General features: G+C 72.2%; 106 protein-coding genes, 4 tRNA genes and 1 pseudogene (1 of these 111 cut by a window edge). 45 read left to right on the top strand and 66 right to left on the bottom strand.

The genetic code is table 11. The annotated features are described in order from the left end of the window. The 5 genes from AB0O82_RS08200 to crcB (AB0O82_RS08220) form a co-directional block, all read right to left on the bottom strand. Positions 1-1,878 (bottom strand): DEAD/DEAH box helicase (locus AB0O82_RS08200; RefSeq protein WP_363581393.1); only part of this gene is annotated, 1,878 nt, incomplete at its 3' end. A gap of 196 nt (positions 1,879-2,074) precedes the next feature. After that, positions 2,075-2,506 carry a hypothetical protein gene (locus AB0O82_RS08205; RefSeq protein WP_363581395.1) on the bottom strand — a complete coding sequence of 144 codons (432 nt, stop codon included), beginning with the start codon at positions 2,504-2,506 and terminating at the stop codon, positions 2,075-2,077. Between the two features lie 436 nt (positions 2,507-2,942). Beyond that, entirely contained in the window at positions 2,943-3,317 is a 375-nt protein-coding gene (gene crcB / locus AB0O82_RS08210; RefSeq protein WP_363581397.1) for a fluoride efflux transporter CrcB, read from the bottom strand. Continuing rightward, the gene (locus tag AB0O82_RS08215) at positions 3,314-3,664 is read right to left on the bottom strand and encodes a DUF190 domain-containing protein (protein WP_363581399.1); all 351 of its coding nucleotides are present in this window, start codon (positions 3,662-3,664) and stop codon (positions 3,314-3,316) included. Before AB0O82_RS08215 ends, crcB (AB0O82_RS08210) begins: the two co-directional genes overlap by 4 nt. After that, on the bottom strand, positions 3,661-4,152 hold the full coding sequence (gene crcB / locus AB0O82_RS08220; RefSeq protein ID WP_363581401.1) for a fluoride efflux transporter CrcB: 492 nt from the start codon (positions 4,150-4,152) through the stop codon (positions 3,661-3,663). The genes AB0O82_RS08215 and crcB (AB0O82_RS08220) overlap by 4 nt, the downstream gene beginning before the upstream one ends. A gap of 70 nt (positions 4,153-4,222) precedes the next feature. On the opposite strand from crcB (AB0O82_RS08220), the gene AB0O82_RS08225 reads away from it, so the two are divergent. From AB0O82_RS08225 to AB0O82_RS08245, 5 genes are all read left to right on the top strand, one after another. Then, complete coding sequence (locus AB0O82_RS08225; RefSeq protein WP_350880588.1) at positions 4,223-4,564, top strand: metallopeptidase family protein; 342 nt, start codon at positions 4,223-4,225, stop codon at positions 4,562-4,564. A 126-nt stretch (positions 4,565-4,690) separates the two neighbouring features. Next, a tRNA-Glu gene (locus AB0O82_RS08230) sits at positions 4,691-4,763 on the top strand. A gap of 55 nt (positions 4,764-4,818) precedes the next feature. Continuing rightward, positions 4,819-4,892: transfer RNA gene (locus AB0O82_RS08235), tRNA-Asp, on the top strand. Positions 4,893-4,919: 27 nt separating this feature from the next. Next, positions 4,920-4,993: transfer RNA gene (locus tag AB0O82_RS08240), tRNA-Phe, on the top strand. Between the two features lie 115 nt (positions 4,994-5,108). After that, positions 5,109-5,654 carry a Uma2 family endonuclease gene (locus AB0O82_RS08245; RefSeq protein ID WP_363581403.1) on the top strand — a complete coding sequence of 182 codons (546 nt, stop codon included), beginning with the start codon at positions 5,109-5,111 and terminating at the stop codon, positions 5,652-5,654. A 112-nt stretch (positions 5,655-5,766) separates the two neighbouring features. On the opposite strand, the gene AB0O82_RS08250 is transcribed toward AB0O82_RS08245, so the two are convergent. Both AB0O82_RS08250 and AB0O82_RS08255 read right to left on the bottom strand, forming a co-directional pair. Next, positions 5,767-6,747, bottom strand: coding sequence for a hypothetical protein (locus AB0O82_RS08250; protein WP_363581405.1), 981 nt, complete (start codon positions 6,745-6,747; stop codon positions 5,767-5,769). Continuing rightward, positions 6,744-7,274 (bottom strand): SigE family RNA polymerase sigma factor, encoded by a 531-nt coding sequence (locus AB0O82_RS08255; protein ID WP_363376868.1) that lies wholly within the window; start codon positions 7,272-7,274, stop codon positions 6,744-6,746. Before AB0O82_RS08255 ends, AB0O82_RS08250 begins: the two co-directional genes overlap by 4 nt. A 187-nt stretch (positions 7,275-7,461) precedes the next feature. Here AB0O82_RS08255 and hrpA point away from each other — a divergent pair, with 187 nt between their 5' ends. Both hrpA and AB0O82_RS08265 read left to right on the top strand, forming a co-directional pair. Beyond that, positions 7,462-11,448, top strand: coding sequence for an ATP-dependent RNA helicase HrpA (hrpA, locus tag AB0O82_RS08260; protein WP_363581407.1), 3,987 nt, complete (start codon positions 7,462-7,464; stop codon positions 11,446-11,448). Positions 11,449-11,566: 118 nt separating this feature from the next. Then, positions 11,567-11,640, top strand: a tRNA-Asp gene (locus AB0O82_RS08265). A 357-nt stretch (positions 11,641-11,997) separates the two neighbouring features. On the opposite strand, the gene bldC is transcribed toward AB0O82_RS08265, so the two are convergent. Beyond that, positions 11,998-12,204 carry a developmental transcriptional regulator BldC gene (gene bldC, locus AB0O82_RS08270; protein WP_014137253.1) on the bottom strand — a complete coding sequence of 69 codons (207 nt, stop codon included), beginning with the start codon at positions 12,202-12,204 and terminating at the stop codon, positions 11,998-12,000. A 485-nt stretch (positions 12,205-12,689) separates the two neighbouring features. Then, entirely contained in the window at positions 12,690-13,577 is an 888-nt protein-coding gene (locus tag AB0O82_RS08275) for a hypothetical protein (protein WP_363581409.1), read from the bottom strand. A 208-nt stretch (positions 13,578-13,785) separates the two neighbouring features. Between AB0O82_RS08275 and AB0O82_RS08280 the strand changes: the two genes are divergently transcribed. Both AB0O82_RS08280 and AB0O82_RS08285 read left to right on the top strand, forming a co-directional pair. Beyond that, complete coding sequence (locus AB0O82_RS08280) at positions 13,786-14,943, top strand: Glu/Leu/Phe/Val dehydrogenase dimerization domain-containing protein (RefSeq protein ID WP_363581411.1); 1,158 nt, start codon at positions 13,786-13,788, stop codon at positions 14,941-14,943. A 416-nt stretch (positions 14,944-15,359) separates the two neighbouring features. Beyond that, positions 15,360-15,617: a DUF3073 domain-containing protein gene (locus tag AB0O82_RS08285; protein ID WP_063348338.1), complete on the top strand. Its 258-nt coding sequence runs from the start codon at positions 15,360-15,362 to the stop codon at positions 15,615-15,617. Positions 15,618-15,779: 162 nt separating this feature from the next. On the opposite strand, the gene purM is transcribed toward AB0O82_RS08285, so the two are convergent. The 3 genes from purM to AB0O82_RS08300 form a co-directional block, all read right to left on the bottom strand. Continuing rightward, positions 15,780-16,865 (bottom strand): phosphoribosylformylglycinamidine cyclo-ligase, encoded by a 1,086-nt coding sequence (purM, locus tag AB0O82_RS08290; RefSeq protein ID WP_363581413.1) that lies wholly within the window; start codon positions 16,863-16,865, stop codon positions 15,780-15,782. Between the two features lie 79 nt (positions 16,866-16,944). Beyond that, entirely contained in the window at positions 16,945-18,528 is a 1,584-nt protein-coding gene (gene purF, locus AB0O82_RS08295; RefSeq protein ID WP_350880611.1) for an amidophosphoribosyltransferase, read from the bottom strand. Positions 18,529-18,770: 242 nt separating this feature from the next. Next, the gene (locus tag AB0O82_RS08300) at positions 18,771-19,625 is read right to left on the bottom strand and encodes a diacylglycerol kinase (protein ID WP_363581415.1); all 855 of its coding nucleotides are present in this window, start codon (positions 19,623-19,625) and stop codon (positions 18,771-18,773) included. Between the two features lie 126 nt (positions 19,626-19,751). Between AB0O82_RS08300 and AB0O82_RS08305 the strand changes: the two genes are divergently transcribed. The 3 genes from AB0O82_RS08305 (at position 19,752) to AB0O82_RS08315 (ending at position 22,049) form a co-directional block, all read left to right on the top strand. After that, positions 19,752-21,035 carry an adenylosuccinate synthase gene (locus tag AB0O82_RS08305; RefSeq protein ID WP_363581417.1) on the top strand — a complete coding sequence of 428 codons (1,284 nt, stop codon included), beginning with the start codon at positions 19,752-19,754 and terminating at the stop codon, positions 21,033-21,035. Positions 21,036-21,158: 123 nt separating this feature from the next. Next, on the top strand, positions 21,159-21,788 hold the full coding sequence (locus AB0O82_RS08310; protein ID WP_363581419.1) for a GNAT family protein: 630 nt from the start codon (positions 21,159-21,161) through the stop codon (positions 21,786-21,788). A 60-nt stretch (positions 21,789-21,848) separates the two neighbouring features. Beyond that, a complete protein-coding gene (locus tag AB0O82_RS08315; protein WP_350880617.1) occupies positions 21,849-22,049 on the top strand; it encodes a DUF397 domain-containing protein in 201 nt (66 codons plus the stop codon). Positions 22,050-22,100: 51 nt separating this feature from the next. Here AB0O82_RS08315 and AB0O82_RS08320 read toward each other — a convergent pair whose 3' ends face one another. Beyond that, positions 22,101-22,259 (bottom strand): hypothetical protein, encoded by a 159-nt coding sequence (locus tag AB0O82_RS08320; RefSeq protein ID WP_350880619.1) that lies wholly within the window; start codon positions 22,257-22,259, stop codon positions 22,101-22,103. A gap of 309 nt (positions 22,260-22,568) precedes the next feature. Here AB0O82_RS08320 and AB0O82_RS08325 point away from each other — a divergent pair, with 309 nt between their 5' ends. From AB0O82_RS08325 to AB0O82_RS08340, 4 genes are all read left to right on the top strand, one after another. Then, a complete protein-coding gene (locus AB0O82_RS08325) occupies positions 22,569-23,420 on the top strand; it encodes a helix-turn-helix transcriptional regulator (protein ID WP_363581421.1) in 852 nt (283 codons plus the stop codon). Next, a complete protein-coding gene (locus AB0O82_RS08330; protein ID WP_063348346.1) occupies positions 23,417-23,617 on the top strand; it encodes a DUF397 domain-containing protein in 201 nt (66 codons plus the stop codon). The genes AB0O82_RS08325 and AB0O82_RS08330 overlap by 4 nt, the downstream gene beginning before the upstream one ends. A gap of 207 nt (positions 23,618-23,824) precedes the next feature. Beyond that, on the top strand, positions 23,825-25,558 hold the full coding sequence (gene metG, locus AB0O82_RS08335; RefSeq protein WP_363581423.1) for a methionine--tRNA ligase: 1,734 nt from the start codon (positions 23,825-23,827) through the stop codon (positions 25,556-25,558). 183 nt (positions 25,559-25,741) lie between these two features. Next, positions 25,742-26,053: a metalloregulator ArsR/SmtB family transcription factor gene (locus AB0O82_RS08340; RefSeq protein WP_063348348.1), complete on the top strand. Its 312-nt coding sequence runs from the start codon at positions 25,742-25,744 to the stop codon at positions 26,051-26,053. A gap of 45 nt (positions 26,054-26,098) precedes the next feature. Here the strand turns inward: AB0O82_RS08340 and AB0O82_RS08345 are convergent, their stop codons facing one another. Both AB0O82_RS08345 and AB0O82_RS08350 read right to left on the bottom strand, forming a co-directional pair. Then, positions 26,099-27,007, bottom strand: a complete 909-nt coding sequence (locus tag AB0O82_RS08345) for a class I SAM-dependent methyltransferase (protein WP_363581425.1) — start codon at positions 27,005-27,007, stop codon at positions 26,099-26,101. A 112-nt stretch (positions 27,008-27,119) separates the two neighbouring features. Next, the gene (locus tag AB0O82_RS08350) at positions 27,120-28,118 is read right to left on the bottom strand and encodes an NAD(P)/FAD-dependent oxidoreductase (protein ID WP_363581427.1); all 999 of its coding nucleotides are present in this window, start codon (positions 28,116-28,118) and stop codon (positions 27,120-27,122) included. Positions 28,119-28,343: 225 nt separating this feature from the next. Here AB0O82_RS08350 and AB0O82_RS08355 point away from each other — a divergent pair, with 225 nt between their 5' ends. From AB0O82_RS08355 to AB0O82_RS08365, 3 genes are read left to right on the top strand one after another with little or no spacing between them, the layout of a single operon-like run. Then, positions 28,344-29,399 carry an aldo/keto reductase gene (locus tag AB0O82_RS08355; RefSeq protein WP_363581429.1) on the top strand — a complete coding sequence of 352 codons (1,056 nt, stop codon included), beginning with the start codon at positions 28,344-28,346 and terminating at the stop codon, positions 29,397-29,399. A 59-nt stretch (positions 29,400-29,458) separates the two neighbouring features. Further along, positions 29,459-29,734, top strand: coding sequence for a PhdYeFM domain-containing protein (locus tag AB0O82_RS08360; protein ID WP_350880629.1), 276 nt, complete (start codon positions 29,459-29,461; stop codon positions 29,732-29,734). After that, a complete protein-coding gene (locus tag AB0O82_RS08365; protein WP_363581432.1) occupies positions 29,731-30,135 on the top strand; it encodes a PIN domain-containing protein in 405 nt (134 codons plus the stop codon). Before AB0O82_RS08360 ends, AB0O82_RS08365 begins: the two co-directional genes overlap by 4 nt. Before the next feature lie 75 nt (positions 30,136-30,210). Here the strand turns inward: AB0O82_RS08365 and AB0O82_RS08370 are convergent, their stop codons facing one another. From AB0O82_RS08370 to AB0O82_RS08380, 3 genes are all read right to left on the bottom strand, one after another. Then, the gene (locus AB0O82_RS08370) at positions 30,211-30,780 is read right to left on the bottom strand and encodes a GNAT family N-acetyltransferase (RefSeq protein WP_363581434.1); all 570 of its coding nucleotides are present in this window, start codon (positions 30,778-30,780) and stop codon (positions 30,211-30,213) included. A gap of 138 nt (positions 30,781-30,918) precedes the next feature. Beyond that, on the bottom strand, positions 30,919-31,341 hold the full coding sequence (locus tag AB0O82_RS08375; RefSeq protein WP_363581436.1) for a DUF350 domain-containing protein: 423 nt from the start codon (positions 31,339-31,341) through the stop codon (positions 30,919-30,921). Positions 31,342-31,462: 121 nt separating this feature from the next. Next, positions 31,463-31,951 carry an LURP-one-related family protein gene (locus AB0O82_RS08380; RefSeq protein ID WP_363581438.1) on the bottom strand — a complete coding sequence of 163 codons (489 nt, stop codon included), beginning with the start codon at positions 31,949-31,951 and terminating at the stop codon, positions 31,463-31,465. A 91-nt stretch (positions 31,952-32,042) separates the two neighbouring features. Between AB0O82_RS08380 and AB0O82_RS08385 the strand changes: the two genes are divergently transcribed. Further along, positions 32,043-32,552: a GNAT family N-acetyltransferase gene (locus tag AB0O82_RS08385; protein ID WP_363581440.1), complete on the top strand. Its 510-nt coding sequence runs from the start codon at positions 32,043-32,045 to the stop codon at positions 32,550-32,552. A gap of 33 nt (positions 32,553-32,585) precedes the next feature. Here AB0O82_RS08385 and AB0O82_RS08390 read toward each other — a convergent pair whose 3' ends face one another. Further along, complete coding sequence (locus AB0O82_RS08390) at positions 32,586-32,840, bottom strand: hypothetical protein (protein ID WP_363581442.1); 255 nt, start codon at positions 32,838-32,840, stop codon at positions 32,586-32,588. Between the two features lie 123 nt (positions 32,841-32,963). Here AB0O82_RS08390 and AB0O82_RS08395 point away from each other — a divergent pair, with 123 nt between their 5' ends. Then, on the top strand, positions 32,964-34,793 hold the full coding sequence (locus AB0O82_RS08395; protein ID WP_363581444.1) for an NHL domain-containing thioredoxin family protein: 1,830 nt from the start codon (positions 32,964-32,966) through the stop codon (positions 34,791-34,793). A 66-nt stretch (positions 34,794-34,859) separates the two neighbouring features. Here the strand turns inward: AB0O82_RS08395 and AB0O82_RS08400 are convergent, their stop codons facing one another. Next, positions 34,860-36,170, bottom strand: coding sequence for a M18 family aminopeptidase (locus AB0O82_RS08400; RefSeq protein ID WP_363581446.1), 1,311 nt, complete (start codon positions 36,168-36,170; stop codon positions 34,860-34,862). 399 nt (positions 36,171-36,569) lie between these two features. Then, the gene (locus AB0O82_RS08405; protein ID WP_363581448.1) at positions 36,570-38,399 is read right to left on the bottom strand and encodes an acyl-CoA dehydrogenase; all 1,830 of its coding nucleotides are present in this window, start codon (positions 38,397-38,399) and stop codon (positions 36,570-36,572) included. 283 nt (positions 38,400-38,682) lie between these two features. Here AB0O82_RS08405 and AB0O82_RS08410 point away from each other — a divergent pair, with 283 nt between their 5' ends. Both AB0O82_RS08410 and AB0O82_RS08415 read left to right on the top strand, forming a co-directional pair. Then, on the top strand, positions 38,683-39,117 hold the full coding sequence (locus tag AB0O82_RS08410; protein WP_107452894.1) for an SseB family protein: 435 nt from the start codon (positions 38,683-38,685) through the stop codon (positions 39,115-39,117). A gap of 126 nt (positions 39,118-39,243) precedes the next feature. Further along, a complete protein-coding gene (locus AB0O82_RS08415) occupies positions 39,244-40,194 on the top strand; it encodes a pirin family protein (protein ID WP_363581450.1) in 951 nt (316 codons plus the stop codon). An 87-nt stretch (positions 40,195-40,281) separates the two neighbouring features. On the opposite strand, the gene AB0O82_RS08420 is transcribed toward AB0O82_RS08415, so the two are convergent. From AB0O82_RS08420 to AB0O82_RS08430, 3 genes are all read right to left on the bottom strand, one after another. Beyond that, a complete protein-coding gene (locus AB0O82_RS08420) occupies positions 40,282-41,103 on the bottom strand; it encodes an integrase (RefSeq protein ID WP_363581452.1) in 822 nt (273 codons plus the stop codon). 356 nt (positions 41,104-41,459) lie between these two features. After that, the gene (locus AB0O82_RS08425) at positions 41,460-42,080 is read right to left on the bottom strand and encodes a TIGR03086 family metal-binding protein (protein WP_363581454.1); all 621 of its coding nucleotides are present in this window, start codon (positions 42,078-42,080) and stop codon (positions 41,460-41,462) included. Then, positions 42,077-42,943: an alpha/beta hydrolase gene (locus tag AB0O82_RS08430; RefSeq protein ID WP_363581456.1), complete on the bottom strand. Its 867-nt coding sequence runs from the start codon at positions 42,941-42,943 to the stop codon at positions 42,077-42,079. Before AB0O82_RS08430 ends, AB0O82_RS08425 begins: the two co-directional genes overlap by 4 nt. 174 nt (positions 42,944-43,117) lie before the next feature. On the opposite strand from AB0O82_RS08430, the gene AB0O82_RS08435 reads away from it, so the two are divergent. Beyond that, a complete protein-coding gene (locus AB0O82_RS08435; RefSeq protein WP_363581458.1) occupies positions 43,118-43,759 on the top strand; it encodes a TetR/AcrR family transcriptional regulator in 642 nt (213 codons plus the stop codon). A 7-nt stretch (positions 43,760-43,766) separates the two neighbouring features. On the opposite strand, the gene AB0O82_RS08440 is transcribed toward AB0O82_RS08435, so the two are convergent. Then, complete coding sequence (locus tag AB0O82_RS08440) at positions 43,767-45,095, bottom strand: amidase (RefSeq protein WP_363581460.1); 1,329 nt, start codon at positions 45,093-45,095, stop codon at positions 43,767-43,769. A 30-nt stretch (positions 45,096-45,125) separates the two neighbouring features. Then, positions 45,126-45,356 carry a hypothetical protein gene (locus tag AB0O82_RS08445; RefSeq protein ID WP_363581462.1) on the bottom strand — a complete coding sequence of 77 codons (231 nt, stop codon included), beginning with the start codon at positions 45,354-45,356 and terminating at the stop codon, positions 45,126-45,128. Positions 45,357-45,564: 208 nt separating this feature from the next. Between AB0O82_RS08445 and AB0O82_RS08450 the strand changes: the two genes are divergently transcribed. Continuing rightward, positions 45,565-46,563, top strand: coding sequence for an LAETG motif-containing sortase-dependent surface protein (locus AB0O82_RS08450; protein WP_363581464.1), 999 nt, complete (start codon positions 45,565-45,567; stop codon positions 46,561-46,563). A gap of 103 nt (positions 46,564-46,666) precedes the next feature. Here AB0O82_RS08450 and AB0O82_RS08455 read toward each other — a convergent pair whose 3' ends face one another. Beyond that, a complete protein-coding gene (locus AB0O82_RS08455; RefSeq protein WP_363581466.1) occupies positions 46,667-47,305 on the bottom strand; it encodes an ATP-binding protein in 639 nt (212 codons plus the stop codon). 229 nt (positions 47,306-47,534) lie between these two features. Between AB0O82_RS08455 and AB0O82_RS08460 the strand changes: the two genes are divergently transcribed. The 11 genes from AB0O82_RS08460 (at position 47,535) to AB0O82_RS08510 (ending at position 60,026) form a co-directional block, all read left to right on the top strand. Next, positions 47,535-48,365, top strand: a complete 831-nt coding sequence (locus AB0O82_RS08460; RefSeq protein ID WP_363581468.1) for a hypothetical protein — start codon at positions 47,535-47,537, stop codon at positions 48,363-48,365. Positions 48,366-48,589: 224 nt separating this feature from the next. Further along, a complete protein-coding gene (locus AB0O82_RS08465; RefSeq protein ID WP_363581470.1) occupies positions 48,590-49,345 on the top strand; it encodes a YcnI family protein in 756 nt (251 codons plus the stop codon). Positions 49,346-49,424: 79 nt separating this feature from the next. Continuing rightward, a complete protein-coding gene (locus tag AB0O82_RS08470; protein ID WP_363581472.1) occupies positions 49,425-50,093 on the top strand; it encodes an SCO family protein in 669 nt (222 codons plus the stop codon). Then, positions 50,090-50,611, top strand: coding sequence for a copper chaperone PCu(A)C (locus tag AB0O82_RS08475; RefSeq protein ID WP_363581474.1), 522 nt, complete (start codon positions 50,090-50,092; stop codon positions 50,609-50,611). Before AB0O82_RS08470 ends, AB0O82_RS08475 begins: the two co-directional genes overlap by 4 nt. Before the next feature lie 13 nt (positions 50,612-50,624). Then, the gene (locus AB0O82_RS08480) at positions 50,625-52,649 is read left to right on the top strand and encodes a FixH family protein (protein ID WP_363581476.1); all 2,025 of its coding nucleotides are present in this window, start codon (positions 50,625-50,627) and stop codon (positions 52,647-52,649) included. A 5-nt stretch (positions 52,650-52,654) separates the two neighbouring features. Beyond that, complete coding sequence (gene efeB / locus AB0O82_RS08485) at positions 52,655-53,992, top strand: iron uptake transporter deferrochelatase/peroxidase subunit (RefSeq protein WP_363581478.1); 1,338 nt, start codon at positions 52,655-52,657, stop codon at positions 53,990-53,992. A 141-nt stretch (positions 53,993-54,133) separates the two neighbouring features. Then, positions 54,134-55,069, top strand: coding sequence for a prephenate dehydratase (pheA, locus tag AB0O82_RS08490; RefSeq protein WP_363581480.1), 936 nt, complete (start codon positions 54,134-54,136; stop codon positions 55,067-55,069). Positions 55,070-55,606: 537 nt separating this feature from the next. Next, positions 55,607-56,881: a serine--tRNA ligase gene (serS, locus tag AB0O82_RS08495; RefSeq protein ID WP_363581482.1), complete on the top strand. Its 1,275-nt coding sequence runs from the start codon at positions 55,607-55,609 to the stop codon at positions 56,879-56,881. Between the two features lie 47 nt (positions 56,882-56,928). After that, entirely contained in the window at positions 56,929-57,804 is an 876-nt protein-coding gene (locus AB0O82_RS08500) for an HAD family hydrolase (protein WP_363581484.1), read from the top strand. 140 nt (positions 57,805-57,944) lie between these two features. Further along, positions 57,945-58,676 (top strand): FadR/GntR family transcriptional regulator, encoded by a 732-nt coding sequence (locus tag AB0O82_RS08505; RefSeq protein ID WP_063351236.1) that lies wholly within the window; start codon positions 57,945-57,947, stop codon positions 58,674-58,676. 66 nt (positions 58,677-58,742) lie between these two features. Beyond that, positions 58,743-60,026 (top strand): MFS transporter, encoded by a 1,284-nt coding sequence (locus AB0O82_RS08510; RefSeq protein ID WP_363581486.1) that lies wholly within the window; start codon positions 58,743-58,745, stop codon positions 60,024-60,026. Between the two features lie 48 nt (positions 60,027-60,074). Here the strand turns inward: AB0O82_RS08510 and AB0O82_RS08515 are convergent, their stop codons facing one another. The 4 genes from AB0O82_RS08515 to AB0O82_RS08530 all read right to left on the bottom strand — a co-directional run bounded on the left by AB0O82_RS08515 (position 60,075) and on the right by AB0O82_RS08530 (position 63,698). Further along, a complete protein-coding gene (locus AB0O82_RS08515) occupies positions 60,075-60,794 on the bottom strand; it encodes an ABC transporter permease subunit (RefSeq protein WP_363581488.1) in 720 nt (239 codons plus the stop codon). A gap of 112 nt (positions 60,795-60,906) precedes the next feature. After that, positions 60,907-61,824, bottom strand: coding sequence for an ABC transporter ATP-binding protein (locus AB0O82_RS08520; RefSeq protein WP_363581490.1), 918 nt, complete (start codon positions 61,822-61,824; stop codon positions 60,907-60,909). Positions 61,825-61,849: 25 nt separating this feature from the next. Then, complete coding sequence (locus AB0O82_RS08525; protein ID WP_363581492.1) at positions 61,850-62,752, bottom strand: ABC-2 transporter permease; 903 nt, start codon at positions 62,750-62,752, stop codon at positions 61,850-61,852. After that, positions 62,736-63,698 carry an ABC transporter ATP-binding protein gene (locus AB0O82_RS08530; RefSeq protein ID WP_363581494.1) on the bottom strand — a complete coding sequence of 321 codons (963 nt, stop codon included), beginning with the start codon at positions 63,696-63,698 and terminating at the stop codon, positions 62,736-62,738. Before AB0O82_RS08530 ends, AB0O82_RS08525 begins: the two co-directional genes overlap by 17 nt. A gap of 356 nt (positions 63,699-64,054) precedes the next feature. On the opposite strand from AB0O82_RS08530, the pseudogene AB0O82_RS08535 reads away from it, so the two are divergent. Beyond that, a pseudogene (locus tag AB0O82_RS08535) lies at positions 64,055-64,258 on the top strand (LLM class flavin-dependent oxidoreductase); the annotation flags it as partial. A 76-nt stretch (positions 64,259-64,334) separates the two neighbouring features. On the opposite strand, the gene AB0O82_RS08540 reads toward AB0O82_RS08535, so the two are convergent. The 4 genes from AB0O82_RS08540 to AB0O82_RS08555 are packed head-to-tail and all read right to left on the bottom strand — an operon-like array spanning position 64,335 to position 66,088. Then, positions 64,335-64,796 (bottom strand): DUF5615 family PIN-like protein, encoded by a 462-nt coding sequence (locus tag AB0O82_RS08540; RefSeq protein WP_363581496.1) that lies wholly within the window; start codon positions 64,794-64,796, stop codon positions 64,335-64,337. Further along, positions 64,793-65,440, bottom strand: a complete 648-nt coding sequence (locus AB0O82_RS08545) for a DUF433 domain-containing protein (RefSeq protein WP_363581498.1) — start codon at positions 65,438-65,440, stop codon at positions 64,793-64,795. The genes AB0O82_RS08540 and AB0O82_RS08545 overlap by 4 nt, the downstream gene beginning before the upstream one ends. A 59-nt stretch (positions 65,441-65,499) precedes the next feature. Beyond that, on the bottom strand, positions 65,500-65,724 hold the full coding sequence (locus tag AB0O82_RS08550; RefSeq protein ID WP_363581500.1) for a hypothetical protein: 225 nt from the start codon (positions 65,722-65,724) through the stop codon (positions 65,500-65,502). A gap of 52 nt (positions 65,725-65,776) precedes the next feature. Continuing rightward, positions 65,777-66,088, bottom strand: coding sequence for a hypothetical protein (locus AB0O82_RS08555; protein ID WP_363581502.1), 312 nt, complete (start codon positions 66,086-66,088; stop codon positions 65,777-65,779). A gap of 86 nt (positions 66,089-66,174) precedes the next feature. Between AB0O82_RS08555 and AB0O82_RS08560 the strand changes: the two genes are divergently transcribed. Next, positions 66,175-67,062, top strand: coding sequence for an LLM class flavin-dependent oxidoreductase (locus AB0O82_RS08560; protein WP_363581504.1), 888 nt, complete (start codon positions 66,175-66,177; stop codon positions 67,060-67,062). A gap of 428 nt (positions 67,063-67,490) precedes the next feature. Beyond that, complete coding sequence (locus AB0O82_RS08565; protein WP_363581506.1) at positions 67,491-68,741, top strand: hypothetical protein; 1,251 nt, start codon at positions 67,491-67,493, stop codon at positions 68,739-68,741. A gap of 70 nt (positions 68,742-68,811) precedes the next feature. Here AB0O82_RS08565 and AB0O82_RS08570 read toward each other — a convergent pair whose 3' ends face one another. The 3 genes from AB0O82_RS08570 to AB0O82_RS08580 form a co-directional block, all read right to left on the bottom strand. After that, positions 68,812-69,837: a hypothetical protein gene (locus AB0O82_RS08570; RefSeq protein ID WP_363581508.1), complete on the bottom strand. Its 1,026-nt coding sequence runs from the start codon at positions 69,835-69,837 to the stop codon at positions 68,812-68,814. Further along, a complete protein-coding gene (locus AB0O82_RS08575) occupies positions 69,834-71,303 on the bottom strand; it encodes an AMP-binding protein (RefSeq protein WP_363581510.1) in 1,470 nt (489 codons plus the stop codon). Before AB0O82_RS08575 ends, AB0O82_RS08570 begins: the two co-directional genes overlap by 4 nt. 286 nt (positions 71,304-71,589) lie before the next feature. Continuing rightward, positions 71,590-71,814, bottom strand: coding sequence for a hypothetical protein (locus AB0O82_RS08580; RefSeq protein WP_363581512.1), 225 nt, complete (start codon positions 71,812-71,814; stop codon positions 71,590-71,592). A gap of 199 nt (positions 71,815-72,013) precedes the next feature. Between AB0O82_RS08580 and AB0O82_RS08585 the strand changes: the two genes are divergently transcribed. Then, positions 72,014-72,859, top strand: coding sequence for an HAD family hydrolase (locus tag AB0O82_RS08585; protein WP_363581514.1), 846 nt, complete (start codon positions 72,014-72,016; stop codon positions 72,857-72,859). A 32-nt stretch (positions 72,860-72,891) separates the two neighbouring features. Here AB0O82_RS08585 and AB0O82_RS08590 read toward each other — a convergent pair whose 3' ends face one another. The 20 genes from AB0O82_RS08590 to AB0O82_RS08685 all read right to left on the bottom strand — a co-directional run bounded on the left by AB0O82_RS08590 (position 72,892) and on the right by AB0O82_RS08685 (position 100,490). Next, complete coding sequence (locus tag AB0O82_RS08590) at positions 72,892-73,782, bottom strand: phosphate ABC transporter ATP-binding protein (protein WP_363581516.1); 891 nt, start codon at positions 73,780-73,782, stop codon at positions 72,892-72,894. A gap of 38 nt (positions 73,783-73,820) precedes the next feature. Continuing rightward, positions 73,821-74,732, bottom strand: a complete 912-nt coding sequence (locus AB0O82_RS08595; RefSeq protein WP_363581518.1) for a sortase — start codon at positions 74,730-74,732, stop codon at positions 73,821-73,823. After that, positions 74,729-76,594: a substrate-binding domain-containing protein gene (locus AB0O82_RS08600; protein WP_363581520.1), complete on the bottom strand. Its 1,866-nt coding sequence runs from the start codon at positions 76,592-76,594 to the stop codon at positions 74,729-74,731. The genes AB0O82_RS08595 and AB0O82_RS08600 overlap by 4 nt, the downstream gene beginning before the upstream one ends. A 38-nt stretch (positions 76,595-76,632) precedes the next feature. Continuing rightward, positions 76,633-77,928, bottom strand: coding sequence for a phosphate ABC transporter permease PstA (gene pstA, locus AB0O82_RS08605; RefSeq protein ID WP_363581522.1), 1,296 nt, complete (start codon positions 77,926-77,928; stop codon positions 76,633-76,635). A gap of 43 nt (positions 77,929-77,971) precedes the next feature. Beyond that, complete coding sequence (pstC, locus tag AB0O82_RS08610; RefSeq protein ID WP_350876910.1) at positions 77,972-79,003, bottom strand: phosphate ABC transporter permease subunit PstC; 1,032 nt, start codon at positions 79,001-79,003, stop codon at positions 77,972-77,974. A 375-nt stretch (positions 79,004-79,378) separates the two neighbouring features. Next, positions 79,379-81,958: a hypothetical protein gene (locus AB0O82_RS08615; protein ID WP_363581524.1), complete on the bottom strand. Its 2,580-nt coding sequence runs from the start codon at positions 81,956-81,958 to the stop codon at positions 79,379-79,381. A 312-nt stretch (positions 81,959-82,270) separates the two neighbouring features. Beyond that, a complete protein-coding gene (locus AB0O82_RS08620; RefSeq protein WP_350876906.1) occupies positions 82,271-82,855 on the bottom strand; it encodes a hypothetical protein in 585 nt (194 codons plus the stop codon). 197 nt (positions 82,856-83,052) lie between these two features. Then, positions 83,053-84,093, bottom strand: a complete 1,041-nt coding sequence (locus AB0O82_RS08625) for a substrate-binding domain-containing protein (RefSeq protein WP_363581526.1) — start codon at positions 84,091-84,093, stop codon at positions 83,053-83,055. 321 nt (positions 84,094-84,414) lie between these two features. After that, positions 84,415-84,819: a hypothetical protein gene (locus tag AB0O82_RS08630; protein ID WP_363581528.1), complete on the bottom strand. Its 405-nt coding sequence runs from the start codon at positions 84,817-84,819 to the stop codon at positions 84,415-84,417. Then, the gene (locus tag AB0O82_RS08635) at positions 84,809-85,255 is read right to left on the bottom strand and encodes a hypothetical protein (RefSeq protein ID WP_363581530.1); all 447 of its coding nucleotides are present in this window, start codon (positions 85,253-85,255) and stop codon (positions 84,809-84,811) included. The genes AB0O82_RS08630 and AB0O82_RS08635 overlap by 11 nt, the downstream gene beginning before the upstream one ends. 276 nt (positions 85,256-85,531) lie before the next feature. Next, entirely contained in the window at positions 85,532-87,199 is a 1,668-nt protein-coding gene (locus tag AB0O82_RS08640) for a GAF domain-containing protein (RefSeq protein ID WP_363581625.1), read from the bottom strand. Between the two features lie 280 nt (positions 87,200-87,479). Continuing rightward, positions 87,480-91,001 (bottom strand): thiol reductant ABC exporter subunit CydD, encoded by a 3,522-nt coding sequence (cydD, locus tag AB0O82_RS08645; RefSeq protein ID WP_363581532.1) that lies wholly within the window; start codon positions 90,999-91,001, stop codon positions 87,480-87,482. Between the two features lie 4 nt (positions 91,002-91,005). After that, positions 91,006-92,031, bottom strand: coding sequence for a cytochrome d ubiquinol oxidase subunit II (gene cydB, locus AB0O82_RS08650; RefSeq protein WP_363581534.1), 1,026 nt, complete (start codon positions 92,029-92,031; stop codon positions 91,006-91,008). A 19-nt stretch (positions 92,032-92,050) separates the two neighbouring features. Next, the gene (locus AB0O82_RS08655) at positions 92,051-93,595 is read right to left on the bottom strand and encodes a cytochrome ubiquinol oxidase subunit I (RefSeq protein ID WP_363581536.1); all 1,545 of its coding nucleotides are present in this window, start codon (positions 93,593-93,595) and stop codon (positions 92,051-92,053) included. Between the two features lie 455 nt (positions 93,596-94,050). Further along, complete coding sequence (locus AB0O82_RS08660) at positions 94,051-95,415, bottom strand: EF-hand domain-containing protein (RefSeq protein ID WP_363581538.1); 1,365 nt, start codon at positions 95,413-95,415, stop codon at positions 94,051-94,053. A gap of 16 nt (positions 95,416-95,431) precedes the next feature. Beyond that, positions 95,432-96,010: a Uma2 family endonuclease gene (locus AB0O82_RS08665; protein WP_363581540.1), complete on the bottom strand. Its 579-nt coding sequence runs from the start codon at positions 96,008-96,010 to the stop codon at positions 95,432-95,434. Positions 96,011-96,217: 207 nt separating this feature from the next. After that, positions 96,218-97,180 carry an LAETG motif-containing sortase-dependent surface protein gene (locus tag AB0O82_RS08670; RefSeq protein ID WP_363581542.1) on the bottom strand — a complete coding sequence of 321 codons (963 nt, stop codon included), beginning with the start codon at positions 97,178-97,180 and terminating at the stop codon, positions 96,218-96,220. A 174-nt stretch (positions 97,181-97,354) separates the two neighbouring features. Then, positions 97,355-98,965: a HAMP domain-containing sensor histidine kinase gene (locus tag AB0O82_RS08675; protein WP_363581544.1), complete on the bottom strand. Its 1,611-nt coding sequence runs from the start codon at positions 98,963-98,965 to the stop codon at positions 97,355-97,357. Between the two features lie 12 nt (positions 98,966-98,977). Continuing rightward, entirely contained in the window at positions 98,978-99,766 is a 789-nt protein-coding gene (locus AB0O82_RS08680) for a response regulator transcription factor (RefSeq protein ID WP_244293403.1), read from the bottom strand. A gap of 250 nt (positions 99,767-100,016) precedes the next feature. Beyond that, entirely contained in the window at positions 100,017-100,490 is a 474-nt protein-coding gene (locus AB0O82_RS08685; protein ID WP_363581546.1) for a carboxymuconolactone decarboxylase family protein, read from the bottom strand. Between the two features lie 142 nt (positions 100,491-100,632). Here AB0O82_RS08685 and AB0O82_RS08690 point away from each other — a divergent pair, with 142 nt between their 5' ends. Next, complete coding sequence (locus tag AB0O82_RS08690) at positions 100,633-101,556, top strand: RNA polymerase sigma-70 factor (protein ID WP_363581548.1); 924 nt, start codon at positions 100,633-100,635, stop codon at positions 101,554-101,556. A 120-nt stretch (positions 101,557-101,676) separates the two neighbouring features. On the opposite strand, the gene AB0O82_RS08695 is transcribed toward AB0O82_RS08690, so the two are convergent. The 3 genes from AB0O82_RS08695 to AB0O82_RS08705 all read right to left on the bottom strand — a co-directional run bounded on the left by AB0O82_RS08695 (position 101,677) and on the right by AB0O82_RS08705 (position 103,414). Beyond that, a complete protein-coding gene (locus AB0O82_RS08695) occupies positions 101,677-102,129 on the bottom strand; it encodes an NUDIX domain-containing protein (protein ID WP_363581550.1) in 453 nt (150 codons plus the stop codon). Between the two features lie 182 nt (positions 102,130-102,311). Next, a complete protein-coding gene (locus AB0O82_RS08700) occupies positions 102,312-103,145 on the bottom strand; it encodes a helix-turn-helix transcriptional regulator (protein ID WP_363581552.1) in 834 nt (277 codons plus the stop codon). Beyond that, complete coding sequence (locus tag AB0O82_RS08705) at positions 103,142-103,414, bottom strand: DUF6879 family protein (RefSeq protein ID WP_363581554.1); 273 nt, start codon at positions 103,412-103,414, stop codon at positions 103,142-103,144. Before AB0O82_RS08705 ends, AB0O82_RS08700 begins: the two co-directional genes overlap by 4 nt. A gap of 654 nt (positions 103,415-104,068) precedes the next feature. On the opposite strand from AB0O82_RS08705, the gene AB0O82_RS08710 reads away from it, so the two are divergent. Beyond that, entirely contained in the window at positions 104,069-106,228 is a 2,160-nt protein-coding gene (locus AB0O82_RS08710) for a transglycosylase domain-containing protein (RefSeq protein ID WP_363581556.1), read from the top strand. A 58-nt stretch (positions 106,229-106,286) separates the two neighbouring features. Here AB0O82_RS08710 and AB0O82_RS08715 read toward each other — a convergent pair whose 3' ends face one another. Next, the gene (locus tag AB0O82_RS08715; protein ID WP_363581558.1) at positions 106,287-106,487 is read right to left on the bottom strand and encodes a DUF397 domain-containing protein; all 201 of its coding nucleotides are present in this window, start codon (positions 106,485-106,487) and stop codon (positions 106,287-106,289) included. Position 106,488: 1 nt separating this feature from the next. Further along, a complete protein-coding gene (locus AB0O82_RS08720) occupies positions 106,489-107,349 on the bottom strand; it encodes a helix-turn-helix transcriptional regulator (RefSeq protein WP_363581560.1) in 861 nt (286 codons plus the stop codon). A 240-nt stretch (positions 107,350-107,589) separates the two neighbouring features. Here AB0O82_RS08720 and AB0O82_RS08725 point away from each other — a divergent pair, with 240 nt between their 5' ends. From AB0O82_RS08725 to AB0O82_RS08735, 3 genes are read left to right on the top strand one after another with little or no spacing between them, the layout of a single operon-like run. Further along, positions 107,590-107,952: an ATP-binding protein gene (locus AB0O82_RS08725; protein WP_363581562.1), complete on the top strand. Its 363-nt coding sequence runs from the start codon at positions 107,590-107,592 to the stop codon at positions 107,950-107,952. Continuing rightward, the gene (locus AB0O82_RS08730; RefSeq protein ID WP_363581564.1) at positions 107,949-108,203 is read left to right on the top strand and encodes a hypothetical protein; all 255 of its coding nucleotides are present in this window, start codon (positions 107,949-107,951) and stop codon (positions 108,201-108,203) included. Before AB0O82_RS08725 ends, AB0O82_RS08730 begins: the two co-directional genes overlap by 4 nt. Then, positions 108,203-108,328 (top strand): hypothetical protein, encoded by a 126-nt coding sequence (locus AB0O82_RS08735; RefSeq protein WP_363581566.1) that lies wholly within the window; start codon positions 108,203-108,205, stop codon positions 108,326-108,328. Before AB0O82_RS08730 ends, AB0O82_RS08735 begins: the two co-directional genes overlap by 1 nt. A gap of 64 nt (positions 108,329-108,392) precedes the next feature. Here AB0O82_RS08735 and AB0O82_RS08740 read toward each other — a convergent pair whose 3' ends face one another. The 3 genes in view from AB0O82_RS08740 to AB0O82_RS08750 are tightly spaced (at most 7 nt apart) and all read right to left on the bottom strand, a layout consistent with a single transcriptional unit that may run on beyond the window. Further along, a complete protein-coding gene (locus AB0O82_RS08740) occupies positions 108,393-109,070 on the bottom strand; it encodes a hypothetical protein (RefSeq protein ID WP_363581568.1) in 678 nt (225 codons plus the stop codon). A gap of 7 nt (positions 109,071-109,077) precedes the next feature. Then, positions 109,078-110,289: an ABC transporter permease gene (locus tag AB0O82_RS08745; protein ID WP_363581570.1), complete on the bottom strand. Its 1,212-nt coding sequence runs from the start codon at positions 110,287-110,289 to the stop codon at positions 109,078-109,080. Further along, positions 110,286-110,476, bottom strand: partial view of an ABC transporter ATP-binding protein gene (locus AB0O82_RS08750; protein ID WP_350876857.1) — the final stretch only. It continues 613 nt past the right edge of the window; 191 of the gene's 804 nt are visible here — the last part of the coding sequence; its start codon lies off the right edge, out of view; it ends in the stop codon at positions 110,286-110,288. The genes AB0O82_RS08745 and AB0O82_RS08750 overlap by 4 nt, the downstream gene beginning before the upstream one ends.

Consider the following 110,476-nt stretch of genomic DNA (forward strand, 5'->3'; position numbering starts at 1 on the left):
ACGGGCGCCGCGGTCGTCACGGTCACCGAAGGAACGGCCACCACGGTCGTCACGGTCACGGTTGAAGCCACCGGAACGGCCACCACGGTCATCGCGGTTGAAGCCACCGGAACGGGCGCCGCGGTCGTCACGGTCACCGAAGGAACGGCCACCACGGTCGTCACGGTCACGGTTGAAGCCACCGGAACGGCCACCACGGTCATCGCGGTCACGGTCACGGCCGAAGGCCGGACGCTCGGTGCGCGCCTCGCGGTACGACGGCGTGCGCTCCTCGGCCTGCGGCGCGGCGGCCGGAGCCGGCGCCTCGGTGGCCGGGGTCTCCGCAGCGGCCTCGTCGCCCGCCTCGGCGGCCGGGGCCTCGTCCTCGATGCCCAGCTCGGCCCGCTCGCGGGCGGCCCGCGCGGCCAGGCGGTCGGCCTCCTCGCGCAGCTCGGTGGTGCGGCGCTGCGCGCGCTCCAGCTGGCGGGTCATGTCGGCGAGCTCGCGCTCGGCGGCACCGGCGATGCCGGCCGCGCTCTCGGCCTGGACCTCGATCAGCGAACGGGCGCCGGTGATCTTGGCGACCTCGGCGTCGAAGGCGTGGTCGAGGATGTGGCGCGAGGCGTCGACGCCCGCGTCCTCCATCAGGCGGAAGACGCCGCGGCGCTGGTGCGGCAGCACCAGGGTGACGACGGCGCCGGAGCGCCCGGCCCGGGCGGTGCGGCCGGAGCGGTGCAGGTAGTCCTTGTGGTCGCCGGCCGGGTCCACGTTGAGGACCAGGTCGATGCCGTCGACGTGGATGCCGCGGGCGGCGACGTCGGTGGCGACGACGACGTTGACGTAGCCGTCCTTGAAGTCGCCGAGGACGCGGGTACGGGCGCCCTGGGTCATCCCGCCGTGCAGCGCGTCGGCCTTCACGCCGGCCTCGATGAGCTGCTCGGCGACGCGGTCGGCGCCCATCTGGGTGCGGACGAAGATGATCGTGCGGCCCTTGCGGGCGGCGATCGCGTTGGTGATCGGCGCCTTGTCCTTGGGCTTCACCACGAGGATGTGGTGGGTCATGGTGGTGACCGCGCCGGCCGACGGGTCGACCTCGTGGGTGACCGGGTTCTTCAGGTAGCGCTTGACCAGAGTGTCGATCTCGTTCTCCAGGGTGGCGGAGAACAGCAGGCGCTGGCCACCGGCCGGCACCTGGTCGAGGATCTCGGTGACCTCGGGCAGGAAGCCCATGTCGGCCATCTGGTCGGCCTCGTCGAGCACGACGGTCCGGACGTCGGCCAGCTTGGCGCTGCCGCGGTTCAGCAGGTCGCGCAGACGGCCGGGGGTGGCGACCAGGACGTCGACGCCGCGCTCCAGCGCGTAGATCTGGTTCGACATCGAGGTGCCGCCGCAGACGACCTTGAGCTTGAGGCCGAGCACCGAGCCGAACGGCTCCAGGGCGTCGGCCACCTGCATGGCCAGCTCGCGGGTCGGGACGAGGATCAGGCCGCGCGGGTGCTTGGGCTTGGTGCGCTCGCCGTCGGCGAGGCGGGTCAGCAGCGGCAGGCCGAAGCTGAGGGTCTTGCCGGAGCCGGTGCGGCCACGGCCCAGCACGTCCTTGCCGGCCAGGGCGTCCGGGATGGTCGCGGCCTGGATCGGGAACGGGGTGGTGACACCGCGCTTGGCGAGGGCGCGCACGACGTCGTCGTGCAGGCCCAGGTCGCCGAAGGTGATGGTGGGCTCGGCGGCCTCGACGGCCTCCTCGGCCTCGACGGCGTCGGCGTTCAGCTCGACGTCGGCGTCGGCGTCGGTGGGCTCGACGGCCTCGACGGCGTCGGTGAGGGTGTCGGCGGTGTCGGTGACATCGGCGGCGGCCTCGCTCGCGGGCATGGCGAAGCGGGCGTCGTCAACGAGAGACATGTAAAACCTTCCGGAAGTGGCACGCGCCAAAGTCCGGGGGTTCTGTTTCACAACCGCCTCTATGCGGTCAGCCACGGATCGCCGGAACGCGCCAAGGGCGCCAGATGGGAATAGGGCGCCAGTCAAATGAATCAAACGAACGATCTACCACCATAGACGAACCTCGGGATCAGAGGCAAATGCCCTGGCCAGCCCGCTAATGCCCACCCGCATGCGGGCTCGGGGCCGAGGAACCGGAGTTGCCGGCCGAGGGCTCCGTGGTCGGTGGGACGGTCGCGGCGGGTGAGCTGTGCTCGGGCTCGGGGGACGTCGAGGAGTGGCTGCTCGGCGTGGCCGACGGCGTGCCCGCCGTGCCGCCGGAGCGGCCCTCACCGGTGCCGCCCGCCCCGCCCGCGCCCCCGGTGCCCGCCGCACCACCGGTACCGGCCGACGCACCGCCGCCCGGCCGGGGCGCGGGGCTGGCACTCACGCCCCCCGCCGAACCGTTCGCGCCGGTGCCGGCCGGCGCGGCGTCCACGGCGGGCGCCCCCGGCACCGGGACCACGCCGGCGGCCGCGCCGTTCGCGCCGGGTGCCACCTCGCCCGCCGCCGCAGCCGTCACCCCGGCCGGCGCGTTCTCGCTCTGCAAGCCCCCCGAACGCTCCGGGCGCCCGGACGCACTCCCCGGATGCGCGCCGCTCGGCGAGGCCGACGGCCCGCTCGTCACCCCCGGCTTGCCCGCCGGACCGGCCTGCCCGACCGGCGCCACCCCGTGCTTCACCTCCGCCTCAGGACCGACCGACATGCACCCCGTCAACCCCAGCCCGGCCACCGCCAGCACCGAAGCCGTACGCACCACCGCCCGAACCGCCCGCACCGAAGCCACCGAGATCCCTCTCCACCGCCCCACCCGGGCCGCCCACTGCTCGCGCGGCCGCTTTTCGGTGCCCAACGCGCGCCCGCCCCGACGGGACACGGGCAGCGCGCCAGGAAGCGTCCGGGCCGCATCCGCCACAGCCCGCCGAACCGGCAGGCGAGCAGACCGGCAGGCGAGCAGACCGGCAGACGGGCAGACCGGCAGACGCTCAGCCCCAGAACGCCGAGGCCAGCCCCGCCCCCGCGTACACCGCGGCCAGCCCCGCCACCACGCTGCCCGCCACGTTCGCCAGCGCGTACCGCCCCGCCCCGGTCTCGACCAGCCGCAGCGTCTCGTACGAGAAGGTCGAGTACGTGGTCAGCGCCCCGCACAGCCCCGTCCCCAGCAGCACCTGGACGTGCGGGGACGCGGCCCCCGCCGCCACCGCCCCGGTCACCAGGCCGAGCACCAGGCAGCCGACCACGTTCACCGCGAACGTCCCCCAGGGGAACACCGAGTCGTGCCGGGCCTGCACGGCCCGGTCGGTCAGGTACCGCAGCGGCGCGCCGACCACCGCGCCCGCCACCACCAGCAGCCAGTTCACCCCGAAGCCTCTTCCCGCCCCACGTACCTGACCACTTCGCAGCGGTCCAGCAGCACCAGACCCTCCGCCACCAGCCCGTCCAACTGCGGCAGGAACGCCCGCACCCGCTCCTCCTCGTCCACGATCACCACCGCCACCGGCAGGTCCTCGCTCAGCGACAGCAGCCGCGCCGTGTGCACCAGCGACGACGCCCCGAACCCCTCGATCCCGCGGAACACGCTCGCCCCGGCCAGCCCCGCCGCCCGCGCCCGGTGCACGATCTCGCTGTACAGCGGCCGGTGGTGCCAGCGGTCGTTCTCCCCCACCAACACGGTCAGCCGCAGCGCCGGCCCGCTCAACCTGCTCACCGCACGCCCCCGCGGGCGATCAGACGGCGCGTCAGCGCGGCCGCCGCCCACACCGCGCCGAGCGCACCCAGCAGCGTCAGCCCCAGGTACGCCAGCCCGAGCCCGAGCCGCCCCTCCTCCACCAGCCGCCGGATGTCCACCGCGTACGTCGAGAAGGTGGTGAAGCCGCCCAGCACCCCGGTGCCGAAGAACGGCCGCAGCAGCGGGTGCGCCGGACGCCCCTCGGTGATCACCACCAGGAAGACCCCGATCACCGCGCACCCGACCACGTTGATCAGCAGCGTCGTCCACGGGAACGCCGCCGGCCCGTTCGCCCAGGCCAGCCCGGCGCCGTACCGGGCCACCGCCCCGATCGCCCCGCCCACCGCGATCACCGCCACGGCCGGCCCCTGCCCGCGCCACACCGGCGGCCGTCTCCGGGCGGCCGTCCCGTCGCCCACCGGCCGGGTCCGCGCCGGGCCGTCCACCGTGCCGTCCGAGGTCGCCATAACCCCATCAAACACCGGCTTCCGCCGTCTGGCACAGCGTCACTCCAGACCCGACAATGAACCGGTGGAGATGACCCGGGAAGAGTTCGAGACGCTGGTCAGCGACGCCCTCGACCAGATTCCCCCGCAGCTCGCGGCCATGATGGACAACGTCGCCGTCTTCGTCGAGGACGAGCCCGACCCCGCCGACCCGGAACTCCTCGGCCTCTACGAGGGCACCCCGCTCACCGAACGCGGCGAGTGGTACGCGGGCGTCCTGCCCGACCGGATCCTCATCTACCGCGGCCCCACCCTCCGGCACTGCGAGACCCACGACCAGGTCGTCGCCGAAGTCCGCACCACGGTCATCCACGAGGTCGCCCACCACTTCGGCTTCGACGACCACGAACTCGACGAACTCGGCTGGTCCTGACCCCCGCCCCGGGCGGCCCTCGGACGGCCCCCACCCACCCGGCCGAAACCCGTTTTGGCGATCCGCCCTGCATCCCATATGCTTCTCGACGTCCCCGAACGCTGGAAACAGCGGGACAGGCCGCAAGCCCTCATCGTCTAGTGGCCCAGGACGCCGCCCTTTCAAGGCGGTAGCACGGGTTCGAATCCCGTTGGGGGCACGCAGTACCGTAGTAAAAAGCAGTGCCGCAAGACCTTAGTGGGAAACCACTACAAGGTCCCGTGGAGCAGTTGGTTAGCTCGCCACCCTGTCAAGGTGGAGGTCGCGGGTTCAAGTCCCGTCGGGATCGCTCGTCTCGCAAGAGACGGTGTAGTACGGCCAGGTAGCTCAGTTGGTACGAGCGTCCGCCTGAAAAGCGGAAGGTCGCCGGTTCGACCCCGGCCCTGGCCACAGATCGGAAGCCCCGCAGCGTGATCGCTGCGGGGCTTCCGCCGTCCCGGGGGTCGGACGCCGACTACGCTGGCTGCCGGATACCGGTGGATTCGGTTCGGGAGGCGTCGCACTCATGACCCCGGAACACTTCGAGCTCCTGGAAGAAGCCCGCAGGAGCCTGCCCGACGGCTTCAAGGTGGAGCTCTCCGGCGACACCATCACCATGATGGTGAGCCCCTCGGGGATCCACCAGCGCAACCTGCTGGTGGTGCGCCGGCAGTTCGACGCCCACACCCCGGCCGGGCTGCTGCCGAGCGAGAACACCGATCTGGTCTCGCCCAACGTCGGCAAGAGCCGCAATCCCGACCTGACGTACCTTCCGGACGACGCGCTGGCCACCACCGACAACCAGGTGCCCGCCGAGCTGGCCGCGATCGCGGTCGAGCTGGTCTCGCCCTCCAACCCCGAGAACGACTGGGTCGGGAAGGTGCGGGACTACCCGCTGATGGGGATCCCGCTGTACCTCCTGGTCGACGCGCGGGAGAAGACCGTCACCCTCTTCAGCAGGCCGGACGGCACCCGGTACCACCGGCGCGAGGACATCGCGTTCGGCGAGACGCTGCGCGTTCCGGAGCCCTTCGGGTTCGAGCTGGTCACCGGCGACCTGCTGCCCTACTGATCCCGGGCGGCTCCCCCTCGGGTCAGCGCGCCCGGCGGCCGGGTGAGCTGACCCGAGGGGGAGGTGGGCCGGTCGCGCGGGCGGCGCCGAGGCCGCACAGCGCCGGGCGGGTTCAGTAGGAGCGGAACCAGCTGGCGTCGGTGCCCAGCACGGAGCCGTCCGCCGCGTAGTACGTGAACGTGCGGGCCTGGGCGCCCGGCTTCTTGGCGATCGCGTACCAGTGCGTCGGGGAGTCGCCGAGGGCGACCGGCACCGACGCGCTGACGCCGCCGGTGTCCCAGGTGACCACGACCTTCGCGACCTGGGGCCGGACCCCGGCGATCACCACCGGTGAGGCGCCCAGCTCCCCGCCCTTGAGCCCGAGCATCGTCCCCCCTCCGGAGGTGGCCCGGTCGATGATCGCCCCGTCCGGCGTCCCCGGGGCGGGGGTGTCGTGCATCGCGTCGTCGACCTGGCGCTGCCCGTCCACGGTGGCGTAGAGGTTCACCAGGTCCACGTCCGGGTGCCAGCTCCGGTCGATGTCCGCCCGGGTGGTCTCCGGCAGTTGCGGGATGGCCGCGTGCCGGTCCGCCCAGATCAGCCGGGCCTGGCGGAGGGCGTCCTCCTTGGTGGCGGCCGCCGGCCAGAACGCGGCCCACGCCTGCCACTGCCTGCCGTTCGTGGTGCCCTGGCCGACCACGACCCGGACCGGGGTGAACGGATCCCGCGCGGGAGCGGTCGGTGTCGTGGCGGTGCCCGCGGTGCCTGCGGTGCCTGCGGCGGCCTCGGCGGTGGTGACGGTCCGGGCGTCCGCCACCACCGCCCCCGCGTCGGCCGCGTCTCCCGGCCCCCGCCCGAGCCCGAGCCCGCCGAGTGCCGTCCCCCCGACGACGGCCGCCGCGACCAGCGCCGCCACCGCCCCGCTGGTCAGCAGCCGCCGGCGCCGCAGCCGGCGCCGCCCCCCGGCAACCAGCCGGTCGTACGGGACGGCCCCGATCTCGACGCTTCCGGCCAGCTCGCCCAGGACCCGCGCCGCCGAGGCCTCGGACCCCGCCCCGGCCCTGTCCTCGCCGTCCACGTTCCCCATGGCCCCCACGTTGCCCTCGTTGCTCATCTTCCGCCTCCGATGCTCGCCAGCCCGTTGAGTGAGGAGGCCTCCCGCAGCTTGGCCAGGCCCCTGGCCGCCTGGCTCTTCACCGTCCCGACCGAGCAGCCCATCGCCGCGGCGGTCTGGGTCTCGGTGAGGTCCTCCCAGTACCGCAGCACGACGGCCTGCCGCTGCCGGGGCGGCAGCGTGCCGAGGGCCGTGAGCAGCGCCGCCCGTTCGTCCAGCCGCGCGTAGCCGTCGGGGCCCTCGGGTGCGGCCCGGTCGGGGACGGCGGTGACCAGTTCCTCGGCCGCTCGGCGGCGGAACCGGCGGGCGTGCTCGTTGATCAGGATCCGGCGCACGTAGGCGTGCGGGTCGTCGGCCGCCCGGACCCGGCTCCAGGCGACGTACGCCCGCTCCAGGGCCTGCTGGACCAGGTCCTCGGCGGTGTGCCGGTCCCCCGCGAGCAGGTACGCCGTCCTGAGCAGCCGCGTCCACGCGCTGCCGGTGAACGCGCGGAACTCCTCGTCCCTCGCGGTCTTCTGGGCTCCCATGAGCACCTCCTCAACCCCCAGAGCCCGAAACCGCCGCGAACCGTTGCCTGGCCCGGCCCGAAGCCGCCCGGCCCGACGTCACCGGCACCCGGACCCGCCGTTCGCGCTCGGCCGCCGGGGGCTGTGACACTGGAGAGGCTCGAAAACCGAGGTGCGCGCCGCCGTGCCTCCTTGCGAACCTAGAGGGATGCCCGCAGTGAGTTCTCCCGCAGTCCAGTCCGCCCCCGCACCCGCCGAGGGTTCCGGTATCGGTGAGCTGGCCGCCCGCCTGCCCGAGCTGACCCTGCGCGACCAGGTGCGGATCGGGCGCCGACTGGAGGGGGCCCGTCGGGTCCGCAAGCCCGAGGCCCGGCAGAAGGTCGCCGCCCAGATCGCCGCCGACATCGACCGCGCCGAGCTGCTGGTCGAGCAGCGCCGCGGTGCCGTCCCGCCGATCAGCTATCCCGCCGAGCTGCCGGTCAGCCAGAAGAAGGACGAGATCCTGGCGGCCATCCGGGACCACCAGGTGGTGATCGTCGCGGGTGAGACCGGCTCCGGCAAGACCACCCAGATCCCGAAGATCTGTCTGGAGCTGGGCCGCGGCGTGCGCGGTCTGGTCGGCCACACCCAGCCGCGCCGGATCGCCGCCCGTACGGTCGCCGAGCGGGTCGCGGAGGAGCTGCGCAGCCCGCTGGGCGAGGCGGTCGGCTGGAAGGTCCGGTTCACCGACCAGGTCGGCCAGGACACCCTGGTCAAGCTGATGACGGACGGCATCCTGCTCGCGGAGATCCAGACCGACCGCGAACTGCTCCAGTACGACACCCTGATCATCGACGAGGCGCACGAACGCAGCCTCAACATCGACTTCATCCTCGGCTACGTCAAGCAGTTGCTCCCGCGCCGCCCGGACCTCAAGGTCGTGATCACCTCCGCGACCATCGACCCGCAGCGCTTCGCCCGGCACTTCGACGACGCCCCGATCATCGAGGTCTCCGGCCGCACCTACCCGGTGGAGGTCCGCTACCGCCCGCTCGTCGACGACCTGGACGAGGACGACGACGCGACGGACGCCGACCGCGACCGGGACCAGATCCAGGCGATCTGCGAAGCGGCCCAGGAGCTCCAGGCCGAGGGCCCGGGCGACATCCTGGTCTTCCTCTCCGGCGAGCGCGAGATCCGCGACACCGCCGATGCCCTGGACAAGCTGAAACTCAAGTCCACCGAGGTCCTGCCGCTGTACGCCCGGCTGAGCTCGGCCGAGCAGCACCGGGTGTTCCAGCGCTCCGGCAGCCGCCGGATCGTCCTCGCCACCAACGTCGCCGAGACCAGCCTCACCGTCCCCGGCATCAAGTACGTGATCGACCCGGGCACCGCCCGGATCTCCCGCTACAGCCACCGCACCAAGGTGCAGCGGCTGCCGATCGAGGCGATCAGCCAGGCCAGCGCCAACCAGCGCAAGGGCCGCTGCGGCCGCACCTCCGACGGCATCTGCATCCGGCTGTACTCGGAGGAGGACTTCCTCTCCCGCCCCGAGTTCACCGACGCCGAGATCCTGCGCACCAACCTGGCCTCGGTGATCCTGCAGATGACGGCGGCGGGCCTCGGCGACATCGCCGCCTTCCCGTTCCTGGACCCGCCGGACTCCCGCAACATCAAGGACGGCGTGCACCTGCTGCACGAGCTGGGCGCGCTGGACCCGGACGAGAAGGACCCGCGCAAGCGCCTCACCGCGCTCGGCCGCCAGCTGGCCCAGCTCCCGGTGGACCCGCGGATGGCCCGGATGGTGCTGGAGGCCGACAAGAACGGCTGCGTGCGCGACGTGATGGTGATCGCCGCCGCGCTGTCCATCCAGGACCCGCGCGAGCGCCCCGCCGAGAAGCGCCAGGCCGCCGACGAGCGGCACCGCCGGTTCAACTCGGAGACCTCCGACTTCCTGTCCTACCTGGCGATGTGGCGCTACGTCCGGGAGCAGCAGCGCGAGCTGTCCTCCTCGGCCTTCCGCCGGATGTGCAAGGCGGAGTTCCTCAACTACCTGCGGATACGGGAGTGGCAGGACATCTACACCCAGCTGCGCACGGTCGCCAAGCAGTTGGGCGTCACCATCGAGGAGCCGCACGAGGACGCCGAGCCGGACGCCGACCGGATCCACCAGTCGCTGCTGGCCGGCCTGCTCTCCCACATCGGCCTGTTCGACGTGGAGAAGCGCGAGTACGGCGGCGCGCGCGGCGCCCGGTTCGCGGTGTTCCCGGGCTCGGGCCTGTTCAAGAAGCCGCCGCGCTGGGTGATGTCGGCCGAGCTGGTGGAGACGTCCCGGCTGTGGGCGCGGATCAACGCCAAGATCGAGCCGGAGTGGGTGGAGCCGCTGGCCGGCCACCTGATCAAGCGGACGTACAGCGAGCCGCACTGGGAGAAGAAGGCCGGAGCCGTCCTGGCGTACGAGCGGGTGACGCTCTACGGGATGCCGGTCGTCGCCCAGCGCAAGGTCAACTACGGCCGGATCGACCCGGAGCTGTGCCGCGAGCTGTTCATCCGCAACGCGCTGGTCGAGGGCGACTGGGAGACCCACCACCGGTTCTTCGCCGAGAACCGCAAGCTGCTCGGCGAGGTCGAGGAGCTGGAGAACCGGGCCCGGCGCCGGGACATCATGGTCGACGACCAGACCCTGTTCGAGTTCTACGACGCCCGGCTGCCGGAGGACGTGGTCTCCACCCGGCACTTCGACTCCTGGTGGAAGAAGGCCCGGCACGAGCAGCCGGACCTGCTCAACTTCGAGAAGTCGATGCTGATCAACGACTCCGCGGACGGCGTCACGGAGGCCGACTACCCGGACCACTGGCAGCAGGGCAAGCTGCGCTTCCAGCTGACCTACCAGTTCGAACCGGGCAGCGACGCGGACGGCGTGACCGTCCACATCCCGCTGCCGGTGCTCAACCAGGTCACCGCGGAGGGCTTCGACTGGCAGATCCCGGGCCTGCGGACGGAGCTGGTCACCGCGTACATCAAGTCGCTGCCGAAGGCGATCCGGCGCAACTTCGTGCCGGCGCCGGACTTCGCGAAGGCGGCGCTGCGCGCGGTGGAGGACCGCCAGGAGCCGCTGCTGCCGTCCCTGGAGCACGCCCTCAAGCGCCTGACGGCCATCACCGTGCCGCCGGAGGCCTGGGACGACGAGCGGGTGCCGGACCACCTCAAGGTGACCTTCCGGGTGGTGGACGGCCGCCGCAAGCTCGCCGAGTCCAAGGACCTGGAGGAGCTGCGGCTGCGACTCAAGCCGAAGCTCAAGGAGACGCTGTCCTCGGCGGCCTCCGGCCAGGGCATCGAGCAGGGCGGGCTGACCGCCTGGCCGGGCGGCCTGCCCGTGCTCCAGCGCACCTTCGAGCAGCGCTCGCGCGGCCACTCGCTGCGCGCCTACCCGGCCCTGGTGGACGAGGGGGCGTCGGTCGGCGTGAAGCTGTTCGACACCCCGCAGGCGCAGACGCGGTCGATGTGGGAGGGCACCCGCCGGCTGCTGATGCTGACCACCACCTCCCCGGCCAAGTCGATCCAGGGCCGGCTGGGCAACCAGGCGAAGCTGGCGCTCTCGCACAACCCGCACGGCTCGGTGAACGCCCTCTTCGAGGACGTGGTGGCCTGTGCGACGGACCGGCTGATGACCCTGGCCGGCGGACCGGCCTGGGACGAGGCGGCCTTCGGCACGCTGCACGACAAGGTGCGGGCGGACCTGTACGACCTGTCCGCGGACACCACGCTGAAGACGGCCACCGCACTGATCGCCTTCCACAAGGCCTCGACCCGGCTGAAGTCGGTGAGCAGCCCGGTGCTGCTGAACGCGGTGAACGACATCCGGCTGCACCTGGCCTCCCTGGTGCACCCGGGCTTCGTCACGGACACCGGCTGGCAGCGGCTGCCGGACCTCAAGCGCTACCTGCTGGCGGTGGACCGCCGGCTGGAGGCGCTGCCCAACCACCCGCAGCGGGACGCCCAGCAGTTGCTGAAGGTCCAGCAGGTGCAGCGGGAGTACGGGGAGCTGCTGGCGGCGGTGCCGGCCGGTCGGCAGCCGTCCGCGGAGGTGCTGGCGATCCGCTGGATGATCGAGGAGTTGCGGGTCAGCTTCTTCGCCCAGTCGCTGGGCACGCCGAGCCCGGTGTCGGAGAAGCGGATCACCAAGGCGATGGAGGCCGCCAGGGCCACGCTCTGAGCTGGGCGGCGGCCTCCTCGGGGGCCCTCAGGTGCCAGTTCGACCTGGGGGCCCACCATGGGCTACGATCTGTCTTGTTCGCAGCGCGGCAAGCGAGTGAACGAGATCAGAAAACTCTGGTCCCGTGGAGCAGTTGGTTAGCTCGCCACCCTGTCAAGGTGGAGGTCGCGGGTTCAAGTCCCGTCGGGATCGCCGCAGTGCGAGAGGCCCGGAACCGTCAGGTTCCGGGCCTCTCGCTTTTGGCGTCCGGTGTTTATCCCGGACCAGGTCCAGACCACAAGTGACAGACGGTGTGACGGTCGTCACTTATCTTTTCCCGAGAACACCCCCGCACCACCCCCACCAAGACCTCACTAATTTAATATGTAAAATTGTACAGCCATTAACTGTAAATCCCCCCCGCATCATGCGCATCGAATCGTTATCCGGAGTTCAGCATTCCGTACGTTGTGCCGAGTACCCGGACACCGCGAGCGGGCATGGCAAAGGGGCCGCTTACCGGACCCGGCGGAGTCCGGTAAGCGGCCCCTTTAAAGAGCCTTCGGCCTATCAGGCCTCAGTGCGCTGAGCGGGAATCCCGGCCAGCAGAGCGCGCACCTCCGCCTCGCGGTAACGGCGGTGACCGCCGAGCGTGCGAATGGACGTCAGCTTGCCCGCCTTGGCCCAACGAGTGACCGTCTTCGGGTCCACGCGGAACATGGTGGCGACCTCTGCCGGCGTCAGCAGGGGCTCAGCATCAGGGGTACGAGCGGTCATGAGCGGCCTCCTCGGGAGAACCGAACCAGGGCGGTTCTATCCTTCAAATTCTGCACCTTGGCCCGCGATGCCCGAAATGGCATAGACGGGCCGAGTCGGTTATAGGACGAACGGCTTGTCCTGGTGTCTACAACTACACCATCCGTCCAGCCCTATCGACCAAACCGCCAAAATTGACCCCTCACGGGTTCAAGAGCGACGGATGGCGATGGACCACCCCATAACGGGCAGTCACGCGGCCGTGACGCCTGGTTACGAGGGGACCAGACCCCCTGTTTCCCCGCAAAGCACGCATCGACTCCAGAACCACCCAAAAGTGGGCATGCCCGCGTGAAGTTGGGCTGGTTGTCCCATTTTTGCACATAGGGGTAAGTTCGCGTCAACGGTGAGTAGTGTCACGTTCGACAGCTATTGACCCGAACCAGGACCTTGGTCATCCAGCTCGGGCCATAGGACTCTTACAGTCATACACGGGTGGTCGGACGTCAGTTCGCGTACCGCAGCGCCAGCACCCTCCGCCAGCGCGCCGTCAGTTCCCCGTACGCGCGCAGCGCCTCCGCGGTGTCCCCCGCCCGCAGCGCGCGGAGCCCCTCCTCCAGCTCCCCCGCCGAACGGTCCGCCAACAGCCGCTCCGGCCCCAGCAAATGCACCAGCCCCCCGTAGTCCAGCTCCACCAGCGAGCGCGGATGGAATTCCTCCAGCCACCGCCCGACCTGTTCCGCCCCCCGGACCAGTTCCCCGTCCGGCACCTCTTCACGCAGCGCCCGGAAGGCCCGGGCCACCCGGCGGCGCGCCTGCGCCATCGGCACCAGGTAGAACAGCGCCGCCGCCCGCCCCGGCTTGCCCCGCTCCTGCGCCGGCACGAAACAGCGGTCCTCGTCCCCGAACGGCAGGAACCAGCGCACCGGCACCTCCCACCGGCTGGTCAGGATCCACGGCCGGGCGTCCGGATGGCCGGCCCGCCAGCGCTCCCGGTCCGCCTCCGCCGCCGCCCGGGCCACCGGCGGCACCGCGGTGTCCAGCAGCGCCACCGGCGCGGCCGCCCGCAGCTCCTCCAGCGCCTGCCAGCTGCGCAGCCTGGTCGCCCACGGGCAGACGTACAGCACGCCGTCCACCACCCGCAGGTAGGCCCGCCCGCTCTCCCGCTCGGGCAGCGCCCGGGGCGTCCGGGCGGCCAGCTCCGCCAGCGCCTCCCGCTGCTCCTCCAGGACGGCCGCGGCCACCGGCTGCGCCGCCTCGACGGCGTCCGGACCGCGCTCCGCCGCGTAGGCCTGCCAGCGCGCCCGCTCGGACTCCGGGTAGGCGGCCAGCGGCTCGTAGACCCGCAGGTGGGCGGCGTAGGGCGGCAGTACCGAGGTGCGCACGACGGTCACGTCCTGCATGGTCGCACGCGCCGACCGGCCCCGGGAGGGCGCGCCCCCGAACCCCTTCGCGCCCGCACCGCGCACCCCCGGCGTCCCATTCCCCGGACCGCGGGGACAAGCTCGGACAAGAGGGCGGATCGGCGACGCTCCCGCGACTACGCTTCGCCCTAGGCGCCCGCACCACAGCAGGCGGGCCTTCGATACTGGAGTCACCACAGTGACCGACGTACAGACATCCGCCACGCACCCCGCACCCGGAGTGCTCAGCAGGATCTTCCGCACCGAGCAGGACGGCGCCCCCGGCGACGGCCACGAGCAGGTCGTCCTCTGCCACGACCGCAGCTCCGGGCTCAAGGCGATCATCGCCATCCACTCCACCGCGCTGGGCCCGGCCCTCGGCGGCACCCGCTTCTTCCCGTACGCCTCCGAGGAGGCGGCCCTGGAGGACGCGCTCAACCTGTCCCGCGGCATGTCCTACAAGAACGCGCTGGCCGGGCTCGACCTCGGCGGCGGCAAGGCCGTCATCATCGGCGACCCCACCAAGGACAAGAACGAGGCGATGCTCCGCGCCTACGGCCGCTTCGTGGAGTCCCTGCGCGGCCGCTACATCACCGCCTGCGACGTGGGCACCTACGTGCAGGACATGGACGTCATCGCGCGCGAGACGCAGTTCGTGACGGGCCGCTCGCCCGAGCACGGCGGCGCCGGCGACTCGTCCATCCTGACCGCCTTCGGCGTCTTCCAGGGCATGCGCGCCACCGCCCAGGCCCGCTGGGGCCAGCCGACCCTGCGCGGGAAGCGGGTCGGCGTCGCGGGCGTCGGCAAGGTCGGCCACTACCTGGTCGGCCACCTCGTCGCGGACGGCGCCACCGTCGTCATCACCGACGTCTCCGAGACCGCCGTGAACCGCGTCCGCGCGGCCCACCCGGAGGTGGAGGTCGTCGCCGACACCGCCGCCCTGCTGCAGGCCCGGCTGGACGTCTACGCCCCCTGCGCCCTGGGCGGCGCGCTGACCGACGACACGGTGGCCGCGCTCGGCGAGTCCGGCACCACGGTCGTCTGCGGCGCGGCCAACAACCAGCTGGCCCACCCGGGCGTCGAGAAGGACCTCGCGGACCGCGGCATCCTCTACGCGCCGGACTACCTGGTGAACTCCGGCGGCGTGATCCAGGTCGCCGACGAGATCGAGGGCTTCAACTTCGACCGGGCCAAGAACAAGGCCACCAGGATCTTCGACACCACCCTGGAGATCTTCACCCGGGCCGCCTCCGACGGCGTCCCGCCGGCGGTCGCCGCCGACCGCCTGGCCGAGAAGCGGATGCGCGAGATCAGCGCGCTGCGCACGGTCCTGCTGCCGGGCGCCCGCCGGGCCTGATCCGGCGCCCCCGGAACCTCGGATGCGCGGGGGGCGGCCGCACCCCCGTGACCCGCCCCCGGGCGGGAGGGGCCCAGCCGCCCCCCGCGCATCACGATGTGGAACCGGATTCTCACTTCTGCGCCCGATCGGGTGATCCAAGGTCCCCCTTGGGGGGATAATCGGTCCTGGAACGACGGACCTCAGACACCTCCGGACAGCGCGCAAACCGCCGCAAAACCTCCCCTGACCTGGGAAGACCTGGTCTCGGGTGCGGTCGGTGCGCGCCACGTCACACCGACGACGTACCGTCCAGCGGCGGAAACAGGTACCGTTAATGCTCCAAGGGACGGTCCTCCCATTCGGGCAGGCCGGTCCTGATCATGAACACGTGTCAGACTCGGGGCCGTGAGCCCCATCGTTGAGGGGGTCGACCCATGGGGCGCGGCCGGGCCAAGGCCAAGCAGACGAAGGTCGCCCGCGAGCTGAAGTACAACAGCGGCGGGTTTGACGCTAACCGTCTGTCCAACGAGCTGGGCGCATCGCCGTCCACCGCTCCGATCGACCCGGAGCCGATCGAGGAGGAGGAGGACGACGACCCGTATGCCGAGTACGCCGCCCGCTATGCCGACCTCGACGACGAGGACGACACCGAGCCGGGCACCGGGCCGTCGCAGGCCTCTCGCCGCTCGTAGCCAGTAGTTTCGCCGACCGGCCCAGGCGCCCAGCGCGCCAGGCCGGTCTTCGGCGTTCCCGCGTACCGGATGGTTACCGGGTGGTCGCCGCCCCCCGGGTGGCTGGACGACGAGAGGGCCCCTCCGGTGCGCCGGAGGGGCCCTCTCGTCGTCCAGCCGGGCTCAGCCCGCGGTGAAGCCCTCGTAGGCGTTGTAGAGCGCCGCGCCGGCCTCGTGCTCGCCGGTGCGCTCGACGATGTCGCCGAGCAGCCAGGCCTCGACGCCGCGGTCCTCCAGGATCGCCAGCACGGCGTCCACCGAGGACGGCGGGACGACCGCGACCATGCCGACGCCCATGTTGAGCGTCTTCTCGATCTCCAGGGTGGCCACCTTGCCGACCTGGGCGACGGTCTGGAAGACCGGCAGCGGGGTCCAGGTGCCGCGGTCCAGGCGGGCGTGCAGGCCCTCCGGGACGACCCGGGCCAGGTTGGCCGCCAGGCCGCCGCCGGTGACGTGCGAGAAGGCGTGGATCTCGGTGGCGCGGGTGAGCGCCAGGCAGTCCAGCGAGTAGATCCGGGTCGGCTCCAGCAGCTCCTCGCCGAGCGTGCGGCCGAACTCCTCGACCTTGCGGTCCAGCTTCCAGCCGGCCTCGTTCAGCAGCACGTGGCGCACCAGCGAGTAGCCGTTGGAGTGCAGGCCCGAGGCCGCCATCGCGATCACCACGTCGCCGGCCCGCACGCGGTCGGCGCCGAGCAGCGCGTCGGCCTCGACCACGCCGGTGCCGGCGCCCGCGACGTCGTACTCGTCCGGGCCGAGCAGGCCCGGGTGCTCGGCGGTCTCGCCGCCGACCAGGGCGCAGCCGGCCAGCGCGCAGCCCTCGGCGATGCCCTTGACGATCGCGGCGACCCGCTCCGGCACGACCTTGCCGACGCAGATGTAGTCGGTCATGAACAGCGGCTCGGCGCCGCACACGACCAGGTCGTCGACGACCATGCCGACCAGGTCGTGGCCGATGGTGTCGTGCTTGTCCATGGCGGCCGCGATGGCCACCTTGGTCCCCACGCCGTCGGTGGCCGAAGCCAGCAGCGGCCGCTCGTAGCGCTTGAAGGCGGACGCGTCGAAGAGGCCGGCGAAGCCGCCGAGACCGCCGACCACCTCGGGGCGGTTCGCCTTCTTCACCCACTGCTTCATGAGCTCGACGGCGCGGTCGCCCGCCTCGATGTCGACGCCGGCTGCGGCGTAGGTGGCGCCGTTCTGGTTGCTGGTCACTACGGTGCGGCCCTCTCGGGTCTGGTGGGGGCTGGAACAGCGGTGGGGCCCCGTTTCGCGGGACCCCACCGTGGATTCGTTACGGGCGGCGCAGCGCGTCGGCCGCGCCCGCCCCGCCGAGCAGCGACTGGACGCCGTCCAGGTCGCTGCCGCTGGTCGGCTTGCCGCGCACGGCCGGCGGCTGCTGGCTGCCCTTGATCTCGGCCTCCAGCAGGAGCTTGCCGAGCAGTGCCGGGTCCGGCAGCTCCATCGGGTACTCGCCGTCGAAGCAGGCCCGGCAGAGCCTGTCCTTGGGCTGCTTGGTGGCCTCGATCATGCCGTCGATCGAGATGTAGGAGAGCGAGTCCGCGCCGAGCGTGCGGCCGATCTCCTCGACGGTCATCCCGTTGGCGATCAGCTCCGCGCGGGTGGCGAAGTCGATGCCGAAGAAGCACGGCCACTTCACCGGCGGCGAGGAGATCCGGATGTGCACCTCGGCGGCGCCGGCCTCGCGCAGCATCCGCACCAGCGCGCGCTGGGTGTTGCCGCGGACGATCGAGTCGTCGACGACCACCAGGCGCTTGCCCGCGATGACCTCGCGCAGCGGGTTGAGCTTGAGCCGGATGCCGAGCTGACGGATGGTCTGGCTGGGCTGGATGAAGGTGCGGCCCACGTAGGCGTTCTTCACCAGGCCGGAGCCGTACGGGATGCCGCTGGCCTCGGCGTAGCCGATCGCGGCGGGGGTGCCGGACTCCGGCGTCGCTATCACCAGGTCGGCCTCGACGGGCGCCTCCTTCGCCAGGCGGCGGCCCATCTCCACGCGGGAGAGGTGCACGTTGCGCCCGGCGATGCTGGTGTCGGGGCGGGCCAGGTAGACGTACTCGAACACGCAGCCCTTGGGCTTCGCCTCGGCGAAGCGGGAGCTGCGCATGCCGTTCTCGTCGACGGCGATCAGCTCGCCGGGCTCGACCTCGCGGATGAACGAGGCGCCGCAGATGTCCAGCGCCGCCGTCTCGGAGGCGACCACCCAGCCGCGCTCCAGCCGACCGAGCACCAGCGGGCGGATGCCCTGCGGGTCGCGGGCGGCGTAGAGGGTGTGCTCGTCCATGAAGACGAGCGAGAACGCGCCCTTGACCTTGGGCAGCACGACCTTGGCCGTCTCCTCGATGGAGAGGTCCGGGTGGCCGGCGAGCAGCGCGGTCACCAGGTCGGTGTCGTTGGTCGCGGCGCTCCGCCCGGAGCGGGAGACGTGCTCCTCACCGGGCAGTTCGGCGACCATCGCCGCCAGTTCGGCGGTGTTCACCAGGTTTCCGTTGTGCCCGAGGGCCAGCGAACCGTGCACGGTCGCGCGGAAGGTCGGCTGGGCGTTCTCCCAGACCGAGGACCCGGTGGTCGAGTAGCGGGCGTGTCCGACGGCGATATGCCCGTGCAACGACCCCAGGGAGGCCTCGTCGAAGACCTGGGACACGAGCCCCATGTCCTTGAAGACGAGAATCTGGGAGCCGTTGCTCACTGCGATGCCCGCGGATTCCTGACCGCGGTGCTGCAGGGCGTAAAGGCCGAAGAACGTGAGCTTGGCGACCTCCTCGCCGGGAGCCCAGACACCGAAGACGCCGCAAGCGTCCTGGGGGCCTTTCTCACCGGGAAGAAGATCGTGGTTGAGTCTTCCGTCACCACGTGGCACGTCTTCGAGTCTAGGGCAGCGGGCACGGGCTTCCGGAACCCGGGCGGCCGGGATTGTCTGACGATCGGCCGGTAACGCGCGTAGACAAAACCCCTTACCGGGTGGGGATTTCGGGTGGGGGGAATTCCGGCCGGAGGCGGTTGGCCTTGTGGTTCGCGCCTGTTGGGGCGTTCCGTGTGCGGAGGGCCGGGAGTCGGGGCGACGGCGAAAGTGAGCCTGCTCACCCGGGGTTCACCCCGGCGTCACGCGGCGGGCAGCAACAGGCCCCAGGCGCCCGGGTGGACCGTCCAGGTGCGGGCGCGGACCGGACCGACGGGGTGGCCGTCCGCCTCGTAGCCGAAGCCGCGCCCGACCACCGAGACGCTCTCCGCCCGGGCGCGCACCAGGGCGCCGGGCGCGCGGATCACCACCTCCAGCACGCCGGCGGCGTCCGCCTCGACGCCCGGCAGGGTCAGCTGGACCAGCCGCACCGGCCGGTGCACGTCGGCGAGCAGCCGGCCGTCGGCCTCGACCCGGACCCGGGGGTTGTGCTCGGCGGAGGACCGGCCGTCCGCCGCGAGTGCGTTCGCCTGCTCGGCCGCAGCCAGTTTCGCCCATAGCGAACGCCAACCACCCGTACGGCCGGCCGGACGCCGCGTCCCGGCACCGGTGATCCGCACCCCTCCCAGCGCCACCCCGCCGCCGTCGTCCACCAGCAGGTCGAGCTTGCGCGCCGCACCCGACAGCACCGCTCGCGCGGCCCGGACCGGCTCGCCCGGCACCCCGAGCGCGCGGGCCGCGACCAGCTCCTCCGACCGGCCGACCGGAACCATGCCCACCGGATCCGCGCCCAGCTCACGCTGGCGGTACAGGGCTTGGAGCACCCGCTGCAACGCCAGGTCGGAACCGATCACGACCGGGCGTCGACGACCCCGGTGCGAAAGCACCCGGTCGAGTTCGGACGGGCTCTCCGGATAGACCACCTTGACGTCCGCGCCTCCGCAGAGCACGTCCTTCGCGATCCGCACCGACTCGCCGTCGGTCTGCCGGGCCGCCGGGTCGAGGAGCAGCAGGAGCGGCTCGGGGCCGCCGGTTGCGGGCGTGGACAGGGACGACACGACCGGTCCTTCCTCAGGTAATCTCTCGGTGCAAGAGCCCCTTGCGCTACTGCGCCAGGGGCTTCGTCTATCTCGGGGCAGACTGCGGCCTACGCAGGATGCCCCAACCGGAAGGGGTGTACGCCTGTGCCGGCACTCGTGCTCGTTGGCGCTCAGTGGGGGGACGAGGGCAAGGGGAAGGCCACCGACCTCCTCGGCGGCTCCGTCGACTACGTCGTCCGCTACCAGGGCGGCAACAACGCCGGTCACACGGTGGTCATCGGCGACCAGAAGTACGCCCTGCACCTGCTCCCCTCCGGCATCCTCAGCCCTAACGTGACGCCGGTCATCGGCAACGGCGTCGTCATCGACCCGGGCGTGCTGCTCTCCGAGCTGAGCGGCCTCAACGACCGTGGCATCGACACCTCCAAGCTGCTGATCTCGGGCAACGCCCACCTGATCACGCCGTACCACCGCACCCTGGACAAGGTCACCGAGCGCTTCCTCGGCAAGCGTCGGATCGGCACCACCGGCCGCGGCATCGGCCCGACCTACGCGGACAAGATCAACCGCGTCGGCATCCGGGTCCAGGACCTGTTCGACGAGTCGATCCTGCGCCAGAAGATCGAGGCGGCGCTGCACGACAAGAACCAGATCCTGGTCAAGCTGTACAACCGCCGCGCCATCCCGGCCGAGCTGGTCGTCGAGGAGTACCTCGGCTACGCGGACAAGATCAAGCCCTTCCTCGCCGACACCACCCTCGTCCTGGACCAGGCGCTCAAGGCGAACAAGGTCGTCCTGCTGGAGGGCGGCCAGGGCACCCTGCTCGACGTCGACCACGGCACGTACCCCTTCGTGACCTCGTCGAACCCGACCTCGGGTGGCGCCTGCACCGGCGCCGGCATCGGCCCGACCAAGATCGACCGGGTCATCGGCATCCTCAAGGCCTACACCACCCGCGTCGGCTCCGGCCCGTTCCCGACCGAGCTGCTGGACGAGGACGGCGAGGCGCTGCGCCGCATCGGCGGCGAGCGCGGTGTCACCACCGGCCGTGACCGTCGCTGCGGCTGGTTCGACGCGGTCATCGCGCGCTACGCGACCCGGGTCAACGGCCTCACCGACTTCTTCCTCACCAAGCTCGACGTGCTCACCGGCTGGGAGCAGATCCCGGTCTGCGTCGCGTACGAGATCGACGGCAAGCGGGTCGAGGAACTCCCGTACAACCAGTCCGACTTCCACCACGCCAAGCCGATCTACGAGACGCTGCCGGGCTGGACCGAGGACATCAGCAAGGCCAAGACCTTCGCCGAGCTGCCGAAGAACGCGCAGGCGTACGTGAAGGCGCTGGAGGAGATGTCCGGCGCGCCGATCTCCGCCATCGGCGTCGGCCCGGGCCGCGACGAGACGATCCAGATCAACTCGTTCATCTGAGCCTGATCCGGTCGAGGGCCCCGCGGGACGTCCCACGGGGCCCTTCGCTTTGCCCGCTCCGCCGATTTTGCACTAGTGCAGAAGTTCATTGCATCTAGTGCAGCATGGCGCTACCTTTCCGGCATGACCGCACAGCCGCCCACGCCCGTGACCCTCACCGGCCGCCACGTCCGCCTGGAGCCCCTCGGCCGCCACCACCTGCCCGACCTGTGGGCCGGCGTCGGCCCCGACCCGGAGGTCTGGCGCTGGATCCCCTCCCTCCCGCCCGCGACCGAGGAGGAACTGGGCGCGATCCTCGACGCCCGGCTCGCCGAGGTGGCGGCCGGGTCGGCGGTGAAGTTCGCCGTGATCGACCTCCCCAGCGGCCGGGCCGTCGGCATCACCGGCTACTACGACGTCAGGCCCGTCGACGAGGTCGTCGAGATCGGCGGCACCTGGTACGCCCGCTCGGTCTGGCGCACGCCCGTCAACACCGAGGCCAAGCTGCTGCTGCTCTCGCACGCCTTCGACGACCTGGGCATGGGCCGGGTCTACTGGAAGACGGACGCGCTCAACGAGCGCTCCCGCAACGCGATCCTGCGCCTCGGCGCCCGGTACGAGGGCGTCCACCGCCGCGAGAAGCGGCGCGCCACCGGCGTGTGGCGCGACACCGCCTACTTCTCGATGCTCGCCGACGAGTGGCCCGCCGCCCGGATCCGCCTCGTCGAGCGCCTTTCGCGCGGTGCCCAACCCCCCGTGCGCCCCCGTTCCTGAACGGCCCCCCGGGAGTTGTCCAGGGTGCCAGGCAGGAACCGCGATGGGAGTAGGAAACCGATGACCCAGCAGTGGCAGAAGTCCACCAGCAGCACCCGGGACGGCGGCGACTCCGTGGAGGTGTCCGTCAACGAACGGGGACTGATCGAGGTCCGCGAATCCGAGAGCCCCGACGCGATCATCGTCACCACCCCGCAGAAGTTCGCGCTCTGGATCGAGGGCGTGAAGCGCGGCGAATTCGACCACTTCGGCGACGGCTGACCGCACCCTCCGGTGGCCCCCCTCCCGGCGGGGGGCCACCGCTGCCGCGCGCTATTTCTTCTCGACGGCGGCGGAGGAATGGCGGACGACGAACTCGCGTTTTACGGAACGCGGTTCGCGGGGTTGGGCGTTGACCAGCCAGACCAGCCAGCCGACGAATAGCACGGCGAGCAGGAGGGCGGACAAACCGGCGACGAGCAGGCCGTTCACCGGGTGGCGGGAATGCGGTGGGCGGGGGTGAGAAGCAGCGGAAGCGGCATGACAGTCTCCGGTCGGTGATGTCGAGCGTGCCGACCATGCATCTGGTGTGTATTTACGGCTGATTGGCGGCTGTTTAGGCCACAACAAGTCAGTGACTGACGCGGGAACGACCATAGGGTCGAGGTGCAAGACTTGCTACCGAGCGGGAGAACGTTCACTCCATCGTGGGGTATCCCCCATTTCAGTAGCTAGGGCCGGGTGAGCACGGCACACTTCACCGGAAGCATCGACCCGAGCCGCGATCCGGAGAAGAGAGTCATGCCACCCCGCTTGTCGCCGACCGTGCGTCAGCAGCGCCTTGGCATCGAGCTGCGCAAGATGCGCGAACGCGTGGGCGTGACGCCCAAGAGCCTGGCCGCCACCCTGGGCACCGACCTGCCCAAGATCTCGCAGATGGAGAACGGGAAGTCCGGCATCAGCGCCGAACGGCTCCGGCTCTGGGCCCGCACCTGCCACTGCGCCGACGGCCCCTACCTCGACGCGCTGCTCGCGATGACGCAGGACCGGCGCAAGTACTGGTGGGACGGCTACCGCGGCCGGCTGCCCGGCGGGCTCATCGACATCGCGGAGATGGAGCACCACGCCGAGTCGCTGGCCATCCTGCACACCACCTTCATCCCCGGACTGCTGCAGACCTCGGCGTACGCCTCCGCGGTGTTCGCCCGGGTCCGGCCGCCGATGCCCCAGCCAGACGCCGACGCCCGCACCGCGTTCCGGATCCAGCGCCAGCGGCTGTTCACCGAACGCCCGAAGCCGTACGCCGCGTACATCCACGAATCCGCGCTGCGCATGCAGTTCGGCGGGGCGGTGGTGCTGCGCGACCAACTGCTCGACGTGCTGGAGCATTCCGAGCGGCCCGGGGTGGAGATCCGGACCATCCCGTTCAGCGTCGAGACCTTTCCCGGGTCCGGAGAGAGCCTCTACCTCGCCCGCGGGCCCGTTCCCGAGCTCGACACCGTGCAGATCGACCTCTCGAACGGGCCGAAGTTCGTGCACACCGACACCGAACTGCAGACGTACCGACAGATCAAGGAGGAGACCGCCGCGGTCGCCCTCGGGCCGGCCGAGTCCCGGGACTTCATCCGGGCCTTACTGAAAGACTTCTCATGACTGAGTGGCGGAAGTCCTCGTCCAGCGGCGAGAGCAACGAGTGCGTCGAGATCAGAGCCGCCGACGGTCTGGTGGAGATCCGCGAGTCGGACCGCCCCGAGATCGTCGTCCGGACCACGCCGCGCAAGTGGGCCGCGTTCGTCCGCGGGGTGAAGGCCGGGGAGTTCGACCGGTACAGCGACTCCGTCGGGCCCTGAGCCACACCCGCCCCCGAGCAGCACCCGCCCCTGAGCAGCACCGCCCTTGAACCGCACCCACCCCTGAGCCCACCCCTGAGCCCGCCCCTGAGCCGCACCGTCCTCCCGGCCCGGCGGCGGTAGGCTTGGCAGCCCACAGTGGACCCCTGCGCCTGGCACAGCACTCCGGGTGGGGTGCGCGTGCGGGAGAAATCGGAGCATCCGAGGATGGCTCGGCACCTGGTCACCAGCGCCCTTCCGTACATCAACGGGATCAAGCACCTGGGCAACATGGTCGGGTCGATGCTCCCGGCGGACGTCTACTCCCGCTACCTGCGCCAGCGCGGCCACGAGGTGCTCTACATCTGCGCGACCGACGAGCACGGCACGCCCGCCGAACTGGCCGCGCAGGAGGCCGGGCTGCCCGTCGCCGAGTTCTGCGCCCAGGCGCACGACGCGCAGAAGGCGGTGTACGACGGCTTCGGGCTGTCCTTCGACCACTTCGGCCGCAGCTCCTCCCCGCAGAACCGCGAGATCACCCAGGAGATCGCCCGCGAACTCCAGCGCAACGGCTTCATCGAGGAGCGCGCGATCCGGCAGGTGTACTCCAACGCCGACGGCCGCTTCCTGCCGGACCGCTACATCGTCGGCACCTGCCCGCACTGCGGCTACGACAAGGCGCGCGGCGACCAGTGCGAGAACTGCACCCGGGTGCTGGACCCGACCGACCTGCTGGAGCCGCGTTCGGCGATCAGCGGCAGCTCCGACCTGGAGGTCCGGGAGACCAGGCACCTGTTCCTGCTCCAGTCGGAGCTGACCGACGAGGTCGAGCAGTGGATCGCCGCCCACGGCGACGACTGGCCGGTGCTGGCCTCCTCGATCGCCCGCAAGTGGCTCACCGAGGGCCTCCAGGACCGCGCGATCACCCGCGACCTGGAGTGGGGCGTCCCGGTGCCGGCCGACGTCTGGCCGGAGCTGGCGGCCGAGGGCAAGGTGTTCTACGTCTGGTTCGACGCCCCGATCGAGTACATCGGCGCCACCAAGGAGTGGGCGGACGCGGCCCCGGCCGGGCAGGCCCGGGACTGGAAGTCCTGGTGGTACGAGGCCGACCACAGCGTCCGGTACACCGAGTTCATGGCCAAGGACAACGTCCCGTTCCACACCGTGATGTTCCCGGCCACGATCCTCGGCTCGCGCCGACCGTGGAAGAAGGTCGACTACGTCAAGGCCTTCAACTGGCTGACCTACTACGGCGGGAAGTTCTCCACCAGCCAGAAGCGCGGCATCTTCACCGACGTCGCCCTGGAACTGCTGCCGGCCGACTACTGGCGCTACTTCCTGATGGCGCACGCCCCCGAGTCGGACGACTCCAGCTTCACCTGGGACCTCTTCGCCTCCGTCGTCAACAAGGACCTCGCCGACACCCTCGGCAACTTCGTCAACCGGGTGCTCACCTTCAGCCGCAAGCGCTTCGGCGACGCCGTCCCGGCCGGCCACGCGCCCGGCGAGGCCGAACAGCGCCTCGGCGAGCAGATCGCCGCCCTGCTGGCCGAGTACGAGGCCCAGCTGGACGGGCTCAACTTCCGCAAGGCCGCGCAGGCTCTGCGCGCGCTGTGGAGCGCTGGCAACGCGTACCTGGACGAGAAGGCGCCCTGGCTCCAGGTGAAGACCGACCCGGACGCGGCGGCGCTGACCCTGCGCACCGCGATGAACCTGATCCAGCTGTACGCGGTGGTCTCCGAGCCGTTCATCCCGACCGCGGCGGCGGCGATGCGCGGCGCCTTCGCCCTGCCCGAGGACGCTCCGGCGGCCGGCCTGTCCTGGGTCGGCCCGGAGCAGGCGCGGGCACTGGACCTGGTGCCGGCCGGGACGGCGTTCACCGTGCCGCCGGTGCTGTTCGCCAAGATCACCGACGAGGACCTGGCCGCCTGGACCACCCGCTTCGGCGGCCAGGAGGGCTGAGCCCCGGCGGGCGGCCCGGGGCCCGGGCCGCCCGCCACCCGCCTGACACCGGGGGGACTCTGACGCACCATCACCGATGGTTCGCCCAGGTCATCGGCACCCCACCGGGCGACACCGCACTGCCCCACTGACCGGCGTCGGCTCGCCGAGGCCCTGCTGTCACACGCCGGTACGCTTCCAGCCATGGATGTTGACCTGGTCACCGCCCTGCGGGCGATCGCCAACCCGACGCGCCTGCAACTGCTGGCATGGTTGCGCGAACCCGAACGCCACTTCCCCCTGGAGGAAGCGGTCGCCGACCCGCGCGAGGTCGGCGTCTGCGTCAGCCACATCCAGGCCAAGGCCGGCCTCGCCCAGTCCACCGTCTCCGCCTACCTCGCCGAACTCCAGCGCGCCGGCCTCGTCCGCGCCACCCGCATCGGCAAGTGGACCCACTACCGCCGCGACGAGGCCCGCATCGCCGCCCTCATCACCGCTCTCGGCCACACCCTGTAGGCCCCTGCCTGTAGGCCTCTGCTGCGGCCGGGGCGGTTGCGGCCGTCAGCCGGCCTTGCGGGCGGTGTGGACGGTCATGGCCGAGAGGAAGAAGGCGTCCGGGCGGTTCAGGATGCCGGTGGGGGTGTCCTCGGCGAGGAGGGCGTCGAGGGTGGTGCGGTCCTCCGGGGCGAGGTTGTCGGCGAGCTGGTCGCGCAGACGGGCGAGTTGGGTGTGGAGGTGCTCGCGGGCGGGGCGGGCGAGCGGGGCCGGGTGGTCGATCAGGAAGGTGCGGGTGCCGCTGGGGGTCAGGCCGGAGCGGGTGAGCATGGCCGGCCAGTCCTCCACCTCTTCGATGGCGCCGGGCAGTTCGGCGCGCATGGTGCTGAAGCCGTCCTCGTGCACGGCGTCGAGCCGGGCCTGGAAGCCGGGCCGGCCGAGGCCGAAGTCGCGCGGCAGGTAGCGCAGCGGCAGGCCGCGTTCGGCGACGGCCAGCAGGCCGCCGGGCCGGAGCGTCGCGGCGAGGGAGGTCAGGGCGGCCTGCTGGTCGCCGAGGTGGTGGATCGCGTTGCCGGACCAGATCAGGTCGGCCTCGCCGAGCTTGCCGAACTCGGCGGGCAGGTCGGCCTGCTGGGTGCTCAGACGGCCGCCGGAGCGGGCTCGGGCGCGCTCCAGCAGGGCGGCCGACTGATCGACGGCGACCGTCTCGGCCTCGGGGAAGGCGTCCGCGAGCAGTCCGGCGATCACCCCGGGCCCGCTGCCGACGTCGAGGACCCGCCGCACCCCGCCGGGCTCGGCGTGCAGGGACCGCAGCCACTGCGCGGCCCCGGTGATGGCGGGGGCGCGCAGTTCGGCCTCCCGCTCCAGGTGGGCGGCGAGGGCGTCCCAGTCGAAGTCGGCGGCGGGGACGTCGCCGTGGTGGTGCCCGTGCTGGTGGCCCTGGCCGTGCTGGTGCTGGTGCTGGTGTTCGGACATCGCGGGTTCTCCGATCGCGGATGACGGAAGGTCGGACGGGTGACGCCGGTCGAACGGGTGACGCGGGCGGATGGGTGACGCCGGACGAAGGTGCCGGGGGAGCTTCCCCCGTTCAGGCGGGAACGGCGGCGCCGGACGCGCGGTGTTCGGCGACCGCCTGTCCGATCTCCTCCGCGACGAGGTCGTGGTCGAGGTCGAACGCCGCCGCAGCGCCCATCCCGGCGGCGACGACGGCCTGCGCCCGCGGGTCGGCGACGTTGCCGACCGCCCAGACGCCGGGGACGCTGGTGCGGCCGGCCCGGTCGGTGGTGACCCAGCCGTTCTCGTCCCGGACGCATTCCAGGCCGAACAGCAGCGTGTCCCGGGGCACCGGCTGCGGGAAGACGAACACGGCCTCGCGCGGCACCACCCGGCCGTCGGCGAGTTCCACGCCGCGCAGCCGGTCGGCGTCCGTCACCAGCTGGGTGATCCGGCCTTCGACGACCCGGACGCCGCGGGCGGCGAGCCGCTCCCGCTCGGCCCCGGTCGGCGTGAGGGTGTGCGTGATCAGGACGACGTCCGCGGACCACTGCCGGAGCAGCAGCGCCTGGTCGACCGCGCCCGGGCCGGTACCGAGCACGCCGAGCGGGCGGTCGCGGACCTCGTAGCCGTGGCAGTACGGGCAGTGCAGCACGTCGCGGCCCCAGCGTTCGAGCAGGCCCGGGAGCTCCGGGAGCCCGTCGCGCAGACCCGTGGCGACGACCACCCGGCGTGCGTGCAGCACGGGGCCGCCCGCCAGGTGGACGGCGAAGCCCGTCCCCGCGCCTTCGGCGTCCGCGACGCCCTCGACGTGGTCGGCCCGGGCGTCGATCAGGTCGACCCCGTAGCCGGCGACCTCCGCCCGGCCGACCTCCAGCAGCGCCGCCGGGGGCATGCCGTCCCGGCTCAGGTACCCGTGCATGTGGGCGGCGGGGGCGTTGCGCGGCTGGCCCGCGTCCACCACCGCCACCCGGCGCCGGGCCCGGCCCAGCACCAGCGCGGCGCTCAGCCCGGCCGCACCCGCGCCGACCACCACCGCGTCGTAGTCGTCCCGGGGGGCCGTCGGCCCTGCCGTCCTCATCGTGTCGCCCATGGCGCTCACCTCCACCGCCAGGCTGCGACCGGACCGGCCGTATCGGCAAGCTTTGTTGCCGTTTCCGCAAACGATGCACCCCGACCGGCCACCGCCCGCCCGCTCCGCGCCACGGGCCCGGACTCCCCCCGGTGGACGGGGATCCGGACCGACCCTTGCCATGGAGTGCACTCCAACTCCTAGCCTCTGACGCACCACCGACCCACCACCAGGGGGAGCAGCACCATGCGATACCGCGTCCTCGGCGGCACCGGCATCGAAGTGAGCACCTACTGCCTCGGCACGATGATGCTCGGCTCCGTCGGCAACCCCGACCACGACGACTGCGCCCGGATCATCAACACCGCGCTCGACCGGGGCATCAACTTCGTGGACACCGCCGACATGTACTCGGCCGGCGAGTCCGAGGAGATCGTCGGCAGGACGCTGGCCGCCCGCGGCGACCGCGACGAGATCGTGCTCGCCACCAAGGGGCACTTCCCGATGGGCGAGGGCCGCGGCCGCGGCGGCAACTCCCGGCGCTGGATCCTCCGGGCGGTCGAGGACAGCCTGCGCCGGCTGCGCACCGACCGGATCGACCTCTACCAGATCCACCGGCCGGACCACACCACCGACGTCGAGGAGACCCTGTCCGTCCTCGGCGACCTCGTCCGGTCCGGCAAGATCCGCGCCTTCGGCTGCTCCACCTTCCCCGCCGAACAGATCGTCGACGCGCACCACGTCGCCGAACGCCGCGCCCTGCCGCGCTTCCGCACCGAGCAGCCGCCGTACTCGCTGCTCGCCCGCGGCGTGGAGCGCGACGTGCTGCCCGTCGTCCAGCGGCTCGGCATGGGCGCACTGACCTGGGGCCCGCTCGCCTCCGGCTTCCTCACCGGCCGCTACCGCAAGGACCGCCCGGCCGACCTGACCACCGGCCGCCCGACCATCAACCCGGGCCGCTTCGACCCGACGCTGCCCACCACCGCGGCCAAGCTGGAGGCCGTCGAGGCCTTCACCGCCCTCGCCGGGGATCTCGGCCGCACCCTCCCCGAACTGGCCGTGGCCTTCCCGCTGGCGCACCCCGCTGTCACCTCGGTGATCCTCGGCCCGCGCACCCACGACCAGCTGGAGGCTGCCCTCAAGGGCGCCGACCTGGTCCTCGACGACGCCACCCTGGACCGCATCGACGCCATCGTCCCGCCCGGCACCGACGTCTACCACCCCGACGGCGTCTGGCAGCCCCCGTCCGTCACCACCCCCGCCCTCCGCCGCCGCCCCACCACGGACCGACCGGCCGGATAGCCGAACCGGTCTCCCCCGCCAGTGCGACACGGTGCATTACGGCGCGATACACTTGCCCCATGAAGACCATCACGCAGCGCGAACTCGCAGCGCGGTCCAAGGCCGTGCTCGACGATGTCGAAGCCGGCGAGATCTACCACATCACTCGCAACGGCACCGAGATCGCGGAAGTCCGGCCGATCAGCAGCCGCCGCCGATTCGTCCCCGTCGAGGAACTCCAGCGAAAGTGGCGGAACGCGCCGACGGTCGACGCGACGCAGATGCGCGCGGAAGCCGACGCCTTCTACGGCGATGAGGACCGGATCGGCGGCGACGACCCGTGGGAGCGGAAGTGACCGAGCGACGCCGACGCGGACTGCTCGACACCTGCGTCGTGATCGATCTGCCGCAGATCGATCCACAGCTCCTGCCGGCCGACGCCGCGCTGTCGTCCATCGTGCTGGCCGAACTCGCCCAGGGCGTCGCCATGGCCAAGGACCCGGTGCAGATGATGGCCAGGGCCCAGCGACTCGCGGACGTGGAGGCGGAGTTCGCCGCCCTCCCCTTCGACCGCGAGGCAGCTCGGCGGTTCGGCACCCTGGTCGCCCTCACGATCCAGGCCAGGCGGGACCCCCGCCCCCGCCGCATGGACCTGATGATCGCGGCGACCGCGGCCGCCCACGGCCTGCCGCTCTACACGCGGAACGCGGGCGACTTCGTCGGCCTGGAGCAGGGCGTCGACGTCATCCCCGTGTGACGAACGGCCCCGCTCCAGTGGTGCCGTCGCCACTTCCGGACGGGTCGCCGCCACCGGCCGCCCGCGGGGAGCCGGCTACTCCCTCGGGGCGGCGAAGCAGTGGACCACGACCGTGCGGTCGGCGGCCCACTGCTGTTCGCCGCTGCCGAGCCAGGTCCAGCCGAGGCGGCGGTAGCAGGCGTTCGCCGGGGCCGCGGTGGCGAGGACGTCGAGGACGGGGTGGAGGCCGAGCGCCCGCGCGTGCGCCACGGCGGACGCCACCAGCTGTGCGCCGATCCGGTGGCCGCGCGCCGTGGGGGCGACGTAGAGCCGGCCGATCACGGCGGTGAGTTCCGGGCGGCCGCCGGTGCGGCGGCTCCACAGACCGGGGGCGACGTCGCCGGGGGCACTGCGGGAGAGGCCCACGTGGCCGGCCGGGCGGCCGTCCAGTTCGGCGACCCAGGCGGCGAGCAGGCCCCCGGGGGTGAGCCAGGCGGCGGGGCGGTCGGGCCAGTCGGCGGGGTAGCCGTCGGTGGCGTGGACGTCGCCGAGCACCCGGACGCAGTCGGCGAGGTCGGTGACGCGGCGCCGTCGGACGGACACCCCTGCCCCGGCCTGCCGCGAGCCGGACGCGACGACGTTGGCGCGTTCTTCAAGGTCAGCCATGCCGGTACGTTACCGGCCGGGCCCCACCGCCGCAGCAGGTCGGCGACCCCGGTCGGATCCTCACCGCCACCGCCGACCGTCGGCCGACGCTCCATCAGCCGAACGCGGCCGGGCGCGCCCAGGCGCTCGGGCGGACCGTCAGGCGATCGCGGCCGACACCACCGCCGCGACCGCGATGTTGCAGCTGGCCGAGACCCAGACCGCCGGGTGCGGCTCCGGCTCGACCAGGATCGCGCCGAGCCTGCCGGGCGTCAGCAGGTCCACCGCCCAGAAGGCGACGGCCATCAGCACCAGCCCGAGCAGGCCGTAGCAGGCGGTCGAGACCAGGCCCTTGGCGAAGTCCGCGTAGGTGTACATGATCGCGGTGAAGACGATGCCGCCGATGCCCAGCAGCGCGGAGCTGAGCAGCACGGCGGCGTTGCGGTTGCGCTCGACCCAGATCTGGTGGCCGAGCCTGCCGGGCGTCAACAGGTCCACCAGGCCGACGCCGAGGAGCAGCAGCACCACCCCGAGGGCTCCGTAGGCCGCTGCCGCGCCGAGCCCGTGCAGGATGTCGTTCATCGTGGTCCCAGCCCCCGGTCCGCTCGCCGATCCCCGACCGGCCTGGTCAAGGGTTGGCAAAAGATACCCCACCGGGGCGGGCGGCGGACCGGGGAAGCAGGACCCCTGACGTCAGTGGGGATCAGTGCTCCTCGTGCACCAGGTGGTCGACGCAGGCGGCGATCGCGAGCAGCAGGCCGGTGTCGGCGCCGTCGGCGATCTCCACGCCGTAGGTGTCCCGGATCCGGAACCACTTGCGGGAGATCCGGGCGAGGTCGTCGCCGTGGTGGTTCTCGATCCGGTAGTCCTTGTCGATCAGGTTGCCGTGGATCTTCAGCTCGCCGCCGGACGCCAGCTCCACCAGGTACTTGTCGCGGAACGGGGTGAACAGCTTCTCCCGGACGGTCGCGATCACCTCGCCGTCGGCGTCCTCGATCTTCATCGCGTCGCGGACGGTGAACGCCTTCTCCTTCACCACCGCGACCACCCGCCCGTGCGCGTCCTTCAGCTCGAAGGTGTGCCGCAGCCGCAACACCTTGCCGTCCACCAGGTACGCCTTGTGGCCCCGGTCGTCCTCGATCCAGTAGTCGTCTCCGACCGCGAACAGCTTCTCCCTGACCAGGTACCGCACAGCGGCCTCCTCCGTGTCGACGTGACCCCCATTCGACCCGATCCCCCCACCCGCCGGGAAGCACCGCCACACACGGGCGTTCAATGGCGGCATGCGTCCCCACCCCGCCGCCCCGCTGCACAGCGAGCGCCTCGACCTCCTCCCGATCGGCCCCGAGCACGCCGAGGAGCTGGCCGCCGCCCTCGCCGACCCCGCCCTGCACGCCTTCACCGGCGGCTCCCCGGCCACCGCCGACGACCTGCGCGTCCGCTACGCCCGGCTCGCCGCCGGCTCCCCCGACCCCGCCGAGACCTGGGGCAACTGGGCGCTGCGGCTGCGCGCCGACGGCCGCCTCACCGGCTACGTCCAGACCACCGTCCGCCCCGGGGCCGCCGAACTCGCCTGGGTGGTCGGCACCCCCTGGCAGGGCCGCGGCCTGGCCACCGAGGCCGCCCGCGCCCTGCTCTCCCACCTCGCCGCCACCGGCGTCAGCACCGTCACCGCCCACATCCACCCCGACCACCACGCCTCCGCCGCCGTCGCCCGGGCCCTCGGCCTCACCCCCACCGGCGAGCAGCAGGACGGCGAGACCCGCTGGCAGGCGGAACTCCCCCGGCCCTGACCCGGCCCTGACCCGGACCCGGCCCTGGCGCCCTCAGTCCTCCTCGCCCGGCGCCGGATGCGGGTTGATGGCCTGCCCGTCGATCGGCTGCCCCCAGTCGTCGTCGCCCTCGGCCCCCACGCAGTACCCGGAGCCCTCCACCCACCCCCCGGCGTCCTGGCACTGCTCCGCGGTGACGTCACGCGGACCGGGCCGGGCGGCCGCCGCCGAAGCGGCGCCGGCACCGGTGGCGAGCAGGACAGCGGTCGCGACCGTCAGGGCCGACCGGAGCAGGGGTGAGGTGATCATGCGGCCAACGACAGCACGAACCCCGGCCCCCACCCCTCCGACACGCCCACCACCCCCGACCGCGCCCCCACCACGACCGCCGCCCCGGAATGCCGCCCGACCACGATGCGGTTGGATACAGGCATGGCATCTCGTGCACGTGTACGCGCCCCCGAACTGGTCGGGGCAGGCGGTTGGCTGAACACCGGTGGCAAGGAGCTGACGCTCGCCGACTTCCGGGGCAAGATCACCGTCCTGGACTTCTGGACGTTCTGCTGCATCAACTGTCTGCATGTCCTGGACGAGCTGCGGGAGTTGGAGGAGAAGCACCGGGACACCGTGGTGATCGTCGGGGTGCACTCGCCGAAGTTCGTGCACGAGGCGGACCACCAGGCCGTGGTGGACGCGGTCGCCCGGTACGAGGTGCACCACCCGGTGCTGGACGATCCGGCGCTGGCGACGTGGAAGCAGTACGCCGTGCGGGCCTGGCCGACGCTGGTGGTGATCGACCCGGAGGGGTACGTGGTCGCCCAGCACGCGGGCGAGGGCCACGCGCACGCGATCGCGCGGCTGGTGGAGGAGTTGGAGGCCGAGCACGCGGCGAAGGGCACGCTGCGCCGCGGCGACGGCCCGTACGTGGCGCCGGAGCCGACCGCGGGGGACCTCAAGTTCCCGGGCAAGGCGGTCCGGCTGCCCGACGGGCACTTCCTGGTCGCCGACTCCGGCCACCACTCGCTGGTGGAACTGGCCGAGGACGGCGAGACGGTGGTCCGCCGGATCGGCGACGGGCAGCGCGGCCTGGTGGACGGCACCAGCCCCCGGTTCAGCGAGCCGCAGGGGCTGGCACTGCTGCCGGAGGGCTCGGACTACGACGTGATCGTGGCCGACACCGTCAACCACGCGCTGCGCGGGGTGCGGCTGGCGGACGGCTCCGTGACCACGCTGGCGGGCACCGGCCGCCAGTGGTGGCAGGGTTCGGCGACCGAGGGCCCGGCCCGCGAGGTGGACCTCTCCTCGCCCTGGGACGTCGCCTGGTTCGACGGCCGGGTGTGGATCGCGATGGCCGGCGTGCACCAGCTGTGGGCGTACGACCCGGCCGCCGACACGGTCGGCGTCGCGGCCGGCACCACCAACGAGGGCCTGGTGGACGGGCCCGTCGGTGAGGCCTGGTTCGCCCAGCCGTCCGGTCTGGCGGTCTCGGCGGACGGCGAGCGGCTGTGGGTGGCCGACTCGGAGACCTCCTCGATCCGTTGGCTCAGCCGATCGGAGGGGGCACGTGGAACCGGGACGGTCCACACCGCCGTCGGCACCGGCCTCTTCGACTTCGGCCACCGGGACGGCCCGGCCGCGCAGGCGCTGCTCCAGCACCCGCTGGGCGTCACCGTGCTGCCGGACGGCTCGGTGGCGGTCAGCGACACCTACAACCACGCGCTGCGCCGCTTCGACCCGGCGAGCGGCGAGGTCACCACGCTGGCCACCGACCTGCGCGAGCCGTCCGGCGCGGTCCTGGTGGACGGGGACATCGTGGTCGTCGAGTCGGCCCGGCACCGGCTGACCAGGCTGCGGCTGCCGGAGGAGGCGGTGCGGGTCGAGTCGGTCGCGCACCGCACCCGGCGGGCGGCCACCGAGGTCGCGCCGGGCGCGCTCCGGCTGGACGTGGTGTTCTCGGCGCCGAGCGGCCAGAAGCTGGACGAACGGTACGGCCCGTCCACCCGGCTGCTGGTCAGCGCGACCCCGCCCGAGCTGCTGGTCTCCGGAGCGGGCGCGGACAGCGACCTTTCGCGCGAGCTGGTCCTCTCCGAGGAGGTCGCCGAGGGCGTGCTGCACGTCTCGGCGATGGCCGCGTCCTGCGACGACGATCCGGAGATCGAGTTCCCGGCCTGCCACGTGCACCAGCAGGACTGGGGCGTGCCGGTGAAGCTGGTCGCCGACGGCGCGCGCCGGCTGCCGCTGGTGCTCGCCGGCCTGGAGTAGCCCGTCCGGCGTGGAAGGAGCCCGGCGGAGCGTACTCCGCCGGGCCCCTTCGCCGTTGAGGGGGGATCAGCCCTCCAGGAACGCCTTGATCGCGCTGGCCAGCAGGTACGGGTCCTCGGCGCCGCACAGTTCGCGCGCCGAGTGCATGGACAGCGCCGCGATGCCGCAGTCCACCGTCTTGATGCCGAGGCGCGCCGCGGTGATCGGGCCGATGGTGGTGCCGCAGGGCATCGCGTTGTTGGACACGAAGGACTGCCACGGCACGCCGGCCTTCTCGCAGGCGGCCGCGAACACCGCCCGGCCGACGCCGTCGGTCGCGTAGCGGTTGTTGACGTTGACCTTGAGGATCGGCCCGCCGTTCGGCAGCGGGTGGTGGCCCGGCTCGTGCCGCTCGGCGTAGTTCGGGTGGACGGCGTGGCCCATGTCCGAGGAGAGGCAGATCGTCCCGGCCAGCGCCCGGGCGCGGTCCTCCGGGGTGCCGCCGCGCGCGTGGACGGTGCGGTCGAGGACGTTGCCGAGCAGCGGGCTCTGCGCGCCGGTGTCCGACTCGCTGCCGGTCTCCTCGTGGTCGAAGGCGGCCAGCACCGGGATGTACGGCAGGTCGGCGGCGTCCTCGGCGGAGGCGACGGCGGCCAGCGCGGCGGTGGCGGCGTGGACGGACAGCAGGTTGTCCAGGCGCGGGCCGGCCAGCAGCTCGCGGTCGCGGCCCAGGTAGGCGGCCGGCTGGACGTCGTGCGTCATCAGGTCCCAGCCGGCCACGTCGGCGGCGTCCACGCCCGCGCGCTCGGCGACGTACGAGATCAGCGAGCCCTCGTCGACCGGGCCGAGGCCCCAGATCGGGGTGAGGTGGCGCTGCTTGTCGAGCTTCATGCCGTCGTTGACCTGGCGGTCCAGGTGGATCGCGAGCTGCGGCACCCGCAGCAGCGGCTCGTCCAGCTGGACGAGCCGCGAGCTGCCGTCCTTCAGCGCGAGGCGGCCGGAGAGCCCGAGGTCACGGTCCAGCCAGGTGTTCAGCGGGACACCGCCGTAGATCTCCACGGCGACCTGGCGCCAGCCGGCCGAGCCGGTGTCCGGCACCGGCTTGACCCGCAGGTTCGGCGAGTCGGTGTGGGTACCGACCACCCGGAACGGGGTCTCGGGGCGGGCGCTCTCCGGCAGGTACCAGGCGATCAGGGCGCCGCCCCGGATCAGGTAACGGCCGCCGGCGGCGCCGTCCCAGACGTCGGTCTCGGCGACCTGCCGGAAGCCTGCCTTCTCCAGCCGCTCGGCGGCGCTCGCGACCGCGTGGTACGGGGACGGCGAGGTGCCGAGGAACGCGATCAGATCGTCGCTGTGCGTCCGGTCGAAGAATGCCTGGCGGGCGGCGGCGGTCGACATACTGCTCCTGAGTCGAGGGAGGGCTGAAGCCGGATGGGGAGTCGGCTTCGCACCTTGAGCATATGCCCGTACACGGACAGGGAATTCGGAACCTCCCAACGGATGCAGAACGAGGACACAACCGTGAAGTGACGCCGCGCCGAACTCCGTACACCCAGAGATCCGCGCCGGTCGCGGACGGTCATCGCCATGCCGGGCCCGGCGCCTGAGGCCCCCGAACAACGGGTGCGAAATGGGCGAACTCGGCGACGGGTGCGGGGCGGACGGGCCGCAACGTCGAAGGGCCCGGCGGGAGCCGGGCCCTTCGACGTGAGGGTGCTGTCAGGCGGTCGGAGAGGTGTCACGCCCCTCGCGGCGCCCCTGGGGGCACCGCGGCGGGTGACGGGTGGGGCGAGGGCCTCAGAAGGCCTCCTCCGCCAGGTCCATGATCTCGTTGTCGATGCCCTCGGCGATCAGCCGCTGCGGGGCGACGGTCGGCAGGACGTTCTTGGCGAAGAAGCGGGCCGCCGCGACCTTGCCCTGGTAGAACGGGACGTCCTTCTCCGAGGCGCCGGCCTCCAGCTTGGCCAGCGCCACCGCGGCCTGACGCAGCAGCAGCCAGCCGACGACGACGTCGCCGGAGACGAGCAGCAGGCGGGTGGTGTTGAGGCCCACCTTGTACATGTTCTTGACGTCCTGCTCGACCGAGGTGAGGTCGGCCAGCAGCTTGCCCACGATGGCGTCCAGATCGCCGACGGCCTTGGCGAGCAGCTCGCGCTCGGCGGCCAGGGCGTCGCCGCCCTCGGCCGCGCCGAGGAACTTCTGGATCTGCTCGGACAGCGCGGTGAGCGCCTGGCCGCCGTCCTTGACGATCTTGCGGAAGAAGAAGTCCTGGCCCTGGATCGCGGTGGTGCCCTCGTAGAGGGTGTCGATCTTGGCGTCCCGGATGTACTGCTCGATCGGGTACTCCTGCAAGTAGCCGGAGCCACCGAAGGTCTGCAGGGACTGGGCGAGCTGCTCGTAGGACTTCTCGGAGCCGTAGCCCTTGACGATCGGCAGCAGCAGGTCGTTGAGGCGCTCGGCGGCCTCGTCGCGCTCGCCGCGCAGGCCGGCGGCCACCATGTCGTCCTGGACGGACGCGGTGAACAGGACCAGCGCGCGCATGCCCTCGGCGTAGGCCTTCTGGGTGAGCAGCGAGCGGCGCACGTCCGGGTGGTGGGTGATGGTGACGCGGGGGGCGGTCTTGTCCAGGAACTGCGAGATGTCGGCGCCCTGCACGCGCTCCTTGGCGTACTCCAGGGCGTTCAGGTAGCCGGTGGAGAGGGTGGCGATGGCCTTCGTGCCGACCATCATCCGGGCGAACTCGATGATCTTGAACATCTGGCGGATGCCGTCGACCTTCTCGCCGAGCAGCCAGCCCTTGGCCGGGTGCTTGGCGCCGAAGGTCATCTCGCAGGTGTTCGAGGCCTTGAGGCCCATCTTGTGCTCGACGTTGGTGGCGTAGGCGCCGTTGCGCTCGCCCAGCTCGCCCGTCTCCCAGTCGAAGTCGAACTTGGGGACGATGTACAGGCCCAGGCCCTTGGTGCCGGGCTTGCCGCCCTCGGGGCGCGCCAGCACCAGGTGGATGATGTTCTCGGACATGTCGTGCTCGCCCGAGGTGATGAAGCGCTTCACACCCTCGATGTGCCAGGAGCCGTCCTCCTGCTTGATCGCCTTGGTGCGGCCGGCGCCCACGTCCGAGCCCGCGTCGGGCTCGGTGAGGACCATGGTGGCGCCCCAGAGGCGGTCGGTCATCCGCTGGGCGACCTTCTTCTGCTCCTCGGTGCCCTCGTCGTGGACGACGCCGGCGAAGGCGGGGCCGGAGGAGTACATCCAGATGGCCGGGTTGGAGCCCAGGACCTGCTCGGCGTAGGCCCAGATCAGGGAGGACGGGGTGACCTGGCCGCCGATCGCCTCCGGGATGCCCAGACGCCACCACTCGGCGTCCATGTAGGTCTGGTAGCTCTTCCTGAAGGTGGCCGGGACCGGCGCGGTGTTGGTCTCGGGGTCGAAGACCGGCGGGTTGCGGTCGGTGTCGGTGAAGGACGCGGCGAGGTCGTTCTCGGCGAGGCGCGAGATCTCGCTCAGGATGTTCTTCGCGGTCTCGACGTCCATGTCCGCGAACGGTCCGGAGCCGTAGACCTGCTCGCGACCGAACACCTCGAAGAGGTTGAACTCCACGTCCCGCAGGTTGGACTTGTAGTGACCCATGGCCGTTTTCTCCGGTTCGTCGCTTCCGGGAGACCGCCGCGTTCGGGCGCCCCGTACCCACCAGTACGCATCATGATGCTACCCAGCGGTAACTTGGGCAAGCCCCTGGCGGTGAATCCGCTATGAACGTGGTCACGTCCCACAAGTCGGGACGACCAGTCCTTGTCAGGATCGACGCCCGCACGGGCGGGTGCGCTCCCGATAGCCTGTCCGTGTGTACGGATATGACCAGAACGCATACCCGGGCGACCCCTACCAGCAGCAGGCGGGTCCGCAGCCGGGCATGAACGGCATGCCCGGCCCCGACGCCTACGGCGCGCAGTCGCAGGCGTCCCAGCAGTCCCTCTACCCCGAACCCTCCCCGCCGTCGCTGGCGGACGCCGTCCGGGCGTTCACCACGGGCTCGATGGCGGTCGAGGACTTCCAGGCCATCTTCATCACCTCGAAGGTGCACTGCCCGCGCGGCGAGCGGCCCGGCTTCCTGGCGCTGCACAACACGCCGACGCCGGTGATCCCGATGTTCAGCTCGCTGAAGGAGCTGCGCCGCTACGCCGGCAAGGACTCCAAGCACTTCACCGTCACCGGCGCCGAGGTCCTGGACCTGCTGCCGACCGGCTACGGCTTCGCGCTGGACATGGAGGGCGAGCACCGGATGGTGTTCGACGCCAAGGCGGTCGAGCAGATGGTCGACTTCACCATGCGCCGCATGTACGGCTGACCCATCCTGGAGGAGGAGCCCCGCGCTCCTTCGTCGCCATATGGTTCAACTTTCAACTTGCTTGTTGTTGAGAATTGAACTAACCTCGTGGACGTAGGCCAGAGGAACCCCCCGAAGGAGGCCGACATGCCCGCCGTGACCGTCGACAACCCGCTGACCCTGCCGCGCGTCGCCACCCCGGACCCCGCCGCCACCAGCGCCCGGCCGGTCCTCACCGTCGCGACCGCACCCGAGGGCTTCGAAGGCGAGGGCTTCCCGGTCCGCCGCGCCTTCGCCAAGATCAACACCAAGTACCTCGACCCGTTCATCATGATGGACCAGATGGGCGAGGTGGAGTACGCCGCCGGCGAGCCCAAGGGCACGCCCTGGCACCCGCACCGCGGCTTCGAGACGGTCACCTACCTGATCGACGGCGAGTTCATCCACAAGGACTCGCACGGCGGCGGCGGCCACCTCGGCGGCGGCGACACCCAGTGGATGACGGCCGGCTCGGGCATCCTGCACATCGAGACCCCGCCGGAGTCGCTGGTGGCCACCGGCGGCCTGTTCCACGGCATCCAGCTGTGGGTCAACCTCCCGGCCTCCGACAAGATGGCCGCCCCGCGCTACCAGGACATCCACGGCGGCCACGTCAAGCTGCTCTCCACCCCGGACGGCGGCGCGATCCTGCGGCTGATCGCGGGCGAGCTGGACGGCCACCGGGGCCCGGGCGTCACCCACACGCCGATAACCCTGCTGCACGCCAGCATCACCCCGGGCGCGCAGGTCACCCTGCCGTGGCGGCCGGACTTCAACGCGCTCGCCTACGTCCTCAACGGCGACGGCACCGTCGGCGCCGAGGGCCGCCCGGTCCACACCGGGCAGGCGGCCGTGTTCGGCGAGGGCGACACCATCACCATCACCGCCGACACCAAGCAGGACTCCCGCCACCCCAACCTGGACGTGATCCTGCTCGGCGGGCAGCCGATCCGCGAACCGGTCGCCTGGTACGGGCCGTTCGTGATGAACAGCCACCGCGAACTGGAGCAGGCCATGCGGGACTTCCAGTCCGGCCGGTTCGGCCACCCGATCGACTGACGGCACCATCCCGGGCGGCCGCACCGCCCTCGGTGACGGCACCAGCTCGGTGACCGCACCGCCCCCGGCGCCTCGGCCGTCTACGCGCTACAGCAGCGCGTAGACGGCCGAGGCGTCGTCGTGCGCCTTGCCGCGCGGCCAGCGCTCGCAGGCGGCGTCCGCCCGCTCGACCTCGCGGACCTGCGCGATCAGTTCGCCCGGACCGGACTCGGCGAGCAGCCGCAGCGCGTCCGCCCAACTCCCCAGCCCGAAGCGCTCGGTGAAGCGCGAGGCGCCGTCGGTGAGCGCGGCCAGCGCGTGCAGCCGCTCCAGCCGGACGAAGCCGGTCTCCGCGTGCCCGGCCGCCTTCGGGCTGGCCGCGGCGATCCACGGACCGTTGCCCCGGTTGCGGGCGGACCGGACGGCCAGCGCGTACTCCAGATGCAGCGCGGCCCGCTCGGCCGAGCCGGGGACGGTCGCCCAGACCTGCCGGCGCAGTTCCTCCCCACCGGGGAAGCGCTGGTTGTCCCCGATCACCTTCGGCGGTCCGTCCTTGTACTCCAGCACCAGCAGCGAGTCGCCGAGCACCAGGTACTCCAGCGACTCGCCGTGCCGGCGGGCCGCCACCACCATGGCCGCGGGGGTGTTGGGGTGGCCCAGGTCGCAGCGGCCGCCGTGCAGCGCGGCCGTCTCCACGATGGCGTCGGCCAGGCACTCGGCGATCGAGCGGTCCACCCGGTCGGTGAGCCGGGCGAGCAGGTGCACGCCCAACCGGCGGACGTACCAGGCGGTTCCGTGCCGGCACCCGGACTCCAGGCCGGCCGGCGAACTCGCACCGTCCAGCAGTACCAGCGCCTCCGGCGAGGCCGCCGCGAAGTCCTCGCTCTCGCGGTCCGGCCGCCGTGCTTCCCCTGCGAGCTGTAGCTGCATCCCGACAGTGTGGCCGCCGCCCCCGGCCCGCGCCCAGACCCCTGCGCCGGTGTGGCGCGGGCCGGTCCCCGCCGCCCGGTGGCAGCCGGGGCAATCCGGTCATACCGTCGAATAGCGACCGGACAATTCGGCCAATCAGGGCCTGTCAGGTTTGGGATCACCTTCGGGTGTCCGGGCGGCCCGGGACTGACGAGGAGCAGGAGATGTTCTGGGAGTTCATCGTGCTAGTGGCCGCCTCGACCGGCTTTCCGACCGCCGCGCTGCTCTTCCTGATCGGCGGGCCGCGCTTCCCCGACGAACAGCGCGGCGGCCGGCACGCCTGACGCCAGGCCTGCGCCCGCCCGCACCCGAAAGCTTCAGGCCTTCCAGGCCGGGTCACGCCCGAGCAGGGCCAGCGCGCGGTCGAACCGGCCGCCCGCCGCACCCGGTTCGAGGCGCGGCGCGAACGCCTTGCCCGGCACCCGGTTCTCCGGCGCGGCCGGGACGGCCCCGGCGACCGCCAGCAGGGTCGCCGCCAGCGCCTCGTCGCCGTCCACGACGGCGGTGAACGGGGCCTGGACACCGAGCGCGGCCGCGACGTCCCAGCCGTGCACCAGGGTGTCGAGCAGGTGGAAGCCGACCGCGTGCGCCAGCGGGAAGGGGCCGCCGTGCTGGATCTCCGGCAGCCAGACCTCGCGCCCGGCCGCCACGGCCTCGCGGAACGCCTCGGTGAGCTCGGCGCCCGTGCGGCGGAAGGCGCCCGCCGGGTCGTCGCCGACCGGGGCGTCGGCCCAGAGCGCGAGGTCGGGCCCGGCGCCGCGGGCGGCCGCGGCGAAGCCCTGGTGCTGGCCGACGATGTGCTCCATCAGCCGGCGCAGCGTCCAGCCCGCGCACGGGCTCGGCAGCTCCAGCTGGTCCGACCGCAGACCGTCCACCACTTCGGCGGCCAACTCCAGGGACCGGGCGTGCAGTTCGACGAGCTCTCCGGCACGGCTCATGCGGCGCTGACCTCCTGACCGGCCGACAGGAAGCCGATCGCGTTGTCGATGACGGTGGGCTCGGCGACGATCCGGCGGTGGCCGAGCCCTCGGGTGACCAGTAGTTCCAGCCGGTCACCGTACGCGGCTTTCAGGCGCCGCGCGTGCGATATTCCGACCACGTCGTCGCCCTCGTCGTGCGCCACCAGGATCGGCGGCGACACCTCCTCGGGCCGGTGCGCGGCGTCGAAGCGCCGCCACGGGTCCTCGGTGCCGGCGAACAGCTCGTGCTCGATCCGGTGCCGCAGGTCCCGCTCGATCACCGGGCCGAGGCCGAGCCCGGCGCAGAACGCGCCCGGCAGGTAGGCGAATTCGCTGACCCCGGCGAGCGCGACCAGCCGCCCGGCCCGGACCCCCTCGCGCAGCGCCAGGAACGCCCCGGCCACACCCAGCGAGTGCGCCACGATCGCCTCGAACCCGCCGTAGCCGTCCTGGAGCTGCCCGGCGATGGCGCGGTACTCCAGCACCGTGGTGGCCCGGCCGCCGGAGTCGCCGTGGCCTGGCGCGTCGAAGGCGACCGGGCTCAGCCCGAGCGCGCGCAGCCGGGGCACGTAGGGGGCGAAGCGCGAGGCGCGGGAGCGCCAGCCGTGCATCAGCAGCACCGGCCGGGCGCCGTCGCCCCAGCGGTAGACGACGACGTCCTTGCCGTTCACGGTGATCCGCTCGACGGCGGCCTGCCGGTGGGTCTCCCGCTCGGCGGGGCGGACGGCGCTGCGCCGCAGCGGACGCTGGAACAGCTCGTACGCGGCGCGGCCGGCCAGCCGGGGCGCCAGGTGCGAGGTGGTGTTGAGGGCGGTGCGAACCAGTGCGAGGGCCGGGTCCATGCGGTCTCCCTGTCGGTGCGGACGGGCGTGCCGGGGTGCGGGGCCGTACTGGGCCCGGATATTAGCACGACCGTTCGTGCAGTTTCATGGGCGGGAAGTCCGCCGCCCGCCCCCGGGCTACCCTGGCGGCACGCACCGCGACGGCGACGGCGACGACGAGAACTGAGGTGGCCGATGGCCGGATCGACCACGGACGGACGGGTCCTGCGCGGCGAGGAGACCCGCCGGGCGGTGCTGCACCGCGCCGTCGCGATCGCCTCCGTCGAAGGCCTCGGCGCGCTCTCCATCGGTCGCCTCGCCACCGACCTCGGGCTCAGCAAGAGCGGCGTGTTCGCCGGCTTCGGCTCCAAGGAGGAGCTCCAGCTCGCCACCGTCCGCGCCGCCCGCCGCATCTTCGCCGACGCCGTCGTCGCCCCGGTCGCCGACACCCCGCCCGGCCTCGCCCGGGCCCGCGCCCTCTGCGAGAGCTGGCTCGCCTACTCCCGGGCCCGGGTCTTCCCCGGCGGCTGCTTCTTCTACGAGGTCACCGCCGAGTTCGACGCCCGCCCCGGCGCCGTCCGGGACGCCCTCGCCGACTGCGCCCGCGAGTGGCGCCAGGTGATCGCCGACGCCCTCGCCGAGGCCCGCGCCACCGGCGGCCTGCGGCCCGGCACCGACCTCGACGACCTCGCCTTCGCCCTGATCGCCCTCCTGGAGACGGCCAACTCGCAGGCCGTGCTGCACGACGAGGACACCCCCTACCAGCGGGCCGGCCGCCTCCTGCTGCGCCTGCTGCGCGCCGAGGCCACCGACCCGGCCGACCCGGCGCTCGCCTAGCAGGCTCCTAGGCTTTTCCGCCCAGCGCCCCTTCCAGGAAAGCCGCCTGGGCCAGCAGCCGCTCGTCGCCGCCCGCCGCGCCCACCACCTGGAGGCCCAGCGGCAACCCCTCCGCCGTCCGTCCGGCCGGCAGGCTCAGCGCGGGCAGGCCCAGGTAGCTCCACGGCAGCGACATCACCGCGTCCCCGGTGGTGTGCAGGCCCTCCGGCGCCCCGCCGGTCGCCGACGGCGCCAGCCACAGGTCCACTCCGACCTCGGCGGTCGCCCGGGCGGCCCGCTCGCGCAACCGCTCCCGGGCCTGGAGCGCGGCCGCCCGGTCCTCTGCCGCGACGCCCTGGCCGACCCGGATGCTCGCCGCCGTCTCCGGCCGGTACAGGCCGCCGAACCGGGCGAACCAGTCGGCGTGGCCGCGGGCCAGCTCGAAGCGGTTGATCGTCTGCAATTGCCGGGTGATCCCGGCGAAGTCCGGGAACAGCGGCACCCGGCGCACCGTCAGGCCAGCCTGCGCCAGGCGCTCCAGGCTCTCCTCGAAGACGCGCAGCGCCGCCGGCTCGGCCCGCTCCAGGTACGCGCCGTCCGGGACCCCGAGCACCGGCCGGCCCCCGGCCGCCGGCCCGCCGCGCCAGTCGTCGCCCCGCCAGTCGTCGCAGAGCAGTGCAGCCGCCAGGGCCGCCCCGGCCAGGTCGGCCGTGAACACCCCCAGGGTGTCGAAGCTCGGCGCGTTCGGGATCACCCCGGCCATCGGGATCCGCCCGTACGTGGGCCGGAAGCCCACCACCCCGCAGTACGCGGCCGGCCGGATCACCGATCCCACCGTCTGGGTGCCGACCGCCAGCGGCACCAGCCCCGCCGCGACCGCCGCCGCCGACCCGCTGCTGGAGCCGCCCGGGGTGTGCCCGGGATGGTGCGGGTTGCGGGTCGGTCCTGGCGCGCTCGCCGCGAACTCGGCGGTCACCGTCTTGCCGGCGACCAGCGCCCCGGCCGCCCGCAGCCGGTCCACCACCACGGCCTGCGGCCCCGCCAGGACCCCCGGCGGCAGCGCCGAACCGCCGTGCGTGGGCAGCCCGTCCACGTGCACGATGTCCTTGACCCCCACCGTCACCCCGTACAGCGGCGGCCGCCCGGCCGGCTCGGGGTACCGCGCGGCCAGCGCCCGCGCCTGCGCGCGCAGCCGCTCGTGCCGCCCCGGCTCCGGGACGAACGCGTGGATCAACGGATCCACCCGCTCGACCAGCCCGCAGAACCGGTCGACGTGCTCGGACAGGCCCGGTACGCCGGACCGCAGCCCGGCGGCCTCACGGGTCAACGACCGTGGCCGGGCGAGGGGTTGCTCCATGCCGATCACGGTAGACCACCCGTTGGCGCGCTACTGGTGTTCGGCCGACAGGTACGGCGTCTCGCGCAGGTAGTACGCCCCGCAGGTGTGGCAGCACAGCTCCGGCGTCTTGCCCCAGTCCACCGGCTCCCGCACCTGCGCGCCCGGGTCGAGCTCCCGGCCGCACATCGCCACGCTCTCCGCCCCCCGGACCATGTGCCACAACCGCACCCCGCCGGTCGCACCCCCGGACCCGTACTCGGCTCGCATCTGGTGCTTCATGCGGCCATCGTCCGGCCCTCCGGCCACCCCGGCAACCGGTGGCCGAACAGGCGTGCTGGGCAGCATCGATCACTTAGCGCCAAATCCGATCGAAACCAGCCATCCGCAACCGGTAGGGTTCGCGGGCGCGACCAGCGCCGACGGCCCTGCCGGAGGTCTCAAGTCGCCCGAAATCAACCCCATTTACCCCAATCTGGAGCTTCTCAACGTGCGCTCTTCTCGCCTTCTGGCCGCGTCCGCGCTGATGGCGCTCTCCTTCGGCACCACGGTCGGCGCCGTCAGCGCGAGTGCGGTCGGAGTCCCCTCCTCCCCGCCCCCCACCTCCAGCACGGCCACCCCGAGCGCCCCCGCGCCGAGCACCCCCGCGCCGAGCACCCCCGCGCCGAGCACCCCGGCCCCGAGCACCACCCCGAGCGCCCCCGCCACGGCGACTCCGAGCACCACCCCCAGCCACACCGCGACGGCCACCCCCACCAACCGGCCGTCCACCCTGCCGATGCCGACCCCGACCAACAGCATGCGATGCCACGGCGGCGTCTACCAGAGCCCGCTGCTCAAGGTCACCGGCTCCGGCCTGTACGGCACCACCCTGGTCAAGGGCGGACCGGCCGCCGAGCTGAGCGTGACCTGGCAGAACAACAGCGGCGTCGATCTGCCCGTCGTCCACAACTCGCTCTACGTCACCGACGAGTTCGACGGGGACTACCCCGTCCAGTGGAGCACCGAGTTCTTCGACGTGCAGCTGAACACCGGCTCCGGCTGGAAGCCCGCAAAGCTCGACGACCGCGACCTCCAGTCGCCGGACATCAAGCTGGCCAAGGGCGAGAAGATCACCTACCAGGTCCGGATCGCCGCCACCGCCAAGGCCCCGGTCGGGAACTACGGCGCCAACTACGACGCCGGCTCCGACGCGTTCGACAACGACAAGGTGCCCACCCCGGCCAACGACAAGCCGAACGCCTGCACCCAGTTCTACAACCCCTTCGAGGGCAAGTTCCGGGTCGCCGAGGCCGGTGGCGCCAGCAGCACCCCCGCGGCCGCCGGCCACGGTTCGGCCTCCGCCTCGCCGTCGGCGGGCCCGCACCTGGCCGAGACCGGCGCCGACTCCAACACCCTGCCGATCGCCCTCGGCGGCGCCGCCGTCCTGGCGGCCGGCGCCGGCACCGTGTTCGTCCTGCGCCGCCGCAAGGCCGGCGCGCACAGCTGACCCCTGCACCCGGGTGAACGCCGGGGGCGCGGACCGTGGTCCGCGCCCCCGGCGTTCGTCGTATCAGTTCGTCGTATCAGTCCGTCGTCATCGGTTCGCCGTGTCAGGACGCTGCCCGCAACAAGGCGCCGTCCTGCCACTTGAGGATCTTGTCGAAGCTCACGATGGCGCCCCGGAGCGGGTGGTTGCGGAGCTGGACGTGGTCGGTGAGGGCGTGGATGAGGAAGAGGCCCCGGCCGGATTCGGCGGTGAGGTCCGGGAGGGTGTCGAGGTCCACGGGGCGCAGCGTGGGCGCCGCGGGGCGGGCGGGGAGGACGTGGGTGTCGTAGGGGTGGCCGTCGCGCCGGGGCTGGTGGGCGGTGAGGACGCGGGCCGGGACGGTGGCGCGGCCGCGGCGGGGGCGGCGGTGCGCGGCCGGGCGGGGCGGCGGCGGGGGGACGGGGCGGCGGCGCACCGCCGGGGCGGGGGTGCCGACGGGGCCGGGAAGGCCGGGGCCGGAGTCGGTGACCTCGATCCGCAGGCGGTCGCCGCTGATCGAGGCGGTGACCTGGAAGCCGCCGTCGGGCCGCCCGCAGGCGCCGTGCTCGACGGCGTTGGCGCAGGCCTCGCTGAGGGCGACGCCGAGGTCGTGGGCGATCTGCGGGTCGACGCCCGCCGTCGCCATGGCACCGAGCAGGATGCGCCGGGCCAGCGGGACGCTGGCCGGGTCGCGCTTGAGGTGCAGAGTCCACCAGATGTCCACGGGAGGTCCCTCCTGGCTGCGGCTCCACATACAACTAGGTATCTCCGGGCGATTCGGCGGTGAACCGTGCCCGGGGCCCGCTGCCGCCCGTTCGGCGGATGGACTGAGGCCGTGGATTGTGCCGAGTGGCGCACTCGCCGGCCTGCACGCCGCTGCCGAACGGGGCATTCGTAGGGATTTCCCACCCTGCCCACGCGGGCGAGGTAGGCGGTGAGATGATGTCTCGGCCATGACTGCCCTCCCCGCCGCCCCGCTCCCGGGCGCCCTCGCACCGGATGCGCCGGTGGGGGCCGCCGCCTGGGACCTGCGGCTTGCCCGGGCCGTCCCGTTCGCCCTGGTGTGCACGTTGATAGCGGCCGCCGGGCACGCCCTGGCGGGTGGCGGGAACGTGCCGCCGGCCGCGTTGGCGACGGGCTTCGCCGCGGTGCTGGTGCTCGCGGTGGCCTGCGGTGGGCGGGAGCGTTCGCTGACGGCCATCGCCGGTGCGCTGGGCGCGGGGCAGCTCGGGCTGCACTGCCTGTTCCACAGCTTCAACGGCCACGCCGCGATCGGCGGCATGGCCGGCATGCACCACGGCGGCTCCGGTCCGCTGACCCTGCCGACCGTGGCGGGCCGGCTGATCTGCAACGAGGCGCGCCCCGGCACGCTGGCCGGCCTGCCGGGGAGCCCGACCGCCGAGCAGCTGGTCTCCTCGGCGGGCCTGGACCCGAACGCGTACGCCGTCGCCCCGTGGTGGCAGGGCGGCGTGTTCGGGATGACGCCGTCGATGCTGGCCGGGCACCTGGCCGCCGCGCTGGTCGCGGGCTGGTGGCTGCGGCGCGGTGAGGCGGCGCTGTGGCGGCTGGTGCGGGTGACCGCGTCGGCGGCCCGGGAGCACTGGGCGGCGCCGCTGCGGTCGGCGCTGGTGCTGGTGGCGGCGCTGCTGCGCGGCCTGTTCGGCGCGGCCGGTCCGGCCCGCCGGTTCGGCGTCCGGGGCGGGGAGAGTCCGCTTCCGGCGGGTGCCGCGCTGCGGCACAGCGTGGTGCGGCGCGGTCCGCCGCTCGGGGCCTTCGCGTACTGATCCGGCTCCTGGCGCCCCGTTCGTGTCGGGCCCCGGTCGTGCGCAGCGTCCCGGGCCGGTCCCGCGTGTCCCCGACATCCCGTGTGTCCCCGACACGCCGACGGCCCCCGGTTCCGCCCCCACACGTCCCCAGCACGTCCCCACGCGCGGCCCCGCCGAGGCACGGTCTTCCCGTCGCCCGGACGCGGGCCGGTCCGCCGAGCTCCGATCGGAGACACCGCATCATGCGTTCCCTTCCCACCCGCCGTCTCGCCGCCGTCGCCCTCACCGCCGCCGCCTCCGTGGTGGCGCTGGCCGGTCCCGCGTTCGCGCACGTCACCGTGAACCCGGGTGCGGCCGCCCAGGGCGGCTACACGGCCGTCGACTTCCGGGTGCCGAACGAGAGCGACGCCGCCGGCACGGTGAAGCTGGAGGTCAACCTCCCGCTGGACCACCCGCTGGCCTCCGTCCGCACCCTGCCGCTGCCGGGCTGGACCGCGACCGTCGAGAAGGCGAAGCTCGACAAGCCGATCAAGGTGCACGGCAGCGACGTCAACGAGGCCGTCTCCAAGATCACCTGGACCGCCGACGCCGGCACCAAGATCGCCCCCGGTCAGTTCCAGGAGTTCCGGGTCTCGATCGGCCCGCTGCCGTCCGACGCCGACAGCATGGTCTTCAAGACCCTGCAGACCTACGACAACGGCGACATCGTCCGCTGGATCGACGAGTCCAAGGACGGCCAGCCCGAGCCGGCCCACCCGGCCCCCGTCCTGAAGCTCACCAAGGCCGCCGCCGGTGAGGACGCCCACGGCGGCGTCACCGCCTCCCCCTCCGCGGGCGCCCACGGCGACAGCTCCGACCACGCCGCGGCCCCGGCCGGCGCCAAGTCCAGCGACTCCACCGCCCGGGTGCTCGGCGTGGTCGGCATCGTGGTCGGCGTGATCGGCACCGCCGTCGGCGTGCTCGGCCTGCGCCGCCGGAGCAGCGGCTCCGCCTCCTGACCCACCCCGCCGGCGGGGCCGTACCCACGCCCCGGGTACGGTCCCGCCGGCGGTCCCACCCCGCACGATCGGATCTCCCATGCTCCGCACCACCCGCACCACCCGCCTGGCCGGCGCGGCCGCCGTCGCGCTCGCCGCCGCCCTGACGCTGACCGCCTGCGGCTCCTCCGGGGGCGGCTCGACCGCCGCCAAGGTCGTCCAGCAGAAGTCCGACTCGCCGTACCAGGGCACGGTGCTCACCAAGAACTTCGAGAAGCCCGACCTCCAGCTGACCGACACCTCCGGCCAGCCGTACGACCTGCGGCAGCAGACCAACGGCAAGACCACGCTGCTGTTCTTCGGCTACACCAGCTGCCCGGACGTCTGCCCGACCACCATGGGCGACATCGGCGTCGCGATGAAGGCGCTCCCGGCCGAGGAGCGGCAGAAGGTCAACGTCGTCTTCGTCTCCACCGACCCGCAGCGCGACACCCCCAAGGTGCTGCGCACCTGGCTGGACTCGATGGGCAGCGACTTCATAGGCCTGACCGGCGACCTGGCCAAGGTGAAGACGGCCGCCAGGTCGCTCGGCATCATGATCGAGGACCCGGTGGTCAACGCGGACGGCACCGTCACCTCGACCCACGGCGCGCAGGTGCTGGCCTTCCTCCCCTCGGACGACAAGGCGCACGTGCTCTACCTGAGCGGCACCGAGGAGAAGACCTACGAGCACGACCTGCCGCTGCTCGCCAAGGGGGTCGCGGCATGAAGGCCTCGACCGGCCACGCCCCGGCCGGCCGCGCGACCCTCGGCTTCCGACGGACGGCGCTCACGGGCGCGGTACTGGCGACGGCCCTGGGCGGCGGCGCCATCCTGGTCGCCTGCGGGGCAGGCGGTCAGGGCGGTGCCGGCGGCGGGGCGGCGAAGCTGAGCGTCGCCGACTCCTACATCCCGCTGCCCCCGGCCGGCGGGATGGCCGCCGGCTACCTGACCGTCCGCAACGACGGCGGGCAGGACCAGCTGGTCAAGGTGAGCAGCCCGGGCGCCGAGTCCGTCACCATGCACCGCTCGACCCCGTCGAGCATGGAGCAGGTCCCGAGCCTGGACGTGCCCGCGCACGGCGCGTTGGAGTTCGCCCGCGGCGGCACCCACCTGATGATCATGGGATGGCAGAAGGCCCCCGCCCTCGGCGACGAGCTGGAGCTCGACCTGACCTTCGCCAAGTCCGGCACCCTGTCGGTCAAGGTGCCGGTCAAGGAGCTCACCTACCGCCCCGGCCAGAGTTAAGGGGACCGCCAGCATGGAGAAGGCCGCCCACCGCCGCATCGCCGGACTGCTCGGGACGCTCGGCGCGCTGCTCGCGCTGATGCTCGCCGGCGCCGGACCGGCCGCCGCGCACGCCACCCTGGAGTCCACCGACCCGCACCAGAACTCGGTGGTCGCCACCGCCCCGCAGGCGGTCACGCTGACCTTCAGCGAGTCCGTGTCGCTGTCCAGCGACTCGGTGCGGGTGCTCGACCCGGCCGGCAAGGCGGTGGACACCGGCAACCCCGGGCACGCCGACGGCAAGGCGGACACCGCCCGGGTCGGACTGAACAGCGGGCTCGCCAACGGCACGTACACCGTCGCCTGGCGGGCCGTCTCGGAGGACTCGCACCCGATCGGCGGCGCGTTCACCTTCTCCATCGGCGCGCCCTCGGACACCTCGGTGTCCGCCACCGCGCTCCAGGGCGCCAAGGCCGACGGCCTGGTCTCCGCCCTCTACGGCACCGGGCGCACCGTCGCGTACGCGGCGTTCGCGCTGCTCGCCGGCGTCGCCGCGTTCGTGCTGATCTGCTGGCCGGAGGGCGCCGCCCGGCGCCGGATGCAGCGGCTGCTGATGACCGGCTGGGCGGCGCTGCTGGCCTCCACCGTCGCGGTGCTGATGCTGCGCGGCCCGTACGAGCGCGGTTCGGGGATCGGCAAGGCCCTCGACCTGTCGCTGGTGCGCGCCACCCTGGACGAGCGGATCGGCACCGCGCTGGCCGCCCGGCTGCTGCTGCTCGCGGCGAGCGGGGTGTTCCTGTCGCTGCTGGTCGGCCAGTTGGGGCAGCCGGCCCGGCCGGCGGTGCGGCCCGGCGGCGCCGGGAGCACGGGGAGCACGGGGAGCGCCGGAGGCGCGAGCGACGAGGAGGCCGAGGAGGCCGAGCTGCGGGAGCTGGAGCAGCGCGCCGCCGAGCGGCCTCAGCGCGAGGCCCGGCTGGGCCTCGGCGTCGCCGGGCTGGTGCTCTCGATCGCCCTGGCGGCGACCTGGGTCGGCGCCGACCACGCCTCGGTCGGCATCCAGGTCTGGCTGTCGCTGCCGCTCGGCATGCTGCACCTGATCGCGATGGCGCTCTGGCTGGGCGGCCTGGCCGCGTTGCTGGTCGCGCTGCGCGAGGGTGTCGGCGCGCAGGTCGTCGACCGCTTCTCGAAGGTCGCCTTCGGCTCGGTCGCGGTGCTGGCCGCCACCGGCGTCTACCAGTCCTGGCGCGGCCTCGGCAGCTGGGGCGCGCTGACCGGCACCGAGTACGGGCGGCTGCTGCTGGTGAAGACCGGCTGCGTGGCCGTGATGCTCGGCGCCGCCTGGTTCTCCCGCACCTGGCTGGCCCGGCTGCGCGCGGCCCCGGCCGAGGCGGCGGAGGTCGAGCCGGCCGCTGTGCCGGAGCCGGTCGGCGTCGCCGCCGCGCACTCCGAGGACCCGCTCCGGCAGGCCCAGCTGGCCCGCCAGCAGGCGGCCCGGGAGAGCGCCGGGCGCGAGCGCGGACTGACCCCGACCCGGGCCGGGCTGCGCCGCTCGGTGCTGGTCGAGGCACTGGTCGCGGTGGCGGTGCTGGTGGTCACCACGATGCTCACCAACTCCCCGCCCGGGCGGGTGGCGAGCGAGGTCAAGGCCGGTGCCGCCGCACCCGCCGCCGGACCGGCCGCCGGGGGCGCGCCCGCCCCGCAGACCGAGCCGGGCCGCACCGTGGAGCTCAAGCTCCCGTACGACACCAAGGGCCGCACCCCGAACGCCAAGGGGACGGCGACCGTCACCCTCAACCCGGCCCGGACCGGTCCGAACGAGGTGCACCTCGCGCTGACCGGCGCGGACGGGCAGCCGGTGGACGTCCCCGAGGTGCAGCTCGCCTTCACCCTGCCGGACCGCGACCTCGGCCCGCTGCCGGTGGCGCTCACCCCGGAGGGCACCGGCCGCTGGAGCGGCACCGCGCAGCTGCCGCTGGCCGGCACCTGGGTGGTGTCGGTGCAGATCCGCTCCTCCGACATCGACCAGACCACCCCGACCCAGCAGTTCAAGATCGGCTGACCGCGATGGAGCACACCTCGACGGACCGCACCACGGCGGACCGGGCCACGACGGACCGGGCCACGGTGCCGAGGCCCGCAGCACAGGGTGCTCAGGCGCCCGGCCGCGCCGGCTTCACCCGGCGGGCCCTGCTCGGCACCGCCGGCGCCGGGCTGCTGGCCGGCGCCGGAGCCGGCGCCGCCGGGGCGGTCGCCCTGGACCGCCACCCCGGCGCGGCGCCCGCCGCCGGGCCGGGCGGCGCGCTCGGCGCGGCCCGGGTGCCGTTCCACGGCGAGCACCAGGCCGGCATCCTCGAACCCCAGCAGGCCCGGGTCCAGCTGGCCGCCTTCGACCTGGCCGAGGGCGCCGGCCGGGACGGGCTGCGCGCCCTGCTCCAGCGCTGGACGAAGACCGCCGAGCGGCTGACCGCCGGGGAGCCGGCCGAGGACGCCGACAACCAGGTGGCGCTGGACGCCGGCCCCTGCTCGCTCACCCTCACCGTCGGCTTCGGCGCCGCCCTGTTCGACAAGGCCGGGCTGGCCGACCGCCGCCCGCAGGCGCTCGAACCGCTGCCGCCCTTCCCCGCCGACGCGCTCGACCCCGCACGCGGCGACGGCGACCTGTTCGTCCAGATCGGCGCCGACGACGCCCTGGTGGCCGTGCACGCGCTGCGGGTGCTGCAACGCCAGGCGGCCGGCACGGCGGCGCTGCGCTGGCAGTCGGCCGGCTTCGCCCGTACGCCCGGTGCCACCGCGCGCCCGATGACCGGCCGCAACCTGATGGGCCAGATCGACGGCACCAACAACCCCCAGCCGGGCGAGGACGGCTTCGCCGCCAAGGTGTTCTGCACCGCCGGGCCGGACCGGCCGGCCTGGCTCGTCGGCGGCTCGTACCTGGTGTTCCGGCGGATCCGGATGCTGCTGGACAACTGGGAGGCGCTGCCGACCGACCGGCAGGAGCGGGTGATCGGGCGGCGCAAGTCGGACGGCGCACCGCTCGGCGCACCCGCCGGGGCCGGCGAGCGCACCCCCGTCGACCTGGCCGCGCAGGGCCCGGACGGCGCGCTGGCGATCCCCGCCGACGCGCACGTCCGGGTGGCCGCCCCGGCCGCCAACGGCGGGGCGGCGATGCTGCGGCGCGGGTTCTCGTACCACGACGGCCTGCTGCCCGACGGCTCGCCGGACGCCGGGCTGCTCTTCCTCGCCTTCCAGGCCGACCCGCGCAAGGGCTTCACCCCGGTGCAGCGCAAGCTGGCCCGGGGGGACGGCCTCTCCCGCTTCCTGCGGCACGAGGCCAGCGGCCTGTACGCGGTGCCGCCGGGCGTCCCGGCCGGCGGCTACCTCGGCCAGCAGCTCTTCGAGTAGCACGCCCCCGGCGGTCTCCGGTCCCGGCAGTCTCCGGTCCCGGCCACCGAAACGCTTTCCTGGCCGACGGGCGGAGTCGTTATGGTGACTTCTTCGGCAACACCCCTGCCCCGGTTCCCCCCTGTTTCCCACGGAGGCGTCATGTCGGCCACCCGCTACACCTACCTCGGTCCGGCCGGCACCTTCACCGAGGCTGCGCTGCGCACCCTGCCCGAGGCCGCGACCCGGGAGCTGGTGCCGCTGGCCTCGGTACCGCTGGTGCTGGACGCGGTGCGCGGCGGGGACGCCTCCGGGGCGTTCGTCCCGATCGAGAACTCGGTCGAGGGCGCCGTCACCGCGACCAATGACGAACTCGCCGCCGGTGCACCGCTGATGATCTACCGTGAGGTGCTGCTGCCGATCTCCTTCGCGCTGCTGGTGCGGCCGGGCACCGACCTGGCGGGGGTCAAGACGGTGACCAGCCACCCGGTGGCCCAGGCGCAGGTGCGCCGCTGGCTGGCGGCCAACCTGCCGGACGCGCAGTGGGAGTCGGCCGCCTCCAACGCGGACGGCGCCCGGCTGGTCGCCGAGGGCCGCTACGACGGGGCGTTCGCGGGCGAGTTCGCGGCGCCGATCTACGGCCTGGACCCGCTGGTCAAGGACATCGCGGACGCGCAGACCGCGACCACCCGGTTCGTCCTGGTCGGCCGCCCGGGCCGGGTCTCCTCGCCGACCGGCGCGGACAAGACCTCGATGGTGGTCTGGCTGCCGGACGACCACCCGGGCGCGCTGCTGGAGCTGCTCCAGGAGTTCGCGGTGCGCGGGGTCAACCTGATGCGGATCGAGTCGCGGCCGACCGGCGAGGGCATCGGCAACTACTGCTTCCTGATCGACTGCGAGGGGCACCTGTCCGAGCGCCGGGTGGCGGAGGCCCTGATGGGGCTGAAGCGGATCAGCCCGCAGGTGCGGTTCCTCGGCTCCTATCCGCGCGCCGACCGGCAGGTCTCCACGCACCGGCGGCCGGGGACCTCGGACGACGATTTCACGGCCGCCGCCGACTGGCTCTCCCGGTGCCTCGACGGGCGCGGCGACATCTGATCCACGCGAGGGCATCGTGACGACATCTGATCGATGCCCTTTGTCTTTCCGCCCTTTTCCGATCGTTTTCTCCCGGCCGGGCGGAAGGGGGCGGGTGACCGCACCCGTCGTCCACAGGGGCCCGCGGCGCCGGAACCCGCCATCCACAGGGGCGGGGACTATCCACAGCCGAAAGTTATCCACAGGCCTGGGGATGAGTCGACAAACCGGTATAGCCACTGCAGGTTTCGGTCGGATCATTGGTTAGCGGCGTAGAGATGACTAATCGGACCAGAGTCACCCGTGTGCCAGCAAATCACCCGTCCGAGTGCTTCAATTCCCTCACCCGAGAAGGTCAAATGAGGTTTGAAACCTCAATTCCCTGGCTTCGGTGATCGGAGGGCCAACCTCCCCTTCAATCCACAGGCACCGCCCGGATCCTGTGGATAACCCCGGCCCCGCCCGTTCCCCACAGAAGTTATCCACAGGATCCGGGCGGTTATCCCCAGGGGAAAACCCGTACCGGTGGATGAGCCTCCGCCCGGTACGCTTGGGCCTGTGATTGACCTTCGCCTGCTTCGTGAGGACCCTGACCGAGTGCGCGCCTCGCAGCGCGTCCGTGGCGAGGACGTCGACCTGGTCGACGCCCTCCTCTCCGCCGACGAACGGCGCCGGTCCTCGGGCAGTCGCTTCGACGAACTGCGCAGCGAGCAGCGGACGCTCGGCAAGCAGGTCGCCCAGGCCAAGGGCGAGGAGAAGGCCGCCCTGCTGCAGCGCACCAAGGAGCTGGCCGCCGAGGTCAAGGCCGCGGACGCCGAGCAGGGCGCGGCCAAGGAGGAGGCCGATCGCCTGCTCCGCTCGCTGGCGAACCTCATCGACCCGGCCGCCCCGGTCGGCGGCGAGGAGGACTTCGTCACCCTGGAGGAGATCGGCACCCCGCGCGACTTCGCCGCCGAGGGCTTCGAGCCGCGCGACCACGTCGAGCTCGGCCAGATCCTGGGCGCGATCGACACCGAGCGCGGCGCCAAGGTCGCCGGCGCCCGCTCCTACTACCTGACCGGCGTCGGCGCGCTGCTGGAGCTCGCCCTGGTCAACATGGCCATCGCCCAGGCCACCGCCGCCGGCTTCATCCCGATGATCACCCCGACCCTGGTCCGGCCCGCCGCCATGGACGGCACCGGCTTCCTCGGCCAGGCCGCCGAGAACGTGTACCACCTCGCCGAGGACGACCGGTACCTGGTCGGCACCAGCGAGGTCCCGCTCGCCGCGTACCACATGGACGAGATCCTCGACGCCGAGAAGCTGCCGCTGCGCTACGCCGGCTACTCGTCCTGCTTCCGCCGCGAGGCCGGCACCTACGGCAAGGACACCCGCGGCATCATCCGCGTCCACCAGTTCGAGAAGGTGGAGATGTTCGTCTACACCACTCCCGAGGACGCCGAGAACGAGCACCGCCGCCTGCTCCAGTGGGAGAAGGACTTCCTCAACGCGCTGGAGCTGCCCTACCGGGTGATCGACGTCGCCTCCGGCGACCTCGGCGCCTCGGCCGCGCGCAAGTTCGACATCGAGGCCTGGATCCCGACCCAGGGCAAGTACCGCGAGGTCACCTCGACCTCCAACACCACCGAGTACCAGGCCCGCCGGCTCGCCATCCGGATGCGCGAGGAGGGCAAGACCCGCCCGCTGGCCACCCTGAACGGCACCCTGGTCGCCGTCCCGCGCACCATCGTGGCGATCCTGGAGAACCACCAGCAGGCCGACGGCTCGGTGGTCGTGCCCGAGGCACTGCGGCCGTTCCTCGGCGGGCGGACCGTCCTCGAACCGGTCAAGTAGCACCGCGCCACCCGCACCACCCGCAACTCCCGGGAGACGTACGGCCCATGAGCACCACCAGCCCCAGCCCCGTCTCCCCCAACGGTGAGCGCCCGAGCGGCGAGCGCCCGAGCGGTGGCGACCTGCCCTACCGGCTGGTCGCCACCGACCTCGACGGCACCCTGCTGACCAGCACGGAAACCGTCTCCGAGCGCACCCGCGCCGCCCTGGCCACGGCCACCGGCGCGGGCGCGCTGCACATCGTCGTCACCGGCCGCTCCGCCGCCTGGGCCCGCCCGGTCTTCGACGAGATCGGCTACACCGGGATAGCCGTCTGCGGCCAGGGCGCCCAGGTGTACGACGCCGGCGCGCACCGGCTGCTCACCTCCCTCACCCTGGACCGCCGGCTCGCCGCGCTCGCCATCGCCAAGATCGAGGCCGAGACCGGCCCGCTGGCCGTCGCCGCCAACCAGGACGGCCTGGACGGCCAGGTGCTGGCCGGCCCCGGCTACGAGCTGCTGATCGGCTCCGACCTCCCGGTCGTCCGGGTCGACCGCGACCAGCTGCTCGACGCCCCGGTGAGCAAGCTCTACATCCAGCACCCCGGCCTGACCGACGACGCGCTCGCCGAGGCCGCCCGCCGCGTCGCCGGGGACCTGGTCGGCGTCGTGATGGCCGGCGCCGGAGTGGTCGAACTGCTGCCGCTGGGCCTGTCCAAGGCCACCGGGCTGGCCGTCGCCGCCCGCCGCCTGGGCGTCCGCGGGGCCGACACCATCGCCTTCGGCGACATGCCCAACGACGTGCCGATGTTCGGCTGGGCGGCCCGCGGCGTGGCGATGGCCAACGCCCACGAGGAACTGCTCGCCGTCGCCGACGAGGTCACCGCGAGCAACGACGAGGACGGCGTCGCCGTCGTCCTGGAACAGCTCTACCCGGGCGTCTAGGCCCTCCTCCTCCCGACCTCGCCGTAGTGTTCGGCGGGGGTTCACCTCCAGTTGTAGGATGACCGGGCAAGCGGTTGTAGGATGACCGATGACCGGCGTTGACCAGCGGCGCGGTGACCGACAACGAAGGGAGTACCGGCATGACCAACGACGGCAACAGCCTCCAGGCGGCCGGACGGCGCTCCCTGGTGGACACCGCGATCGACCAGCTGCGCGAACAACTGGCCGGCGGCGTCTGGCCGGTGGGATCGCAGATCCCCACCGAGCACGAACTCGCCGAGCGGCTCCAGGTCGGCCGGAACACCGTCCGGGAGGCGATCCGGGTGCTGGTGCACGCCGGCATGCTGGTCTCCCGCCAGGGCGAGGGGACGTTCGTCCGCTCCACCAGCGACCCGGCCGCCGTCCTGCGCGGCGTCCAGCGCTCGGGCATCCGGGACGTCCTGGAGGTCCGGGCCGCGCTGGAGACCGAGGCCGCCCGGCTGGCCGCGCTGCGGCACACCCGCGAGGACGTCGAGCGGATGCGGGCCGCGCTGGCCCGCGAGGCCGAGGTGATCGCCTCGCACGCCGAGCGGACCGACCGCGAGGCCACCGTCGAGCACGACCTGGAGTTCCACACCGCCATCGTCGAGGCCGCGCACAACCCGGCGCTCACCGAGGTCTACCGCTACTTCGGTGCCTCCGTGCGCGAGTCGATGACCTCGGCCTTCGGCGACCACGACATGCCCGAGGTGGCCGTGGCCACCCACGCGGCGCTGGTCGACGCGATCGAGAGCGGCGACCCGGACCGTGCCGAGGCCGCGTGTCGTGCGCTGCTCGCCGAGCCGACCGCGGCCGTCGAGCAGCTCCTCGCGGCCATCGCGGCCCGGAAGTGACGTAGGCACCCGCCTCCCTTCCGTCCTCCGCGCCCTCTCGCACATTCACGAAAGAACAGCACACCCATGGCCGTCACCCGTGCCCAGCAGCCGGTTGCCACCACGTCCCTCCCGCTTCCCGTCCGCACCCGGCTGGCCCACCCCGCGCTGCTGCTGACCGGCATCCTGCTGGTCGCGCTGAACATGCGCGCCTGCCTGGCGGCGGTGTCGCCGATGGTCGGCGAGATCCAGCGGACCTTCGGACTCTCCGCCACCGCGAGCGGACTGATCACCACCGTGCCGGTGCTGTTCCAGGGCGTCGGCGCCCCGCTCACGCCCCGGCTGACCCGGCGGTTCGGCACCGAACGGGTGGTGCTGGGCGCGGTCCTGGTGCTGGGCGCGGGCGTGCTGCTGCGGGTGCTGCCCTCGGTGGCGGCGCTGTACGCGGGCTGCGTGGTGATCGGCGTGGCCATCGCGGTGCTGAACGTGTCGATGCCGGGCCTGGTGAAGCGGGAGTTCCCGGACCGGGCGGCGGCGATGACCGGCGTCTACTCGACCACCATGCTGGTCGGCGCGACCCTGGCGGCCGGTCTGTCGGTGCCGTTGGAGCACGCCCTCGGCGGCGGCTGGCAGGCCTCGCTGGGCACCTGGTCGCTGCTCGCGCTGATCGCCGCGGTGGCCTGGCTGCCGCAGGTGCTGCGCTCCCGGCAGGAGCGGGCGGCGGCGTCCGGGGCGGCGGCGTCCGGGGCAGCGGCCCCTGCCGGTCCTGCGGCCGGTCGTGTGGCCGAGAAGCCGATCGAGGGCATCTGGCGCTCGCCGATGGCCTGGCAGATCAGCCTCTTCATGGGCATCTCGTCGCTGCTGGTGTACACCCTGGTCGCCTGGATGCCGACCATCCTGGCCGACCACGGCATGGACCGCGGCGAGGCCGGTCTGGTCTTCGCCTTCTCCAACCTGGTGCAGGTCGCGGGCGCCTTCCTGGTGCCGCTGCTGGCCGGCCGGATGACCCGCCAGCGCGGGCTGGCGGTGGTCATGGCCGGGCTGAACGGCCTCGGCATCGCCCTGCTGCTGATCGCGCCGGTGTCCGGCGCCTGGGTGTCGGCGACCATCCTGGGCGTCGCCCAGGGCGGTTCGCTGGGCCTGGGCCTGGCCTTCATCGTGCTGCGCACCGGCAGCGCGGCCGGCGCCGCCCAGCTGGGCGGGATGTCGCAGGCGGTCGGCTACCTGGTCGCGGCGGCGGGCCCGGTCGGCGCCGGCGCGCTGCACCAGCTCACCGGCGGCTGGACGGCCACCCTGGTGCTGATGCTGGTGCTGGCCACCGTGGTCGGCGCGGCCGGCTGGGGCGCGGGCCGCAACCGGACGCTCGGCTAGCACCTCCGCTCGGGCCGACCCCGACTGCCCCGGGTCGGCCCCGGCCGGCTACTCCTCGGCGGCCAGGGTCAGTCCGGCCAGCTTCACCGAGGCCAGCACCGTCGCCGCCACGGTGACCGCCAGCAGCAGCGGGACGGCCACCCCGAGCGAGACGTCGGCGCCGATCGCGGCGTCCCCGGCGACCGCCTCGGCCACCGACCGGCCCCACTGCTGGACGCTCAGCGCCCGGGCGCCCGACACGAAGTTGCCGATCAACGACTCCCAGACCAGCGCGTACCCCAGTCCGGCCACCACCGCGTGCCGGGTGACCACGCCGAGCAGCAGGAACAGCGCGCTGTACGCCGCCCCGGCGACCAGCACGGCCACGGTGTAGCCGAGCGCGATGCCGTCCCTGGTGCCGATCAGCAGCAGGCCGCAGAGCAGCGTCGGGAGGGCGGCGAACACCCAGGTGGTGCCGATCGCGACGACCAGCTTGGTGGTGACGATCTTCCACCGCGGCAGCGGCTTGGCCAGCAGGTAGACGATCGAGCCGTCGTCGATCTCGGTGGCGATCACGCCGGTGCCGACGACCAGGCCGAGGATCGGCACCAGGGTGCCGAGGCCGAGCTGCCCGAGGATCTTGACGGTGAGGTCGTGCTCGTTCCCGCTGGCGGTGCCGCTCGCGACGGCCGAGATGACCAGCAGCAGGGCGGGGACCACCAGCAGCAGGAGGCCGCGGCGGCGGCCCAGCAGGCCGCGCAGGGTCAGCCTGGCGACGGTCGGGTTCATGGTCGGTCGGCCCTTTCCTGGGTCCGGTACGGGAGTTCGGTGGCTCGGACGCCGGGCCTCGCGCGGACGCCGGGCCTCGCGCGGACGCCGGGCCTCACGCGGATGCCCGGCCTCACGCGGACACCAGGTAGGAGAAGACGCTCTCCAGCGACTCGTCCGCCGGCGAGACGGTGTACAGCCGGATGTCCGCCTCGCGGGCGACCCGGGGCAGCAGGGTGGTGAAGCCCTGGAAGTTCACCGCCTCGATCCGCAGCGCCCGTTCCCGCGCGTCCACCTCGACACCGGTCGTGGAGCCGTCGGCGATCAGCGCGGCGGCCAGCCGACGGTCGTCGCTGGAGCGGACCAGGTAGCGGTGCGGCCGGTCGGTCATCAGCCGGCGGATCTTCCGGAAGTCGCCCGAGGCGGCGTGCCGGCCGGCCACCACGACCTCGATGTGCCGGGCCAGTTGCTCGACCTCCTCCAGGATGTGGGAGGAGAACAGCACCGTCCGGCCGTCCGCGCCGAACCGGCGCAGCAGCTCCATCAGCTGGAGCCGCTGGCGCGGGTCCATGCCGTTGAACGGCTCGTCGAGCAGCAGCACGGCCGGGTCGTGGACCAGCGCGGAGGCCATCTTGACCCGCTGCTTCATGCCCTTGGAGTACGTCCCGGTGCGGTGGTCCTTGGCGTAGGCCATCTCCACCAGGTCCAGGGCGCGCCGGGCGGCGGCGCCCGGGTCGGCGAGACCGTGCAGTTCGGCGTTGGCGAGCACGAACTCCCAGCCGGTCAGGTAGTCGTACATCGACTCCCGCTCCGGGACCAGGCCGATCTGCCGGTACACCTGCTGGTTGCGCCAGATCGGCGCGCCGTCCAGGGTGACCGCCCCGCTGGAGGGCGAGAGGAAGCCGCTCATCATGTGGATGAGGGTCGACTTGCCCGCGCCGTTCGGACCGAGCAGGCCGGTGATACCTGGGCCGATCGTCATACTGATGTCGTTGACGGCGACCACGTTCCCGAACCAGCGGGAGACCTTGTCGATGGTGATGGTGGCCATGACGCCTCTCAAACTCCTCGGTTCATCAGACGCTGCGGTAGCGGCGCAGCAGCAGCCCGTACGAGCCGGACACCATCGCGAGGACGGCGGCGGTGAAGACGACCACGCCGAGCCCGCCGGGCGCGTGCATCCGGCCGTCCATCCCGCCGACGTCGAAGAGCTGGTTGGTCAGGCTCTCCACCAGGTCGTTCGGCGACAGCAGCGCGATCCACTGGGCGGAGTCCGGGACGGTGAGCTCGGTGGCGGTGCCGATCCGGGTCAGGATCGCCACCACGGCCGTGCTGATCGCCAGGTAGCCCATGATCCCGGCCACCCCGAAGCCGCGGCGCGGGGTCGCGGCGGCGACCACCAGCGCCACCGAGGTCGGCACCAGGGAGTACAGCAGGGCGGCGACCAGGCCGGACAGGAAGTGCCCGGTGTTGTGCCCGAAGTCCAGCCCGCCGAGCAGCGCCCCGATGTAGAGGACCAGCAACGGCGCCGCCATCAGCAGGAACTGGGCGCTGACCATGGCGGCGAACTTGGCCCGGACGTAGTCGGCGCGGGTGATCGGGCGGGAGAAGTACAGCGGGACGGTGTGGTGCCGGAGATCCCGGGAGAACAGCACCGGCGCCTGCGAGGCCAGGAAGATCGACACGACCAGCACGAACGAGGACAGGTACCGCGGGTAGTCCAGCGGCAGCTCCTTCGCGCTGGTGGCGAGCGCGATCGCCACCATGACCACGGCCGGCATCGTGACCACGCCGAGCACCAGCATCGGCAGCACCTTGGACTTGCCGGAGCGCCCGAGCCCGTACGCGGCGCGCAGGCTCTGGGTGAACAGCGAGCGGGTGGCGTAGGCCCGACCGAGCCGGGGCCCGGTGTAGCCGCGGTAGCCGATGTCGTGGATGACGCCGGTGTCGGCGGACCTGGTGTCAGGAGGCAGCGACATCGTCCGTCCCTCCCCTGTTCTCGTCGGTGAAGAGTTCGGCGACCCGGTGGCGGCGCTGCTCCAGCCGGACCAGGCCGAGACCCAGGCCGGCGACGGTGTCGCGGATGGTGTCGTAGGTGTCGTCGCCGGCCAGCCGGACCAGCAGCAGGTGCGAGCCCTCCGGCTGGACGGACAGCCCGGCGGCGGCCAGCCGTTCGCGGACGGCGTCGCCCGGCTCCGGGACGGCGTCCTGCGGGTGGTCCGTCACCTCGACCGCCAGGACGGCCGTCGCCTCGGTGAAGGAGGCGGTGGAGGAGGAGCGCAGCAGCTTGCCGCCGTCGATCACGACCAGGTGGTCGCAGGTGCGCTCCAGCTCGCCGAGCAGGTGGGTGGTGACCAGCACCGAGATCCCGAAGTCGGTGTGCACCCGGCGGATCAGGCCCAGCATCTCGTCCCGGCCGGCCGGGTCGAGGCCGTTGGTCGGCTCGTCCAGCAGCACCAGCTTCGGGTCGTGCACCAGCGCCTGGGCGAGCTTGACCCGCTGCTTCATGCCGGTCGAGTACCCGCCCATCGGCCGGTACCGCTCCTCGTACAGGCCGACGTGCCGCAGGGTGTCCGCGGTGCGCTCACGGGCGGCGGTGGCCGGCAGCCCCGCCATCCGCGCCATGTGCACCACGAACTCGGTCGCCGACACGTCGGGTGGCAGGCAGTCGTGTTCGGGCATGTAGCCGACCCGTTCGCGGATCTCCGGGCCCCGGGTGGCGACGTCCAGGCCGAGGACCTCGCCGCGGCCGGACGTCGCCGGGGCGAGGCCGAGCAGGATCTTGATGAGGGTGGACTTGCCCGCCCCGTTGGCCCCGACCAGCCCGACCACCCCGGGCCGCACCTCGACGGTGAGCTGGTCGAGGGCGGTGACCCGGGGGAACCTCTTGGTGAGGCCGTCCGTCTTGATGACAGCAGTGGACACCTGCTCAACGTAACGGGCCTACGCGCCAAGGGCTATGAGCTGGAATGACGAGCCCGTCTGCTGCTGCGGTATGACGCCGCGGAGGATCTCCCCTAAGGGGCGGAGCACCTCCCCCTCAGGGTCAGGACGTCCTCGTCGCCCGTGCGAGGCCGGCAACGGGGAATCCGGCGCGAGGTCCGACTCGGAAACGCCACCGGAGTCGCCGTGCCCGCGGTACCGGCCGCTTCCGATGCTCTCCGGGTCGACGTCCTCTATGTGGACGGCCTGGCCCATGCCTGACCTGTCGCACCCGCCTCGACGACCCGGCCGGGAGACGCGAAGACCACGCGGCCGTTCCGACCCATAGGGTCGACACCATGCGACTGAGCACCGTGATCCTGCCCATCCACCGATGGGCCGAGGGGCAGAAGATCTGGCGGCGGGCCGAGGAGCTCGGGTTCCATGCCGCGTACACCTATGACCACCTGTCGTGGCGGTCGTTCCGCGACGAGCCGTGGTTCGGATCGATCCCGACACTGACCGCGGCGGCCACCGCGACCGAGCGCCTGCGGCTCGGGACGCCGTGACATCAGTCAATCCTTCTTCATGCATCACACGCTGACCTGCGATGTTCCGCTGGTTCAGCCCCTGATGCCACTACCCCTGTGAGTCGGCGGGCCAGAACTTGGGCGGGGCGCTGGCAGGATCCACGATCCGCAAGCGGCTCTGCTGGGACGGGTCGACCGCATTCAGCGAGATCAGGCGCTGACTGTCTGCCTGGTCGAGTTCAGCCAAGGCATGGGGCAGGCCGGCGCACACGGTGGCGATAGCTGCACCGAGACCCACCAACCCGCCGTGCTTGTGATTCTGGCGGTACTCGATGCGATGCAGGCCCGACTCGGCGATGGCGACTACCTCGAGTGGACGGCTCAGTTGCTTCGTGTCATTCGTGACAACGATCTGAAAGCCGTCCGCTGCCGCACGCGCATAGAGGTCGACGTCCCTGGTTCCCGCCCACCCGCTGAGTTCGGCCACGTGCTCGACAACGTGGTGCTTCAGGAGCAGCCGCACGATCCGTGCCATGGGAAGCGGCACATTCTCGTCGAGCAGCAGCTTCAAGACGCTGCCTGCCGGATTTCCGCATCCTCGTAACTGTCGACATAGTCGGCGAAGTCCGCTGCGTCGCGCGCTGCCTCTGCTGTGACGCCCGGGTAGTAGTCGCCGATCTGCTCAGGTGGCACGCCGTCCCGTAGGAGAGCAGCAACCTCTGTCGCCGGGATACGTGTCCCCTCGACGACCGGCTCGCCGCCTCGCACAGCAGGGTCAATAGACACGTGCGGCCGGGGTTCAAGGAGGTCCGGGATTCGCCGACCACCACGGTAGAAAGGCGCAAGCACGTCCACCATGTCGTGAATGACGACATTGCCCTTGCTCCGCACAAGGTCCACTGCGTGGTCCGGGTCTGCCAGGTAGATCGTGTCACCGCCCGCGACCAGCCGGTAGGCCGAGAGGTGTTCCCCTTCGTCGAGGCCCTCGCGCAACGTGCTCAGCGCCCGCCTGATCTTCTGGAGGGATGCCTCCTCGCGAAGACGGACACAGACTCGGAGAGCGACCACGTCGCGAAAGGAGTAGAGGATCGGACGAGACGTCGAGATCTCCGGCACCAGGACAGCGCCGCGCTCGCCGGTGGCCCGCCGCCAGTGCGACAGCTGCCGCAGAGTCGCACCGGACAACGCGGCAGCCAGTTTGGGCTCGTACGACATGCGGCACCTCCTTGGCTCCAGACGACAATCCGACGCTACTTCATCGTCCCGTACGGGCATCAGGCTCGCCAGCATTTCACCCGGATGAGGCCGCCGAGACGCGCCGCGCCCTCGTCCAGCCGCCGCTCAGGGCCCGCCGCCTCCAGAAGGGCGGGAGTCAACCACCGATCGAAGCGCGCGCTCTGCGCGAAGGCGACCGACTCCCCCTTCAACTCGGCACTGCGCTCGATGAGATCGGTGAGCGAGCACTCGCCGTGATCCGTATCCCGAACGGCGATCGCCATGTCCTGCTTTCTCTGCAGGTGAGTTCCGAAGTGATGTGTGAGCTGCTTGGCGTCAGCCGGTCCAGTGGCGGTAAGCCTCGATCCACTCGGCGCCGTCCGGGGCAGGTGTCGGCATCGGCAGCTCCAGGATCCCGATCTCCTGTCGAACACGGCCGCGAAAGCACAGTGCGACGATCCGGCCATCCTGAGTGAGGTCGACGCCGCGCACAGTCACCTCCACTCCGAGAACCGTCGTGCCGAACGGCACCGCGAGGTTCTCCTCCAGCATGGTGAACAGACCGGTCAGCTGCTCGTCCTCGCCGTAGGCGTCGACGGTGGCCTCATCGATCATGGCCTCAAGCTCGGTCCTGCCCAATGCACCCATGGCACTACGCTAGCGGCTACGCATGTGTCGTCACTGCGGGTTGCTCGCAACCTCACCTGCCGGAGCACACGCGTAGGGTCGAGGGCATGCGCTTGAGTACCGTGATCCTCCCCATCCACCGGTGGAGCGAGGGGCAGAAGATCTGGCGGCGGGCCGAGGAGCTCGGGTTCCATGCCGCGTACACCTATGACCACCTGTCGTGGCGGTCGTTCCGCGACGAGCCGTGGTTCGGATCGATCCCGACACTGACCGCGGCGGCCACCGCGACCGAGCGCCTGCGGCTCGGGACGCTCGTGACATCGCCGAACTTCCGCCACCCCGTGACGCTGGCGAAGGAGCTGATCACGCTGGACGACGTGTCCGGCGGGCGGGTCACACTGGGCATCGGCGCCGGCGGTACCGGCTTCGACGCGACGGCGATGGGCCAGGAGGCGTGGTCGCCGAAGGAGCGGGCGGACCGCTTCGGCGAGTTCCTGCCGCTGCTTGACGAGCTGCTGCGCACCGACGCCACCACCCGCGAGGGCACGTACTACTCGGCGGTCGAGGCGCGGAACGTCCCCGGCTGCGTGCAGACCCCCCGGGTGCCGTTCTACGTCGCCGCGACCGGCCCGCGCGGGCTACGGCTGGCGGCCGAGTACGGGCAGGGCTGGGTGACGTACGGCGACCCGAAGGGCCCCGCGGACGTGCCGGTCGAGCAGGCGCCCGGCGTGATCGCCGCGCAGATCGCGAAGCTGACGGCCGCCTGCGAGGCACGGGGCCGGGACGCCGGCGAGCTGGAGAAGGTGCTGCTCCAGGGCTCGACCGCCGAGAAGCCTCTGCAGTCGCTGGACGCCTTCGTGGACTGGGCCGGCACCTACCGCGACCTGGGCATCACCGAGTTGGTGATCCACTGGCCCGTCCCGGACTCGATCTTCGAGAACGACCTCGCCGTCTTCGAGAGGATCGCCACCGAGGGCCTCGCCCAGCTGGCCTGATCAAGGATTCGCTTCCCGTGGTTCGCGCCGCCGACCCACGCGAAGCAACCAGTCCGCCGGCGGCCGACGGGCCGTTGGCGGACTAGCGGCGACACTCAGCCGTCTCGGCCCTGGGCGACCACGCACTCCGTTCCGTCGGGCGTCGCGCCGACGCCCGGCGTCGGCCCACTCGGTCGGCCTTCTTGTTGCCGGGATCACGGTACCCAGACGCGTGCCGTCGACCCTGCGTTTTCACTCCGGCAGGTGAGGTTTCGAGCGACCCTCGGCGACGGCGCCCTCACGACCGCTACCGTGGCGCCATGGGTGCAGCGGGCAGGGCGGGCCGAGCTTTTGGCCGTGCTGGATGAGGGCCACCGTCGATGCCCACGGCGAGAGCCGAGCAACTCACACATCACTACTTCGGAACCGGCTTGTGGGGAGAGCAGGACATGGCGATCGCCGTTCGAGGCGCGGATCACGGCGAGCGCTCGCTCACCGACCTGATCGAGCGCTGTGCCGAGTTGAAGGGGGAGCTGGTCGCCTTCGCGCAGAGTGCGCGCTTCGACCGGTGGTTGACTCCCCTGCTGCTGGAGGCGGCCGGGCCCGAACGGCTGCTGGACGAGGGTGAGGCGGTCCGGATCACCGACCACTTCATCCTGCGCTTCCGCCTGCCGGACGGTTCGACGGTGGTGGACCGGTTCGTCGGTGGGCGGCGGGACCTGGACGGGATCGACCGGGAGATGCTGCTCGGCTGGCGGGACCCGGTCGAGGGGATCTTCGAGATCCGCCGCAAGGACGGGGATGCCCTCGTCCTGCTGAACCTGATCGACGACCTGGAGTACCGCACGTACTCGAACGCCGGACGGGCTGCTTTCCGGGGAGTGACGAAGGGAGGGTTCCTCCACGCCTGCCTGGTGCCGGTCTTCTCGGCCGACGGGACGTGGCTGATCTCCGGGGCGATGTCGTTCTACCCCAGGTCCAGCGCCACCGAGATCGCCCGGGCCGCACTCCAACTGGCCACCAGCCACCCCGAACTGGTCTTCCGCAACCCCGAGAAGATCGAGCAGGGATGGGAGTCGATGCGGGCGGACCGGGACGCGTTCGTCGAGTTCTTCGGCGGCGACGAACTGGTCCTTCCGCCCGCCGAAACCGAGGAACGGCTCAACGCCTACTACCGGCACCGGCAGGAGGACACCGCCGCCGGGCGTCCCGACCGCGCCCGGGGCAGGCGGCTCCCGGGCCTCGACTTTCCGGCTTTCGAGCTGCCGCGGGACCTTGCGGACGCGGACACCATCGGAGTCATCTACGACGAGGTCGACGGGCTCAACTTCTACGCGGACTACGGGCTGTTGCGGGAGCTCTTCGCCGACCCCTCCCTCACGGGTCGCAAACCGCACCAGGACCTGCTGCGCACGTACCTGCGCGAGCAGTCGATCACGCCACTGCCGATCCGGCGACTGGCCGCCGCCCACCCGGAGACCGCCGACTCGGTGTTCCGGAAGCTGCTGCGGAAACCCGGGTTCGCCTGGAGCGAGCACGGCGAGGAACTGTTGCGCCGACGCAAGCCCTGGTACTACGCGCAGGAGCCCCGGCCCGGCGTCTCCGTCGTCGGCGAGCGCCTCGGCGAACTGGCGGCCGGCGGGCGACGGCAGCGGTTCACCAGCGCACGGCGCGTGCCGGGCCAACCCCATCGCCCCTAGCCACGAACGCCGAGAACGCCGTGGCCGCCGTGGCCGCCGTGGCCGCCGCCGTCAGAAGGCCGACGCCCGGTCAGAGCTGGCGCACGACGGGGAGGGTGGCCGTGCCGCGCTGGCGGGCGTCGCGGCGGGCGAGGCCGGGGGAGTTGCCGGTGCCGAGGATCCGGCCGTCGGCGATCGCGATCCAGGTGCCCGGTGCCAGCCCGGTGGGCGGGGTGAGGGACAGGGCCGACGTCACGGCGTGGTCCGGCTGGAGGCGGTCGGGGCGTGGGGCCGGCGACGCGGTGCCGGCGCGCCAGCGGGCCGTCGTCCGCTCGCCGCCCAGCCGGCGCGACCACACCACGTGCTGCACCACGATCAGGGGGCCGAGCACGGTCAGCAGGGGGAAGCCCGCCGTCAGCGCGCCCAGGGCGAACAGCGCGCTGACCGCGCTGGTCACGACCACTCCGACGACCGCCGCCAGCAACGCGGCCGTCCGCCCGAACGCCTTGGCGGCGACCAGGGGGAACAGCACGAGGAGCAGCAGGTCGCCGAGGCCCACGGCGACCGGCGGGCTGCCGCCCGTCAGGACGAGCATCGGGGCGAACGGCCTTCCCTGGACCTGGGTGACGAAGTTCGCGGTGACCTGCGTCAGGGTGGTCGCGACCAGGTCGTAGCAGGACAGGACGGCGGCCAGGCCGGCCGCGTGCGCCGATCGCATTCCGCTCTGCGTCCACAGGTTGGCCACGCCCACCACCGCGACGGCGAGCATCACGTCGGTGCAGGCGCGCACCGCGACGGGGTGGCCGCTGCACGCCGCCGTGGCTCCGGCGGCCACGAGCGCGAGGCCCCAGGCCCAGCGGCCGGAGCAGACCGGCGCCAGGGTGAACTGCACCGCCAGGCAGAGCACCAGGCCGAACAGCGCCGAGACGACCACGCCCGGCAGCTCGAGGTAGAGCAGCGGGGCCAGCACGACGCCGACGCACAGGACGGCGATGTCGCCGGAGGTGTAGACGCCCACCGGAGGCCTGGGCATCCGCACGCGGACCAGGTACCCCCCGGCCGCGGCCATCAGCAGGGCCACGCAGCAACTCAGGGCGATGAGGGGGATCGCGTTCATGCGCCGCTCCCGGCCCGGACGCCGACCGGACGGGCCGACTCGAAGGTGTGTTCCCGCAGGTCCGCGCGGACCGGACTGGACGGCGGCAGTTTCGACCGGTCGTCGTGGAGCACGATGCCGGCCAGCGGCAGCCCCGCCGCCGACGCCCGCTCCTCCAGCCTGCGGCGCAGTGTCGCCGCGGGCAGCGCCCGGACCAGGAGGTGCAGCAGCGCACCGCCGTCCGGCTCCTCGGTCAGCGTGTACCTGGCCGGCAGCGGCACGTCCGGCTCCCCCTCGACCAGGTCGAGGACGTCCCTGGTCGGCACGGTGGCGCTGAGCGGCCCCGACCAGCGGCCCAGGACGGCGGACGTGGCCGGCAGGTGCGCCCACTCGCACCCGGTCCCGCCGACGGGCAGCCGGACCAGGTCGCCGGTGGCGTACCGCAGCAGCAGGGTGCACTCCCGGTAGGGCACGAAGGGGGTGTGCACCAGCATCCCGACCTCCCCCGGCGCGGTCGGCTCCCAGGTCTGCGGGTCGAGCACCTCCAGGTGCCCGAACTCGGTGGTGTGGTGCAGATGCCCCTGGGAGCACGGCGTGCCGCCCGAGGGGAGCGTCTCCGTCATCAGGTAGGACGTGGACAACGGTGCCCCGAACGCCGCTTCGGCCCGCTCCCGCAGGGGGGCCGACAGCACCTCGCCGCCCACCCCGATGCTCTCCAGCCCGAAGTCCGCGGACCGCCACCCGGCCTGTTCGGCCTCCTGCACGAGCGCGGAGAGGTACGACGCGGAGGCGGTGAGGTGGGTGATCTGCGGGGCCTTGCCGGGCAGGCCGAGCGGTGCGGCGAGGCGTTCCAGGGCGAGCGCGGGGTCGATCGTCCCGAACTGGACGAACGAGGCGCCGACCCGGGTGGTGGACTCCTCGGCGACGACCAGTGGCAGGGTGGCCCTGGAGCAGCCCGCGTAGGCCACGGTGTGCCGGGGGCGCAGCCCGAGGGTCAGGGCCGCCGAGATGGTGCTGAGGGCGATCGTGGTCTCCAACTCGGCCCGGGAGTACCAGACCGCGGTCGGGGTGCCGCTGGTGCCGGTGGTCAGCGCCATCAGGGCGGGCGTGGCGGCGGCGGAGACGAACGCGGCGGGCAGGCCGCGCAGGGCCGCCTTCGGGGTGACGGGCACCCGCGACCAGGTCTCCGTGTCGAGCGTCTCGGGGTCGATCTCGAGGTCGTCGAAGGTCCGCCGGTAGTAGGCCGTGTGGCGGACGGCGGCGCGCGCGGTGGCCCGCAGGCTCCGCCGGGTGACCGTGCGCCGCACCTCCGGGTCGACCTGACCGGCCTGCCCCGGCAGCAGCGCCGAGTCCGCGCCCGGTTCGCCGAACTCGGCGAGCGTGCGGACCATGTCGTCGGCGATCCGCCCGAGGTCCTTGGGGCGGATCCTGCGGTTGAGCAGGATCGATGCGCCGTACCGGAGTTGACTCACCGCAGTGCCGAACACGAGACCTCCTGGAACCTGGGCCGGGGATGCTCACCCCGGCCCAGGCCGGGACGACTCGGTCAGGCCATGTGCGCGAACATGGCGGCGGTGAGGGTGCTCAGGGCGTACTTGAAGTAGTGCTTGACCATGTCAAGACCTCCTGGTGGGGCTGGCCGGCGCGGCCGAGCACGCCCCGATGACGTGCTCCGGTGCCGGCGGGTGGGGAGTGCAGTTTAGGGAATCGAACAAGCCTCGACCAGGGGTGAGACGGCATCAAATTCCTTGCCCCGAACGGGCGGTGCCGCAGCTACGGGTGCGGGCGGGTGCGCTGGGCCGGGAGGCGGGGCTCGGGGGCGCGGCGGGCGATCTCGGCGAGGGTGTGGAAGAGGACGTCGCCGAGCAGGACCGGCTCGCGGGAGGCGTCCGGGGAAGCGCCCGAGGAGACGTCCGGGGAGACGTCCCGGGAGGCGTCCGGGGAGGCGGCGGGCGGGATGGTCGGGGGAGGCTCGTCTCGGAGCTGGCGAGTGGGCATGGCTCTTCCTGCCGACGGGGTGGCCGTGCACACTCCTGCCCGTCGCGCCCCGGGGACACCCCGGCCGGCGGGCGAATAGGCCGGAAACGGAGCCTCGGGGGCCGAAAGGGGGCCGAAAGCCACAGGTCCGGCGGGTCGGCGGCGCCGTCCTGCGGGTCCGCGACGAGGTCCGTCCTCGCCGGTGACCGGTGCGGCACCGATGGGCGAAGATGGACCGGTGACCGAAGCCCGTACCGCCCCCCGCCTCATCGCCACCGACCTGGACGGCACCCTGCTGTGCGCCGGCGGCACCGTCAGCGAACGCACCGCCGCGGCCCTGGCGGCCGCGGAGGCGGCCGGGGTGCAGGTGGTGTTCGTCACCGGGCGTCCGCCGCGCTGGATGCAGCAGGTGAGCGCGCACATCGGCGGCCACGGGGTGGCGATCTGCTCGAACGGCGGCGCGGTGGTGGACGTGCGGCGCGGCGAGCTGCTGGAGTCGTTCCCGCTGCCGGTGGAGACCACCCTGGCGGTGGTCGAGGTGCTGCGCGCCAAGCTGCCCGGCACCGCGTTCGCCTTCGAGTACCCGGACGGGTGGGCCCGCGAGCCCGAGTACGCGGTGCCGATGTGGGGCGACGACCTGGAGCACGCGGTCGGCCCGGCGGAGAAGCTGCTGGGCGCCGGCGGGCCGGTCCGGGGCCTGTTCAAGCTGCTGGCCAAGCACCCCGACCTCGACCCGGACGCGTTCCTCACCCGGGCCCGGGAGGCGGCCGGGCACCTGGCCGAGATCACCCGCTCGGCGCCGATCCCGCTGCTGGAGATCAGCGCGCCCGGCGTCACCAAGGCCAGCACGCTGGCCCGTTGGTGCGCCGGGCACGGGATCGACCGGAGCGAGGTGGTGGCCTTCGGCGACATGCCGAACGACCTGGAGATGCTGGACTGGGCCGGCACCGCGTACGCCGTCGCCAACGCGCACCCGCAGGTGCTGGCGGCGGTGCCGCTGCACACCGTGAGCAACGAGCAGGACGGCGTCGCGGCGGTGCTGGAGGAGCTGCTGCGGCTCCCCTGAAGGCGTGCCGCCCGGGCCCTGGACAACAGGACCTAGCCGAAGCGGCCGTTCACGTAGTCGGAGGTCCGCTGGTCGCGCGGGTTGCCGAAGACCTGAGCGGTCGGCCCGGCCTCCACGATCCGGCCCGGGGTGTCGTGGGTGGCCAGGAAGAAGGCGCAGGTCTGCGAGACGCGCTGGGCCTGCTGCATGTTGTGGGTGACGATCACGATGGTGAGCCGCCCGCGCAGTTCGGCGATGGTCTCCTCGACCCTCCGGGTGGAGGTCGGGTCGAGCGCGGAGCACGGCTCGTCCATCAGCAGGATGTCCGGCGAGACCGCCAACGACCGTGCGATGCACAGGCGTTGCTGCTGCCCGCCGGAGAGCGCGCCGCCCGGGGTGTGCAGCCGGGTGGAGACCTCGTCCCAGAGCCCGGCGCGGCGCAGGCTGGTCTCCACCAGGTCCCGGCGCTCCTCCTTGGAGACCTTGATCCCGGCCAGCTTCAGGCCGCTGGCGACGTTGTCCTGGATGGACATCGCCGGAAACGGGTTGGGCCGCTGGAACACCATGCCGATCCGGCGCCGCACCTCGGCGGGGCGCCGGCCGGGACGGTAGACGTCGTCGCCCTCCAGCAGCACCTCGCCGGCGAGCGCGGCGCCGCGCACCATCTCGTGCATCCGGTTGAGGATCCGCAGGTAGGTGGACTTGCCGCAGCCGGACGGGCCGATCAGCGCGGTGACCTCGCCGGCCGGCATCGCCAGCGAGACCCGCTCCAGCACCTTGCGGGCGCCGAACCACGCGGAGACCTCCCTGGTCTCCAGCCCGGCCAGCGGCTCGCCGCCCGGGTGCGGGGCCGGCGGCAGCGGCGGGAGGGTGAGGGTGTCGGCGGCCGGGTCGGTCGCCGGGGCGTCCGCCGTGCCCAGGCCGGTGGTCGGGGTGTCGGTCATCGGTGCATCCGTCATCGGTACGGCCTTCCGGGCGCGCTTCAGTAGAGGTTGGGCAGCAGGGCCGCGGCGTTCTCGTAGACCGCCCAGAGCAGCGCGCCGAGCACCGGCGCGAGGCTCAGGTAGGCCGCCGAGGCCCGCCAGTACCGGGCCAGCAGGAGCGCGCCGAGCACCGCGCCCAGCAGCCCGAGCGACCACAGCTGCAGCGTGGCCAGCGCGCCCTTGTCGGCGGCCAGCGCCTTGTCGTACGGGACGGTCCTGGGCCGGCCGCCGGGGTTCTGCTCGGGGTCGCCGTCCAGCCGGGCGCCGACCATCACGGTCGAGCCGGGGATCCAGTCCGAGTCCCCGGTGACCAGGACGAGCCGGTTGCGGGCCGGGTCGGTGATCGGGTGGTCGCCGTCGCCGTACACGTTGACGGTGTAGGTGAACTTGCCCTGCCCGGTGGTGGCCTCGATCTTGTCGCCGACCCGGAGCCCGGACAGTTCGGCGAAGGACGCGCCGAAGGTGGCGCCGCGGCCGAACAGCACCGCGACGCCGCCCTGGCCGGGCAGGGCGGTGTCCCGGCGGTGGCCGGGCCCGCGCATGAGGTCCCGGCCGGTGGTGCCCTCGACCACGACGGCCTGGTGCAGGCCGATCGCCGGGATGTCCAGCAGGGCCACCGGGGCGCCGTCGGCGGCGGCCCCGGTGGGGGCGACGGCCCGGGCGAGCTGGTCCCGGAAGGTCTTGTACGCGGTGGACTGGAAGTGCCGTTCCTGGACGTGCGAGAGCGTGAACAGGTAGCCGACGAAGCCCAGCACCAGCGCGGCCAGCAGGCTGGCCACCCGGGCGCCCTGGAGGAGGCGGCGCCGCGCGGGGGCGGCGGCGGGCCCGGTCGCGGGGGTCGCGGCGGGCGGGCCCGCGGGCGTGGCCGGCCGCGCGGGGGCGGCCGGCTTCTCCAGCACCGGGGCGGTCACGAGGCGCCGTCCGAGGACTTGCGCCGGCGCAGCAGCCGTCGGCCGAGCAGCGGCGGGACGAGCACCACGGCGAGCAGTTCGAGGGCGGTGAGCGTGCTCAGCGTCCAGTCCTCGGGCTTGCCGGCCACCTCGACCACGTTCGCCGCGACCTCGGTGCTGCCGCCGCGGCCGCGGGCGACCACCTGGCCGGTCTGCGGGTCGACCACGTCCTCGGTGCCCGGGTCGCCCGGTGCGGCGCCGTCCGCGTTCGGGTCCGTGCCGGCCGCGCCGTCGGCCGCCGCGGCGCCGTCCCCGGTGCCGCCGGTGCCCGCGGCGCCACCGCCCGTGCCGCCGGCGCCGCCGGCCGCACCACCGCTCGTTCCGCTGCCGGTCCGGCCCGTGCCGCCGCCGCTGCCGCCGCCCGTGCCACCCGTACCGCCGCCGCCACCGGTACCGCCGGCCGCGCCGCCGCCACTGCCGCCGCTGCTGGAACCGCCGGCGCCCGAGCCGGTCTTGACCGCCTGGCCGCCCTGCACGGTGCAGTCCAGCGGAGCGCCCTGCTTGTCGCAGGGGCTGGGCTGCGGCGCGTTCTTGAGGACGGTCAGCTCACCGGTGGAGTTGAAGGTCGGGTTGGCGCAGTTGGACAGGGTGTCCGGGTCGACCGGGCTGGCGTTGCCGGGGATGCTCCTGGTCTGCAGCAGGCCGCCCTTGACCAGGCCGCGCGGGATCGGCGAGTAGCCGAGGCCGTCCGCCTCGCCCTGGCCCTCGCACAGCACGTAGGCGAGGAAGCGGCTGAGGGCACTGCCCTTGTCGTTGTTGAAGCGGGGCGGCGGGGGCAGCGCGGCCCCGGAGCGCGGCACGATCACGTAGCTGTAGCTGGAGATCGGGTAGGAGCGCGGGTCGTCCATGGTGTAGACGCCGTCGAGGTTCTGCTGCAGGTAGTTCGGGTCGGACACCGGGGTGTTGTCGTCGACGCCGCGGATCTTCGCCGCGGTGAGCGCCACGGCGACGTTGGAGGCGGTCGGCAGCGAGTAGTAGCCGGCCTGGTTGAGCACCTTCACGACCGGCCAGTTGCTGCGCTTGGCGAAGGCGTACTCGTCGTAGCCGATGGTGCCGAGGCCGGAGGAGGCCTTGATGTAGCCGGCGACGACGTCCGAGCCGTTCTGGGCGACCATCCGGCCGGACGGCGGGAAGAACTCGGTGTAGTCACCGCAGGAGACGCCGTTGACGGAGGAGCAGTACGCGTCCCACTGGTCCTTGTGGGTGTGCTCCATCCAGCGGGTGAACTGCGCGGTGGCGCCGGAGCCGTCCGAGCGGACCACCGGGGTGATCGGCAGGTTGGGCAGCGTCTTGCCGTAGTCGGCGGTGATCTTCGGGTCGTTCCAGTTGGTGATCTTGTTGGTGAAGATGTCGACGACGGTCTGCGGCGAGAGCCGCAGGTCGCGGACCTGCTTGCCGCCGACCACCAGGTTGTACATGAAGGTGGTGCCGCCGGCGGTGATCGGCACGTACGAGAAGCCGTAGGTCGGCTGCTCCGCGCTGCCCTGGCCGTTGCGGCGGCCCGCGTCGTTCACGCCGGCGTCGGGCGTGGTGCGGAACGGCACGTCGGAGGCGGTGAAGTCGTTCTGCCCGAGGGTCCAGGAGTTGCGGCCGGCCGCCGAGCCGACCGGGTTGAAGCTGATCTGGATGCCCTGCGACCCGACGTCCTGGCGCCACTGGTCGATGGCCGGACCGGCCCAGCTGGACCCGTCCGCGCTCAGCGCGACGCTCGCCGCGAAGGCCCGGGAGCCCGGCCCCAGCATCGGCGCGGCCGCGAGCAGCAACAGGGACATCAGCAGGGCGAGCGCGCGGGCCACGGGGCGGCCGGCAGCCTCCCACGACATGGGGACTCCTCTGGGACGGAGGGTGGTTGGGTGGGTCATCAGCTGTTCCCGGGGAGTGGGACGGCGGTGGCCGGCGCATGGGCGGACGCGGTCCGCGCCAGCGCCGGACGGACGGTGTCGGACGGCCGGGCGGCTCGTGCGGCGGCCTCGGCGCGCCGCGCCTCCAGGTCGATCCGGCGCTTCTGCCGCCTGGTCAGCTCGCCCGGCTTGCGGCCGCCGAGCACGCGCGCGGTGACGAAGAGGATCAGCACCAGGACCATCAGGGTCAGTCCGGCCGCGAAGGCGCGGGCGACCATCTCGGGGTAGGGCTGCTTGACGTAGTTCCAGATGTACAGCGGCAGCGACACCTGGTGCTCGTGGAGCGGGTCGGCGTTGAACTGCGAGGTGAAGCCCGAGGTCAGCAGGACCGGCGAGGTCTCGCCGACGCCGCGCGCCATGCCGAGCACCACCGCCGTCACCAGACCGGGCCGGGCGGTGGGAAGGACCACGTTCCACACCGTGCGCCACTGGCTGCCGCCGAGCGCGTACGAGGCCTCCCGCAGGGTGCCGGGCACCAGCCGGATGACCACCTCGGCGGCCCGGGTGACGATCGGCATCATCATCACGGTCAGCGCCAGCGAGGCCGCGAAGCCGCTCTTCTCGAAGCCGAAGGTGATGATGAAGACGCCGAGGATGAACAGGCCGGCCACGATGGAGGGCAGCGCGGTCATCGCCTCGACCAGCGTCCGCACCGGGCGCGCCAGCCGGCCGCCGACCTCGGACATGAAGATCGCCGCCGCGATGCCCAGTGGCACCGCGAACAGCGTTGCCAGGCCCAGCTGTTCGAGCGAGCCGACGATCGCGTTGAGCGCGCCGCCGGAGGTGATCGGGGAGAGCGCGGCGGTCCGCTCCATCGACTCGGTGAAGAAGTTGAGGTGCTGGGCCGCCTCGAAGCCGCGGCTGGCCACGTAGCCGATCTGGTCGACGATCAGCGCGACCACCAGCAGCCCGGAGCTCCAGGAGGCCACCGACACCAGCCGGTCGCGCACCATCAGCCTGCCCCACTGGAGCCGGCCGAGCGCGAAGTAGCCCGCCAGGAACAGGAGGTACCAGCAGACCAGGAAGCCGAACGCGCCGCTGAACGGCAGCACCCGCTCGTACAGCGCCCAGTTCAGCGCCAGCGAGCCGACCAGTGAGCCGGCCACGGTGAACACGTCCTCGCGGGTCACCCCGCCGAGCCGCACCTTGGTCTGGGAGCGCGGTGGCGCGGCCTCGGCGGGTGCCTCGGCGGAGCCGGAGGGCGTCGGACCTCCGGGCCCGGACGCGGCGACCGGTGGCAGGTCGAGCGTGGTCATCGGGTCGTCCCTTCGACGCGGTGGGTCATGTCGGTACGCCGCCTCAGTCCGCGGTGGAGGCCCCGGAGCGGGACCGGTTGATCACGAAGCCGGCCGCCACGTTGACCAGCAGGGTCAGCGCGAACAGCACCAGGCCGGCTGCCATCAGCGCGGAGAGCGAGAGCGCGTCCGACTCGCCGAAGCGCAGCGCGATGAGCGCCGAGATCGAGTTGGCGCCGTTCTCCAGGATGTGCGTGATGGTCTTGAAGCTCGGCGAGACGATCAGCGCGACCGCGATCGTCTCCCCCATCGCCCGGCCGAAGCCCAGCATGATCGCGCCGATCACCCCGCCCTTGCCGAACGGCAGGACCACCGCGCGCACCATCCCCCAACGGGTCGAGCCCAGCGCGTACGCGCCCTCCCGCTCGCCCTGCGGGGCCTGGGAGAACACCTCCCGGCTGAGCGAGGTCACGATCGGGATGATCATCAACGCGACGACCACGCCCGCGATGAAGGTGGAGGAGGTGTAGGAGGTGCCGATGTCGCCGGTGCGCACCTTGAGGAAGGGGATCGTGTCGCCGAGGTGGTTGGTCAGCCAGCGGACGAAGCCGATGATGCGCGGCTGGAGGAAGAACAGCCCCCACAGGCCGTAGATGATGCTGGGGATCGCCGCCATCAGGTCGATCAGCGAGATCAGCGCCGCCCGCAACCGGACCGGCGCGTACTCGGAGATGAAGATCGCGGTGAAGAGGGCGACCGGGACGGCGATCACCAGGGCGATGACGGCGATCAGCAGGCCGTTCGGCAGGACGGCCGCGATGCCGAAGTTGTGCGCGGCGGTCTGCCACTTCTGCTCGGTCAGGAAGGACCAGCCGACCGCGCGCAGCGCGTCCGTGCCCCGCAGGATCAGGAAGAACGCGATCATCCCCATGATCGCGAAGACTGAGAGCCCGGCGACCCGCAGCACCCCGCGGAACACCCGGTCGCCCGGGGTCGCGGGGGCGGTGATGGTGCGCGGGACGTCCCGGTCGGGCCCGTGGCCGGGTTGGCCTGGCACCCCGGCGTACGGTGCCGCGGGCTCGGCGGCGGATGTCATGGTCTGCTCTCCGTGCTCGGGTGCGGGGGACGGATCCGGTGCGTACCCATTCGGCCAGCCACAGGTGGCCGGATCGGGTCGTGCGTGTGTACGAGGGCCCAACGCGGCAACTCGGTGGCGGAGTTGGGAACTCCGAATGGCCGGACCGGACCGGCGAATGACATGTCCGTGCTGGGGCTTCTCACCCAAGTCCTTTGATGTGAAAGGTATTTGCCTTCGATCACGCGCGGCCGAAGCATTGGCCGATTCCACCCCAGACGCAACACGCTTTGACTCCAAGCGACTTCAGCCATGCGAAAACGACTCGGCGGGGCCGAAACGGCGGCCCCGCCGAGTCGTGCTTCGGTGATTCTGTTGTGTCCCCGCGTCAGACCGTCACGGGCGGCGGCGCAACCGCGACCAGCCCTTCCGCACCTCCGCCAGCGCCCGCGCCCCGGCGGGCGTCCCGCCCAGGAAGAGGACCGCCGGACCGCCGACCAGCAGCACCAGGCCGCCGATCAGCGCGACGGGCAGCAGCAGCCGCGCGGCGCCGGAACGGTCGGGCGCCGGAGTACCGGCCGCGACGGGCGCGGCGGACAGCGGCTTGCCGGGCGTGCTGGGCGTCGCGCCGGGCTTGGCACCGGCACCCGCACCCGCCGCCGCTCCGCCCGCCGCAGTTCCACCGGCCGCCGTTCCCGCTCCACCGGACGCGGAGCCCGCACCGGTGCCGGACAGGCCACCGGTGGAGGACCCGCCGGACCCGCCGGACGCCTGGTCCCCGGTCTCGCCGGAGGCCGCGGCCCCGCTCCCGCCGGACGCTCCGCCCTCACCGACCTGGGTGACCGGGGCGACGCCCTGCCCGCCCCCCGTACCGGAGGCCGGCGTCGAACCGTCGCCGCCGGTCGCGGGCGGGTTCGGCGGGGCGGCCTGGTTGCCGGGCAGCTTGGCGTCCTGCGCCTCCAGGTGGCCGATCGCGTCCCCGGCCTGGGTCCGCTGGGCGGCGGTCAGGGCGAGGAAGCCGGGGGCGAGGTGGCCGGGCTCGTACCCGTAGACCTGGCCGGTGGTGGTCACCGCGCGCATGAACTTGGTCATCGCGGCCACCTTGCCGGCCGCGACGTCCTTGGTCGGGAGCATCGCGTACTGCACGGCGGTCAGCGGGTAGGCCTTCTGGTCACGCGCGAGGGCCGAGTCGGACGCGCCGTACGGCAGGGACTGCACGCCGGTGGCCTGGTCGACGGTCATGTCGGCGACGGCCGCCTGGAAGCCCGGGCCGTCCGGTGAGACGAAACCGCCGGCCGGGTTGAGCAGTTGGGCCTCGGGCAGCGAGTAGGCCTTCGCCTCACCGGTGTCCATGATCGCGAACAGCGTCCGCTTCCCGATCTTGAGCGGCGGGCACAGGTCGTGCGAGCCGTCCGACTTCGTGTCCCCGTTGACGCAGTTGGGCTGGTTCCACAGCACCTTGCGCACCACGTCGTTCAGCCCGGTCGAGATCGGGTTCCACTCGAACTGCTTCCAGTTGCGCTTGGCATCCTCCTTCGCGTCCGGGATCCCCGAGGAGTCCTGCCGGACGAGGGAGTCGGTCGGGTAGCCGGAGAAGGCCGGGCGCAGGTAGAAGCTGTCCACGTGCATGCCCCACGGGTCGGACTCGCCGTCCAGGAAGCGCACCGCGTCGGGGTCGGAGGCGATCCACGACGTCAGCTGGTACGTCATGTCCGCCGTCCCGCCGAACACCGTCGGGGTGGTGTTGTTCGAGAGGCACCCCGTGGGCCAGGAGACCGTGCCGTCCGAGGGCAGCGGGTTCAGCTTCTGGAACTCCGGGTCGTCGAAGATGCAGATCGGGTTGCCCTTCACCGACGGGATCGCGGCGCCGGGCGAGGCGTAGGACTGCGTGAGCAGCTTGGCCAGCAACCGCGCGTTGAGCTTCATGCTCCTGATCTGCCGACCGGTGTTCGGGTCGTCCACGACGAACACCACGGAGATCCCCGAGGTCGCGATCGGCGCGTACACGTACGGGCGCGGTGGCGGCGCCTGGGTGTCCGGCCGGGACGCCAGCGCCATGTCGCCGCCGCCCGACAGGAAGTCCGTGCGGGCCTGGGCGTCGCCGTTCGCGAAGCCGTACGTGAGCGACATCGGCTCGGTGCCCTGGCACAGCCCGGCCTGCCACTGCGCCATCGCCCGCTTGGCCGGTTCGAGTCCGGCCACCCTGAAGGCCGCGTGCTGGTCCGGACAGGCCGCCGCCGTGGGGGCGAACTCCAACGGCACCACCGTGCGGCGCTCCCAGGAGCACTGCTCGGACGTCTTCATGTTCGTGTAGCGGTTGATGGTGCCGTTGAGCTTCAGGTCGGACGCCATGCCGAAGTCCAGGTCCAGGCTGTGGTTGTCGCAGCCGAGGACGCCCTTGCGGGTCTTGTCCGCCCAGGCGATGGAGTCGCCACCGTAGTTGGGCTCGACGACCAGCGAACACGGGTGCTTGTCGTCACAGCCCAGGGTGGGGCTCTGGTCGGCCGTGTAGAGCTCGATGTCCGCGAAGCCCGAACCGTCCGGGCCCGTGACCGAGACGACCATGTTCGACGGGTAGTCGGGGAAGGTCGTCCCCGGTGCGGGCGTCTTCTGCTGGAAGCCCGCCGCCGCGTCGGCGTTGTACAGGGTGCTGTCGTAGCAGTCGGTGACCTTGGGGTCGGTGCCCCGGCACTGGTACACCCGCACCTGGTAGAAGGGCTGCTCGCTGCGCGGTGCCGGCCCGTTCAGCCAGGGATCGCCGTTGGCGTCCGAGGTCGGGGTGAACCCCTTCCAGCCGACGTGGACCACCTGGTTGACCAGGTTCTTGGTCTGCACGACGCTCACACTGCCCTCGGGGCCGTACACGCCCTCGTTCGGCTGCCACACCTTGGGCCCCGGCACCGTGACGGCGGAGTCCTCCGCCACGGCCTGCGGCAGCGCCCCCAGGCCGATCGGCAGCACGCCGACAGCGACCACCGACGACCACACCATCGCGAGAGCGGGCAGTCGGCGGCGCCAACGGCCCAAGGGTCTCCGGTCGGGCGGTCGGACTCTCATGGCGGGCACCTCCGTGCGATTGCGCGCCGCCGGGAGACGCGGCGCAGGGGATCGGGCATCGAGCGGCCGACGATTCCGGTACCCGTCCATTCGGCCAGCCGCAGATGGCCGGATCCGGTCGCCCGCGTGTACGAGACCACAACGCGGCACCTCGCTAGCGGAGTTGACGCCTTCACGGAAAAACAGGCCCGCGCCTGTCGGCACGGGCCTGGACCAACCTGCGCGCGGTGCTCAGCCGTTGAAGGTCAGCGCGAAGGAACCGATCGCCTGACCGTTCGTGAAGAAGGAGGTGTTCAGCTTGCTGTCGAGGAACTGCGCACCCGCGGCGTCCACGGTGAGGGCGGAGGCGGTCAGCGACTGCGTGGTACCGCTCTGCTCGGTCCGCTGGAGGCCGGCCGGCTTGAACAGCAGGACCGGGTCGGTGGCGCCGTCCGGCACACCGGTGAGGCGCCAGTCGTCGGCGCTGAACGCGAGCTGCTTGAAGAGCACGCTCTTGCCGGTGAAGACGTCGACGAACAGCAGGCTGCCGCCGAGCGTCGCGTTGCCGTAGTAGCCGCGCAGGTTCACGCTGCCGCCGGTCACCGGGAGGCTCGTCGCCAGGCCCGCGGTGGTGTTGTAGGAGACGCTGGCGTTCGGCAGCGGAACGATGAACACACCGTTTCTCGCCGCGGCCTGGAGGAAGGTGTTGTTCTCGGTCACCACGGCGCTGCCGGTGGGGACGGGAGCGGTGTCGGCCGCGGCCACGCCGCCGAAGGCGGTGACGGCGAGGACGACCGCGACGCCGCCGGCGAGGAACCGACCGGTGGTACGGGACATGCTGGGCTCCTTGGGAGAGGAAGGTTTCGCGCTGAGGGTGGAGAACCGGTCCGAGGACCGGCCGACGGGTCCGACCGGAGCCGGCCCGTTCCCTTCGAGACGTCCCGCCGGTGGGCCGGCGGCCACGGGCGCGAAGCCCGTGGCCGCCGGATGGTGCGGGGTGGATCAGGTGCGGGGTGAGTCAGGTGCGGGGTGGATCAGGTGAGGGTGGCGACACCGCAGGCCGGGGTGGCCAGGAAGCCGTAGCTCGCCAGGTCGGCGGCGGCGACCGGGTCGGTGCAGATCCAGCCGTTGGAGCCGAAGATGGCCTGGAGCGCCTGGCCGTGCGCGTCGGTCGCCGTCCACTCGGTGTCGCGGATCACGTTGTAGACCACGCGGCCGAAGGAGGAGTTGGCGAACTTGGTGTTGATCACGTTGTTGGTGACCGGGGTCAGGGTGGCGCCGTTGACCACGATGTTGCGCAGGGTCAGGCTGCCGGGGGCGTCGGTCGCCGTGCCGTGGCCGCCGACGGTCTGGCCGAGGTAGTGGGCGACGGAGTAGGGGAAGACGACGTTCGGGTCGGTCAGGTTGGCGTCGGTGCCCTCGTTCTCCTCCGGGCCGGTGGTGACGCAGGCGCCGGGGGTGGTCACGCCGATCGCGCCGAGGAAGAAGGAGCGCGTGCCGGAGTCGGCCTGCGGCAGGAACGGCTTGATGGTGGCGTTCGGCAGGCTCGCGCTGATCTGGTTCCAGTTGGTGGTGGTGCAGTTGTAGATCGCGGTCAGCTGCGCCGAGGTCAGCTGCGCCGGGGCGTTGCCGGTGCTCGGGGCGGACCAGGTGACGGCGTCCTTGGCGAGCGCGACGAAGTCCAGGCCGTGGGCGTCGGTGGCCGCCGGGCCGCGCGAGGAGCGGGCGAAGTCCACGGTCGCGCCGGTGTTGGCGACCAGGGCCTTGATGCCGGCGCCGGAGCCGTTCGGGCGGGCGATCGAGGTGGCGCCGGTCTTGGTGGTGATCGGCGAGGTGCCGGTCGCGTCCCAGCTGTACAGGCGCGGCGCGGTGGAACCGGCGCCCAGGGAGGCGTTGTAGTCGGCCGAGAACTGGTTCAGCAGGACCTGGATGGTGTCCGAGCCGACACCCACGATGTCCTGGGCGGCCGGGGTGACACCGGCGGCCGGGTCGGCGATGGCCGAGCCCGAGGCGACGGTGGCGAGGGAGGTCGCCAGGGCGGCAACGGTGAGCAGCTTGGCAGCGGTCTTACGCATGTTTCTCTTCCTCCGGTGGGAGAGACGTCCATCGCGTGAACCCGTGCTCTGGTTGGGAGCCCGGGGCCGGTGGCCGCGTCCGCTGCGGCCGCTCCGGCAGTGCAGATCCTGTCCGGCCCGGAGGTTCCGCCGGAAGGGAGGTCGAGGGCGGGTCGGGATTGTCGACTCATCGGTTCGACGAGGTTTAGCGACTGGTCAGCACGGGCGCGGCGGAGGGGAAAGGGGGTGGTCGGAGGCCGGTGACGTTCTTCTCCAGGTGGCGACTCGGGGTGTTGCCGGAAACCTGCGCTTCACCGGAACTGCACGTGGGCCCCGGCCGCCTCACAGCGGCCAGCGGCCGTCCCGACCGCCCCGCCGCAACTCCTGCCCCACCCACTGGAGTCCGGACAGGAAGCCCTCGGCGCCGGCCTGGCACTGGTCGCGCCGCAGGTAGCCGCGGGCGCTGCGTGCCACCGGCGCGGGCTCGACCGCCGCCCGCCGGGTGCTGCGCGCCGGCAGGTAGGCGGACCACACCCACTGCCGGCCCTCGGACTGGGCCACCGAACATCGAAGGGCCGCCCGCTCGATCAGCAACACCCGGACCGCCTCGGCGAGTTCCTCCTCGCTGCGGTAGGTGCGCACGCCCACGCCGAGCGGCCGCCCGTTGGCGGCGCGCAGCGCCCAGCCCAGGCAGCGTTCGGGTGCGGGGACGATCAGCAGACGGGGGCCGCGCCCCTCAGCGGCCATCGGGGCGTCTCAACGAGACGGTGTTCCGGGGAAGTTCACGGCCCGGAAGATCACGAACCGGCCGCTCCCTGGCAGGCCGCTCACGAACGGCTTGGTCGCGAACGGACTGGTCGCGAACGGACTGGTCGCGAACGGGCCGGTCACGCGCGGGCCGGTCACGCGCGGGCAGCTCCCGCACGGGCAGGTCCCGCGCGGGCTGTTTGGCCAGCAGCACGACGAAGCGCCGGAAGGCGTTCTGGCAGGTCGCGTACCGCTCGTACGCGCGGCTGGAGCGCACCTCGGGCAGGCTGCGCGACCCGGGGACGACCCAGATCCAGCCGATGCCGTCCCGGACGTGGGTGATCCGCGCGGTGAGTTCGGCGGCCCCGACGCGTAATCCGTCGAAGCCGCGCTCGGCCTCGCCGGGCGTCTCGAACATGGCGGCGGTGATGGCCACCACCCGGCCGTTCGGCGCCTTCAGCTGCCAGCGGTACCGCCCGTCCGGGGCGCGCTCCGTCCTGAACCCGCCTCGACTTGCCCCTGCTGCGGTGTTCCCGCGGCCAGACGCGTCCACTGCTCCCCCCGTCCGGTTACCCCTCCGAGACCGGTGCAAAGCTATGTGTGCACACGGACCCACGGAAAGCCCAGAACGTTCACAACTTGCGGTGTTGGTCGGGAAGTTCTCCCTCGTTTAACTTTCACCGGCCAACCGCCGAGGAGGATCGGGCCGGGCTCAGAGCCGGGCCGTCCAGCGGACCATGGTGCCCTTCCCGTACGGTCCGGTCTCGTGCCAGGCGGCGCCGCCGAGCGCCTCGGCCCGCCGGGTCAGGTTGAGCAGGCCGCTGCGGCGCCCGCCCGCCGGGATGCCGACGCCGTCGTCGGTCACCGTCAGCAGCACGCCCGGGCGCCCGCCCCGGTCCAGCGACTCCGGGTCGCCGCTCACCGGCCGGCCGGTGTCGTCCAGGTGGGCGGTCGCGTCGATCTCGACGCCGACCCGGGAGGCCCGCGCGTGCCGGGCCGTGTTGGAGAGCATCTCCCTGAGCGCGGCGAGCAGTTGACGGCCGTTCTTCTCCTCGACCAGGCTCTCCACCGGCCCGACGAAGCTCACCGAGGGTTTGAAGCCGAGCGCCGCCGCGGCCTGGCTGGCCTCCCGCAGCACCCGGGTGCGCAGGGTGTCCGGCGCGTCGCCGTGGTTGTCGTGCTGGAGGGCGTAGATGGTGGTGCGGACCTCCTGGATGGTGGCGTCCAGCTCGTCCACCGCCTTGCCGATGCCGACCTTCACCTCGGGCACCACGGACCGCCGGGCCGCGCTCTCCAGCATCATCCCGGTGGCGAACAGCCGCTGGATCACCAGGTCGTGCAGGTCGCGGGCGATCCGGTCGCGGTCCTGGAAGACGGCCAGGCGCTGCTGGTCGCGCTGGCCCTCGGCGAGCCGCAGGGCCAGCGCGGCCTGCGAGGCGAAGGTCTCGGCGAGCTGCTTCTCGGTGTCGGTGAACGGCAGGGCGCCGCGCGGGCGCCAGACGCAGAGTCCGCCGAGCACCCGCCCGGCGGCGACCATCGGGACGGCCATCGACGGGCCGAAGGCGCGGGCGAGCCGGATCTCCACGGTCGGGTCGCTGGACATGTCGTCCAGGTGGACGCTCTCCCCGGCGAGCAGCCGGGCCGCGAAGCTCTCCCTGGGCAGCAGCTCGCCCCGGACGAACTCGGCGGCCTCGCCGGAGGCGTGGGCGACCCGCATCTGCCCGTCGCCGTCCTCCGTCGGTTCGGTCGGGAGCAGGATCATGCCGAGCGCGGCGTCCGCCAGCTCCCGGACCTGCTCGGCCGCGACGGTGAGCGCGGTCTCGGCCTGGTCGGTGGAGAGCAGCGCCGTGGTGACGGCGGAGGCGCCGGCGATCCAGCGTTCCCGGCGCCGCCCCTCCTCGTACAGCCGGGAGTTCTCGATGGCGACGCCGGCCGCCGCGGCGAGCGCGTGCACCACCTGTTCGTCCTCGGGGGTGAAGGCGCCGCCGCCCTTCTTCTCGGTGAGGTAGAGGTTGCCGAAGACCTCGTCGCGGACCCGGATCGGCTCGCCGAGGAAGGTCTTCATCTCCGGGTGGTGCGGCGGGAATCCGGAGGAGCGCGGGTCGGCGCCGAGGTCGGCGAGCCGCAGCGGCTCGGGGCGGTCGATCAGCGCGCCGAGGACGCCGCGGCCGGCGGGCAGGTCGCCGATCTCGGCGGCGGTCTCGTCGTCGACGCCGACGTGGATGAAGTCGGCCAGGCCGGTGCGGCCGGGGGCGATCACGCCGAGGGCCGCGTACCGGGCGTCGACGAGTTCGGCGGCGCCGGTGGCGATCCGGTGCAGGGTGGCGTGCAGGTCGAGCCCGGCGCCGATGGAGACCACCGCCTCCAGCAGCCGCTGCATCCGGTCGGTGACCGCGGCGGCCGACTGCAGGCGCTCCGCGACCTCGGTGACCAGGGTGTCCAGCCCGAGCGAGGCGATCTCCGGCACCCGATGGGGTGTCGGCTCGGGCGCGGCGGCGGAGGGCTCTGGCGTGGGGTCCATGCAGAAAGCCTAGTTTGTACGCTTTTCATCCGAAGGACGGCGCGACTCGGGAACCGCGCCCTGCCCGGGCCCGACGAGCGGCCCCGACCAGGCTGAACGGGCGGCCCTGACCAGGCTGAACGGGCGGCCCCGACCGGGTCTAACGGGTGGCCCCGACAGGTTCCAGCAGCCCGTCCGCCTCCCGCTCCCGCCGCCACATGGTGTGCAGCCGCCCGTCCCGGTCCGCGATCAGCTCCGACCAGCGGCCGCGCTCGGCGACCCGGCCGCCGTCCAGCACCAGCACCTCGTCGACGGTGGTGTCGTCCAGTCCGGCCAGCCGGTGGGTGATCAGCACGGTGGTGCGGCCCTCGGTGGCGGCCAGCAGGTCGGTGGTGAGCGCGTCGGCGGTGGGCAGGTCGAGGTGTTCGGCGGGCTCGTCCAGGACGAGCACCGGGAAGTCGGCGAGCAGGGCCCGGGCCAGTGCGAGCCGCTGCCGCTGGCCGCCGGAGAGCCGGGCGCCGTGCTCGCCGACCATGGTGTCCAGGCCGTCGGGCAGGGTCAGCGTCCAGTCCAGCAACCGGGCGGCGGCGAGCGCGGCGCGCAGGTCGTCCTCGGTGGCGCCCGGCCGGGCCAGCCGCAGGTTCTCCCGCAGCGAGCTGTCGAAGACGTGGGCGTCCTGGGCGCACAGTCCGATCACCCGGCGGACGTCCTCACCCGCGAGCGCGCGGCTGTCCACAGCCTGTGGACGGCCGTCGGCGAAGGTGACGCCGCCCGCGCTCGGCTCCAGGAACCGCAGCAGCGCCTGGGCCAGGGTGGTCTTGCCGGAGCCGGACGGGCCGACCACGGCGATCCGGCGGCCGGCCCCGAGGTCGAGGTCGACGCCGGTGAGCGCGTCCACGGCCTGCCCGGGGTGCCGGACGGTCAGTCCGCGCGCGGCGACCGGCAGCGGCTGTTCGGGCAGCGCGGCGGGCGCGGCCGGCTCCGGGACGGCGGCCTCGGCCTCCAGCACCTCGTCCAGCCGGGCCCGCGCGGCCCGGCTGCGCTGGCGCGCCTGGACGGCCAGCGGCATCCCGGTGACGGCCTCGAACGCGGCCAGCGGGGTGAGCACGACCACGGCCAGGCAGACCGGCGCCAGCGCGCCGCCGTGCACCCCCTGGACGCCGACGGCCGCCGCGGCGGTCACGGTCAGCCCGGTGAGCAGCGCGATCAGCCCGGTGCCGAGCGCGGTGGTGGCCGCCGAGCGGGCGGCCAGCCGGGTGAGCGCGGCATCGGCGCCGTGGACGGCCGCGAGCCGGCCGGGCAGCGCGCCGGCCACGGTGAGTTCGGCGGTGCCGGTGAAGGCGTCGACGACGGTGGTGGCGAGCCGCCCGCGCTCCGGGGCCTGCCGCCGTTCGGCACCGGCCGACCAGCGGGCGGCCAGGGCGGGCACCACCGCGCCCGCGAGCAGCAGCCCGACCCCGAGCACGACCCCGGCGGCGGGCAGGAAGGCGCCCATCGCCGCCGCCGCGGCCAGCGAGACCACGCCCGCCACGGCGGCCGGCAGCCGCCAGCGCAGGTGGTGGTCCTGGATCGCGTCGACGTCGGCGACCAGCCGGGAGAGCAGGTCGCCGCGCCGGAAGGCGGGCAGCCCGGCCGGGGCGAGCGCGGTGAGCCGCCGGTAGACGGCGGCCCGCAGGGTGCCGAGGGTGCGCAGCACGGCGTCGTGCGAGACCAGCCGCTCGGCGTAGCGGAAGACGCTGCGGCCGATGCCGAAGGCCCGTACCGAGGTGACGGCCATCATCAGGTAGAGCACCGGCGGCATCTCGGAGGCCCGGGAGATCAGGTAGCCGGAGGTGGCCATCAGCGCGACGGCGCAGCCGAGAGCGAGCGCGCCGAGCAGGACGGACAGCGCCAGCCTCGGGGTGGCGGCGGCTTCGGGCTCGTCCTGTGCCGTGGCGGGGGCGGGTGTCGGCCGCCCGCTGTGCGCGGGCCGCTCGACCGGAGCGGAGGCCGCAGCGGAGGACGTAGCCGCGGCCGGGCCGGCGGCCGGGGCGGGCGCCCCCGCCAGCCGGACCCGGTGGTCGGCGACGGCCAGCAGCGCCGGCCGGTGGGCGACGATCAGCACGGTGCGTGCCGGGTCCTCGGCGAGCGTCCGGACGGCGTCCACGACGGCGGCCTCGGAGGCGCCGTCCAGGTTGGCGGTCGGCTCGTCGAGGAGGACCAGCGGCCGGTCGTCGGCGAGCAGGACCCGGGCGAGCGCGAGCCGCTGGCGCTGCCCGGCGGAGAGCCCGGCGCCGTCCTCGCCGAGCGGGGCGTCCAGCCTGGTCACGAAGTCGAGCGCGTGCGCGGCCCGCAGCGCCGTCCACAGGTGCTCGTCGGTGGCCTCCGGGCGGTAGAGCCGCAGGTTGTCGGCGACCGTCCCGGCGAACAGGTGCGGGTGCTGCGGCACCCAGGCGATCTGCCGCCGCCAGCTCGCCGGTTCCAGTGCGGCCAGGTCGTGGGTCCGCCCGTCGGCGGTGATCCGGACGGTGCCGGCGTCCGGGGCGACGAGGCCGAGCAGGACGGCGAGCAGGGTGGACTTGCCGGCCCCGCTCGGGCCGGTGAGGGCGGTGGTGGTGCCCGGGCGCAGGGTCAGCGCGGCGCCGTCCAGCGCGGGCTCGGTCCGCCCGGGGTGGCGTACGACCAGGTCGGAGACGGCGACGACGGCCCCGGTGAGGGCGGGTGCGGGCACCGTGCCGGCGGCGGGCAGCGGGGTCTCCAGCACCTGGAAGATCTCGTCGGCGGCGGTCAGGCCCTCCACGCTGGAGTGGTAGAGCGCGCCGACCTGGCGGATCGGGAAGTACACCTCGGGGGCGAGGATCAGGATCAGCAGCCCGGTCTCCAGGTCGAGCGTGCCGTCCACCAGCCGGAAGCCGACGGTGACCGCGACCAGCGCGACCGACAGGGTGGAGAGCAGCTCCAGCGCGAAGGAGGAGATGAAGGCGATCCGCAGGGTGCGCAGGGTGGCGCGGCGGTAGTCGGCGGTGATCCGGGCGATGGTGGCGGCCTGGGCGCGGGCCCGGTTGAACACCTTGAGGGTGGGCAGTCCGGCCACCACGTCGAGGAAGTGGTGCGAGAGCCGGGCCAGGGTGCTCCACTGCCGGTCCATCCGGCTCTGGGTGGCCATCCCGATCAGCACCATGAACAGCGGGATCAGCGGGAGCGTCCCGGCGATGATCGCGGCCGAGGTGAAGTCGGCGCCGACGATCCGCAGCAGCACGATCACCGGGACGACGACGGCGAGCGCCAGCTGCGGCAGGTAGCGGGCGAAGTAGTCGTCCAGCGCGTCGACGCCGCGGGTGGCGAGGGTGGTGAGTTCGCCGGTGCGCCGGCCCGCCAGGTAGGCCGGGCCGAGCGCGGTGGCGTGGTCGAGCAGCCGGCGCCGCAGGGTGGACTTCACCCGGGCGACGGACCGGTGCGCGGTGAGTTCGGTGAGCCAGCCGACCAGCCCGCGCCCGACGGCCGTCAGGGCGAGCAGCAGCAGCGGCGTGGTCAGTTCGCCGAGGGTCGCCTGGCGCTGGAAGGCGCGGACGACGATCTCGGCGATCAGACTCGCCTGGGCGACCACCAGGGCCGCGCCCGCCCCGCCGAGGAGCACGGATCCGGCGAGGAAGGCACGGGTGGTGCGGGCGTACCCGAGGAGTCGGGGGTCGACCGGCTTCACGGCGTCAGGCCTGGTCGAGCGCGGCGGCCGGGTCGTGCCCGGGGATGTGCTGGACGCCGATGCGCTTGCGGAACACCCAGTACGTCCAGCCCTGGTAGAGCAGCACGAGCGGGGTGAACACCGCGGCCACGATGGTCATCAGCTTCAGCGTGTACGGCGAGGAGGCCGCGTTGGCGACGGTCAGGCTCCAGCCGTCGTTCAGGGTGGAGGGCATGACGTCCGGGAAGAGCGCCAGGAAGAGCATCGCGACGGCGGCCACGATGGTCGCCCCGGAGAGGATGAACGCCCAGCCCTCGCGGCCGAGTTGGTTGGCCGCCAGCGCTCCGACCAGCGCCAGCACCGCGATGACCAGGGCGGCCAGGCTGCGGCCGTTGCCGTTGTCGGCCTGCGTCCAGAGCAGGAAGGCCAGCGCCAGCACCGCCGCCACCACGCCCACCCGCAGGGCGGTGGCCCGCGCCCGGTCGCGGATGTCGCCGACCGTCTTGAGCGCCGCGAACACCGCGCCGTGGAAGGTGAACAGGCTGAGCGTCACCAGGCCGCCGAGGATGGCGTACGGGTTGAGCAGGTCCCAGAAGGTGCCGACGTAGTTCTTCTGCGCGTCGATGTCGACGCCGCGCACGATGTTGGCGAAGGCCACGCCCCACAGGAAGGCCGGGAGCAGCGAGGTCCAGAAGATGGCCTCCTCCCAGTTGCGCTGCCAGCGCGCGTCGTCGCGCTTGGCCCGGTACTCGAAGGCCACGCCGCGCACGATGAGGCAGACCAGGATGATCAGCAGCGGGATGTAGAAGCCGCTGAACAGGGTCGCGTACCAGTCCGGGAAGGCCGCGAAGGTGGCGCCGCCGGCGGTCAGCAGCCAGACCTCGTTGCCGTCCCAGACCGGGCCGATGGTGTTGATCAGGACGCGCCGTTCGGCGGTGTTGCGGGCGAGCGGCTTGGTGAGGATGCCGATCCCGAAGTCGAAGCCCTCCAGGAAGAAGTAGCCGATCCACAGGACCGCGATCAGTACGAACCAGACGTCGTGGAGTTGCATGTCAGATCCCCTGTGGTCCTCAGTAGGCGAAGGCGAGAGGCTTGTCGGCGTCGTCGTCCGAGGACGGTCCGCGCAGGGTCGGGTCCTTGGCGGGGGGCTGCTCGGTCACCACCGGGCCGGCCTTGGCGTACTTCACCAGCAGCCGCACCTCGACGACGGCGAGGATCGCGTACAGCAGGGTGAAGGTGGTGAGGGCGCCGATCTGGGTGCCGACGCTCACGTTGGGGGAGACCGCGTTCGCCGTGGTCATCAGGCCGAAGACGGCCCACGGCTGGCGGCCCATCTCGGTGAAGATCCAGCCGAAGCTGTTGGCGATCAGCGGGAAGCCCATGGTCAGGATGCCGATCCGCCAGCTCCACTTGGTGAGGAACGGACCCATCTCCCGTCCCGGGGTGAGCATCAGCCGGGGCACCTCGGTCTCGCCGGTGCGGAACTCGGGGCGCAGGAACTTCTTGCGCCGGGTGGTCCAGAGCCCGATCAGGCCGGCCACGAAGGAGGTCATCCCGAAACCGATCATGAGGCGGAAGCCCCAGTAGGTGACGAAGATGCTCGGGATGTAGTCCTTGGGGTCGCCGCCGTACTTGGCGGCCTCGGCGGCCGCGGTGTCGTTGATGCCGGGGACGGAGGAGTTGAAGTCGCTGTGGGCGAGGAAGGAGAGTATCCCGGGGATCTCCAGCTCGACCGAGTTGTGGCCCTTGCTGACGTCGCCGACCGCGAAGATCGAGAACGGCGCGGGCGACTGGGTGTCCCACAGGGCCTCGGCGGCGGCCATCTTCATCGGCTGCTGCTCGAACATGACCTTGGCGAGCGAGTCGCCGCTGAGCGCGGTGCCGGCGCCGAAGACCACGGCGAGGACCAGGCCGAGCCGCAGCGAAGTGCGCATCACGGCGGTCTTCTTGGGGTCGGCGCTCTCCGGCTTGCGCTTGGCCTTCCAAAGGTGGAAGGAGGCGATGCCGACCATGAAGGCCGCGCCGGTGAGGAAGGCGGCGGTCAGGGTGTGCGCCACCACGGTGAGGGTGGTGTTCTGGAACAGCACCTTGGCGATGTCGGTGAGCTGGGCCTTGCCGGTGGCCGGGTCGATCGAGTAGCCGACCGGGTGCTGCATCCAGGAGTTGGCCGCCAGGATGAAGTAGGCGGAGAGCACGGTGCCCAGGGCGACCATCCACATGCAGGCGCAGTGGATCTTCTTCGGCAGCTTGTCCCAGCCGAAGATCCACAGGCCGATGAAGGTGGACTCGAAGAAGAAGGCGATCAGCGCCTCCATCGCGAGCGGGGCGCCGAAGACGTCGCCGACGAAACGGGAGTAGTCGGACCAGTTCATGCCGAACTGGAATTCCTGGACGATGCCGGTGACCACGCCCATCGCGATGTTGATCAGGAAGAGCTTCCCCCAGAACTTGGTGGCGTGGAAGTACTTCTCCTTGTTCGTCCTCACCCAGGCGGTCTCCAGCCCGGCCACGATGGCGGCGAGGCTGATGGTGAGCGGGACGAAGAGGAAGTGGTAAACGGTGGTGATGCCGAATTGCCATCGCGCGATGGTCTCGTGAGCGATTGCCAGCTCCACGTCGCCCTCTCTCCAACCGACCGGCCCTGTTGAAGGGCATGTTTCGGACAAACTTCATCTATAGCTGTAGACCGCTGCCCAACCACGCAAGCTTGTCCGCTTGTGAACGTGAACACGTTCACAAGGAGCAGTATCCATCATCCTTACGAAGGAATCGCAGGCGGGGTGTGGTTGACACCTTCGGAACGGTGTGTAGCCGTACGTAGCGGGGCGTGGCCGTGTGTGGCCGTGCGGCGGCGGTGCAGTGGTGAACGCAGTGGCGGTGGGGACAGTCTGCGGAGCCGTCCACGGCCCTGACAACGAACGGCCGGGCAGCCGGCGGAGCGGTCTTGGCCGATCCGTCGCTTGACACGACGGCGCCCACGCCGTCGCGGACGGCGTGGGCGCCTGAAGGGACCAGCGGCCCCTGGTCCTGTCCTCGTTTCTCCGCTACGCCCTTCGGCTACGTCCGGCCATTACGCCCGGCCGAGGAGCTGGGTGCCCGGGGTGGAGTCGGCGCGGGCGGTGAAGAACTCGGTGAAACCGTGCAGGAACTCCTCCACGGTGATCCGGCCGTCCCCGTCCACGTCCAACTGGCGGAACCCGTGCGAGAGTTCGGCCGGATGGACGCGCGGTCCACCGAACACCGCCCGGTACTCGTCCGCCTCCAGGAAGCCGCTGCCGTCGGTGTCGGCGGCGGTGAACACGGCCCGCAGCGCGGGCAGCAGCCCCTGCTCCAGATAGGCCGGATCCCGGTCGCAGCCCGCGACGGTGGCCGCCACGAACTCCTCCCGGCTCACCTTGCCGTCGCCGTTCGCGTCCATCGCCGCGCGCAGCTGCTCCCACCAGCCGTCGAAGGCCTGGTACACCCGCGCCTCGGCGGCCTCGTCCAACTCCAGCTGCCAGCACACGTTGTGCGCCATCGCCCGCAGGTCGTGGACGGTGAGGAAGCCGTCGCCGGTCTGGTCCAGCACCTCGCGGAAGAACCGGTCCACCCGGGACCCGCGCGCGTCCCGGCGCGGCGGACGCCACCGGGACGGGGCACCGCCCTGCCCCGGGGAGCGGTAGCGCAGCCGGTCCGACAGCAGCGGGACGACCGCGCCGGCGCCCCGGTGCAGCAGCCAGGACAGCAGCGCGGCCCGCCGCGTCCGCACCAGCCCGAACCGCTCCCGCACCGCCGGCGGCAGATCCGCCACCGTCAGCGCCGTGATCGCCCGCGCCACCACCGCCCGCAGCACCCGCCACCCGGCGTCGCCGAGGAACCACAGCCGCCGCGGCCGCGGCGCCCCGCGCAGCATGTCCTCCAGCAGGTAGCGGGCCGCCTCGGTGAGCTCCAGCCGCTCGCGCGCCGCCCGGGCGAAGTACGCGGGCAACTCGGCCGCACTGCGGGGAAGTTCACCCTCAGGCAGCCCGAAGGCCGCCACCGACCCGGTGAACTCCTGGTACGCCGCCTCCAGTTGACCGGCGTCGTACGGATCCCCGCCCAGCCGCCGCATCGCGACCACGCACTCGAACAGCGTCAGCAGCACCCACGCCCGGGTCGCCGCGTCCTCGGCGTCGTACGCCCGCCCGTCCGGCGCCGTCCCACGGATCCGCTTGTGCGCCCGGTCCAGCCGCGCGACCTCCCTCCGCAGCGCCTCCCCGTCCTGGTAGAACAGCCGCCGCCCGCTCCCCAGCGTGTGCTCCACCCGCCGCCACGGATGCGCCTGGTACGTCGAGTGCTCGGCCATCCCGGCCCCCACCACCGGATCCGCCGCCTGCAGCACCAGCAGCCGCCACGCGACCAGCGCGATCCGCCACTCGGACAGGTCCCGCCGGAACGACACGCCGGGATCAACCACGGGATCAACCACGGGATCAGCCACGGCGCTCACCGGTGACCTCCGGCCCGATCACGAACCCCTTGGCGGGGCCCTCGGGGATCACGGCCTCCTCGCCGTACGGGATCCGGGTCGAGGACGCGTACGCACGGCGTTCGGGGTCGGGGCGGGAAAGTACGGTCACGGTACCGCCGTGACCGTAGTCATCGATGACCACGTACACCGGAATGTCCGCGGAAGCGTAGGCGCGCGGCTTGAATTCCTGGTCACGGCGTTCGTAGCAGTCGGGCCACACGACCTCGGCGACAAGGGGGATCCCGGACGCCAGAAGCCCCACACCCTCCGGGTGTTCGATCGCCTTCGTGTCGTCCGGTGCCACGGCGAAGTCAGGTTTCATCGCCTTCAAACCGGCGATCACATAACGGCCCTGCGTCGCCGTGTACCCCGTCCCGCGCAGGTGCTTCGTCAGCGCCTTCCTGAGGCCACCTCCCACCGCCGCATGGCGGAGGTCACCGATGACCGAGATGGTGATGCTGTCATCTCCGATCTCTGCGCGCGCGATCTTCGGGACGGCCATGGCCTTCCAGGCCTTCCATAACCTCTGATCAGGGTCCATAGCGATCTCCCGGTGCGTGAGTGAGCACCTGGACCGTCGCACAGGACCGGGGGGCCGGTCGGGTGAACGGCGGGGGTTCACCCGATCGGGGCGTTTCGGGGCCGGGAAACGCGAAACCGCAGGGCGGGCCGGGAGGGGGCCTGCCCTGCGGTTCGGGGGTGCTGTGGGGTTCGCGCCCTCCTCCCGAGCGGGCGCGAACCGGGTGGATCAGGAGGAGGAGCGGGCCGGCTTGCGGCGGGAGACGTAGAGGGCCGCGGCACCCAGGCTGAGGGCCAGGCCGGAACCCAGCGCCAGGTACGGGGTGGCCGGGTTGGAACCGGTCTCGGCGAGCTCGGTGGTCGAACCGGTGGTCGCCTTGGCCGGGGCGGCGGTCGTCGACCTGGCCTGGCTGCTCGCGGTGGTCGCCTTGGTGCCGGCGCCGGTGCCGTTGGTGGTGGTGGTCGCGGTGGTGTCCGAGACCGGGGTGACGGCGGCGGACTGCTGGGCCGGCTGCTCCGCCGGGGCCGGGGCGGGCTGCTCGACCGGCTTCTCGCTCGGCTTGTCGGCGGGCTTGTCGGCCGGCTTGTCGACCGGCTTCTCGGCGGCGGCCTTGGCCTCGGCGAGGGCCTTGTCCGCGGTGGCCTGGGCGGCGGCCGCGGTCTTGGTGGCCTCCTGCAGCACGCCGAGCTTGCGCATCGCCGCGACCTTGGCGTCGTCCAGCGCCGTGCCGGCGGCGGTCACGGCGGCCTTGGCCTTGGTGTCCGCGTCGGTGGCGGCGTTGGCGGCGTCGAACGCCGCCAGCATCCGCACCCTGGCCGCTTCCAGTTCCTCCGGCTTCGCGGAGCGGTACGCGGCCGAGGCCTCCACGGCTTCGTTGTAGGTCTTCTCGTGGGCCGCGGCGGCCGTCTTGGCGGCGGCCTGGGCCTCCTGGAGCTTGCCGAGGTAGGGCTGCGGGTTGTTCATGAAGGCCGTGGTCTCGGCCTGCCCGGCGGCCTCGGCGGCGACGGCGGCCTGGTGGGCCTTGGCCGCGGTGGCGGCGGCCTTCTCCAGCTCCGCGATCGAGCCGGTGTCGTTCCGGGTCTGCGCCGTCGAAGCCGACTCCGCGAAGGCGGGTGCCGCGGAGAGCATGGCTGCGGGCGAGATCACGGCGGCGACGAGGGCGGCCGAGACCAGCGTACGGCGGAGTTTCACAATGACCCCTTTCGGGTCGGAAAGAAAGCAAAAGCCGTGTGCCGGGCTGTTCTTGACGACCCGACGGCGTTGATCATAGGCACACGGATTCTTTACGCTCCATGCCGCGTTCCGGCAATGAAAACGGCCCGCCATTGCTTGGTCGGCAAGGGAATTGACGTGTCGACAATGCCGTCAGGAAGTCCGGTCACCGTTGGTGGGCAGTTCGACCCGGAACGTGGCGCCGGCGCCGGGGGCGGTGTCCAGGGTGAGGGTGCCGCCGTGCGCGTGGGTGAGCGCGGTGGCGATGGCGAGGCCGAGTCCGGCGCCGCCTCCGCCGTGCCGGCTGCGGGAGGCGTCGACCCGGTAGAAGCGGTCGAAGACCCGCTGGGCCTGGCCGTCGGTGAGCCCCGGCCCGGCGTCGGCGACCTCCAGCAGGCAGACACCGCCCGCGCCGCCGACCCCGATCCGCACGGGGGTGCCGGGCGGGGTGTGCTTGACCGCGTTGCCGACCAGGTTGGTGACCACCTGGCGCAGCCGGGCCTCGTCGCCGAGGACGGGGGCCGCGCCGGGGGCGCCGGTGCCGGACGGGCCGGTGAGGGAGACGGGCCGGGTCGGGTCGAGGGCGGTGAGGTCGTGCAGCGCGTCCGCGGCGAGGGTGCGCAGGTCCATCGGGGCGAGGTCGAGCGGGCGTTCCTCGTCGAGCCGGGCGAGCACCAGCAGGTCCTCGACCAGGGCGCCCATCCGGACGGCCTCGCTCTCGATCCGGGTCATGGTCCGCTTGACGTCCCCGTCGGTGGGCAGCGCGCCCATCCGGTAGAGCTCGGTGAAGCCGCGGATCCCGGCGAGCGGGGTGCGCAGTTCGTGCGAGGCGTCGGCGACGAACCGGCGCATCCGGGCCTCGGATTCGGCGCGGGCGGCGAAGGCTGCCTCGATCTGGGTGAGCATGCCGTTGAGCGCGATGGAGAGCCGCCCGACCTCGGTGCCGGGGGAGAGTTCCGGCATCCGGTGGGAGAGTTCGCCGTCGGCGATCCGGGCGGCGCCGGCCTCGATCCGGCGCAGTGGCCGCAACCCGGCCCGGACGGCGAAGAAGCCGAGCCCGGCGATCAGCAGCAGGACGGCGCCGCCGATCGCGAGGAAGGAGCTGCGCAGCTTGCCGACGGTGGCGTCGATGTCCGCGCGGGAGACGGCCACCATGACGTAGGTCGCGGTGACGGCGGGCGAGGCGTAGTCGCTGGGGCTGGCGGCGGCCGGGGCCCGGGGGGTCTGGATCGGCAGCACGAGGACCCGCCAGTTGTAGTGGCCGCGCTGGTCGGGCAGGTCGAAGGGGACGTCGGGCTCGGTGCGGGTCGGGTCGAGGCCGGCGAGTTGGGGCGCCGGGTCGCTGTCGGAGACGGGCTGGCGCATGACGGCCTGCACCTTGCCGTCCGAGGAGAGGTACTGGACCAGGTACTGGCTGGGCAGGGTGCTGCGTTTGCCGGTGACGGCGGGGCGCCCGGCCTCCGGGGTGCCGACCCGTACCGGGCCCTTGTGGGACAGCGGCAGCCCGTACCGCTGGAGCTGCTCGTCGAGTTGATCGACCAGCTGCACCCGGACGGTGCCGAGCACGACGGCGTCGCTGACCGCCAGCCCGGTGGTGACCAGCACCAGCGCGAGCACCAGCAGCCGGGCGCGCAGGGACAGCCGGGACAGCCCGGTCAGCCTCGACAGCCGGGAGAACAGCCGGGAGAACGGCCGCCGGAGCAGGGGCAGCCGGGAGAGCCGCCGCCGGAACACCGACAGCCGGGTGGAGAGCCGGGCGGGCACGGAGCGGACCGGTCAGCCCTGCGGGGGGCGGCGCAGCGCGTAGCCGATGCCGCGCACGGTGTGAATCAGCTTGGGGCCGTGGGCCGGGCCGGAGTCGAGCTTGCGGCGCAGGTAGGAGATGTACGACTCGACGATGGAGAGGTCGCCGCCGAAGTCGTAGGCCCAGACGTGGTCGAGGATCTGCGCCTTGGAGACCACCCGGCCGACGTTGGCCATCAGGTAGTGCAGCAGCTTGAACTCGGTCGGGGAGAGCGCGACGGGGGTGCCGGCCCGGGTGACCTCGTGGGCGACCGGGTCGAGGCTGAGGTCGGCGACGATGAGCCGGCCGTCCTCGGCGGGCCCGCCGGAGCGGCGCAGGATGGCGCGGATCCGGGCGATCAGCTCCTCCAGGCTGAACGGCTTGGTGACGTAGTCGTCGGCGCCCGCGGCGAGGCCCTGGACCTTGTCGCCGACGCCGTCCTTGGCGGTGAGGAAGAGCACCGGGAGGTGGTCGCCGGGGTGGCCGTGCACGGGCCCGGCGATCTGGCCGCGGTTGGTCCGCTCGCGCAGCTTCTCGACGACGGTGAAGCCGTCGAGGTCCGGGAGCATCACGTCGAGGACGACGAGGTCGGGGCGTTCGACGGCTATCAGGTCGAGGGCCTCGGTGCCGCTGGCGGCGGAGGCGACCCGGAAACCGGAGAAGCGCAGCGAGGCGGCGAGCAGCTCGCGGATGTTGGGTTCGTCGTCGACGACGAGGAGGAAGGCCTCGCCAGGGCCGCCGGCCACCGCGGACCCGCCTGGTGTGGTGACTGTGCCTTGCACGGGGCTTTCGCCTCCTGGTCGGACGATGGCATTCGGCATGAGGCTAGCCCCCGGAGGCTATGCGGCATCGATGAATGTTGGATTAACACCTTATCGGTCGGTTTTTGAAGCACAAGGCCCCCAGCACAGGCTGGGTGGTATGCGCACGGACGGTAACGCCCCGGAAGCACCGACGGCCGAGAACCCGACGGCCGGGAACCCGACGCCCGCGGCCGGGGAGACCACTCCCCGACCGCGGAAGGGGCTCCGGTCAGGCGTGCTGACCGGGCCGGTAGCCGCCGGCGGGCATCCGGGTGATGACGTTGCCGCGGTTGAAGGCGTTGATGATCGCGATGAGGGACACCAGGGCCGCGAGCTGCTCCTCGTCGTAGTGCTGCGCGGCGTTCGCCCAGGCCTCGTCCGTGACCCCGCCGGCCGCGTCGGCCAGGCGGGTGCCCTGCTCCGCCAGCTCCAGGGCGGCGCGCTCGGCGTCGGTGAACACCGTCGCCTCCCGCCAGGCCGCGACCAGGTTGAGGCGGGTCGCCTCCTCCCCGCCGTGCACGGCGTCCTTGAAGTGCATGTCGACGCAGAAGCCGCAGCCGTTGATCTGGCTGGCGCGCAGCTTCACCAACTCCTGCGTCGCGAACGGCAGAGTCGACTCCACGATCACCTTGTTGGCCGCGATGAGGTGCTTGAGGAACTTGGACATGGTCTGGCTGGCGAAGGGGTTCAGGCGGGCTTCCATCGTGTGCTCCCTTGTCGTTGTCCGCTGGTGCCCTCTGAGACAGGGCACCCCGGCGGGCCGTGACAGGTACGGATGTGATCTGCGTCACTGCCACCTGGGCGCCGTTGGATACCCTGCTCGGCGAACCGAGGGAGGGGTTCCAGTGCCGGAATCAGCCATCACCACGGACGCGACCGGATACCGGCCGCTGCTGTTCTCCATCGCCTACGGGATGACGGGCTCCGTGGGCGACGCCGAGGACATCGTCCAGGCCGCCTTCCTCGGTCTGACCCGGGCCGACCAGGCCGGGACCACGATCACCAACCTCAAGGCGTACCTGACCACGTCGGTGACCAGGCTGGGCATCAACCACCTGACGTCGGCCCGGGTCCGCCGGGAGACGTACGTGGGCGAGTGGCTGCCCGAACCCGTCGTGGTCACCGCCGACCGCCCGGGGCCGGCCGAACACGCCGAGCTGGCCGACGCGTTGTCGATGGCGTTCCTCGTCCTGCTGGAGGCCCTCTCCCCGACCGAGCGGGCGGTGTTCATGCTCCGCGAGGCCTTCGGGTACGGCTACCCGGAGATCGCCGACGCCGTCGGCAAGTCCGAGGCCAACTGCCGCCAGATCCTCACCCGCGCCCGCAAGCGCCTCGCCCCCTCCGCCCAAGCCGTCGACACCCGGGCGCGCAAGGCGGAGGCCGACGAACTCGCCCGCAGGTTCTTCGAAGCCACCGAAGGCGGCGACCTGGACGCCCTGCTCCGACTCCTCTCCCCCGACGTCGTCTTCCACGGCGACGGCGGCGGCAAGGCCCGCGCCCTCGGCAAGGCCCTCACCGGCCTGCGCCGCGTCGCCCAGCTCCTCATAGGCGGCCTCCGCCGCAACCGCAAACTCGGCGTCACGCTGACGCCCGCCACCGTCAACGGCCGCCCGGGCGCCGTCCTCCACGACGCCGCCGGCCGCGTCGCCAGCGTCCTCGAACTCGACATCGCCGACGGCACCATCCAGGCCGTCCACGCCGTCTCCAACCCCGACAAGCTCACCCACCTAGGCCCGGTCTCCGACATCGGCCTGGTGAAGCCGAGATGACCTGCCGCCACCCATGAGGCCCGGCTGCTTCGGATCAAGCGTCAATGCCCTTGACGTACTCCTCGAAAGGCACCGATTCAGCGACGGCGATCCACTCAACCGTGAGCGAGCGACCAAGGGTCAAAAGCGCTGACGGTCGATCAGTTGTCGGTGTGACTCCTGCAGTCCCTCGGGAAGATCGTCCGGCGAGAACCATCGAGCCTCCAGAATCTCGAACGAGGCCACCTCGATCCGGCCACTGACGTACAGTGCCTCGTAGGCGACTTCGACCCGCAGTTGGTAACCGCTCTTCAGGTGCGCCAGCTCGCAGACCTTCACCGTGAGCCCGGTCTCCTCCCGGACCTCGCGCACGACGGTGTCCTCGAAGGTCTCCTTCGCGTTCGCGTAGCCAGTCGGCAGCCCCCACTGCCGGCCCTCCGGCCACATGCGGTGCTTCAGCAGCAGCACCCGGCCGTCCTGGTCACGGACGATGCCCGTCACGCCGACCATGAACTTCGAGTGCCACAACCACAGCACCCGCCACTGCATCGGCCCCCGAATGATCCGCCAGAGCCGCGCACCGATCTTCTTCATGGGTTCGCCCCTTCATCGGTCGGGCCACTCTCACGCTTCTCGCGCAGTCGACCCACGATCCCGCACGCCACGCCATCGACGCCAACTCTGCGATTTGTCAGATTAATTCGAGGACATCGCGCATCGGGGCTGCCGCCTCACCCGTGGCGGGCGAGCACCAACATATAGGGCGGCAAGGCGCGCTAGAAGGCGATTTCCTGTTCCCTCAAGAACTCGTCCCTGATGCTCTCGATCAGGCTGCGCATCTCGTCACCGGGCAAGGCCACGCCCACGAACCCGTCGAACTTTCGAACATAGACCTCAACGTCGCGAGGGTTAGTGACTACCACCTCGGCATGGACGGTTTCGACCGTGACCATGCGGTCATCCCGGATGACGAAGGAGTGTGCCGGCACGTCGGACTGCGGTGCAGCGAGAGGCACAATTCGAATATCCACATGCGGCAGGCGGGATACGGAGACGATACGGTCCAACTGTCCGGCCATCATTGCGGGCGGGACCAGTCGCCACCGGAGAACAGGCTCGGTGATGACGAATCGCAGCGTCTTGGTGGTGTCGTAGAGGGATTGCTGCCTTGCAAGGCGTGCTGCGATCACCCTCGACAACTGCTCTTCGGTGAGGCCCCTTCTCGCGAACACGGCACGCACGTACTCCGGGGTTTGCAGCAGCCCGGGAACCAGGGAAGGCTGGAACAGGCGAAGAAGCTTGGTCGAGTCGTCCAACGCTTTGATCTGCTGCTGCTTGCGGTGGTAGCCCAGACGCCGGATCAGACGCCACGCTGTCGCCTCCGTGGCCTCCGCCCGCGCAGCACCCATGTACTCGGCCTTGACGTCATCGGACACGCCTATAGCCGTGAGGATGCGGTCCACGTCCACGACGGTGGGTGACACCTTGCCGGTCTCGATCTTGCTCAACTTGCTCGCAGACATGACAGCGCTGCGGGCCACGGCCTTGGCTTCTTTGCCTGAAGCCTGCCGAAGTTCCCGCAGCGCCGACCCGAGACGTGTTCTGTTCACTCGCCGTACTGGTCCCACCATTCCGCGAACGGCACGGACCGCGCCATCACCGTGTCACGGTACGCCCTGAACTCATCGATCCGACCGCCGTCGAGGAATTCACTTCCGAGATACTTGCCGTTCCCGTCATAGCTCATCGCAGCCACGGTCTCGTCATCGAACAGCCAGAAGTCCGGAGCCTCCGGGACCGGGTTCCCCTGATCAGTCAGGTCCAGAGTTGGACAATCACCCTCGTCACAGGAACCCGCAAGCCTTGTCAGCTCCACCATTGCCCCCTCGATCGCTCGCCACCCCCACGATGCTCCCGAGGCAACCACGACACGGCAAGAGGTTCGCGTTTCCGATACTGGAAACCGCCCAACTTCGAACAGGTGATCAGAAGTTCATCGACCGCACGCCTGTCCGGCGGCAGCCCCTCGCGCGGGTGGGCGCGAGGGGGAGGCGGCTTCGGCGCAGGAAGTCGGCTTGGCCGACTTCCTGCGCCGGGGCGCGGGCAGCGCCGTGACGTACCGCCGGCGACTGGGTGCGGGGCGCGCAGGGGTGCCGTCGGTGGGGCTGGGTGGGGGCGGATCGCACGAGTCGGCGTCGGGGCTCACCGGGCGTAGGCAACCTTTCGGCCCGTTCGCGGCATCTAAGTGGTGTCAGGGCCGCGAGAGGGGAGGGCGCGGTAGGCGGGAGCCACGGGTGCCGCAGGCGTGGTCCGTGGTGTGTCGCTGGGGGGGCTGGATTAGTTAAAGGCGGCCTGTATTTCTATTGCGCCAATTTGGTGCGTATGCGATTTGACGCGCCGCGGTCGACTTCCGCTAGCTGTTGCACAGCCGTGACAGCCTTGAGCGAAAAAACGTTCGATCCGCAGAGTGCGTGAGGACTAGCATTCCGGGATGGAATCGAATCTCCCTCCGATATTGAATTCCTCCGACAGTGTGGCTCTCCCCCCGCCCCGCAGGACGCCGCTCCGGCTGGCCCGCTTCGGTGCGATCTTCCTGGCGGCGAGCGTGGTGTCCGGTGTGCTGCTGGCTGGCCTCGCCCTGCCCGCCGCCGGCGGTTTCGGGCTGACCGCCAAGGGCACGGCGGAGGGCTTCGAGGACATCCCCAGTGACTTCAAGACTCCGCCGCTCACCCAGGCGACGCAGATCTTCGACGCCAAGGGCGGCCTGATCGCCAAGGTGTACGAGCGCGACCGCACGGTCATCACCCCTGAGCAGATGTCGCCGTTCATGCGACAGGCTCAAGTCGACATCGAGGACGCCCGGTTCTACGAGCACGGCGCCGTCGACCTCAAGGGCGTGCTCCGCGCGATCAGCAAGAACGCCGAGAGCGGCACCGCCTCGCAGGGTGCCTCGACGCTGACCCAGCAGTACGTGAAGAACGTCAACGTCGAGAAGGCGGGCGAGGACCAGGCCGCGGTACAGGAAGCGCAGCGCAAGACCCTGGGTCGCAAGATCCAGGAGCTCAAGGTCGCGATCAAGCTGGAGGAGGACCTGTCGAAGGACCAGATCCTCACCAACTACCTCAACATCACGTACTACGGGAACGGCGCCTACGGCGTGGAGGCCGCCTCCCAGCGCTACTTCAGCAAGAGCAACAAGGACCTGACCATCGCCGAGGCCGCCATGCTGGCCGGGCTGGTGCAGAACCCCTCCCAGTACGACCCGAAGCTGCACCCGGTGGCCGCGCAGAAACGGCGGGACACGGTCATCGACAAGATGCTGGAGAACAAGCACATCACCGCGGACCAGGCCAAGGAGGCGAAGGCCGCCCCGCTGGGTCTCAACTTCAAGGACCCGCAGAACGGTTGCATCACCGCCACCGCCCAGGGCGGCATGGGCTTCTTCTGCGACTACGTCCGGCACGTGGTCAAGCAGGACCCGGCGTTCGGCCAGAGCGCCGCCGACCGCAAGAAGTTCTGGGACACCGGCGGCCTGAACATCTACACCACGCTGGACCCGGACAAGCAGGCTGCCGCCCAGAACGCCGTGACCTCCAACGTGAAGATCACCGACAGCGTCTCGGCCGCCGCCACCATGGTCGAGCCGGGCACCGGCAAGATCCTCGCCATGGCCCAGACCCGCCCGTACGGCCTGGACGCCAACAAGAACCAGACCGTCGTCAACCTCAACGTCGACGCGGCGATGGGCGGCGGCAACGGCTTCCAGCCCGGCTCCACGTTCAAGCCGGTCGTCGCGGCCGCCGCCCTGGAGGCCGGCCTGCCGGCGACCCAGGAGTACTCGGCCCCGAACAAGCTCGAGTACCCGACGATGAAGACCTGCGAGGGCACCTGGAAGAACCAGGGCCGGCCCAAGACGGTGGTGCCCAACGAAAGCGAGAACGAGAAGGGCCCCTACCAGCTGAAGCAGGCGATGGCGCTCTCGGTCAACACCTACTTCGTGCAGATGGAGCAGGAGATCGGCCTCTGCGCGGTCAAGCAGATGGCCAACAAGCTGGGCGTCACCGGCAAGGCCAGCGGCAAGCCGCTGGAGGAGGTCCCCGCGATGGCGCTGGGAGTGGAGGAGATGAGCCCGCTGACCATGGCCAACATCTACGCGACCTTCGCCGCCCAGGGCACGCACTGCGCCCCGATCGCCATCAACAAGATCACCACCGTGGACGGCAAGGACGTCCCCGTCCCGGCCGGCCAGTGCGAGAAGGCGTTCTCCGATGACACGGCGCGGGCGATGAACACCGTCCTGAACGGCGTGACCGAGAACAAGGGCACCGGCGCGGCGCTCAACCTGGACGACAACCGGCAGATCGCCGGCAAGACCGGCACCTCGGACCGCAAGCGGGCCGCCTGGTTCAACGGCTACACCCCGCAGCTCGCCACCGCCGTCTGGCTCGGCGGCCCCAACGGCGGCGTCGAGATGCGCAACATCACCATCAACGGGAAGTACCACAGCGAGGTGTTCGGCGCCGACGGCCCCGGCCCGATCTGGCAGGACGCCATGAACCAGGCCCTGCGCGGCACGCCCAAGAAGTCCCTGCCGATGGCCGACATCCCCGACCCGGCACCCAAGTCCGACCCGAACAACACCGGCACCGGCACGGGCGCCCCCGCCACCACCCCGCCCGGCCCGCAGCACTGACAGCAGTCACACCGGCGGCCCCTTGCGAGAGCAGCAAGGGGCCGCCGGATCGTTTCGCTCAGGCGTCACCGGTGAAGTGGTCGAACTCCCCGGCCTTCGCGCCCCGGAGGAACGCGGCGAACTTGAGGGCGGTGGTGCGGACGATGACCTCGCCCTCGTCGGACTCCCGGAGTTCGATCAGTCCGGCGACCGCGCGGACCTCCACACAGTTGTCGCTGGAGCTACTGAAGGACGACTTCTGCCATTGGTCTTGAGACATCTCAGCCTTTCAGGTTCTTGGCCGTGCGATGGATCAGATCTCGCGAATCCTCGCCATTGAGAGCAGCCTTCTCGATGCGGTTGAAGACTTCACGATAGGACTCAAGCTCGCTCGGGGCGTCGAAGAAAATCGGGCCCTGCGATGACTCCACCTCGGCCGTATCAAGCTCGGGTACCTCCCCGGAGGTGTAGATGAGGCTCTCGACCGGTCCGGGATAGGTGTGGGCGGTGAAGGGGATGACGCGGATGCTTATGTCATCCCTGAGGGAGTCATCGATCAGGCTGTGAAGCTGCCCTCGCAGCACGTCGGTGCCACCGAAGCGTGTGAGCAGACTGGACTCATGTAGATAGGCTTCGAGCTTCTTCCGAGGGCCCTGAAGGACCCTTGTTCTGCGCTCCGAACGGAACGCGACATGCAGATCGAGTTCGTCGGCAGGAAGTCGAGGGATCCGTCGACTGAAGATTCCTCGTGTGTAGTCGTCTGTCTGCAGAAGTCCCGGAAGGAACGTCGACGCGCAAACCCTGATCGTCGTTGCCGCGAAGTCCTCGTGCTCGGCGGATTCGAGGAAGACGTCGGGGATGTGGTTGCGGTACTGCTCCCACCAACCCTTGTCTCGCACTGTGATGATGCCGTTGAGGGCGTCGATGAGCGGCTGGTTGTAGCACTCGCAGGCATCGGCGACTGTACGGAGCCGGTCCACACTGACGCTGGTCTTCCCGCTCTCCATCTGCGTCACCTGGGCAGGGCTCACTCCGAGCACACGAGCAAGTTGGCTGCCCCCGAGGCCCGCTTGCTCTCTCATCTTTCTCAGTTCAGCGCCCAGGCGACGCTGACGAAGGGTTGGGTTGTGGCGACCTGGCATGGCGTCCTCTCAACATCCTGTGGGATCAGTGTGCCGCGTCGGCTACGGCAAGGACCATCCGTCCCCCGGGAGAGGGATCTTCCTCGCAACTACCTAAATTTAAGTTCCGATGCGCTATCGTCAACCCCAGATCGATCCGACGGATCGTCAGCAATGCCTGTTCGCCGGGTAGTAGGCGCCTGCTGCCCGCACGCTGAAGGCATCCCCCCTCCCCACACCAGCAGCCTCGCGGAGGTTCCCGTGTGCACCCTCAACACCCCCTCGCTCGCGCTCGCCCGGCAGTCCCTGCGGGACGCCCTGACCCGCTCCGGGTGGGACGCCGAGACCATCTTCTTCGCCGAACTCGCCCTGGCCGAACTGGTCGTCAACGCGTGGCGACACGGTAAGACCGCCTCCCCCGTCGTCCTCCTCTCCCTCCTCGGCGGCACCCTCCGGGTCTCCGTCTCGGACGAGAGCGACGTCCTCCCCGAGCGACACCAGCTCCCCGACCTGGCCACCGCCGGCCGGGGGCTCCAGCTCATCGAGGGGCTCACGCACCGCTGGGGCGTGGACACCCAGGAGCGCGGCAAAACGGTCTGGTACGAGCTGGACTTCGCCGCGTGAGCGCCGCCCGCGAACCCGTCGCGCCGGACGACCCCCGGATGCGCGACTACACCCCGCCCCAGATCGTCGCCCTGCTCGGCGAGGTGCACCAGCGCGGACGCTCCTACGGTCTCCTCTGGGGCTCCGCCTTCCCCCACGAGACCACCCTCGACGGCCGGATCCTCGTCGACTTCGGCAACGCCCCCGTGAGCACTCTGCTCAACCTCCTCCACCTCCTCCGCGACGTGGAACGGGACGAGGCGTGGGGGTGATGAGCTTCTTCGTCGGCGCGGCCCTGGTCTTCCTCCTCGCGCCCGCGATCGTCATCGTGGCCCTCGGTGCCATCGCGACCCTCAAAACGCCACACCCCGGCGACGAACGCGACAACCAGCGCTGACCACATGCGAAGGCCCTCGCCCCAGGGATGGGCGAGGGCCTCGCGGCGTCCGGGAGCTACGGGGTCAGCCCCCGGACGGGTTCCTGGGAGCACCGCCACCGCCGAAGCCACCGCCGCCGAAGCCACCCGCGCCACCCGCACCGGCGGCCGCGCCTTCGACGAGCTGGCTGGCCGCGTAGCCGCCGTTGGCGTCGGGGGTGCCGACGACGGTCACGCTCTGGCCGGGCTGGAGGTCGGCGACCTTGCCCTCCTTGTTGAGCTGGACCTTCGTCGCGTCGCCGGTGGTGACCTTGACGGTGTTGCCGTTGGCGTCTGTCAGGTAGACGGTGGTGCCGTCGACGGCCTTGACCGTGCCCCGGGTGAGCCCGGCCTGCCCGCCCTGGCTCTGACCAGTGCCCTGGCCCTGACCACCACCCTGACCACCCCGGCGGGAGCCGCCCTGCCCGTACCCGCCACCGCTCGCCCCGGCCGCCCCGGCCGCCCGCTGCTGCGGCACAGCGCCAGAGGCCGTCGCGTGCGAGGAGCCGCTCTTCGTCCCGTGGTTCTGCTGGTACCAGACCCCGCCCGCGAAGGCCCCGCTGGCGATGACGCCCCCCGCCAGCACCAGGCTGAGCCAGGGCAGCTTGCGCCGCGGCGGGGCGGCGAGCTCGGCGGTGACGTCGCGGGCGTCCGGCGGGGTGGCGAGCAGGGCGACCTGCTCGGCCGGCGTGCTGCTGCTGACCGTGGCGATCTCGTTGCTCATGGGAGTCCTACTCGTGCCGGAGGGCGTCGATCGGCCGCAGCGAGGCGGCCCGGTTGGCGGGGTAGCTGCCGAAGAACAGCCCGATGGCGACGGCGATGCCGAACGCGCCGATCACGGATTCGGGGATCACCACCGGTTTGATGCCGACGATGCTGAAGTGCGAGCCGGCGATCCCGGCGGCCACCCCGAGACCGGCGCCTAGCACGGAGAGCAGGGTCGACTCGGTCAGGAACTGCCCGAGGATCACCGCGCGCGGGGCGCCGAGCGCCTTGCGGATGCCGATCTCCCTGGTCCGCTCGGTGACCGTCACCAGCATGATGTTGGTGATCCCGATCCCGCCGACGAGCAGCGAGATCGCCGCCACCGCGCCGAGCAGCACGGTGAAGGTCTTCGTGGTGCTCTCCCTCGCCGTGAGCAGCGAGGACTGGCTGGTGATCCGGAAGTCGGCCTTGGTCGGGTCGGCGATCGCGTGGGTGCCGAGCAGCACCCGGGTGATCTCGGCCTGGGCCGCGGTCGTGCTGTCGGCCGAACTGGCCTGCACCAGGATCTGGTTGACGGCCCCGAAGCCGGTGAAGGCGTTCTGCACGGTCGGCAGCGGGGCGATCACCACGTCGTCCGGGTCGGTGAAGCCGCTGCCGCCCTTGGCCTGGAGCACGCCGACCACGGTGAACGGGGTGCCGCCGAGGACGATCTTCTTGCCGACCGGGTCCACGGTGTCGAACAGCTGCTTGGCCGTCGTGGCGCCGAGCACCGCGACCTTGCGCGAGCCGAGCACGTCGTCGTCGGTGAAGTACTCGCCGTGCGCGACCTTCTGGTTGGCGGTCTCGAAGTACGCCGGGTAGGTGCCGACGATCGAGCCGGGGCTGTACGAGATGTCCCCGTACAGCGCCGTCCCGCTGGTGGTGACCACCGGGGCGACCGACCTGATCGCGGTCGAGTCGGTGTCGGCGGCCAGTGCCTTGGCGTCGGCGACCGTCAGCTTCTTCACCGAGGAGGTGGCACGGGCGCCGCCGCTGGCCGAACCGGAGCTGACCGTGAGCGAGTTGGTGCCGAGCGAGGTGATCGACTCCTTCACCGCCACCGACGAACCGTTGCCGACGGCCAGCAGCAGGATCACCGAGGCGACGCCGATCAGCACCCCGAGCATGGTGAGCGCCGAGCGCACCTTGTTGGCGGCCAGGCCGCCGACCGCGAAGCGGAGCATCTGCCAGAGGATCACGCCGACACCCCCAGTTCGCGCAGCAGCGGCGGCGGCCCGTCCACCGGGGCCTGCCGAACGTCGCTGACGATCCGGCCGTCGACCAGCCGGAGCACCCGCTTGGCGTGCCGCGCGACTTCGTCCTCGTGGGTGATCAGGACGACGGTGCGGCCGGTGGCGTTGAGCGCGTCGACGAGGTCGAGGACCT

The organism is Kitasatospora sp. NPDC088264 (genome assembly GCF_040685715.1).
Classification (GTDB): Bacteria; Actinomycetota; Actinomycetes; order Streptomycetales; family Streptomycetaceae; genus Kitasatospora.

What these genes read in the sequence shown, in the direction of transcription:
- AB0O82_RS08425 (WP_363581454.1), bottom strand. Translation starts at nt 42,080, where the DNA reads ATGAGCCGTGCCGGAGAGCTCGTCGAACTGCACGCCCGGTCCCTGGAG.
- AB0O82_RS08555 (WP_363581502.1), bottom strand. Translation starts at nt 66,088, where the DNA reads ATGGGTGCATTGGGCAGGACCGAGCTTGAGGCCATGATCGATGAGGCC.
- efeB (WP_363581478.1), top strand. Translation starts at nt 52,655, where the DNA reads ATGGAGCACACCTCGACGGACCGCACCACGGCGGACCGGGCCACGACG.
- AB0O82_RS08370 (WP_363581434.1), bottom strand. Translation starts at nt 30,780, where the DNA reads ATGGCTGACCTTGAAGAACGCGCCAACGTCGTCGCGTCCGGCTCGCGG.
- AB0O82_RS08625 (WP_363581526.1), bottom strand. Translation starts at nt 84,093, where the DNA reads ATGCGTAAGACCGCTGCCAAGCTGCTCACCGTTGCCGCCCTGGCGACC.
- AB0O82_RS08395 (WP_363581444.1), top strand. Translation starts at nt 32,964, where the DNA reads ATGGCATCTCGTGCACGTGTACGCGCCCCCGAACTGGTCGGGGCAGGC.
- AB0O82_RS08665 (WP_363581540.1), bottom strand. Translation starts at nt 96,010, where the DNA reads ATGGACCCTGATCAGAGGTTATGGAAGGCCTGGAAGGCCATGGCCGTC.
- AB0O82_RS08345 (WP_363581425.1), bottom strand. Translation starts at nt 27,007, where the DNA reads ATGTCCGAACACCAGCACCAGCACCAGCACGGCCAGGGCCACCAGCAC.
- AB0O82_RS08620 (WP_350876906.1), bottom strand. Translation starts at nt 82,855, where the DNA reads ATGTCCCGTACCACCGGTCGGTTCCTCGCCGGCGGCGTCGCGGTCGTC.
- crcB (WP_363581401.1), bottom strand. Translation starts at nt 4,152, where the DNA reads ATGGCGACCTCGGACGGCACGGTGGACGGCCCGGCGCGGACCCGGCCG.
- AB0O82_RS08735 (WP_363581566.1), top strand. Translation starts at nt 108,203, where the DNA reads ATGAGCTTCTTCGTCGGCGCGGCCCTGGTCTTCCTCCTCGCGCCCGCG.
- AB0O82_RS08550 (WP_363581500.1), bottom strand. Translation starts at nt 65,724, where the DNA reads ATGGCGATCGCCGTTCGGGATACGGATCACGGCGAGTGCTCGCTCACC.
- AB0O82_RS08520 (WP_363581490.1), bottom strand. Translation starts at nt 61,824, where the DNA reads ATGGCCACCATCACCATCGACAAGGTCTCCCGCTGGTTCGGGAACGTG.
- AB0O82_RS08330 (WP_063348346.1), top strand. Translation starts at nt 23,417, where the DNA reads ATGACTGAGTGGCGGAAGTCCTCGTCCAGCGGCGAGAGCAACGAGTGC.
- AB0O82_RS08640 (WP_363581625.1), bottom strand. Translation starts at nt 87,199, where the DNA reads ATGCAGCGGCTGCTGGAGGCGGTGGTCTCCATCGGCGCCGGGCTCGAC.
- bldC (WP_014137253.1), bottom strand. Translation starts at nt 12,204, where the DNA reads ATGACCGCTCGTACCCCTGATGCTGAGCCCCTGCTGACGCCGGCAGAG.
- AB0O82_RS08515 (WP_363581488.1), bottom strand. Translation starts at nt 60,794, where the DNA reads ATGAACCCGACCGTCGCCAGGCTGACCCTGCGCGGCCTGCTGGGCCGC.
- AB0O82_RS08445 (WP_363581462.1), bottom strand. Translation starts at nt 45,356, where the DNA reads ATGAAGCACCAGATGCGAGCCGAGTACGGGTCCGGGGGTGCGACCGGC.
- AB0O82_RS08340 (WP_063348348.1), top strand. Translation starts at nt 25,742, where the DNA reads ATGGATGTTGACCTGGTCACCGCCCTGCGGGCGATCGCCAACCCGACG.
- AB0O82_RS08630 (WP_363581528.1), bottom strand. Translation starts at nt 84,819, where the DNA reads ATGGCCGCTGAGGGGCGCGGCCCCCGTCTGCTGATCGTCCCCGCACCC.
- AB0O82_RS08715 (WP_363581558.1), bottom strand. Translation starts at nt 106,487, where the DNA reads ATGTCTCAAGACCAATGGCAGAAGTCGTCCTTCAGTAGCTCCAGCGAC.
- AB0O82_RS08375 (WP_363581436.1), bottom strand. Translation starts at nt 31,341, where the DNA reads ATGAACGACATCCTGCACGGGCTCGGCGCGGCAGCGGCCTACGGAGCC.
- metG (WP_363581423.1), top strand. Translation starts at nt 23,825, where the DNA reads ATGGCTCGGCACCTGGTCACCAGCGCCCTTCCGTACATCAACGGGATC.
- AB0O82_RS08400 (WP_363581446.1), bottom strand. Translation starts at nt 36,170, where the DNA reads ATGTCGACCGCCGCCGCCCGCCAGGCATTCTTCGACCGGACGCACAGC.
- AB0O82_RS08405 (WP_363581448.1), bottom strand. Translation starts at nt 38,399, where the DNA reads ATGGGTCACTACAAGTCCAACCTGCGGGACGTGGAGTTCAACCTCTTC.
- AB0O82_RS08600 (WP_363581520.1), bottom strand. Translation starts at nt 76,594, where the DNA reads ATGTCGTGGGAGGCTGCCGGCCGCCCCGTGGCCCGCGCGCTCGCCCTG.
- AB0O82_RS08440 (WP_363581460.1), bottom strand. Translation starts at nt 45,095, where the DNA reads ATGGAGCAACCCCTCGCCCGGCCACGGTCGTTGACCCGTGAGGCCGCC.
- AB0O82_RS08565 (WP_363581506.1), top strand. Translation starts at nt 67,491, where the DNA reads ATGGCGATCGCCGTTCGAGGCGCGGATCACGGCGAGCGCTCGCTCACC.
- AB0O82_RS08685 (WP_363581546.1), bottom strand. Translation starts at nt 100,490, where the DNA reads ATGGAAGCCCGCCTGAACCCCTTCGCCAGCCAGACCATGTCCAAGTTC.
- AB0O82_RS08510 (WP_363581486.1), top strand. Translation starts at nt 58,743, where the DNA reads ATGGCCGTCACCCGTGCCCAGCAGCCGGTTGCCACCACGTCCCTCCCG.
- AB0O82_RS08385 (WP_363581440.1), top strand. Translation starts at nt 32,043, where the DNA reads ATGCGTCCCCACCCCGCCGCCCCGCTGCACAGCGAGCGCCTCGACCTC.
- AB0O82_RS08410 (WP_107452894.1), top strand. Translation starts at nt 38,683, where the DNA reads ATGAACGGCATGCCCGGCCCCGACGCCTACGGCGCGCAGTCGCAGGCG.
- AB0O82_RS08720 (WP_363581560.1), bottom strand. Translation starts at nt 107,349, where the DNA reads ATGCCAGGTCGCCACAACCCAACCCTTCGTCAGCGTCGCCTGGGCGCT.
- AB0O82_RS08360 (WP_350880629.1), top strand. Translation starts at nt 29,459, where the DNA reads ATGAAGACCATCACGCAGCGCGAACTCGCAGCGCGGTCCAAGGCCGTG.
- AB0O82_RS08705 (WP_363581554.1), bottom strand. Translation starts at nt 103,414, where the DNA reads ATGGTGGAGCTGACAAGGCTTGCGGGTTCCTGTGACGAGGGTGATTGT.
- AB0O82_RS08480 (WP_363581476.1), top strand. Translation starts at nt 50,625, where the DNA reads ATGGAGAAGGCCGCCCACCGCCGCATCGCCGGACTGCTCGGGACGCTC.
- AB0O82_RS08415 (WP_363581450.1), top strand. Translation starts at nt 39,244, where the DNA reads ATGCCCGCCGTGACCGTCGACAACCCGCTGACCCTGCCGCGCGTCGCC.
- AB0O82_RS08500 (WP_363581484.1), top strand. Translation starts at nt 56,929, where the DNA reads ATGAGCACCACCAGCCCCAGCCCCGTCTCCCCCAACGGTGAGCGCCCG.
- AB0O82_RS08225 (WP_350880588.1), top strand. Translation starts at nt 4,223, where the DNA reads ATGACCCGGGAAGAGTTCGAGACGCTGGTCAGCGACGCCCTCGACCAG.
- hrpA (WP_363581407.1), top strand. Translation starts at nt 7,462, where the DNA reads ATGCCCGCAGTGAGTTCTCCCGCAGTCCAGTCCGCCCCCGCACCCGCC.
- AB0O82_RS08435 (WP_363581458.1), top strand. Translation starts at nt 43,118, where the DNA reads ATGGCCGGATCGACCACGGACGGACGGGTCCTGCGCGGCGAGGAGACC.
- AB0O82_RS08350 (WP_363581427.1), bottom strand. Translation starts at nt 28,118, where the DNA reads ATGGGCGACACGATGAGGACGGCAGGGCCGACGGCCCCCCGGGACGAC.
- AB0O82_RS08545 (WP_363581498.1), bottom strand. Translation starts at nt 65,440, where the DNA reads ATGTCGTACGAGCCCAAACTGGCTGCCGCGTTGTCCGGTGCGACTCTG.
- AB0O82_RS08470 (WP_363581472.1), top strand. Translation starts at nt 49,425, where the DNA reads ATGCTCCGCACCACCCGCACCACCCGCCTGGCCGGCGCGGCCGCCGTC.
- pstC (WP_350876910.1), bottom strand. Translation starts at nt 79,003, where the DNA reads ATGACATCCGCCGCCGAGCCCGCGGCACCGTACGCCGGGGTGCCAGGC.
- AB0O82_RS08390 (WP_363581442.1), bottom strand. Translation starts at nt 32,840, where the DNA reads ATGATCACCTCACCCCTGCTCCGGTCGGCCCTGACGGTCGCGACCGCT.
- AB0O82_RS08475 (WP_363581474.1), top strand. Translation starts at nt 50,090, where the DNA reads ATGAAGGCCTCGACCGGCCACGCCCCGGCCGGCCGCGCGACCCTCGGC.
- AB0O82_RS08560 (WP_363581504.1), top strand. Translation starts at nt 66,175, where the DNA reads ATGCGCTTGAGTACCGTGATCCTCCCCATCCACCGGTGGAGCGAGGGG.
- AB0O82_RS08580 (WP_363581512.1), bottom strand. Translation starts at nt 71,814, where the DNA reads ATGCCCACTCGCCAGCTCCGAGACGAGCCTCCCCCGACCATCCCGCCC.
- AB0O82_RS08315 (WP_350880617.1), top strand. Translation starts at nt 21,849, where the DNA reads ATGACCCAGCAGTGGCAGAAGTCCACCAGCAGCACCCGGGACGGCGGC.
- AB0O82_RS08460 (WP_363581468.1), top strand. Translation starts at nt 47,535, where the DNA reads ATGACTGCCCTCCCCGCCGCCCCGCTCCCGGGCGCCCTCGCACCGGAT.
- AB0O82_RS08505 (WP_063351236.1), top strand. Translation starts at nt 57,945, where the DNA reads ATGACCAACGACGGCAACAGCCTCCAGGCGGCCGGACGGCGCTCCCTG.
- AB0O82_RS08525 (WP_363581492.1), bottom strand. Translation starts at nt 62,752, where the DNA reads ATGTCGCTGCCTCCTGACACCAGGTCCGCCGACACCGGCGTCATCCAC.
- AB0O82_RS08245 (WP_363581403.1), top strand. Translation starts at nt 5,109, where the DNA reads ATGACCCCGGAACACTTCGAGCTCCTGGAAGAAGCCCGCAGGAGCCTG.
- AB0O82_RS08695 (WP_363581550.1), bottom strand. Translation starts at nt 102,129, where the DNA reads ATGAAGAAGATCGGTGCGCGGCTCTGGCGGATCATTCGGGGGCCGATG.
- AB0O82_RS08355 (WP_363581429.1), top strand. Translation starts at nt 28,344, where the DNA reads ATGCGATACCGCGTCCTCGGCGGCACCGGCATCGAAGTGAGCACCTAC.
- AB0O82_RS08420 (WP_363581452.1), bottom strand. Translation starts at nt 41,103, where the DNA reads ATGCAGCTACAGCTCGCAGGGGAAGCACGGCGGCCGGACCGCGAGAGC.
- AB0O82_RS08740 (WP_363581568.1), bottom strand. Translation starts at nt 109,070, where the DNA reads ATGAGCAACGAGATCGCCACGGTCAGCAGCAGCACGCCGGCCGAGCAG.
- AB0O82_RS08590 (WP_363581516.1), bottom strand. Translation starts at nt 73,782, where the DNA reads ATGACCGACACCCCGACCACCGGCCTGGGCACGGCGGACGCCCCGGCG.
- pheA (WP_363581480.1), top strand. Translation starts at nt 54,134, where the DNA reads ATGTCGGCCACCCGCTACACCTACCTCGGTCCGGCCGGCACCTTCACC.
- AB0O82_RS08285 (WP_063348338.1), top strand. Translation starts at nt 15,360, where the DNA reads ATGGGGCGCGGCCGGGCCAAGGCCAAGCAGACGAAGGTCGCCCGCGAG.
- AB0O82_RS08255 (WP_363376868.1), bottom strand. Translation starts at nt 7,274, where the DNA reads ATGGGAGCCCAGAAGACCGCGAGGGACGAGGAGTTCCGCGCGTTCACC.
- AB0O82_RS08325 (WP_363581421.1), top strand. Translation starts at nt 22,569, where the DNA reads ATGCCACCCCGCTTGTCGCCGACCGTGCGTCAGCAGCGCCTTGGCATC.
- cydB (WP_363581534.1), bottom strand. Translation starts at nt 92,031, where the DNA reads ATGCAACTCCACGACGTCTGGTTCGTACTGATCGCGGTCCTGTGGATC.
- AB0O82_RS08570 (WP_363581508.1), bottom strand. Translation starts at nt 69,837, where the DNA reads ATGAACGCGATCCCCCTCATCGCCCTGAGTTGCTGCGTGGCCCTGCTG.
- AB0O82_RS08430 (WP_363581456.1), bottom strand. Translation starts at nt 42,943, where the DNA reads ATGGACCCGGCCCTCGCACTGGTTCGCACCGCCCTCAACACCACCTCG.
- AB0O82_RS08250 (WP_363581405.1), bottom strand. Translation starts at nt 6,747, where the DNA reads ATGAGCAACGAGGGCAACGTGGGGGCCATGGGGAACGTGGACGGCGAG.
- AB0O82_RS08465 (WP_363581470.1), top strand. Translation starts at nt 48,590, where the DNA reads ATGCGTTCCCTTCCCACCCGCCGTCTCGCCGCCGTCGCCCTCACCGCC.
- pstA (WP_363581522.1), bottom strand. Translation starts at nt 77,928, where the DNA reads ATGACCACGCTCGACCTGCCACCGGTCGCCGCGTCCGGGCCCGGAGGT.
- AB0O82_RS08585 (WP_363581514.1), top strand. Translation starts at nt 72,014, where the DNA reads ATGGGCGAAGATGGACCGGTGACCGAAGCCCGTACCGCCCCCCGCCTC.
- AB0O82_RS08310 (WP_363581419.1), top strand. Translation starts at nt 21,159, where the DNA reads ATGACCGCACAGCCGCCCACGCCCGTGACCCTCACCGGCCGCCACGTC.